This window comes from Pseudomonas rhizozeae, assembly GCF_031583775.1.
Taxonomy (GTDB): Bacteria; Pseudomonadota; Gammaproteobacteria; order Pseudomonadales; family Pseudomonadaceae; genus Aquipseudomonas.
In genome coordinates, this window is sequence record NZ_JAVLSB010000069.1 from 1 (window position 1) to 115001 (window position 115001).

Annotated in this window: 103 protein-coding genes, 1 tRNA gene and 3 pseudogenes (1 of these 107 running past the window's edge); 69 read left to right on the forward strand and 38 right to left on the reverse strand. The window is 59.2% G+C overall.

Annotated elements, in window-relative coordinates:
* The first annotated feature begins 498 nt into the window (after positions 1-498).
* Positions 499-1008, forward strand: coding sequence for a disulfide bond formation protein B (locus RG836_RS23565; RefSeq protein ID WP_310850000.1), 510 nt, complete (start codon positions 499-501; stop codon positions 1006-1008).
* A 489-nt stretch (positions 1009-1497) separates the two neighbouring features.
* On the opposite strand, the pseudogene RG836_RS23570 reads toward RG836_RS23565, so the two are convergent.
* A pseudogene (locus RG836_RS23570) lies at positions 1498-1794 on the reverse strand (hypothetical protein).
* A gap of 27 nt (positions 1795-1821) precedes the next feature.
* On the opposite strand from RG836_RS23570, the gene cyoA reads away from it, so the two are divergent.
* The 5 genes from cyoA to cyoE are packed head-to-tail and all read left to right on the forward strand — an operon-like array spanning position 1822 to position 6648.
* Positions 1822-2757 carry a ubiquinol oxidase subunit II gene (gene cyoA / locus RG836_RS23575; protein WP_310850002.1) on the forward strand — a complete coding sequence of 312 codons (936 nt, stop codon included), beginning with the start codon at positions 1822-1824 and terminating at the stop codon, positions 2755-2757.
* Positions 2758-2760: 3 nt separating this feature from the next.
* Positions 2761-4788 (forward strand): cytochrome o ubiquinol oxidase subunit I, encoded by a 2028-nt coding sequence (gene cyoB, locus RG836_RS23580; protein WP_310850003.1) that lies wholly within the window; start codon positions 2761-2763, stop codon positions 4786-4788.
* 3 nt (positions 4789-4791) lie between these two features.
* Positions 4792-5415 (forward strand): cytochrome o ubiquinol oxidase subunit III, encoded by a 624-nt coding sequence (locus RG836_RS23585; protein ID WP_310850005.1) that lies wholly within the window; start codon positions 4792-4794, stop codon positions 5413-5415.
* Complete coding sequence (gene cyoD, locus RG836_RS23590; protein ID WP_310850007.1) at positions 5415-5750, forward strand: cytochrome o ubiquinol oxidase subunit IV; 336 nt, start codon at positions 5415-5417, stop codon at positions 5748-5750. Before RG836_RS23585 ends, cyoD begins: the two co-directional genes overlap by 1 nt.
* A 10-nt stretch (positions 5751-5760) precedes the next feature.
* A complete protein-coding gene (cyoE, locus tag RG836_RS23595) occupies positions 5761-6648 on the forward strand; it encodes a heme o synthase (RefSeq protein ID WP_310850008.1) in 888 nt (295 codons plus the stop codon).
* 739 nt (positions 6649-7387) lie between these two features.
* Here cyoE and RG836_RS23600 read toward each other — a convergent pair.
* Complete coding sequence (locus RG836_RS23600) at positions 7388-8092, reverse strand: hypothetical protein (protein ID WP_310850010.1); 705 nt, start codon at positions 8090-8092, stop codon at positions 7388-7390.
* Positions 8093-8185: 93 nt separating this feature from the next.
* Positions 8186-9094, reverse strand: coding sequence for a LysR family transcriptional regulator (locus tag RG836_RS23605; protein WP_310850011.1), 909 nt, complete (start codon positions 9092-9094; stop codon positions 8186-8188).
* A 102-nt stretch (positions 9095-9196) separates the two neighbouring features.
* Here RG836_RS23605 and RG836_RS23610 point away from each other — a divergent pair, with 102 nt between their 5' ends.
* Positions 9197-10456, forward strand: coding sequence for an aspartate aminotransferase family protein (locus tag RG836_RS23610; RefSeq protein WP_310850012.1), 1260 nt, complete (start codon positions 9197-9199; stop codon positions 10454-10456).
* Here the strand turns inward: RG836_RS23610 and RG836_RS23615 are convergent.
* The 3 genes from RG836_RS23615 to RG836_RS23625 all read right to left on the reverse strand — a co-directional run bounded on the left by RG836_RS23615 (position 10338) and on the right by RG836_RS23625 (position 13435).
* On the reverse strand, positions 10338-12284 hold the full coding sequence (locus RG836_RS23615) for an alkaline phosphatase D family protein (protein ID WP_310850013.1): 1947 nt from the start codon (positions 12282-12284) through the stop codon (positions 10338-10340). The two genes, RG836_RS23610 and RG836_RS23615, sit on opposite strands and share 119 nt — an antisense overlap.
* A 106-nt stretch (positions 12285-12390) precedes the next feature.
* Positions 12391-12654, reverse strand: a complete 264-nt coding sequence (locus RG836_RS23620; RefSeq protein WP_310850014.1) for a hypothetical protein — start codon at positions 12652-12654, stop codon at positions 12391-12393.
* Positions 12644-13435, reverse strand: a complete 792-nt coding sequence (locus RG836_RS23625; protein ID WP_310850016.1) for an MlaA family lipoprotein — start codon at positions 13433-13435, stop codon at positions 12644-12646. The genes RG836_RS23620 and RG836_RS23625 overlap by 11 nt, the downstream gene beginning before the upstream one ends.
* Positions 13436-13601: 166 nt before the next feature.
* Between RG836_RS23625 and RG836_RS23630 the strand changes: the two genes are divergently transcribed.
* Entirely contained in the window at positions 13602-14312 is a 711-nt protein-coding gene (locus tag RG836_RS23630; protein WP_310850017.1) for a response regulator, read from the forward strand.
* On the forward strand, positions 14309-15661 hold the full coding sequence (locus RG836_RS23635) for a sensor histidine kinase (protein ID WP_310850018.1): 1353 nt from the start codon (positions 14309-14311) through the stop codon (positions 15659-15661). The genes RG836_RS23630 and RG836_RS23635 overlap by 4 nt, the downstream gene beginning before the upstream one ends.
* A 101-nt stretch (positions 15662-15762) precedes the next feature.
* On the opposite strand, the gene RG836_RS23640 is transcribed toward RG836_RS23635, so the two are convergent.
* A complete protein-coding gene (locus RG836_RS23640; protein WP_310850019.1) occupies positions 15763-15990 on the reverse strand; it encodes a hypothetical protein in 228 nt (75 codons plus the stop codon).
* 275 nt (positions 15991-16265) lie between these two features.
* On the opposite strand from RG836_RS23640, the gene cfa reads away from it, so the two are divergent.
* Together cfa and RG836_RS23650 are read left to right on the forward strand one after the other, a co-directional pair.
* A complete protein-coding gene (cfa, locus tag RG836_RS23645; protein ID WP_310850021.1) occupies positions 16266-17420 on the forward strand; it encodes a cyclopropane fatty acyl phospholipid synthase in 1155 nt (384 codons plus the stop codon).
* A 326-nt stretch (positions 17421-17746) separates the two neighbouring features.
* Positions 17747-18034 carry a hypothetical protein gene (locus RG836_RS23650; RefSeq protein WP_310850022.1) on the forward strand — a complete coding sequence of 96 codons (288 nt, stop codon included), beginning with the start codon at positions 17747-17749 and terminating at the stop codon, positions 18032-18034.
* Between the two features lie 96 nt (positions 18035-18130).
* Here the strand turns inward: RG836_RS23650 and RG836_RS23655 are convergent, their stop codons facing one another.
* Positions 18131-18499 carry a PH domain-containing protein gene (locus tag RG836_RS23655; protein ID WP_310850024.1) on the reverse strand — a complete coding sequence of 123 codons (369 nt, stop codon included), beginning with the start codon at positions 18497-18499 and terminating at the stop codon, positions 18131-18133.
* Between the two features lie 420 nt (positions 18500-18919).
* Between RG836_RS23655 and RG836_RS23660 the strand changes: the two genes are divergently transcribed.
* Positions 18920-19243: a hypothetical protein gene (locus tag RG836_RS23660; protein WP_310850026.1), complete on the forward strand. Its 324-nt coding sequence runs from the start codon at positions 18920-18922 to the stop codon at positions 19241-19243.
* An 83-nt stretch (positions 19244-19326) separates the two neighbouring features.
* Here RG836_RS23660 and RG836_RS23665 read toward each other — a convergent pair whose 3' ends face one another.
* Together RG836_RS23665 and RG836_RS23670 are read right to left on the reverse strand one after the other, a co-directional pair.
* Positions 19327-19569: a hypothetical protein gene (locus RG836_RS23665; RefSeq protein ID WP_310850027.1), complete on the reverse strand. Its 243-nt coding sequence runs from the start codon at positions 19567-19569 to the stop codon at positions 19327-19329.
* Between the two features lie 14 nt (positions 19570-19583).
* The gene (locus tag RG836_RS23670) at positions 19584-19877 is read right to left on the reverse strand and encodes a DUF6124 family protein (RefSeq protein ID WP_310850028.1); all 294 of its coding nucleotides are present in this window, start codon (positions 19875-19877) and stop codon (positions 19584-19586) included.
* 627 nt (positions 19878-20504) lie between these two features.
* On the opposite strand from RG836_RS23670, the gene RG836_RS23675 reads away from it, so the two are divergent.
* Complete coding sequence (locus tag RG836_RS23675) at positions 20505-20906, forward strand: hypothetical protein (RefSeq protein ID WP_310850029.1); 402 nt, start codon at positions 20505-20507, stop codon at positions 20904-20906.
* Positions 20907-20989: 83 nt separating this feature from the next.
* On the opposite strand, the gene RG836_RS23680 is transcribed toward RG836_RS23675, so the two are convergent.
* Together RG836_RS23680 and RG836_RS23685 are read right to left on the reverse strand one after the other, a co-directional pair.
* Entirely contained in the window at positions 20990-21232 is a 243-nt protein-coding gene (locus RG836_RS23680) for a hypothetical protein (RefSeq protein WP_310850031.1), read from the reverse strand.
* 14 nt (positions 21233-21246) lie between these two features.
* On the reverse strand, positions 21247-21540 hold the full coding sequence (locus RG836_RS23685; RefSeq protein ID WP_310850033.1) for a DUF6124 family protein: 294 nt from the start codon (positions 21538-21540) through the stop codon (positions 21247-21249).
* Between the two features lie 622 nt (positions 21541-22162).
* Between RG836_RS23685 and RG836_RS23690 the strand changes: the two genes are divergently transcribed.
* On the forward strand, positions 22163-22525 hold the full coding sequence (locus tag RG836_RS23690) for a hypothetical protein (protein WP_310850034.1): 363 nt from the start codon (positions 22163-22165) through the stop codon (positions 22523-22525).
* An 83-nt stretch (positions 22526-22608) separates the two neighbouring features.
* On the opposite strand, the gene RG836_RS23695 is transcribed toward RG836_RS23690, so the two are convergent.
* Both RG836_RS23695 and RG836_RS23700 read right to left on the reverse strand, forming a co-directional pair.
* The gene (locus RG836_RS23695; protein ID WP_310850027.1) at positions 22609-22851 is read right to left on the reverse strand and encodes a hypothetical protein; all 243 of its coding nucleotides are present in this window, start codon (positions 22849-22851) and stop codon (positions 22609-22611) included.
* Positions 22852-22865: 14 nt separating this feature from the next.
* The gene (locus RG836_RS23700; RefSeq protein WP_310850035.1) at positions 22866-23159 is read right to left on the reverse strand and encodes a DUF6124 family protein; all 294 of its coding nucleotides are present in this window, start codon (positions 23157-23159) and stop codon (positions 22866-22868) included.
* A 628-nt stretch (positions 23160-23787) separates the two neighbouring features.
* Between RG836_RS23700 and RG836_RS23705 the strand changes: the two genes are divergently transcribed.
* The gene (locus RG836_RS23705) at positions 23788-24228 is read left to right on the forward strand and encodes a hypothetical protein (RefSeq protein ID WP_310850036.1); all 441 of its coding nucleotides are present in this window, start codon (positions 23788-23790) and stop codon (positions 24226-24228) included.
* A 95-nt stretch (positions 24229-24323) separates the two neighbouring features.
* Here RG836_RS23705 and RG836_RS23710 read toward each other — a convergent pair whose 3' ends face one another.
* The gene (locus RG836_RS23710; RefSeq protein ID WP_310850037.1) at positions 24324-24695 is read right to left on the reverse strand and encodes a hypothetical protein; all 372 of its coding nucleotides are present in this window, start codon (positions 24693-24695) and stop codon (positions 24324-24326) included.
* A gap of 13 nt (positions 24696-24708) precedes the next feature.
* Positions 24709-25038, reverse strand: a complete 330-nt coding sequence (locus RG836_RS23715; RefSeq protein ID WP_310850038.1) for a hypothetical protein — start codon at positions 25036-25038, stop codon at positions 24709-24711.
* 1482 nt (positions 25039-26520) lie between these two features.
* Between RG836_RS23715 and RG836_RS23720 the strand changes: the two genes are divergently transcribed.
* The gene (locus RG836_RS23720) at positions 26521-27606 is read left to right on the forward strand and encodes a hypothetical protein (protein ID WP_310850039.1); all 1086 of its coding nucleotides are present in this window, start codon (positions 26521-26523) and stop codon (positions 27604-27606) included.
* Positions 27607-28667: 1061 nt separating this feature from the next.
* On the opposite strand, the gene RG836_RS23725 is transcribed toward RG836_RS23720, so the two are convergent.
* A complete protein-coding gene (locus RG836_RS23725; RefSeq protein ID WP_310850040.1) occupies positions 28668-29624 on the reverse strand; it encodes a hypothetical protein in 957 nt (318 codons plus the stop codon).
* Positions 29625-29969: 345 nt separating this feature from the next.
* Here RG836_RS23725 and RG836_RS23730 point away from each other — a divergent pair, with 345 nt between their 5' ends.
* Positions 29970-32600 carry an AAA family ATPase gene (locus RG836_RS23730; RefSeq protein ID WP_310850043.1) on the forward strand — a complete coding sequence of 877 codons (2631 nt, stop codon included), beginning with the start codon at positions 29970-29972 and terminating at the stop codon, positions 32598-32600.
* 84 nt (positions 32601-32684) lie between these two features.
* Positions 32685-35294 carry an HD domain-containing protein gene (locus tag RG836_RS23735; protein WP_310850044.1) on the forward strand — a complete coding sequence of 870 codons (2610 nt, stop codon included), beginning with the start codon at positions 32685-32687 and terminating at the stop codon, positions 35292-35294.
* Positions 35295-35415: 121 nt separating this feature from the next.
* Here RG836_RS23735 and RG836_RS23740 read toward each other — a convergent pair.
* The 3 genes and pseudogenes from RG836_RS23740 to RG836_RS23750 form a co-directional block, all read right to left on the reverse strand.
* A pseudogene (locus tag RG836_RS23740) lies at positions 35416-36042 on the reverse strand (chromosome segregation protein SMC); the annotation flags it as partial.
* A 26-nt stretch (positions 36043-36068) separates the two neighbouring features.
* Positions 36069-36542 (reverse strand): annotated as a pseudogene (locus tag RG836_RS23745) (DUF927 domain-containing protein); the annotation flags it as partial.
* Positions 36543-36765: 223 nt separating this feature from the next.
* Positions 36766-36850 (reverse strand) — tRNA-Leu (locus tag RG836_RS23750).
* A 108-nt stretch (positions 36851-36958) separates the two neighbouring features.
* On the opposite strand from RG836_RS23750, the gene queA reads away from it, so the two are divergent.
* From queA to RG836_RS23780, 6 genes are all read left to right on the forward strand, one after another.
* Positions 36959-38008, forward strand: a complete 1050-nt coding sequence (queA, locus tag RG836_RS23755) for a tRNA preQ1(34) S-adenosylmethionine ribosyltransferase-isomerase QueA (RefSeq protein WP_310850046.1) — start codon at positions 36959-36961, stop codon at positions 38006-38008.
* A gap of 14 nt (positions 38009-38022) precedes the next feature.
* Positions 38023-39138 carry a tRNA guanosine(34) transglycosylase Tgt gene (gene tgt, locus RG836_RS23760; protein WP_310850327.1) on the forward strand — a complete coding sequence of 372 codons (1116 nt, stop codon included), beginning with the start codon at positions 38023-38025 and terminating at the stop codon, positions 39136-39138.
* A gap of 43 nt (positions 39139-39181) precedes the next feature.
* Entirely contained in the window at positions 39182-39520 is a 339-nt protein-coding gene (yajC, locus tag RG836_RS23765) for a preprotein translocase subunit YajC (RefSeq protein ID WP_310850047.1), read from the forward strand.
* 62 nt (positions 39521-39582) lie between these two features.
* Positions 39583-41451, forward strand: a complete 1869-nt coding sequence (secD, locus tag RG836_RS23770) for a protein translocase subunit SecD (RefSeq protein WP_310850049.1) — start codon at positions 39583-39585, stop codon at positions 41449-41451.
* A 9-nt stretch (positions 41452-41460) separates the two neighbouring features.
* Positions 41461-42375 carry a protein translocase subunit SecF gene (secF, locus tag RG836_RS23775; RefSeq protein ID WP_310850050.1) on the forward strand — a complete coding sequence of 305 codons (915 nt, stop codon included), beginning with the start codon at positions 41461-41463 and terminating at the stop codon, positions 42373-42375.
* A gap of 120 nt (positions 42376-42495) precedes the next feature.
* Positions 42496-43044 (forward strand): glycine zipper 2TM domain-containing protein, encoded by a 549-nt coding sequence (locus RG836_RS23780; RefSeq protein ID WP_310850052.1) that lies wholly within the window; start codon positions 42496-42498, stop codon positions 43042-43044.
* Positions 43045-43283: 239 nt separating this feature from the next.
* Here RG836_RS23780 and suhB read toward each other — a convergent pair whose 3' ends face one another.
* Positions 43284-44102 carry a type III secretion system regulator SuhB gene (gene suhB, locus RG836_RS23785; RefSeq protein WP_310850054.1) on the reverse strand — a complete coding sequence of 273 codons (819 nt, stop codon included), beginning with the start codon at positions 44100-44102 and terminating at the stop codon, positions 43284-43286.
* A gap of 145 nt (positions 44103-44247) precedes the next feature.
* Between suhB and trmJ the strand changes: the two genes are divergently transcribed.
* The 22 genes from trmJ (at position 44248) to RG836_RS23895 (ending at position 63819) form a co-directional block, all read left to right on the forward strand.
* On the forward strand, positions 44248-45018 hold the full coding sequence (trmJ, locus tag RG836_RS23790) for a tRNA (cytosine(32)/uridine(32)-2'-O)-methyltransferase TrmJ (protein WP_310850055.1): 771 nt from the start codon (positions 44248-44250) through the stop codon (positions 45016-45018).
* Between the two features lie 3 nt (positions 45019-45021).
* Positions 45022-45798, forward strand: coding sequence for a serine O-acetyltransferase (gene cysE, locus RG836_RS23795; RefSeq protein WP_310850057.1), 777 nt, complete (start codon positions 45022-45024; stop codon positions 45796-45798).
* A gap of 229 nt (positions 45799-46027) precedes the next feature.
* Positions 46028-46519, forward strand: coding sequence for a Fe-S cluster assembly transcriptional regulator IscR (iscR, locus tag RG836_RS23800; protein WP_310850059.1), 492 nt, complete (start codon positions 46028-46030; stop codon positions 46517-46519).
* 50 nt (positions 46520-46569) lie between these two features.
* Positions 46570-47784 carry an IscS subfamily cysteine desulfurase gene (locus tag RG836_RS23805; protein WP_310850061.1) on the forward strand — a complete coding sequence of 405 codons (1215 nt, stop codon included), beginning with the start codon at positions 46570-46572 and terminating at the stop codon, positions 47782-47784.
* 94 nt (positions 47785-47878) lie between these two features.
* Positions 47879-48265, forward strand: a complete 387-nt coding sequence (gene iscU / locus RG836_RS23810) for a Fe-S cluster assembly scaffold IscU (RefSeq protein ID WP_003443374.1) — start codon at positions 47879-47881, stop codon at positions 48263-48265.
* 29 nt (positions 48266-48294) lie between these two features.
* Complete coding sequence (iscA, locus tag RG836_RS23815; RefSeq protein ID WP_028620147.1) at positions 48295-48618, forward strand: iron-sulfur cluster assembly protein IscA; 324 nt, start codon at positions 48295-48297, stop codon at positions 48616-48618.
* 8 nt (positions 48619-48626) lie between these two features.
* Positions 48627-49148: a co-chaperone HscB gene (gene hscB / locus RG836_RS23820; protein ID WP_310850067.1), complete on the forward strand. Its 522-nt coding sequence runs from the start codon at positions 48627-48629 to the stop codon at positions 49146-49148.
* Positions 49149-49199: 51 nt separating this feature from the next.
* Positions 49200-51065 (forward strand): Fe-S protein assembly chaperone HscA, encoded by a 1866-nt coding sequence (hscA, locus tag RG836_RS23825; protein ID WP_310850069.1) that lies wholly within the window; start codon positions 49200-49202, stop codon positions 51063-51065.
* A 3-nt stretch (positions 51066-51068) separates the two neighbouring features.
* Positions 51069-51410 (forward strand): ISC system 2Fe-2S type ferredoxin, encoded by a 342-nt coding sequence (fdx, locus tag RG836_RS23830; protein ID WP_310850071.1) that lies wholly within the window; start codon positions 51069-51071, stop codon positions 51408-51410.
* An 18-nt stretch (positions 51411-51428) separates the two neighbouring features.
* Positions 51429-51629, forward strand: a complete 201-nt coding sequence (gene iscX, locus RG836_RS23835; RefSeq protein ID WP_310850073.1) for a Fe-S cluster assembly protein IscX — start codon at positions 51429-51431, stop codon at positions 51627-51629.
* Between the two features lie 90 nt (positions 51630-51719).
* The gene (ndk, locus tag RG836_RS23840; protein ID WP_002552482.1) at positions 51720-52145 is read left to right on the forward strand and encodes a nucleoside-diphosphate kinase; all 426 of its coding nucleotides are present in this window, start codon (positions 51720-51722) and stop codon (positions 52143-52145) included.
* 29 nt (positions 52146-52174) lie between these two features.
* Positions 52175-53317 carry a dual-specificity RNA methyltransferase RlmN gene (gene rlmN / locus RG836_RS23845; protein WP_310850075.1) on the forward strand — a complete coding sequence of 381 codons (1143 nt, stop codon included), beginning with the start codon at positions 52175-52177 and terminating at the stop codon, positions 53315-53317.
* 16 nt (positions 53318-53333) lie between these two features.
* Entirely contained in the window at positions 53334-54092 is a 759-nt protein-coding gene (pilW, locus tag RG836_RS23850) for a type IV pilus biogenesis/stability protein PilW (RefSeq protein ID WP_310850076.1), read from the forward strand.
* A complete protein-coding gene (locus tag RG836_RS23855) occupies positions 54092-55117 on the forward strand; it encodes a helix-turn-helix domain-containing protein (protein ID WP_310850077.1) in 1026 nt (341 codons plus the stop codon). Before pilW ends, RG836_RS23855 begins: the two co-directional genes overlap by 1 nt.
* A 3-nt stretch (positions 55118-55120) precedes the next feature.
* Positions 55121-56230 carry a flavodoxin-dependent (E)-4-hydroxy-3-methylbut-2-enyl-diphosphate synthase gene (gene ispG, locus RG836_RS23860; RefSeq protein WP_007903603.1) on the forward strand — a complete coding sequence of 370 codons (1110 nt, stop codon included), beginning with the start codon at positions 55121-55123 and terminating at the stop codon, positions 56228-56230.
* A 36-nt stretch (positions 56231-56266) separates the two neighbouring features.
* Entirely contained in the window at positions 56267-57556 is a 1290-nt protein-coding gene (gene hisS / locus RG836_RS23865; RefSeq protein ID WP_310850078.1) for a histidine--tRNA ligase, read from the forward strand.
* Positions 57557-57596: 40 nt separating this feature from the next.
* Complete coding sequence (locus RG836_RS23870) at positions 57597-58238, forward strand: tetratricopeptide repeat protein (protein ID WP_310850079.1); 642 nt, start codon at positions 57597-57599, stop codon at positions 58236-58238.
* A complete protein-coding gene (gene bamB / locus RG836_RS23875) occupies positions 58231-59382 on the forward strand; it encodes an outer membrane protein assembly factor BamB (protein ID WP_310850081.1) in 1152 nt (383 codons plus the stop codon). Before RG836_RS23870 ends, bamB begins: the two co-directional genes overlap by 8 nt.
* 236 nt (positions 59383-59618) lie before the next feature.
* On the forward strand, positions 59619-61088 hold the full coding sequence (der, locus tag RG836_RS23880) for a ribosome biogenesis GTPase Der (RefSeq protein ID WP_310850083.1): 1470 nt from the start codon (positions 59619-59621) through the stop codon (positions 61086-61088).
* A gap of 316 nt (positions 61089-61404) precedes the next feature.
* Entirely contained in the window at positions 61405-62553 is a 1149-nt protein-coding gene (locus RG836_RS23885; protein WP_310850085.1) for a pyridoxal phosphate-dependent aminotransferase, read from the forward strand.
* Positions 62541-63332, forward strand: coding sequence for an amidohydrolase (locus tag RG836_RS23890; protein ID WP_310850087.1), 792 nt, complete (start codon positions 62541-62543; stop codon positions 63330-63332). The genes RG836_RS23885 and RG836_RS23890 overlap by 13 nt, the downstream gene beginning before the upstream one ends.
* Before the next feature lie 82 nt (positions 63333-63414).
* On the forward strand, positions 63415-63819 hold the full coding sequence (locus RG836_RS23895) for a hypothetical protein (RefSeq protein WP_310850089.1): 405 nt from the start codon (positions 63415-63417) through the stop codon (positions 63817-63819).
* Between the two features lie 174 nt (positions 63820-63993).
* On the opposite strand, the gene leuA is transcribed toward RG836_RS23895, so the two are convergent.
* From leuA to xseA, 3 genes are all read right to left on the reverse strand, one after another.
* Entirely contained in the window at positions 63994-65673 is a 1680-nt protein-coding gene (leuA, locus tag RG836_RS23900) for a 2-isopropylmalate synthase (RefSeq protein ID WP_310850090.1), read from the reverse strand.
* 560 nt (positions 65674-66233) lie between these two features.
* Positions 66234-67055 carry a peptidoglycan DD-metalloendopeptidase family protein gene (locus RG836_RS23905; protein ID WP_310850092.1) on the reverse strand — a complete coding sequence of 274 codons (822 nt, stop codon included), beginning with the start codon at positions 67053-67055 and terminating at the stop codon, positions 66234-66236.
* 3 nt (positions 67056-67058) lie between these two features.
* Complete coding sequence (xseA, locus tag RG836_RS23910; RefSeq protein ID WP_310850095.1) at positions 67059-68438, reverse strand: exodeoxyribonuclease VII large subunit; 1380 nt, start codon at positions 68436-68438, stop codon at positions 67059-67061.
* Positions 68439-68625: 187 nt separating this feature from the next.
* Between xseA and RG836_RS23915 the strand changes: the two genes are divergently transcribed.
* The 6 genes from RG836_RS23915 to tadA all read left to right on the forward strand — a co-directional run bounded on the left by RG836_RS23915 (position 68626) and on the right by tadA (position 75353).
* Positions 68626-69387, forward strand: a complete 762-nt coding sequence (locus RG836_RS23915; protein WP_310850097.1) for a sulfite exporter TauE/SafE family protein — start codon at positions 68626-68628, stop codon at positions 69385-69387.
* 69 nt (positions 69388-69456) lie between these two features.
* Positions 69457-70005: a sugar ABC transporter ATPase gene (locus RG836_RS23920; protein WP_310850099.1), complete on the forward strand. Its 549-nt coding sequence runs from the start codon at positions 69457-69459 to the stop codon at positions 70003-70005.
* Positions 70006-70122: 117 nt separating this feature from the next.
* On the forward strand, positions 70123-71592 hold the full coding sequence (gene guaB / locus RG836_RS23925; protein WP_310850101.1) for an IMP dehydrogenase: 1470 nt from the start codon (positions 70123-70125) through the stop codon (positions 71590-71592).
* A 99-nt stretch (positions 71593-71691) separates the two neighbouring features.
* Positions 71692-73269, forward strand: coding sequence for a glutamine-hydrolyzing GMP synthase (gene guaA, locus RG836_RS23930; RefSeq protein WP_310850103.1), 1578 nt, complete (start codon positions 71692-71694; stop codon positions 73267-73269).
* 213 nt (positions 73270-73482) lie between these two features.
* Positions 73483-74859 carry a multicopper oxidase family protein gene (locus RG836_RS23935; protein WP_310850105.1) on the forward strand — a complete coding sequence of 459 codons (1377 nt, stop codon included), beginning with the start codon at positions 73483-73485 and terminating at the stop codon, positions 74857-74859.
* On the forward strand, positions 74859-75353 hold the full coding sequence (tadA, locus tag RG836_RS23940) for a tRNA adenosine(34) deaminase TadA (RefSeq protein WP_310850107.1): 495 nt from the start codon (positions 74859-74861) through the stop codon (positions 75351-75353). Before RG836_RS23935 ends, tadA begins: the two co-directional genes overlap by 1 nt.
* Before the next feature lie 126 nt (positions 75354-75479).
* On the opposite strand, the gene cmoB is transcribed toward tadA, so the two are convergent.
* The 5 genes from cmoB to lon all read right to left on the reverse strand — a co-directional run bounded on the left by cmoB (position 75480) and on the right by lon (position 81074).
* On the reverse strand, positions 75480-76436 hold the full coding sequence (gene cmoB, locus RG836_RS23945; protein ID WP_310850109.1) for a tRNA 5-methoxyuridine(34)/uridine 5-oxyacetic acid(34) synthase CmoB: 957 nt from the start codon (positions 76434-76436) through the stop codon (positions 75480-75482).
* Positions 76433-77176 carry a carboxy-S-adenosyl-L-methionine synthase CmoA gene (cmoA, locus tag RG836_RS23950; RefSeq protein ID WP_310850111.1) on the reverse strand — a complete coding sequence of 248 codons (744 nt, stop codon included), beginning with the start codon at positions 77174-77176 and terminating at the stop codon, positions 76433-76435. Before cmoA ends, cmoB begins: the two co-directional genes overlap by 4 nt.
* Before the next feature lie 217 nt (positions 77177-77393).
* On the reverse strand, positions 77394-78029 hold the full coding sequence (locus RG836_RS23955) for a lysoplasmalogenase (RefSeq protein WP_310850113.1): 636 nt from the start codon (positions 78027-78029) through the stop codon (positions 77394-77396).
* Positions 78030-78031: 2 nt separating this feature from the next.
* Positions 78032-78424 carry a protease inhibitor I42 family protein gene (locus RG836_RS23960; protein WP_310850115.1) on the reverse strand — a complete coding sequence of 131 codons (393 nt, stop codon included), beginning with the start codon at positions 78422-78424 and terminating at the stop codon, positions 78032-78034.
* Between the two features lie 232 nt (positions 78425-78656).
* On the reverse strand, positions 78657-81074 hold the full coding sequence (gene lon, locus RG836_RS23965) for an endopeptidase La (RefSeq protein ID WP_310850117.1): 2418 nt from the start codon (positions 81072-81074) through the stop codon (positions 78657-78659).
* Positions 81075-81375: 301 nt separating this feature from the next.
* Here lon and RG836_RS23970 point away from each other — a divergent pair, with 301 nt between their 5' ends.
* A complete protein-coding gene (locus RG836_RS23970) occupies positions 81376-82614 on the forward strand; it encodes an NHL repeat-containing protein (protein WP_310850120.1) in 1239 nt (412 codons plus the stop codon).
* Between the two features lie 107 nt (positions 82615-82721).
* Here RG836_RS23970 and RG836_RS23975 read toward each other — a convergent pair whose 3' ends face one another.
* Complete coding sequence (locus RG836_RS23975) at positions 82722-85133, reverse strand: glucose/quinate/shikimate family membrane-bound PQQ-dependent dehydrogenase (protein WP_310850122.1); 2412 nt, start codon at positions 85131-85133, stop codon at positions 82722-82724.
* A 423-nt stretch (positions 85134-85556) separates the two neighbouring features.
* Between RG836_RS23975 and RG836_RS23980 the strand changes: the two genes are divergently transcribed.
* The 7 genes from RG836_RS23980 (at position 85557) to RG836_RS24010 (ending at position 92586) form a co-directional block, all read left to right on the forward strand.
* Positions 85557-85787, forward strand: coding sequence for a VF530 family protein (locus RG836_RS23980; protein ID WP_310850123.1), 231 nt, complete (start codon positions 85557-85559; stop codon positions 85785-85787).
* Between the two features lie 9 nt (positions 85788-85796).
* Positions 85797-86453, forward strand: coding sequence for a Pr6Pr family membrane protein (locus RG836_RS23985; protein ID WP_310850125.1), 657 nt, complete (start codon positions 85797-85799; stop codon positions 86451-86453).
* Positions 86454-86939: 486 nt separating this feature from the next.
* Entirely contained in the window at positions 86940-87434 is a 495-nt protein-coding gene (locus tag RG836_RS23990; protein ID WP_310850127.1) for a CS1 type fimbrial major subunit, read from the forward strand.
* Between the two features lie 83 nt (positions 87435-87517).
* On the forward strand, positions 87518-90040 hold the full coding sequence (locus tag RG836_RS23995) for a CS1-pili formation C-terminal domain-containing protein (protein WP_310850129.1): 2523 nt from the start codon (positions 87518-87520) through the stop codon (positions 90038-90040).
* Positions 90041-90044: 4 nt separating this feature from the next.
* Positions 90045-91262, forward strand: coding sequence for a hypothetical protein (locus RG836_RS24000; protein ID WP_310850131.1), 1218 nt, complete (start codon positions 90045-90047; stop codon positions 91260-91262).
* A gap of 44 nt (positions 91263-91306) precedes the next feature.
* Positions 91307-92050 carry a molecular chaperone gene (locus RG836_RS24005; RefSeq protein WP_310850133.1) on the forward strand — a complete coding sequence of 248 codons (744 nt, stop codon included), beginning with the start codon at positions 91307-91309 and terminating at the stop codon, positions 92048-92050.
* A 35-nt stretch (positions 92051-92085) separates the two neighbouring features.
* The gene (locus RG836_RS24010) at positions 92086-92586 is read left to right on the forward strand and encodes a CS1 type fimbrial major subunit (protein WP_310850135.1); all 501 of its coding nucleotides are present in this window, start codon (positions 92086-92088) and stop codon (positions 92584-92586) included.
* Positions 92587-92606: 20 nt separating this feature from the next.
* Here RG836_RS24010 and RG836_RS24015 read toward each other — a convergent pair whose 3' ends face one another.
* Positions 92607-97646 (reverse strand): NEL-type E3 ubiquitin ligase domain-containing protein, encoded by a 5040-nt coding sequence (locus RG836_RS24015; protein ID WP_310850137.1) that lies wholly within the window; start codon positions 97644-97646, stop codon positions 92607-92609.
* A 195-nt stretch (positions 97647-97841) separates the two neighbouring features.
* Positions 97842-100946 carry a transglycosylase domain-containing protein gene (locus tag RG836_RS24020; protein ID WP_310850139.1) on the reverse strand — a complete coding sequence of 1035 codons (3105 nt, stop codon included), beginning with the start codon at positions 100944-100946 and terminating at the stop codon, positions 97842-97844.
* A gap of 419 nt (positions 100947-101365) precedes the next feature.
* Here RG836_RS24020 and RG836_RS24025 point away from each other — a divergent pair, with 419 nt between their 5' ends.
* Complete coding sequence (locus tag RG836_RS24025; protein WP_310850141.1) at positions 101366-101695, forward strand: GtrA family protein; 330 nt, start codon at positions 101366-101368, stop codon at positions 101693-101695.
* A gap of 47 nt (positions 101696-101742) precedes the next feature.
* Here RG836_RS24025 and RG836_RS24030 read toward each other — a convergent pair whose 3' ends face one another.
* Together RG836_RS24030 and RG836_RS24035 are read right to left on the reverse strand one after the other, a co-directional pair.
* Positions 101743-103362, reverse strand: coding sequence for an FMN-binding glutamate synthase family protein (locus tag RG836_RS24030; RefSeq protein ID WP_310850143.1), 1620 nt, complete (start codon positions 103360-103362; stop codon positions 101743-101745).
* Between the two features lie 155 nt (positions 103363-103517).
* Positions 103518-104318, reverse strand: coding sequence for a helix-turn-helix transcriptional regulator (locus RG836_RS24035; RefSeq protein ID WP_310850145.1), 801 nt, complete (start codon positions 104316-104318; stop codon positions 103518-103520).
* Positions 104319-104444: 126 nt separating this feature from the next.
* Between RG836_RS24035 and RG836_RS24040 the strand changes: the two genes are divergently transcribed.
* From RG836_RS24040 to RG836_RS24055, 4 genes are all read left to right on the forward strand, one after another.
* Positions 104445-105266 (forward strand): carbon-nitrogen hydrolase family protein, encoded by an 822-nt coding sequence (locus RG836_RS24040; protein WP_310850147.1) that lies wholly within the window; start codon positions 104445-104447, stop codon positions 105264-105266.
* Positions 105267-105424: 158 nt separating this feature from the next.
* Positions 105425-106750: an APC family permease gene (locus RG836_RS24045; RefSeq protein ID WP_310850149.1), complete on the forward strand. Its 1326-nt coding sequence runs from the start codon at positions 105425-105427 to the stop codon at positions 106748-106750.
* An 84-nt stretch (positions 106751-106834) separates the two neighbouring features.
* Positions 106835-107260, forward strand: a complete 426-nt coding sequence (locus tag RG836_RS24050; protein WP_310850151.1) for an NUDIX hydrolase — start codon at positions 106835-106837, stop codon at positions 107258-107260.
* A 22-nt stretch (positions 107261-107282) separates the two neighbouring features.
* Positions 107283-107786 carry a GNAT family N-acetyltransferase gene (locus RG836_RS24055; protein ID WP_310850152.1) on the forward strand — a complete coding sequence of 168 codons (504 nt, stop codon included), beginning with the start codon at positions 107283-107285 and terminating at the stop codon, positions 107784-107786.
* Positions 107787-107998: 212 nt separating this feature from the next.
* Here the strand turns inward: RG836_RS24055 and metR are convergent, their stop codons facing one another.
* Positions 107999-108916, reverse strand: coding sequence for a transcriptional regulator MetR (gene metR, locus RG836_RS24060; protein ID WP_310850154.1), 918 nt, complete (start codon positions 108914-108916; stop codon positions 107999-108001).
* Positions 108917-109130: 214 nt separating this feature from the next.
* On the opposite strand from metR, the gene RG836_RS24065 reads away from it, so the two are divergent.
* From RG836_RS24065 to RG836_RS24080, 4 genes are all read left to right on the forward strand, one after another.
* On the forward strand, positions 109131-110150 hold the full coding sequence (locus RG836_RS24065) for an alpha/beta fold hydrolase (protein ID WP_310850156.1): 1020 nt from the start codon (positions 109131-109133) through the stop codon (positions 110148-110150).
* A gap of 98 nt (positions 110151-110248) precedes the next feature.
* Positions 110249-110914: a DsbA family oxidoreductase gene (locus tag RG836_RS24070; RefSeq protein WP_310850158.1), complete on the forward strand. Its 666-nt coding sequence runs from the start codon at positions 110249-110251 to the stop codon at positions 110912-110914.
* Between the two features lie 103 nt (positions 110915-111017).
* Complete coding sequence (locus tag RG836_RS24075) at positions 111018-111713, forward strand: hypothetical protein (RefSeq protein WP_310850159.1); 696 nt, start codon at positions 111018-111020, stop codon at positions 111711-111713.
* Positions 111710-112618 carry a hypothetical protein gene (locus RG836_RS24080; RefSeq protein WP_310850161.1) on the forward strand — a complete coding sequence of 303 codons (909 nt, stop codon included), beginning with the start codon at positions 111710-111712 and terminating at the stop codon, positions 112616-112618. The genes RG836_RS24075 and RG836_RS24080 overlap by 4 nt, the downstream gene beginning before the upstream one ends.
* A 30-nt stretch (positions 112619-112648) precedes the next feature.
* On the opposite strand, the gene RG836_RS24085 is transcribed toward RG836_RS24080, so the two are convergent.
* The 3 genes in view from RG836_RS24085 to aauS are tightly spaced (each overlapping or abutting the next) and all read right to left on the reverse strand, a layout consistent with a single transcriptional unit that may run on beyond the window.
* Entirely contained in the window at positions 112649-112987 is a 339-nt protein-coding gene (locus RG836_RS24085; protein ID WP_310850163.1) for a GlpM family protein, read from the reverse strand.
* Positions 112987-114315, reverse strand: coding sequence for a two-component response regulator AauR (gene aauR / locus RG836_RS24090; protein ID WP_310850165.1), 1329 nt, complete (start codon positions 114313-114315; stop codon positions 112987-112989). Before aauR ends, RG836_RS24085 begins: the two co-directional genes overlap by 1 nt.
* On the reverse strand, positions 114312-115001 hold the 3' end of the coding sequence (gene aauS, locus RG836_RS24095; RefSeq protein ID WP_310850167.1) for a two-component sensor histidine kinase AauS. It continues 1212 nt past the right edge of the window; 690 of the gene's 1902 nt are visible here — the last part of the coding sequence; its start codon lies beyond the right edge, outside the window — the gene reads right to left on this strand; its stop codon occupies positions 114312-114314. The genes aauR and aauS overlap by 4 nt, the downstream gene beginning before the upstream one ends.

A 115001-nucleotide genomic window follows, 5' to 3' on the forward strand; every position in this document is an offset into this window, starting at 1 on the left:
TGCAGGTGTACATATCCATTTCTCTGGTGATGGCTGGAATTGGTTCCGCTCTTACAGCGGGTCACTTTGAAAAGCCCAAAGTAACCAAAGGCTCTAATCCCCTCCATTCGGTGCCTCGCCTAGGCTCGGCATGCCTTCACTCCGGCCTTGCTCCGTGGGCCCGCTGCCATCGGCCATCCATGGCCGGGGGCGGCTAACCCGGCGTCCTGCCGGGTTGTCTGGTTAACGGGGCAGTGCAGATCAAAAGCCAGATCAAAAGCACAGCGCCCGAGGCGGCCTTATAGCCGACCTGGCTTCGGGTGGTACGCATTCCCCCTGTGGGAGCGAGCCTGCTCGCGAATGGCTGCGCCGCCAATTTTGTGGCGTGAATCTCCTCTTATTAATCACCGCTTAACCGCCCTGTCGTTTATTCCCGCTATTCAGTGTCGCGCCCCTGGCTCTCAAGCCTATGGTGTGCGTGTAGACTGCCCGGCAAGCGAGATTGAGAAGGGAAAGGCAATGAGTGAGGAAATGATCCGGTTGGGCCGCGAGCGGCGCTTTCTGGTGTTGCTGGGCATCATCTGCCTGGCGCTGATCGGCGGCGCGTTGTACATGCAGGTGGTGCTGGGTGAGGCGCCATGCCCGCTGTGCATCCTGCAGCGCTACGCGTTGTTGTTGATCGCGATTTTCGCGTTCATCGGCGCCGCCATGCGCACTCGGGGCAGCATCACCTTGTTTGAAACCCTGGTGGTCATCAGCGGCCTGTTCGGCGTCGCGGTGGCGGGGCATCACGTTTACACCCAGTTCTACCCGGCCGTCAGTTGCGGCGTCGATGTACTGCAACCGATTGTCGATGGCTTGCCGCTGGCCAAGGTCTTCCCGTTGGGTTTCCAGGTCGATGGCTTCTGCTCGACGCCGTACCCGCCGATCCTCGGGTTGTCGTTGGCGCAGTGGGCGCTGGTGGCGTTCGTGCTGGTGGTGGTATTGGTGCCGGTGCTGACTCGTCGTAACCGTAAACGCCTCAACTAGGGCCGCTAGTGCGTCCGGCAACGGCATAAAAAACGCCCCGTCCTTCGTCGAGAGGGACGGGGCGTTTTGCCTTTCTGCGTGGCTGTCAACCGGTCGTGATGTGGGGCAAGCAAACCGTGCGACAGATGTGCGACACGTTGTCACAGCGCACTTGCCGCAGGGCGGTTTGGATAGATAAAAGCCGACGTATTGAAAGCACTCTTTAGCTTTGTTTCAACGTGAGTCTGCGGCCGTTGATGGATGATCCGGCAGGCACTTTTAACAGACATAGAAGAATCTCTGAAGGCCTTGTACGGTGCGGCCTGCACCGTCACCGATGCTTGCACATCGCCACCGAAGCTGTCTGAACTGAGGGCAGTAGGCCTACCTTTTTTGGGGTTCTTGTTGCGAACCTATAGCGATAAGATGCGCGCCGATCGCAACAATCATTCAATATTGTTGCTGTATTAGATAAAAATTATTTCTGGATAAGACATGGTTTATAGGTCGCTACATATCTACAATCGCCCGCACTGAACTACCGGCACTGCTCACCCCTGAGCACAACAGGTGATCGACGAGCAATGAATGCTCCATGCGATCCCGGGTGTCGGGCGCCTCCAATATCCGCACCAAATGGAATTGGTCTGTAACAAGGCCTTTGACCACGAATTCGAATAAGAACTCACCGCCAGCTCAGGATTTGTCGAACAGCGTCTGACGCGCGACGGGCCGGCACTTATTCAATCCAAGAAAAATGCCAACCCTTGGCAGGGTGAAGTGTTGGCGATCAAAACCCAACTGCATTGCGCAAGCTGCTTTAGAGGTCGTGAGATGAGTAAAAACAGGTACCCCCGATTACTAGGCTTATTGCCGCTGCTCGGCACGTTGTTGCTGTCAGGCTGCAACATGACCTTGCTCAATCCCAAGGGCCAGGTTGGCCTGGACGAGCGAAACCTGATCATCACCGCCACGCTGCTGATGCTGTTGGTGGTGATCCCGGTCATCGTCATGACGTTCCTGTTCGCCTGGAAATACCGCGCGTCCAACACCGCCGCCACCTACACGCCGAAGTGGTCGCACTCCACCAAGATCGAAATCGCGGTCTGGGCTGTGCCGGTGCTGATCATCATTGCCCTGGGTTACGTCACCTACAAGTCGACCCACGCCCTTGACCCGTACAAGCCGCTGGAATCCGACGTCAAGCCGATCACCATTGAAGTGGTCGCGATGGACTGGAAATGGCTGTTCATCTACCCGGAACAAGGCATCGCCACGGTCAACAAGATCGTGTTCCCGGCGAACACCCCGCTGAACTTCCGGATCACCTCCGACGCCGTGATGAACTCGTTCTTCATCCCTGCGCTGGGCGGCCAGATCTACGCGATGGCGGGCATGCAGACCAAGCTGCACCTGATCGCCAACGAACACGCCGAGATGGACGGTATCTCCGCCAACTACAGCGGCGCAGGCTTCACCGGCATGAAATTCAAAGCGATCGCGACTTCCCAGGAAGATTACGACGCTTGGGTAACTGAAGTGAAACAGTCGCCTAAAAAGCTTGAACAAGCTGAATACGCGGCCCTTTCCAAGCCAAGTCAGAACAACCCGGTCGAGCTCTACTCCTCCGTGACCCCGAACCTGTTCCAGACCATCGTCGACAAGTACGAAGGCATGAAGCCGGGCCCTAAGGTCAAGCACGAGAAGAAAGAGAAAGAAGTGGCCGCTACGGACATGAACTCGCATCCAGCTGCCGGGGCAGAGGAGTAAACGATGTTTGGTAAATTAAGTTGGGAAGCGGTCCCGTTCCACGAGCCGATCGTGATGGTGACCATCGCCATGATCGCGCTCGGCGGTCTGGCACTGTGTGCAGGTATCACCTACTTCAAGAAGTGGACCTACCTGTGGACCGAGTGGCTGACCTCGGTCGACCACAAGAAAATCGGTGTGATGTACATCATCGTGGCCATGGTCATGCTGCTGCGCGGCTTTGCCGACGCCATCATGATGCGTACCCAGTTGGCCATGGCCACCGAGGGTTCGCCTGGCTACCTGCCACCTGAACACTATGACCAGATCTTCACCGCTCACGGTGTGATCATGATCATTTTCATGGCGATGCCTTTCTTCACCGGCCTGATGAACCTTGCAGTGCCGCTGCAGATCGGCGCCCGTGACGTGGCGTTCCCGTTCCTCAACTCCCTGAGCTTCTGGTTGCTGGTGTCCGGCGTCGTGCTGATCAACCTGTCCCTGGGCGTCGGCGAGTTCGCCAAGACCGGCTGGGTTGCCTATCCACCGCTGTCGGGCCTGCAGTACAGCCCTGGCGTGGGGATGGATTACTACATCTGGGCGCTACAGTTATCCGGGTTAGGTACGACGTTAACGGGGGTTAACTTCCTCGCGACCGTACTGAAAATGCGTACCCCTGGCATGAAACTGATGGACATGCCGATCTTCACCTGGACCTGCACCTGGGCCAACGTTCTGATCGTGGCGTCGTTCCCGATCCTGACCGCTACCCTGGCACTGCTGACCCTTGACCGTTACATGGATTTCCACATTTTCACCAATGAACTTGGTGGCAATCCAATGATGTACGTCAACCTGTTCTGGGCCTGGGGCCACCCTGAGGTTTACATCCTGATCCTGCCGGCGTTCGGCATCTTCTCGGAAGTGATCTCGGCCTTCACCGGCAAGAAACTGTTCGGCCACCACTCGATGATCTACGCCTCGGGCGCGATCTCGGTACTGGGCTTCATGGTCTGGCTGCACCACTTCTTCACCATGGGTTCGGGTGCCAGCGTCAACGCCTTCTTCGGTCTGGCGACCATGCTGATCTCCATCCCGACGGGTGTGAAGCTGTTCAACTGGCTGTTCACCATTTACCAGGGCCGTCTGCGCTTCACCAGCCAGGTGATGTGGACCCTGGGCTTCATGGTGACCTTCGCCATCGGCGGCATGACCGGCGTACTGCTGGCCATCCCGGGTGCTGACTTCGTATTGCACAACAGCCTATTCGTTATCGCGCACTTCCATAACGTGATCATCGGCGGTGCGGTATTCGGTTACATCGCTGGCTTCGCGTTCTACTTCCCGAAAGCGTTCGGCTTCAAGCTGCACGAAGGCTGGGGTAAAGCAGCGTTCTGGTTCTGGATCTCCGGCTTCTTCGTCGCGTTCATGCCGCTCTATGCACTGGGCTTCATGGGCATGACCCGTCGTCTGAACGCCACCACCAACCCTGAGTGGGTGCCGTACCTGTACGTCGCCATGTTCGGTGCGGTGATGATCGCTGTCGGCATCGCCTGCCAGTTGATTCAGCTGTACGTCAGTGTGCGTGACCGCAACAAGCCAGAGAACATGTGCGAACACGGTGACCCGTGGAATGCCCATACCCTGGAATGGTCGACCTCGTCGCCACCACCGTTCTACAACTTCGCTGTGCTGCCTAAGGCTGACTGCATCGACCCGTTCACCGAAGCCAAGGAAGACGGTACCGCGTACCAGGTTCCGGCCAAGTACGAGCCGATCCACATGCCGAACAACACCGCCACTGGCGTGGTGATGGGCGCGCTGTTGACGGTCTTCGGTTTCGCGATGATCTGGCACATCTGGTGGCTGGCAATCGCGAGCCTGGTAGGCACCGTCGTTTACTTCGTGATCCACGCTGCACGTGACGACCAGGGCTATATGGTTCCGGTTGAAACCATCGAGCGTATCGAAGCCGAGCAGCACAAGCGTCTGGTGGCAGCAGGGAAAATCCCGGCCAATGCCACCCGTGTTGAAACCCTGGAACAGGTTTAAACCATGTCGAACTTAGTGACCAATGTTGGACACGCCCATGGTGACCATGGGCACGATGACCATCACCACGACTCGGGCGAGATGACCGTATACGGTTTCTGGCTCTACCTGATGACCGACTGCATTCTGTTTGCGTCGATCTTCGCGGTGTACGCAGTCCTGGTAAACAACGTTGCCGGTGGCCCAGCGGGCCACGACATCTTCGAACTGCCTTACGTGCTGGGCGAAACCGCTCTGCTGTTGTTCAGTTCGATCACCTACGGCTTCGCCATGCTGGCGTTGTACAAAGGCAAGAAGCAGCAGGTCCTGGGCTGGTTGGCCCTGACCTTCCTGCTCGGTGCTGGCTTTATCGCCATGGAGATCAACGAGTTCCACCTGCTGATCTCCGAGGGCTACGGTCCTAGCCGTTCGGGCTTCCTGTCGGCGTTCTTCACCCTGGTCGGTACCCACGGTCTGCACGTTTCGGCGGGTCTGATCTGGATGGGCATCATGATGTACCAGGTGCAGAAAAACGGCCTGACGGCGACCAACAAGACCCGTCTGAGCTGCCTGAGCCTGTTCTGGCACTTCCTGGACGTGGTGTGGATCTGCGTATTCACCGTTGTTTACCTGATGGGGACCCTGTAATGGCTAACGCACACTCCCATGACAGCCACGACGCCGGCCACGGCAGCGTCAAGTCCTACGCGATTGGCTTCATCCTGTCGGTGATCCTGACCGCTATCCCGTTTGCGCTGGTGATGTACCCGACGCTGCCAAAGTCGGTCACGCTGATGATCGTCCTGGCCTTCGCCGTGATCCAGGTGGTTGTCCACCTGGTGTACTTCCTGCACCTGGATCGTTCGGCCGCGCAACGTAACAACGTGATTGCCTTCGTGTTCGCCGCGATCGTGATCGTGCTGCTGGTTGGCCTGTCGCTGTGGATCATGTTCAGCATCCACACGTACATGATGGCGAAGTGAGGTAGACCCGATGTCGCTCAAGCACTTTATCCAAATCACCAAACCGGGGATCATTTTCGGTAACGTGCTTTCTGTGGCAGGCGGGTTCTTCCTGGCCTCGAAAGGGCATGTCGATCTGGCAGTGTTTCTGGCCGCCATGATCGGTACATCCCTGGTCGTCGCCTCCGGTTGCGTGTTCAACAACTGCATCGACCGCGACATCGACCTGAAGATGGAACGCACCAAGAACCGGGTGCTGGTCCAGGGCTTGATCTCCCTGAAACTGGCCCTGGTCTACGCGACCATCCTCGGTGTGCTCGGCGTTGCGCTGTTGTACAAAGTTGCCAACCCGTTGGCCGCGTTGTTCGCTGTGATCGGTTTCGTCATCTACGTCGGCTTCTACAGCCTGTACCTCAAGCGCAAGTCGGTTCACGGCACGCTGGTGGGCAGTCTGTCGGGCGCCATGCCGCCGGTGATCGGTTATGTGGCTGTGACCAACAGCTTCGACATGGCCGCACTGACGCTGCTGGTGATGTTCAGCCTGTGGCAGATGCCGCATTCCTACGCCATCGCGATCTTCCGCTTCAACGATTACCTGGCCGCATCGATTCCGGTGCTGCCGGTCAAGCGCGGGATCGAAGTGGCGAAGAAGCACATCCTGCTCTACATCCTGGCCTTCCTTGTGGCGACCTTGATGCTGACCTTCAGCGGCTACGCTGGCATGAGCTACCTCGCCGTCGCCGCCGCCATGGGCATGTACTGGCTGTACATGGCCTGGACCGGTTACAAAGCGGTGGACGACACCGTTTGGGCCCGCAAGCTGTTCGTGTTCTCGATCTTCACCATCACCGCGCTCAGCGTGATGATGTCCCTGGACTTCAAGGCACCGGCCGAGTTGCTGCTGACTTACGCGCCTTAAGCACCAGACGCTGCACAGAAAACCCCGCGTTCCGAGAGGAGGGCGGGGTTTTTTAATGCCCGGGATATGGCGGTGGCTGGGCCGGCCTTTTCGCGAGCAGGCTCGCTCCCACTGCAGGCAACGCACAACCTAGTGGGAGCGAGCCTGCTCGCGAAGGCCGCGGCGCGGTGTGACATGGGATTGCAGCCGCCGCTAGCGCCACGGGCTCCGACCTCGGTTGTGATGTAAAAACAAGTTGAGTAAGGTTTCGCGAAATGGCTAACCGTCGCACTTACGTTGGATACGAGATTTGGAATGAAAGAGCGGAATCTATTTGTTGAATTAATGCAGGGTGTTAGTGAGATGGCGGCTGAGCGAGAAGGAAGGACCAAGAGTGAGGATCCCAATCGTTACCGAGAAACCCTGACGGCCGTCGCGCTAGAGTCTCATTGCTCGGACTCTACGGCTGATCAATTGGCGGAAAAGCTTTCCGGACATGATTGATCGACTCAGGACTGTGTGAGCGAACAGCCGTGAATTCAACAACCCGCCTTCGGCAGAAGAGCGGGTTTTTTTACAAATACGATAACTATGTACCGCACCCGCTACCGGTCGATGGAGGATAGTTCGGGCACGTCCTTAGGAACAGGGCGTTTTTGAATGAGCCTGAACCTGAGCAGTGATCAAGTGATCACCTCGTACAGTTTCGGCTAAGCAAAAAAAAAGCCCCTGAAAAGGGGCTTTCCTGCATCCGCCAAGGTTATTGCTGAGCGATGGAATAGCCGTCGAAGGCTTTCTGCTGCTGCAACGCAGTGACGATGCTTTTGCGCGACACCGGTTGTTCGGCGCCGTCGTTGTCGAGGAAGGTTTCGCTCTCGAGTTCCGCCTCGTCGCCTTCACCGACGAAGGTGAAACCGAGGAATTCCAGCGCTTCGCGGTCGACGTTGAGTTTGGAGCGCGGCGTGCGCAACGGCAGGGTGACGCTGATGCCGTCCTTGCTGATGACGAACACCTCGGCCTCTTTCTTGGCGCGGGCGGTTTTGCTCTTGCCGCTGCTCGGGTTGCTGATGGCTTGATGCGTCTGGTTCAGCACCTTCAGCGCCAGGCCGTAGACGATTTCCTGAAACTCAGGATCGTCCTTGTAGGTGGAGAGGATGCGGCTGATCGGGAACTTGCTGCTCAGGTCTTCCAGCGCCGCGATGTCGGCAGCCTCGGCGTCCTTGAGTTGCTTGAGCTGGCCCATCAGTTCGTAAGCCTGGTCATCGTCGAAGCGGTCATGGGCCTGGCGAATCGCCGTGCGCAGTTGGCGAATCTGGTCGCTTTCCCGGGACGATTGAAAAGCGTCGAGCACCATTTCGCTGATGTTCTTGGCCTGCGGCACATGCTGTGAAAGATTGATGGAGTTTTCGTATTCCGCTTTGGACGACAAGGTGACGGCGGATTCAGCGGTATTGGAATCGGACATTGAAATTTCACTACTTCTTTTAGCTTGAATTAAGACAGGAAAGGCACAGGGCGTTTTTCTGGTCGCCTAATCTATTGGACCGGGCGCGCGTTGTCACGGTTTACCCCATGCCTGTAACGCGAAGGCCACGAAACAGCGCAGCTTGGGCAGGCGATAACGGTCTTGGGCGTAGATCAGGTTGAGCGGGCGTCGCGGCAAGCGATAGTCGGGCAACAACTTCACCAGTTGCCCGTCGAGCAGGTCTTTCTCCACCAGGGCGTCGGGCAGCATGGTGATCCCCATGCCGGCCCGTGCGGCCTGGTAGATCCCGGCGGAACTGTTGATCAGCATCGAGCCACTGACCGGCACGTCGATGTCCTCGCCGGCGGGACCGGCGAAGCGCCACTGTTTCTGCGCCGAGCGCCACTCGTCACCGGCCAGGTACGCAAACGTCAGGCAATTGTGCTGGGTCAGGTCTTGTGGCGACTGCGGCACGCCGCAGCGATCCAGATACGCCGGGGCGGCGCACAGGGTCAGGGTGTAATCGATCAGCGGGCGGGCGATCAGGTTGGATGACTCAGGGCTACCGAGGCGGATGGCTGCGTCAAAACCGTTCTCCAGCAAGTCGAGTCGCTGGTTGGTCAGCACCAGGTCCAGCTTGAGTTGCGGGTACTGCCGCGTGAACTCGCTCAGCGCCGGGGCCAACCGTTCGCTGCCGAAGGTCAACGGCGCGGTGATCCGCAGCGTGCCGCTGGGTTCGTTCTGGGTTTGCTCCGCCAGGCGCTCGGAGTCGGCCACAAGGCCCAAGACTTCCAGGCAACGCTGGTAATACGCCGCGCCAAATTCCGTCAGCGCCTGCCGTCGGGTGGTGCGTTTGAGCAGGCTGACGCCGAGCCTTTGCTCCAGGGCGCGCAGGTGATTGCCGACCATGGTGGTGGACATTTCGCAGGTCTGCGCCGCTGCGGTCAGGCTGCCGGTTTCCACCACTTTGACGTACACGTTCATTGCCTGGAACAAATCCATTATCAAGCCCAGCTTTTAAATGATTGAAGTATTGCAGCGTTTATCCAATTCAGGTGGCTAACCATACTGCAAAAACACCGACTACTGATGGAGCCTGATGTCATGACCGCCGCCTGCTTGATGAGCACTTACCAACCCTTGGCCCTGAGTTTTGCTAAAGGCCTGGGCACGCGCTTGTGGGACCAGGCCGGGCGCGAATACCTGGATGCGGTGGCGGGTGTGGCGGTGACCAATGTCGGGCACTCGCATCCACGGCTGGTCAGCGCCATCAGCGAACAGGCCGGGTTGCTGCTGCACACCTCCAACCTCTACAGCATCGACTGGCAGCAACGGCTGGCGCAAAAACTGACGCAGCTTTCAGGGCTGGAGCGGGTGTTCTTCAACAACTCCGGCGCCGAGGCCAACGAGACCGCACTGAAACTGGCGCGGATCTACGGCTGGCAGAAAGACATTGAGCAGCCACTGGTGATGGTCATGGAAAACGCCTTCCATGGCCGCACCCTTGGCACTTTGTCCGCAAGCGACGGGCCGGCGGTGCGCCTGGGTTTCAACAAGCTGCCGGGGGATTTTCTGAAAGTGCCGTTTGGTGATATCGCCGCGTTGGAGCGCGCGCATCAAGTGTACGGTGAGCGGATTGTCGCCGTGTTGATGGAGCCGATTCAGGGCGAAAGCGGCGTACAACTGGCGCCGCCCGGCTACCTGAAAGCCGTGCGCGACGGCTGCAATCGCCACGGGTGGTTGATGATGCTCGACGAAATCCAGACCGGCATTGGCCGTACCGGTCACTGGTTCGCCTTCCAGCACGAAGGCATCGTTCCGGACGTAATGACCCTGGCCAAAGGCCTGGGCAACGGCGTGCCGATCGGCGCTTGTCTGGCGCGGGGCCGGGCCGCCCAGCTATTCACGCCTGGCAGCCACGGCAGCACGTTCGGCGGCAACCCATTGGCCTGCCGGGTCGGCTACACCGTGCTGGACATCATCGAAGAACAAGGCCTGCTGTTCAATGCGCAGCGCCAGGGCGAACGCCTGCTCAGCCGCCTGCAAGCGGAACTGGCCGACGCCGACAACGTGCGCGAAGTGCGCGGCCAAGGCCTGATGATCGGCATCGAACTCACCCAGCCCATCCGCGACCTCAGCCTGATCGCCGCCCGCGACCATGGCTTGCTGATCAACGTCACCCGCGGCCAAACCATCCGCCTGCTGCCACCGCTGACAATTGATGAGCGGGAAGTGGAGATGATTGTCAGGGGTGTCGTGCGGACGATTGAGGGAAATCCCCCAAATCCGGCTCAATCATCCGCGTCTTCGGTTTGCCATTCGCGTTGTGCTGATAAATCGCCGCGGGCTGTCCCTGTGGGTTGAAGAACACCTGACCAATGCCGGCGGAGTTCCACAGGCGTTCGCCGGCTTCGGCGTGTTCGGGGATGTAGGGGACGATGCGCATCAGGCGGCGTTTGGTCAGCCAGTTGAGCGGCGAGCGCGGTGAGTAGAGCCAGCGGTTGAGGCGGTCGAACCATTCCAGCAGGGCCGGGGGGAATTCGTTCTTGATGCCGCTGCTGGTGATCTGCCAGATGCGCGGCCCAGCCTTGCGGTGTCGGATCAGCACTTCGTAGACGAAAGAATAATGCACATCGCCGGACAGCACCACGTAGTTACCGGGCGTGCGCGAGTGGCGGAAAATATTCAGGATCACCTGCGCCGCGCCGCGATGGGCCATCCAGTTTTCCGCGTCCACCAGCAGCGGATAACCGCACCAGCTAAACACCCGCTGCACGGTTTCGATCAATTTGACCCCGAAGATCGGCGCCGGCGAAACGATGATCGCCGAGGGGTGATCGAGCAGTTCCTGTTGCAGTTCGCTGAGGGCTTCCCAGTCCAGCAGGCCAGAAGGTTGCTTGAGGGTCATTTCGCTGCGCCAGCGCCGCGTGCGGGTGTCGAGCACCACCAGCGCCGGGGTCGTCGGCAACACATAATGCCAGTTCTGGAATTTCAACAGTTCATCGATCAGCGCATCCTGCGGGCCGCTGTCAAAGTAGCCATCCTGCGCCGTGTCGCTCAACTGGCGGGTGTGTTCCAGCACTTCGGTGAACGCATCCGCGTTATTGCCCCAACCCTGGCACAGCATGTACGCAATCAATGCATTGCCGATGATGCGTTTGGAGAACGGATGGCCGTAGGCGGTTTCCTCCCATTGCGCGGACAGGTTCCAGTCATCGGTGATGTCGTGGTCATCGAAGATCATCAGGCTCGGCAAGTGTGCCAAGGCCCGCGCGACCTGGCCGAGGCCTGCCGTGAAGCCGTCGATGCGCGTCTGTTCCAGGGCATAGCGTTCGCGGCGTTCGGCGGTCAGTGATGGCGGTTGCGGGGCGATCAGGGTCCAGGGCGTCGGCGACCACACCAGCACATACATGGCCATGACTTCAGCCAGGGTCACCAGGTGATTGTCGGCGCTGCTGCTGGTGAAAATCGGTTTGCGCGCGCCGCCGAAGAAACGCTCGCGCAGGGTTTTGTTGCTCTCCAGCGCTGGCAGCAGGTCCGCGCGATGGTAGTAGCTGGCCGGGTGTGTGTAGAGTTTGGCACTGTCGCTGACCACCGCGCCGTCGAGGCGCTCGTCGAACAGCCCAAGGCGTTCGATTAACGCATGAATCGCCCGTAGCATCGGCCCGGCCACGTCGTCGGCGTACACCTGATCGCCGCTCATCATTAACAGCGCCGGGCGCTCGCTGGGTTCGTGGGCGGTGGCCAGCAATTGATCAACGCACAACAAGCCGTCAACGGCGGGGTGATGCGGCTTGCGGCAGGAGCCATGCAGCACTTGGTCGATCTGCGAGCGCAGCACGAAATTCGGGCAGCGCGCCGCACCGTACAGCAGGTGCGGCGCCCATTCGGCGATGCCGTCCTGCCCGTCAATCAGCAAGTCGTAGTCGATCTGCACATCCAGCGGCAGTGCGCGGTCCAGGGACACATCGATCAAGTGCACGAAGGCCCGGGTGCCGATCGCCAAGACCTTGCACTGCGTGGCGTCCAGTGCCAGGTCGGCGCGGTCCTGCAGACGCAGGGTCAGGCTCAGCGGCCGCGAACCGACCAGCCACAGCAACAACCGCTGCGGCTCCAACCGGCGCAACAACGGGCCGGCCAGCACCGGCGGCAATGAACGGGAATCCTCAGGCAGGGCAGGTGAAGCGAGCATTCGGGGTCAGGCTCTTGGCGAACAGGCCGCAGATGATAACGCAGCGGGCCATCCGAATAGTCTTGCCAACATCTTGCAACATTTGCCGAGCGTCGGTGCCTTCATCCTAGGAAAATGGCCAGCGGTCCGAACCTTGTACGCGGACCTCGCCCTTGGCCACCATCCAGCGAAACAACTCGCTGACCGACACCGAGTGGCTGCGCTCGATCCAGCGCACCAGCGCCGGGCCGTAGTGCTCGGTGTAGCGGCTGAGCACCAGTTGCCGGCAGTCCGGCGACAGGCGCAGGGTGATTTCCCGGCACTGTAGATTCGCCGGGTCGTGGCGCACCATCCGTTGTTGCAAAATCAGGCTGTCGTGTTCAGAAACCATCGGTCTCGGCTCCGTTGCATTGTTGGGTGGAGGCGCCCAGCGCCCCGCGTTTGCCCTCGACCACATACGCGGCGCGGCGCTCGGCGACCACGTTGCGCAGGGCGCTGTAGTAGTCCGGCAACTGTTGCAGGCTGTCGGTGAGCGGCAAGGCTTCGGCGCGACCATCGACCACGCCACCGACCGTGTTGATGGTCGACAGGGTGTCGACGGTGTCGCTGTTGCTGCCGAACGGGTCGACCACGAAACTCAGCACCCGGCCGGCGGCGTCGCGGATGTTGGAGGTGCCGAACAGCGGCAGCTCGATGATCGGCCCGTTGCCGACGCCCCACACGCCGAAGGTCTGGCCGAAGTCCGCCTTGTGCCGGGGGATGCCGGCCATGCCCGAGACGTCGATCAGCCCGACCACGCCCACCGTGGTGTTGAGCACGAACCGCCCCAGGGTGGTCACCGAGCGACGCGGGTTGCCCTGCAGCAAATCGTTGATAAACACCTTGGGCTCGCCGAAGTTGGCGACGAAGTTATGCACGCCGGTCTGGAAGAGCGTCGGCAAATAACGATAACCACGCGCCACCGGGGCCAGGGCGTAGTCGTCGACCACGCGGTTGAAGGCAAACAGGCCACGGTTGAGCGGTTCTGCCGGGTCGCTGACCGAGTAGCCGATTTCGGCACAGCTCACGGTCTCGCTCGGCGTTGGCTGGCTGCTGCAACCGGCCAGCGTGAGGGTCAGCACGACCACCGAGGTATTGCGGGTCAACCAGGGCGCACACTTGAACGGCAACATGAGGGCAAGTCTCGTGGGGGATTCGCCGTGATGCTGAGCCCCAAGCCTTGCGCAAAGATGTCTGCTTTATTGCGCCGCCGACGCTTTATTGCACGATTGAAATATATGACGCGCTGCCACGAATGGTTTTAGATGGCGGTTCATTCGAGCCGTGAAGTGACCTGTGGTGAGCAGCCTGCTGATAGTCGACGACGACCTTGAAGTCCTCGCGCTACTGAAAAAATTCTTCGTGCAACACGGCTACGGCGTCGAGGTCGCCACCGATGGCGCGTCGCTGTGGGCGGCGCTCGAACGCCAGGCGCCGGACCTGGTGATCCTCGACGTCATGCTGCCGGGCGACAACGGCCTGGTGCTGTGCCAACGCCTGCAAGCGCAACACGGCATGCCGGTGATCATGCTGACCGCCATGAGTGAGCTGAGCGACCGGGTGGTCGGCCTCGAACTGGGCGCCGATGACTACCTGACCAAACCTTTCGACGCCCGCGAATTGCTGGCGCGGGTGCGGGCGGTGCTGCGGCGGGTCGGCGAGCGAACGCCGGTGGCGCAGGAGCGTCCACGGCCGCTGATCGACTTCGCCGATTGGCACCTCGACGTCACGCGCCGGGAATTGCGCTCGCCGGATGACGTGATGATTCCATTGTCCGCCGGGGAGTTCGACCTGCTGCTGGTGTTCGTCGAGCATCCGCAACGCATTCTCACCCGCGAGCAATTGCTCGACCTGGCCCGCGGGCACAGCCACGAGGCGTTTGATCGCAGCATCGACGTTCAAGTCAGCCGCTTGCGGCGAAAACTCGAATCGGACACCAAGCGCCCGGCGATGATTCGCACCGTGCGCAACGGCGGCTATTTGTTCACCCCCAGCGTGACCCGTCGATGAGCGGCCGCCCGCGCCAGAGTTACCGCACCCACGACACGGTGGCGCGCTGGATCGCCCTGACCACCATTTTGGCGATGCTGATTTCCCTGGGACTCAACGCCTTGTTCATCCAGCTCGCCGGGGTTTGGGCGCGCCCGCCGCTGACCGAGATCGGTCTGCTGGAGAAAGCCGCCGCCATCACCCGGATCATTGAAACCGCGCCGGCCGCGCAGCGCAGTCAATTGGCAGCCGCCGTGAGTGACGAGGCTTTTGTCGTCAGTTGGCACCTGGATCGGCGCGAGTTGCGTTTGCCTTATGTCGAAGACCCGATGTTTAACAGCGGCGCAAAAATTCTGCTGCCGCTGCTGAAATCCACCGATCGCCGCATCGAGGTGTACGAACCCAGCGACTGGACGCAAAACCAGGCCGAGGCGCACTACGCGCTGTTGATCCAGTTGCAGGACCAATCCTGGTTAGTGTTCGCGGCACCGTCGCGCAGTTGGGGCCTGGACGAGTTGCCCCGGCAGTTGATCGTGCTGTTGTTGATGCTGGTGTCCACGGTGCTCGTTGCGCTGATCGCCACTCGGCGCCTGGCCACGCCGCTGCAACGTTTTGCCGAAGGCGCTCGGCGTTTTGGCGTGGACTTCCGCGCGCCGCCGATCGAGCCGCTGGGCCCGCAGGAAATCCGCCAGGCGATCCTCGCGTTCAACGCCATGCAGGCGCAGTTGCAGCACTTCATCCGTGATCGCACGCAAATGCTCGCGGCCATTTCCCACGACCTGCGCGCACCGCTGACGCGCATGCGCCTGCGCGGTGAATTCATTGAAGACCCCGAGCAACAGCAGCGGCTGTTTCGCGATGTGGACGAGATGCAGGCGATGATCAATTCGGCGCTGGAGTTCTTCCGAGACGACGCGCGACTGGAGCCGGCGACGCATTTTGATCTGGCCGAACTGCTGCAAACCTTGCTCGACGATTACCGCGATCAACACTTGGATATCGACTTCAAGGGTCCGGCGCGGCTGGTGTATTTCGGTCGGCCGCTGGGCCTGAAACGGGTGCTGACCAACCTGCTGGACAACGCCATCAAGTACGGCAGCCAGCCGTCCATCGAGCTGCGAGCGACGGCCGATCAGGTGCGCATTCGGGTGCTGGATCGTGGCCCGGGGATTCCTGACGCCAGCCAGGAACAAGTGTTTGCGCCATTTTTTCGCCTTGAAGCCTCGCGCAATAAAAGCACCGGCGGCGTCGGCCTGGGGCTGTCGGCGGCGCGGGCGATTGTGCTGGAGCACGGCGGCGAACTGACGCTGCGCAATCGCTACAAGGGTGGGCTCGAAGCGTTGGTGGTGTTGCCAGTCCAGGCGGGCTAAGGCTCTTTTCGTGGGAGCGAGCCTGCTCGCGAAAGCGATATCTCATCGAGCCGCGATGTGCCCGACCTGGCCCATTCGCAAGCAGGCTCGCTTCCACCTGGTCAGCCTGCCGGGTTTTTCGGCGCGGCTTGGGTGACAGGGGCGGTAGTGGTGTCGGGCTTCTCCACCGGAAAGAAACCGTTGTGAATAATCAGCACCACGGTCGACACAATAAACCCGGCCGCCGCGCCGGCGAGGTTGGCGAAAATCAGGTTCCAGGTGCCGCGGCACTTCACCACCCAGCGCCACACACCCGCCCAAACGCCAAATACGAATAACGCCAAGATCATCGTCGTCCAATCCCTTTGTGGTTTGTCATCATCGGTAAAAACGCACCCGACCTTGGTCTAAGCGCTCATCGTGGGCGGCAAGATATCAAAATAATGGCGATGTCCGACATCCCCTGATGGCTCAAGGGTTGCGCCTTACCCCTGCACGCAGCATCAAAAATTTTGCCTATTGGGCTCATTAATATTCAGTAATGGTTTCTAAAACCCTGGCATATGATTTTTGCAGACCCCGCCGACGCAAATTTCAAAATTCACCTGATGGGTAAGGCTTGACCATGCAGACTGATTTTACGAGTGCCTCTGAATCCTCTTTCGCTAAAACCAAGGCCCACCAATTCGTCGAAAATCTATTGGAGCAGGCCGGTATACACCTCAACGGCAGTGCACCGTTCGACATGCAGTTGTTGGGCAAAGGCGTGCCCGAACAAGCGTTGTCACGCGGCAACCTGGGCCTGGGCGAAGCGTATATGCAAGGGCAGTGGGACTCGCCCAAACTCGACGAGTTTTTCGACCGGCTGATGCGCTCCGGCGTCACTGACAGCGTCAGCCCAATGGCATTGGTCTTCCACGCGCTCACCGTCAAACTCACCAACCGCCAGACCACTAGCAAAGCCTGGGAAGTTGGCGAACGGCATTACGACTTGGGTAACGACTTCTACGCCAACATGCTCGACAGCCGCATGACCTACACCTGCGGTTACTGGAAGGACGCCGAGAATCTGGCCCAGGCGCAAAACGCCAAACTGGATTTGATCTGCCGCAAACTCAATCTCAAACCCGGCATGCGCGTGCTGGACATTGGCTGTGGCTGGGGCAGTTTCATGTCCTACGCCGCCGAGCATTACGGCGTCGAATGCGTGGGCGTGACCATCTCCAAAGAGCAGTGCGAATGGGCGAAGAAACAGTACGCGCACCTGCCCATCGAGTTCCGCTTGCAGGACTACCGCGAGATCAACGAACAGTTCGACCACATCGTCAGCGTCGGCATGTTCGAACACGTCGGCCGCAAGAACCACCGCATCTATATGGAAACCGTTGCCCGTTGCCTGAAAGACGACGGCTTGTTCCTGCTGCACACCATCGGCAAAAACGTCACCAAGTCCACGCCCGATCCGTGGATAGACAAGTACATCTTCCCCAACGGCGACCTGCCTTCCATCGCGCAAATCGCCACGTCCATTGAAGGCGTGTTCGTGGCCGAAGACCTGCACAACTTCGGCGCCGACTACGACAAAACCCTGATGGCCTGGTTCGACAACTTCGACGCCCACTGGGGCGAGTACGCCGAGGAATTGGGCGAGCAGTTTTATCGGATGTGGAAGTACTACTTGCTGTCCTGCGCTGGCGCGTTCCGCGCGCGGGATATCCAGCTGTGGCAGTGGGTCCTGTCGAAGAAAGGCGTGGTCGGCGGCTATCAGCGAGTGAGTTAAAGGCTGTTAAACCGATCGCTCCCACGCCGCGCGTGGGAGCGATCTGGCGTGAGTTTTGTACCGAACTGTGTAGCACCCGCCCGCCGATACGAAAGTGGCGATATTCCCCCGTTTCACGCACACATCCCCGATACACCCCCGCGATTTAATAACCCCATCAGAACGGCACAGCGCTGAACAAGGCTTCAGCAGCCGCTCTGCCACAGTCCTCTCAGCCGTTATTAGCGGAGTCGATTGTCACCATTGACACAATGAAGTTCTGTAAAAAATTTCGCCGCGTAACATCGGCCCCATAACCACTTGCAACCACTTCGGAGTACACCACCATGAAACGCCAACTGATCCTCAGCATTGTTTTCTCGGTATTCGCAGCCAACGCATTCGCTGCTTCCCACTCCCGCGACGCCCTGGCCGCTGACGGCTACGACCGCACCCCTGGCGTCCAGGTCGCCGCCGACGGTTCCGACCGTTTGAAAGGCAACCAGGTTGCTGAAGGTGGTTCGGAACGTCTGCAACAGAACCGCGTTGCACTCAGCCCAGCCAACGCCATCACCAACGGTGTCCTGGTCGCCGAAAACCGCGCCGAATTCGGTTCGAAGTATCAGCGCTACTGATCGGCCCCAGCGGCCCGCTAAACCCCAAAAGCCCGGAGAACCCGGGCTTTTTGCTGGGTGCGATTTTTCGTTTTAAGAATCAATCCAACTGCCAGCTCAAAGCACGTGTTTTGAAATGAGCTTCGATATCTCGACGATTGAAGTCTTCCCGGTAAATTCAAACTTCACTTTGCCGACGGCTGAGAAGTAGATTTCCAGTTCGGAATCCAGATCGAAAGTACCTGACGTCTCTACTGAGTAAGCGACGATGTTTTTGTAGGGTAGGGAGGTGAAGTCTTTTTTGCTGCCGGTGATGCCTTGCACGTTTACCGCGATGATTCGTTTGGTGGTGAAGACCACCCCGTCACGCATGGCCTTGTAGGAGTCAATAACTTCCTCGCCTTCCAGCAGCAGTGACTTAACGCGCTCGGCGTACTCATCATTTCGCTTGAGCTTAAAAAAACCTTTGTTATTGAAGTCGATCATTTTTTTCAGTCCTTGAGTAGAGGGAAGTCCAGGGTTGGCGACTGCCCTGACTGTCTTTCAAGTCGCACGGCAGCGCAAGGTCTGTCGCATCTGTTTCGTCGCTATAAAAATCACGCGTGATCCCCCTGTGGCGAGGGAGCTTGCTCCCGCTGGACTGCGCAGCAGGCCCAAAACCATTCAGCTCGGTGTGTCAGAAAAAACTACTTTCACCCGGATCAGGGCCGCTGCGCGCCCCAGCGGGAGCGAGCTCCCTCGCCACAAAAAAGCACAGCAGTTCGGTGTTGTCCGCTCTAGCTCAGGCCTCTCAGCCCCCATTGGTTTGATCGATGTTCATCATCACGTCAATGAAGTTCTCATAAGTACGGCGCGGCGCAACACTAGCGCCATACCAACTCACAACGACTTTCGGAGCACACCATCATGAAACGCCAACTCATTCTCAGCATCGTTTTCTCGGTTTTCGCTGCTAACGCTTTCGCCGCTTCGCACTCCCACGACGCACTGGCCGCTGATGGCTACGATCGTACCCAAAGCGTTCAAGTCGCTGCCGATGGTTCCGATCGCACCCCTGGCGTTCAAGTTGCCGCTGATGGTTCGGATCGCACTCCTGGCGTACAAGTCGCCGCCGATGGTTCGGATCGTCTGCAAGGCAACCAAGTAGCCGCCGATGGTTCGGATCGTTTGAAAGGTAACGAAGTCGCCGCTGATGGTTCCGATCGCCTGCAAGGCAACCAGACTGCATGATCCAACCCACCGCAGCCCTCGACAAAAAGCCCGGCCAAATCAGCCGGGCTTTTTCATGTCTGCGTTTCGTTAAACGCTAAGGGCTAGGCGCGCAACTTCTGCCCCAGCACATCCAGCAAATCGCAGCCCTCGCGCAGCGACGTCACCAACACCCGCGCCAGCTCACTGTGGATGCCTTCGCCATGGGCGATGTTCTCCAGTAATTGCGTGGCGGTACGAATACGGTACGCGGCGTTTTCATGCAGCACGTCAATCGGCGCTTCGGTGTCGATCAGCAGGGTAGGAATGCGGCAGTCAATGCCGGTAATGGGCAGGTATCGATCCATGATCAGCCCTCCTTTCAATGCGGCGAAGTAGGTTGAGCATCGCACGGCGAATCCGGCGGATCGATGCGGTCCAGCGCGCGGTTGACCAGCAACTCGCTGAGCACCGTCATCTGTTGCAACGCCAGCACCAGATTGCGCCGCGAGCCTTCAAGTTGAAAGGCCAGGTCGGTGGCCATGACGTTAAGCGACGCAAGGGTTTCGCTGGCGTGGGCGAGCAGGGTGGCGGTGTCGATATTGGGCAGGATGGTGAAGATGTGGCTGATGAAGTGGTCGGTGATGTCGGGTGGATTGGGGGTGATTTTCTTCATGGTGGAGCTCCTTGCATTTTTAAAGGAGCCGCCAGACCCCCTGCTGTCAAACAGGATTGGGTGGCAGCGGTACGCGGGTTGACAGACCGGGTAAATGCAAGCAAACCGGTGCATCCGAAGACGCCCCACGCACAGCCGCCATATAAATTGGCGCGCGAAAGCATGCCGTTTTATCCGGTGGAGTGAAAGCTTGCGATTTTTTCAGCCTGTCAAAGCCGATCGCTGATAGTCAGCGACCCCAGAAGGCTATCCCCGAAAAACCACGCCCGCCAGTTCACCAAAGGCGACGCGACTTGCAGGAAATTTCCTAGGACGGGACTACACCACCATCCCCTGTGGCGAGGGAGCTTGCTCCCGCTGGACTGCGCAGCAGGCCCAAAACCATTCAGCTCGGTGTTTCAGAAAAACCACTTTTACCCGGATCAGGGCCGCTGCGCGCCCCAGCGGGAGCAAGCTCCCTCGCCACAAAAAAGCACAGCGATACCGCGCTAGCCGCTCTAGATCAGGCCTCCCAGCCCCCATTGGTTTGATCGATGTTCATCATCACGTCAATGAAGTTCTCATAAGTACGGCGCGGCGCAACACTAGCGCCATACCAACTCACAACGACTTTCGGAGCACACCATCATGAAACGCCAACTCATCCTCAGCATCGTTTTCTCGGTCTTCGCTGCCAACGCTTTCGCCGCTTCGCATTCCCACGACGCACTGGCCGCTGATGGCTACGACCGTACCCAAAGCGTTCAAGTCGCTGCCGATGGTTCGGATCGCACTCCTGGCGTACAAGTCGCCGCCGATGGTTCGGATCGCACTCCTGGTGTTCAAGTCGCCGCTGATGGTTCGGATCGCACTCCTGGCATCCAAGTAGCTGCCGATGGTTCGGATCGTTTGAAAGGTAACGAAGTCGCCGCTGACGGTTCGGATCGTTTGAAAGGCAACCAAGTCGCCGCTGACGGTTCGGATCGCCTGCAAGGCAACCAAGTCGCCGCCGATGGCTCCGACCGCCTGCAAGGCAACCAGACTGCATGATCCAACCCACCGCACCCCTCGACAAAAAGCCCGGCCAAATCAGCCGGGCTTTTTCTTGTCTGCGATTCCTCAAGCACTCAGGGCTAGGCGCGCAACTTTTGCCCCAGCACATCCAGCAAATCACAGCCCTCGCGCAACGAAGTCACCAACACCCGAGCCAGTTCACTGTGGATGCCTTCGCCATGGGCGATGCTCTCCAACAGTTGGGTGGCGGTGCGAATGCGGTATGCGGCGTTTTCATGCAACACGTCAATCGGCGCTTCAGTGTCGATCAGCAAGGTAGGAGTGCGGCAGTCAATGCCGGTAATGGGCAGGTATCGATCCATGATCAGCCCTCCCTTCAGTGCGGCGAAGTGGGTTGAGCATCGCCCGGGGAATCCGGCGGATCAATGCGGTCCAGTGCGCGGTTGACCAGCAACTCGCTGAGCACTGTCATCTGTTGCAACGCCAGCATCAGGTTGCGCCGCGAGCCTTCAAGTTGAAAGGCCAGGTCGGCAGCCATGACGTTAAGCGACGCAAGGGTTTCGCTGGCGTGGGCGAGCAGGGTGGCGGTGTCGATATTGGGCAGGATGGTGAAGATGTGGCTGATGAAGTGGTCGGTGATGTCGGGCGGATTGGGGGTGATCTTTTTCATGGTGGAGCTCCTTACACTGTTTTGGGAGCTGCCAGTCCCCTGCTGTCAAACAGGATTGGGTGGCAGCTGTACGCGGGTTGACAGACCGGCAGTGTAAGACCCGGCGCATCCGGGGATGCCCCACGCACAGCCGCCATTGAAACTGCACGCGGAAGCGCATGCCGCTCAAATTGCGGGAGCGGAAGATTACACTGTTCAGCCTGTCAAAGCCGATCGCTGATCGTCAGCGACCCCAGAAGGCTATCCCCGAAAAACCACGCCCGCCAGTTCACCAAAGGCGACGCGACTTGCAGGAAATTTCCTAGGACGGGACTCCACCACCATCCCCTGTGGCGAGGGAGCTTGCTCCCGCTGGACTGCGTAGCAGGCCCAAAACCATTCAGCTCGGTGTGTCAGTAAAACCCGCGTGCTCAGGATTTAGGGCCGCTGCGCGCCCCAGCGGGAGCAAGCTCCCTCGCCACAAAAAAGCACAGCGATACCGCACTGGCCGCTCTAGCTCAGGCCTCCCAGCCCCCATTGGTTTTATCGATGTTCACCATCACATCAATGAAGTTCTCATAAGTCCGGCGCGGCGCAACACTAGCGCCATACCAACTCACAACGACTTTCGGAGCACACCATCATGAAACGCCAACTCATCCTCAGCATTGTTTTCTCGGTCTTCGCTGCCAACGCTTTCGCCGCTTCGCACTCCCACGACGCACTGGCCGCTGATGGCTACGATCGTACCCAAAGCGTTCAAGTCGCCGCTGATGGTTCGGATCGCACTCCTGGTGTTCAAGTAGCCGCTGATGGTTCGGATCGTTTGAAAGGCAACGAAGTAGCTGCCGATGGTTCGGATCGTTTGAAAGGTAACGAAGTAGCCGCCGATGGTTCGGATCGTTTGAAAGGTAACGAAGTCGCCGCTGACGGTTCGGATCGCCTGCAAGGCAATCAAGTAGCCGCTGATGGTTCTGACCGCCTGCAAGGCAACCAGACTGCATGATCCAACCCACCGCAGCCCTCGACAAAAAGCCCGGCCAAATCAGCCGGGCTTTTTCATGTCTGCGATTCCTCAAGCACTGATGGCTAGGCGCGCAACTTCTGCCCCAGCACATCCAACAAATCGCAGCCCTCGCGCAACGAGGTCACCAACACTCTCGCCAGCTCACTGTGGATGCCTTCGCCATGGGCGATGTTCTCCAGTAATTGCGTGGCGGTACGAATGCGGTACGCGGCATTTTCATGCAGCACGTCAATCGGCGCTTCGGTGTCGATCAGCAGGGTAGGAATGCGGCAGTCAATGCCAGTGATGGGCAGGTATCGATCCATGATCAGCCCTCCCTTCAGTGCGGCGAGGTGGTTTGAGCATCGCCCGGGGAATCCGGCGGATCGATGCGGTCCAGCGCGCGGTTGACCAGCAACTCGCTCAGCACCGTCATCTGTTGCAACGCCAGCACCAGGTTGCGTCGCGAGCCTTCAAGTTGAAAGGCCAAGTCGGTAGCCATGACGTTAAGCGACGCAAGGGTTTCGCTGGCGTGGACGAGCAGGGTGGCGGTGTCGATATTGGGCAGGATGGTGAAGATGTGGCTGATGAAGTGGTCGGTGATGTCGGGTGGATTCGGGGTGATTTTCTTCATGGTGGAGCTCCTTGCATTTTTAAAGGAGCCGCCAGACCCCCTGCTGTCAAACAGGATTGGGTGGCAGCGGTACGCGGGTTGACAGACCGAGTAAATGCAAGCAAACCGGTGCATCCGAAGATGCCCCACGCACAGCCGCCATATAAATTGGCGCGCGAAAGCATGCCGTTTTATCCGGTGGAGTGAAAGCTTGCGATTTTTTCAGCCTGTCAAAGCCGATCACTGATAGTCAGCGACCCCAGAAGGCTATCCCCGAAAAACCACGCCCGCCAGTTCACCAAAGGCGACGCAACTTGCAGGAAATTTCCTAGGACGGGACTCCACCACCATCCCCTGTGGCGAGGGAGCTTGCTCCCGCTGGGTGGCGAAGCCGCCCCAAAACCAGTCGCCTCGGTGTGTCAGGTTCAATCGAGTTCACAGCATATGGGCCTGCTTCGCAGTCCAGCGGGAGCAAGCTCCCTCGCCACAGAAAAGCACAGCAGTTAGGTGTTGGCCGCTCTAGGCCGGGCATTCCAGCGCCCATTGGTTTGATCGATGTTCATCATCACGTCAATGAAGTTCTCATAAGTCCGGCGCGGCGCAACACTAGCGCCATACCAACTCACAACGACTTTCGGAGCACACCATCATGAAACGCCAACTCATCCTCAGCATCGTTTTCTCGGTTTTCGCTGCTAACGCTTTCGCCGCTTCGCACTCCCACGACGCACTGGCCGCTGATGGCTACGATCGTACCCAAAGCGTTCAAGTCGCTGCCGATGGTTCGGATCGCACTCCTGGTGTTCAAGTAGCCGCTGATGGTTCGGATCGCACTCCTGGCGTACAAGTCGCCGCCGATGGTTCGGATCGTCTGAAAGGCAACGAAGTAGCTGCTGATGGCTCGGATCGTTTGAAAGGCAACGAAGTAGCCGCTGATGGCTCGGATCGTTTGAAAGGCAACGAAGTAGCTGCCGATGGTTCGGATCGTCTGCAAGGCAACCAAGTAGCTGCCGATGGTTCGGATCGCCTGCACGGCAACCAAGTAGCCGCTGATGGTTCCGACCGCCTGCAAGGCAACCAGACTGCATGATCCAACCCACCGCAGCCCTCGACAAAAAGCCCGGCCAAATCAGCCGGGCTTTTTCATGTCTGCAATTGCGTCGCTGATCGCGACTACGCGCGGCGCTACGGCTTGCCGGCAACGTAACCAGCAACATAGATCGTGACCAGCAACGCGGCGAACACACCGGCCAGACCACCAATAATGTGCCGCACCAGTTGATTGCCCGGCGTGTGGTTGCCCAAGGCAATGACCTTCCACGTGCCGTACCCCGTGGCGACGATGACGAGAAACCCGAACAGCGAGGGGATGGCTTTCGCGTCGGCCAACTCGGGCTCAAACAGCCGGCTGTGGAGCATGAGCAACAACGACCCGACCATCAGCCCACTGAACACCCCGGCGATGTTGGCGAAGACAAGGTTCCACTCGCCGCGCTCCTTCACCGTCCACACCCACAGGCCGGCAAATGACCCGAAGAACATCAACAAACCCATCATTCAATGCGTCCTTTTACAGAATGGCTTTCAGATAATCCTTGAGCGCCCGCAACGGGGCATCCAGCTGCTGCAGCGTCTGCGCGTCGTTGAAATCGGCGGCTAACTTCTGCAGTTCACGCCCCAAAGGCTTGGCCGTGCCACCGACTGCTGTCAGCGCGAGGTGCACACACTCCGCCACTTTCGCCTGAATCCCCGCAACATCGCCGCGACGCACCAGCAATTCAAACACATCGCGGTTGTAATCCCCCATCACCAGATCATCACGCAGGATCGGGCTCTGATCTTCCGTCTCATAGGCCAGCTTGAGGGAAAACAGGGCGACGGTTTCCAGTGGTGTTTCCATGGGGGGCTCGTGATGGGGGGCGGAGGGGTGGGTATGTTCACTTTTCTTCGGGCGAAAAAAAAGGCTCCTACTGCGAGTTCTTTATGTTGGTGCCGAGGGAAGCTTGTGCGTAGCCTAAAAGGTGTGTTGCAGACGGATCATGGTCAGGGATACAAGCTGATGTACGTTGGCTCGACTTCTATCCCTTTGCGAGTTTACGAAAGTGATCGAATAACCGGAATCCCACATAATTTTGCCGGTTCTTATACAGGTGACGGTAATAGCAATCCCAGTAACTGATCATCCGATCTTGGAGAGCTTTAAAATATTGGGGATTATCCCTAATGAAGGCTCCGTACAGCTCAGGGCTGAGTGCTGGCAGATGAGCCTCGCAGGTATCGAGTATTTCGATCACGTATTCGCCAGTAAGCTGCAGAACGAACGGGACGACCCAAGGCTCGGGCACAGGAAGAATCTGCATTAGCTGACGTTGTCGGACATGACCGTCGTGATGCCGTGTGAAGATGCACGAGTACATCACTCTTCGAAGGCCATCGAGCTGTAGGCATCCTTGCTCATTGCCCTGGTGATGAATTCGATAGGGGATGACCAAATCCTCGTCACCTACTCTGACCACAATGCCTGAGTGTGTTGCTTGGCTTGTGTTGCCTAATATCTGATACAAGCTTTTAGCCCTGAACGTGAGATCAGAGGGGAAGGCGGTTGTGATTGAGCCCATAGGCATTCTAAAGTTGGATGCTGGGTTGGATGGCATTCGTATTCTCGGCAGTCAGGACTATGCGCTGTGCATCCATCCATCCTACAGAAATCAACGTGTTCATTTTTTTTGAATTAGTAGCGCAGTGGGCTTCACCGCCGACGGCCAACTCGAAATGGTATGCGCATCTCCGTACGTCCGCGCAACTGACATGGTCTTTGAGAACCTAAGGTGTTCTCAGGAATGGCGTCGGAACTTACGACATCGTAGGCCTAGAGCCAAGCACAACCAAATCCCAGAAACTAAAAAACCGGCTCAATCGGCCGGTTTTTCCGTGTCTGAAAATGGGTAGAAGCTTTGAGTTGTTGCTGATTGGTGCCCGAGGGAGACTTTACTAATCCAGTAAACTCAAGGCCTCCAAAGAGGTTTGCTATCTAGGGATACAAGGAGGGATACATGATCGCGCTCGCTGGACAAGTGTGAAGAGTCTGTAGGGCACTATGCAAACCCTTCGAAGGCCGATTCGGGTGGGCACCTGGTTAGGCCAGGGCTTTTAAGGGGCGTCGAGAATGTGTGTCGGGGCCGATTTTGAGATTTTGACAACAGCCGTAGCTTTGCTAGGACGTTTTTAGGTGGGATATTGACGTCTTTCAAAAGGCGTGAAGCACCCAAGCAATGCGGCCTTGGGATCTGATTTCATTGAGCTGCTTGATAGTATCTGGCTTAGTGACTGGGATATTTTGCAGTAGTTCGGTGAACGTCTAACCTAAACAAGGAGAAATGGCATGGATTGGCTACCGGTTTTGAGAGAGCTGCACTTATATGGTGGTGGACGTGTTCTTAATGGGATGGATCAAAAGGCGGATCTCAGTCCCAATGCGATGAATGGAAAATCCGCAAGCTTCAATGTTAAAAGCTTTAAAAGTTTTTATAGTGACGTAAAAGGGTTAGGGCTGCAGATCGTCGGGTGTGATTTTTTCCATACGGAAGATCAAGCGAAGAGTTTCGCCCCTCCAGAGTGGAGGTCTATAAACCCTGCAGCCTCCCCACTGTGGCTTTGTACGGAGCAAGGGCACAATTGGTCTTTCATAGCAAACTCCGCATTTTTACAAAAAGATGGGCTGTTTTACGATATAGCTTCCCGTATTTCCCACCAGATAAGAACTTGTGAGTGGAGGCTTCGACAACTATCTGAAGCATACTCTGATCAGTTGAATGGTCGTTTACTCTCGAAAAAATTTACACCCAATGACCGTTTTCTTGATGGTTATACCTCATTGTGTTATTTGGCTCTGCAGTCATTTCTGGTAGATGCCTGCACCCTAAGAGATTATCTTTCGGAATTTTATTATGAGGCAATGATAAGAAAGGAGGATCCCTCTGCTGCAAAAATTACCGCTTTAGCTGGCTTGTTAAAGGTTTGGAAATCTCAGCCTCCCCAGGATAAAGCAGGTAAAGAGCTGAGAGCTTCATCTCTGCCAGACAATTGGCTCTACGAGCTTGGAGCGTATCGCGATTTAGTGGTACATGTCGCGCCTTTAGCAAACGCATCAAAAACTTTATTGGTATTTACAAAGATAATAGAGATTCAGGGCGGGCTATTGCCAGCAATACAGGTGCCTATTCCCCTGAAACCAGCACAGGTTAAGAATAGCCGTACTACCGGGCAGTATTTTGAGGATCCCGATTTGAATTTTGCGCGGGGTCTAAACTTTATTAAAGATATGGAGTCTGCTCGGGATGCACTTGAGTATGCGCATATCTCTATGCAGCAGCTCGGTGCGCTTTGTAATTCAATTGCTGGCATATCCCCCTTTGCTCCCGAAGTGCCGATCATCACGCCGATAGACATGAAGGTTACAAAGAGGTGAGAAGATAATCATTGAGTCTCAGATGGGACAACTTTCGTGATTGGGTTCAGAACTGGGCGTCAAGAGACGGCTTAAGGTCGTGATGCGGACAGTTGGTGGTTTTCTGATATAGCTGTTTCTCGACAGCTCTGCCCACAAGGTTGCTCTTCCTCCCTCAGTTTTGCGAAGAAGTAGCGAGAGTGGGAGATTCTGCCGGGGCCTCTGAGGAGTTCTGACCGATACGGGGTCGGAAACCCGCGACATCGTGTCAGCGACAGGCTATGCAGCTTACTGAAATTTCAAACGTTGAAATTGAAAGGATCTTGAAGAAAAAGGGGCATCGTTACCGTGTCGGTAATGATGCTCCTTTGTGTTGCTGATAACGCACGTTTGGCGTTGGTCAACCGAGTCAACTCCGTCAACCTGTCAACTAACTTAAAAAATCCAACCGCTAAAACGAACGCGCGGGTTCTCTGTCCCGTACCAATCGCAATTATCCAGGGTCCCCGACGACCTCCACAGCCATAGGGCAAATGCACAGGTGAACCGCAGTTCACCAAGTTCACCTGTTCACTAAGCTGGGCACCTTTCCGCTAACAAGATCGGGCGGCTCGCCCCGTGTCGAGGTGAGTTCTTCAGGGGCCCCGGCACATTTCAGTTGCCTGTTAACCGATTTTTTGGTGGGGAACGCCCTAATCGAACGCTCAGCCGGGCAGCGCAGAAAAAGTGCCAGCAATCCTGGTTCGCGCGCTGATGGCAAATTCTGTAGTGGGGTGTGGGGTGTCTATACAAGGTTTTCTCAGAATCAGTGTAACAGGTGCAACAGGTGTAACGAGATACTCTAACTCGTTGAATATGTTGGTTTATTATCGGTCACACCTTTTTTTTACACTGTGCTACACCACATTTGCAAAGAGTGTCTCGTGTGACAATTTGAGTGCTTTGGACCCCAGTCAAAAAATTAAGCAGTCGACACCTACGTCCTAGAATGTAGTCATTCCTGTGCTTAGGTTGCACGCCCGTCCGTTCTAAAAATGGACGGTGGATTCAACCAACACCAACCGCCCGAATTATAGGAAAATTCAGTGCTCGCTTTCTGGAAAGGCTTTGTCATGCTCTGTTATTACAGCCTCATATCGACCTATGTTGGCTTGGATGAACGTGTCACCTGAATTTATCAATAGCTGGCGCCATTCTAGGGGTAAGTTCTCTAGACCTACCCCCTTGCCTTGCCATTTTGAGAACGCTTGACACAACGTGGCTAGGGTAAGTAAACGGAGCCATAGGACGGGTTTTTGTTGGGGCGAAAATCCCGTGAATAGCCTCGGAAGCGGTGCTAGTAGCTTTTGATTACTCTCATTGGATACGTATTGGTTGTACTCGTCGAAGCGCATTACTCGTTCGCCAGTCTGAGAGTCAGCTACCACTAAGCGTGAGGCGATCGCGCTGAGCGTATCGTAAAAAATGTGCTGATTCTGGTTGTTCCAGTCGTTGGCTGGATGATCCAGTGAAACCCGATCACTAGATAAGCAAGAGAACGCCAGCTTTTTGAAACGAAGAAGTGTTGGAAAAAAAGGATCTACGGCAAAATCCGCGTAAGCAATCTGTCGCTCGATTAGCTCAAGAACTGCAAACATTCTTAACAAGCGATAAGACGTGCTTCGGCCGAAGTAACCATCAAGGGAGGTGTCGAATACATACCTAGTATCACCGAGTCGCGCCACGCGGTTGGAAAACTCGTTTGCTGCTAGGAGTAGCTGAAATCGCAATGGGCCGACTGCCGCATATAGCCTTTTTTTTGCTTCAACGCGATATTGCCTTTCGGCCGCTTTCTCTCCCAAAAGGTCTTCAACCTCTATTCGAAGTTTCGCATCCAATTCCGCCTTGTAGCTAGTGAATCGACGCTGAATGTCAGCGTCGTGATCCTTCAATGCCCTGGAAAGACGATGCTCGACTAGACGCTCTGTCAGCCAGCGAGCAAGTGCGACACTGATCAAGCCCGTCCCGGCTAAGCTGGTTAGAAATGTTGATATATCCACGGATTGCTTCCTTGTATTTGCGATGAGCGTCTAAAGCCGTCTCTGATGAACTCGTTTTTTAGTTGAACAGGTAGGTGATCTTTTGGTAAAGGCATTTCGAATGCTGCTTCGGTCGCCGTCGCTCAGTGAACGGTCCGCCACAGGTATTTCCATTGATCTCTTGGAGGATATCTGACCCTCGTCCTAAGAGGGCTAACAAATGCACCGGCTTCCGTCTTGTTGAGGTGCGGTTAATTTGTAACCGGTATGATTTTTGCCCGGTTCTACGGTTCGCTAGCACCGAATAAGTAGCATCGTACGGCGTGTAGCCAGCTATAGTCGAATGATTGGCCATGAGGATCAGGGATGAGTAGCTATCAGCAATACCGAAGATTTATGGCATGGCTTTCGCAGGAGCATGTGCTTGTGGAGCCCGATGTCTGCAGGTTAGTGAATATTGTAGATGCCAATTTTGAAGATATTGCCCAAACCACCTCTGCTGCACGGAGTCGTTCTGTACTCGTAGCTCGTTTGTTGACGCAGAGATTTACTAATGCTTCGGCTAACCTTCCCAATATTCAAGTTCAAGAAGAAAAAAATGCCATTACTTGGACACGGATAGTCCATTTGACGGTAGGACCATTTCGAGGATTTCGCTACTCGGAACCGTTTGATCTAGATCATAAGGTAGTTCTCTTCTACGGGCCTAATGGTTCTGGGAAGACCAGTTTGTGTGAAGCAATCGAGCAAGCGCTATTGGGTTCTGTTGATGAATCAAAAGTAAACCGCTTGGGTGAGGATTATCTCAAAAACCTACATGAGCAAGCATTCGTAAAACCCGTATTACTTGTTAAGGGCAAGGATAAAAAAACTTATCAAGTTACTCCTGATGCGGACCTTTACCGTTTCTGTTTCATTGAAAAAAATCGAATAGACGCATTTTCTAGGATTGCTGCGCGTACACCCGGTCAGAGGAAGGATCTTATTGCGGCTTTATTTGGTATAGAGGACTTCACTGACTTTGTAGGGAATTTCAACGACACAGATGTTTTGGAGCGACTACTCCAGCCACCTACAACGAAAAGAGATTTACTTACCCGAGCACAAGAAACAAATGAAACGGACCAAAAAACTTTGATGGGTGAGGCTGCAGATTTGACGCTGCGCGATATTGAAGAGGCTCAGGTAGCGTCGGATTACCAACAGGGCATGACTTATAATGACGCTTTAGTTCTTCTAGGTACCTCCGAACTTCCAGGCAGGCTCCAAGAGCTAACTGATGAGTTGTTAGCCGTTCCGGCGATAGTCGTCGGAGTGACCGTTAAAGGCATGCAGGATGGAATGCAAACTTTAAAGCAGGCTTACGCAGTATCAAAATCTTTGGATAGAGTCCGGCAGGAAAGATCCACCGATATTTCATACAAAAGTCTTTATGAAGCTGTACGTAATCTTAAATCTTTAGGGTTGGATCATTGTCCGGCCTGCGACACACCTTTAGAAGTAGTGACTGCAAATCCTTTTAAGAAAGCTGGCGCGGTGTTTGACTCGCTAATTGAGTTGGTAGAGTTGGAGGAAAAAATAATTGAAAGTAAAGCGGACTGGAAATTAATATCAGAAGCTTTATTTTCAATGCTGTCTACGATTGCAATGCAATCTTATGATCATAGGTCTGAGTTGGAGAAAGTGATCGCGGACATTGATATTACTACGATATCTGCATGGTGGAAGCCCTTGCTTGCCGAGATCAGATTGGGATCGCAACCGTCTTGGGACGTTTTTTTGGCCGAAGCCAAGCGCATAGAAGCTATGGATGCTCAAATCTGTAACCGTGCTGAGCAGCGTGACGCCGATAGGCGAGAGTTAGTTCGTCTAACCCAGCTGAAGCAGCTTGCAACTGAGTTGAGCTTTATGCGACGCCAGGTGCAAGAAAATGCGGCAGGTGCCCGAGAGCGAATAGCGGCGTTCGAATGCACGAATGCGGCAATAATTGCTGAAGCTGCCGATGAGGCAGTAGAGGCTGAAAACGTCCAAAGGCATTTAAAGGCGTATGAGACGTTCCGCTCTGTTTTAAGAAAATACTGTAGTGCTTTACCCGGGGAGCTAGTTGCTAACCTAAATATAATAGTTTCGGAGTTGTACAATAATTTTAATCAGGATGATTTAAAAGAAGATCTCTTGGAGGAAATTCGGCTTCCTACGACTGAAGGTGACCGAATTGAGATATCGTTTAAAACCGAACCTGAACAGTTTGTTGATGCCTTGCATGTTCTTAGTGAAGGTCATATTAGGTGTTTGGGTCTAGCTATTTTGCTTGGTAAGAATATTCAGCAGGGTGTGCCTATGGTTCTTTTTGATGATGCAGTTAACGCCATCGATCACGACCATCGACGGGGAATTCGTGAGACTCTATTCCGGCATCCTTCTCTTGAAAATAAGCAAATCGTGTTGACTTGTCATAGTGATGATTTCATTACTGCGATACAAAATCTCTTGCCTAAAAATGAGCAAGCACAACTCTACGTTTTCAGACCACACGAAGGGGCTCGTCATCCGAATATTTTAAGAAAAACTGGCTCTAGACACTACTTGGAGCAAGCTAACATCGCTTTCGCTGAAGGGCGAATTGCTTCGTGCCTTCAGTATTGTCGACAAGCTTTAGAATTGCTAAATCTTAAAATCTGGTCGTGGCTTTTCTCTCATAACCAAGGTGTATTAACTCTTCAGCTGTATTCTGCAAACTCCACTCCCGGTAGTAGAAATGTAACGGATGCACTTCGCATAAAGCTTGAAGTTGTTACGTTTGCTCCTTCTGAAAAAGAAGTGCTATTGGCTGGGTTGAGAAAGCTTTTGAATATCTCCGAATTCAATCTTGTTTGGAAATATCTTAACAAGGGTACTCATGTTGAAGGTGACAGAGATGATTTTGAGCTGCCGACTGTTGCTCTTGCATTGGAAGTGATAGGTGAGTTAAGCGAGTTGAAATTAAAGAAGGGGTGATGCGAACTTTGTTAGAAGCTTTTTTTTGTGTTGTGTTTGGCGCGATTTTTAATATTTTTCAATTTATATTAGAGGAATAACTAAATGGTAGCTCCATCTGACTTTCGACTTACGTGGTTGTGGCGCCATGCTTTCGTTAATCCGCTACCAGATGTGACTGTTGTTGAGCAGGAGTATTTTCGGGATCGCTTCCTATCAATGCGGGATAAAGCCGCTGTTCTCGTCTCGCAAATCTCATCGGCTATACCAGGGTTAACCGTTCATGACATAACCCACTTGGATGCGCTATGGGAGACAGCTTCGCTAGTCTCGGAAGGTGCAATCACGGTCAGTCCAGCCGAAGCCTTCGTATTTGGAGCCAGTATTCTGCTTCACGATTCTGCGATGAGTTTGGCGGCCTATCCGGGAGGCTTGGACCAACTGAAGCAGACAGTTGCCTGGAAGGATACCGTCACGACGCTGCTCGGGGATTCGGAACACGGACCAGACACAGTAGAGCAACCGCCTAAAGAAATTATTGAGCGAGCAGTACCCGAAGTATTAAGACAATTACACGCTCAGCAAGCAGAAGCTCTAGCCAAGCAAGGCTGGCCATCAGCCAATGGTGACATCGTCTATCTCATTGATGATTCTGAATTGCGTTTTTTCTACGGCGAAACTATAGGGCAAATAGCACATAGCCATTGGTGGTCGGTTTCACGAGTAGGGCAAGATCTTGCTGAAAACCTCGGAGCATTTCCTAGCAGAACAAAGAGTCAAATCGATCGAGTAAAACTGGCATGTTTGCTCCGTATTGCGGATGCACTTCATCTTGATCAACGACGGGCACCGAGGTTCATGCGAGCACTGACGAATCCACGTGGTTTTTCCGCACTGCACTGGACGTTTCAAGAGCGTCTTGCCGTGCCGCATATAGAACATGAAGCGGTGGTTTTTACAGCTGGGGCTCCGTTCACGATAGCTGATGCCGATGCTTGGTGGCTCGCTTATGACACAATTTCGGCTGTAAACCGTGAACTGCAAGACGTAGATTTGTTGATGCAAAACAGAGGGAAGGGACTTTTTTTTCGAGCTCGGCGAGTCAAAGGCGCGGGGAGCCCGGAAAGCCTTTCGCGGACGATCCAAACGCGAGGGTGGCGTCCTATTGATACCCAGCTTCGGGTATCTGATATCCCAAAAGTGGTCGAGACATTGGGCGGGGCAAAACTTTATGGTGATGACCCAACAGTTGTTTTGCGTGAGCTCATACAGAATAGCGCTGATGCTATTCAAGCGCGGCGCTGCTATCAGCAAGGGCGCCGTGAGGATTGGGGTAGCATTAAGGTTTCGTTAACCGAAGATTCAGTTGGTCACTGGTTATCTGTAGAAGATAACGGAGTAGGTATGTCTGAGGTTATATTAACGGGCCCGTTAATTGATTTTGGCACATCATTTTGGAGTTCGTCTCTTGTTACTCAGGAGTTTCCGGGGCTAGTGTCAAAAGGGATGAATGCTATAGGCAGGTATGGAATAGGTTTCTTTTCAGTATTTATGATAGGTAAAGTAGTTCGAGTTGTTTCTCGGCGGCTTGATCAGTCAGAGGATTCTGCGCGTGTATTAGAATTTCGCGATGGAACTGCTTCTCGACCAATACTATCTCCAGCTGAGCGAGGTCAAGCACCAATTGACGGTGGAACGCGTATCGAAATTTTGTTGAAAAATAATCCCAGGAACGAAGGAGGATTATTGTATGTAAATAAAAATGGAACAAAAAATCTATCTCTAAAGCAACTTGTGGCATCTCTCGCTCCTAGTCTTTCTGTCTCTATTGATGTAGAAGAAGCGGGGGTGGCCGTGGAAGCAGTTAGGTCGGGTGACTGGTTAAATCTTACGGATGATGAGCTGCTTGCTAGACTAAGTCCTTTAGGGCGGCCTGAAAATGGTAAGGATCGTAGACTTCGCGCTCAATCAACGATACGTCCTATGTTTGATAACGAGAATAAGCCAGTGGGGCGTGCTTATATTCGCCCTGACAGCTTCTTTACAGTAGATGGTGGATGGGTAACTATTGGAGGGCTGAGAGCTTCGCGCCTTTCCAATATTCAAGGTGTTTTACTCGGCGAAACTATCACTGCTGATCGTAACTCGGCACTGCCAAAGGTTTCTGAAGAGAATCTTGCGTTGTGGGCGACCGAGCAAGCGTTGATCGTGTGCCAATCAAAGTCTGATGAACTCATAAAGGCAAAGTGTGCAGAAGTAGTCTTAGAGTGTGGTGGAGATGTGGGGGAATTACCCATTGCATGCTGGGGGCAAGACGACTGGCTTACTTCGAGTGAGTTGCGAAAGCAAATTTCTGATATTGAAGAGTTAGTAATTAACTTTGATGGCGAATTTTCATATGATGAGGACCTGGATGATGTGCATCCGAAACAGTTTCGGAGTGGATTCGAGATAGAATATGATGTCATGACAGTTCCAAAGCATAACGGATCAATTCTCAGTATTGGACAAAAGCATTGGCCTAAATCAGGTGAAGGCCGTTCCTATTGGAAGAGTTCAAATTTAGCGAATAAGGTACGATCCATTGTGAATGAAGTTTGGGGTGAAGATACTGACGAATATTCAGAAAGTAGGAAGGTTGGGACAGTGGAAGGCGAATCGATTACTCGAGAGGTAACTATTTTTGCGCGTGTGTGGCCTGACCCGGAAGAATAACTTTGGTGTTTTAAGGGTTAATACTGATGAGATAACGCCTAATTTCGAATTTCCGTATCCTCAAAGTATAAAAAGCCGACTCATGTCGGCTTTTTCGGGTGGAGATTTACAATGCCGAACGCTACATGGCTAGCACGTCTTGCACACGGTATTGACCGGCGCGGTCCGCCAAGTCTCCCCACCTCCAGCTGCCAAAGTTTTCACCCTGCTCAAGGATATCGAGCTTAAACAGCGATACCGGATCCCGCTGGATCATGCGAGTCGCGGCATAGAGCCTGCCGCCTACATCGAGTAGAGCCCGGGCGGCCTCATTCCACTTTTCTTCTAACGCGTCGTGCGCGAGATGCAGGGCTTGGTTTTCTATTTTCTTGTGTTCTTCCTGAGCCTCAGTGATGTGCTGGTCAACGATGGTGAGCTCCTGCTCCAGGGCAGTGATAATCAGCTGCTGACGACGATGTTGTTCAGTAGCAGATGAGAGGTTTTTGGCCGCCTTCTGGGCATCGGTGTTCGCAGCTTTTTCGCCTTCTACATCGCCCCAGGCCACGGCTTGTGCGTAAGCTGTGGCCGCCTCGGTCTCGGCCCGCCGTGCACTAGCAATATCCTCCTGAGCTTGCTTGCGGATCTCCTCTAGGCGAGTGTTGAGGCTGTCGCGTTTCGCGTTCAGTTCCAGCTCATCCGCTGTCCAGTTCGCCATGTCGGCAATGTAATCCGCCATCAGGCTTTCTCGGTCGGCCAAAGCCTCCCGACGAGCCTATTTCATATCCACCGTATGGGCATGCGTACTTCCATACCGGCTTTCAGCTCCTTGTTGGCTTCGGCCATGTGCTGCGCTAACGTCTTTTCACCGGTCGAGAGAAACAGCAAGCGCCACTCCTGCACCTGTCGGCCGGCTTGTCCGCGATCATTGGCGCGAGCCTTGCCGGTGCCGTTGCCGAGCATGTAGACCGTTTCGCCAATGATGCGCGGGTCGCACATGCCGATTTCATCTAAATCCAGAAGGTCGTCGGATTGCGCGGCGGCGATAGATTCCAGCGCGTTATCGGTCGAGCGACACGAACGCACTAGACGCGGCCCGCCGTAGACCGAGGTCGCAACTTGCAGGTGAGTGGTCTTGCCGCCCGAGCTATCTCCTTAGAGGTGAAAGCCGCCCGACTCATGTCCAATTAGGTGCAGCACCAGACCGGCAAACGCCACGCTGGCCACAAACGCCAAGCGATAGTTGCCGATGCACAGAGCACCTATCTGATCTTAAGGAAAATTTTAAGAGGGGAAGGGAGAGCCGACTGAACACTCATGCAGGTCCTTCATGCGAACCGAGCTAAATCGTGGGGCTCAACATCAGCCCTCAATCAGCAGCTTGTCCACAACAACAAAACCCCGCACAACCAAATCCCAGCCACAAAAAAACCGGCTCAATCGGCCGGTTTTTCCGCGTCTGAAAACCTGGTAGAAGCTTTCAGTTGTTGCTGTTTGGTGCCCCGAGGGAGACTCGAACTCCCACTCCTTTCGAAAACGGATTTTGAATCCGCCGCGTCTACCAATTCCGCCATCAGGGCTCAATGGCGGCGAAGTATAGAGAGGTGATTACCGTCGGTCAATCACGTTTCATGGAGAATTTTGACTATTTCCGCTAGACTTCCGGCCCCTGCTAGACGAACCCCATCATGCGCGTTGCTGACTTTACTTTCGAACTCCCTGATTCGCTGATTGCTCGCCACCCTTTGGCTGAGCGTCGCGGTAGCCGCCTGTTGACCCTGGATGGGGTCAGCGGCGCTCTGGCACACCGTCAATTCACTGATTTGCTTGAGCATTTGCGCCCGGGCGATTTGATGGTGTTTAACAATACCCGGGTGATTCCGGCCCGTTTGTTCGGCCAGAAAGCCAGCGGCGGCAAGCTGGAAATTCTGGTGGAGCGGGTGCTCGACAGTCACCGCGTGCTGGCCCATGTGCGCTCCAGCAAGTCGCCGAAACCGGGATCGAAGATCCTCATTGACGGCGGTGGCGAAGCCGAGATGCTGGCGCGGCATGATGCGTTGTTCGAGCTGGGTTTTGCCGAGGAAGTCTTGCCGCTGCTCGACCGTGTCGGGCACATGCCGTTGCCTCCTTATATAGACCGCCCGGATGAAGGCGCGGACCGCGAGCGTTATCAGACCGTGTACGCCGAGCGCCTGGGCGCGGTGGCGGCGCCGACGGCGGGGCTGCATTTCGATCAGCCGTTGCTGGAGGCGATTGCCGCCAAAGGCGTCGAGACGGCGTTCGTGACCTTGCACGTGGGCGCGGGCACTTTTCAGCCGGTGCGGGTCGAGAAAATTGAAGATCACCACATGCACAGCGAGTGGCTGGAAGTCGGCCAGGATGTGGTCGATGCCGTCGCCGCGTGCCGGGCGCGCGGTGGTCGGGTGGTGGCGGTGGGGACCACCAGTGTGCGTTCCCTGGAAAGCGCCGCGCGCGATGGCATGCTCAAGCCGTTCAGTGGCGATACTGACATCTTTATTTTCCCCGGCCGGCCGTTCCATGTGGTCGATGCGCTGGTCACCAACTTCCATTTGCCGGAATCCACGCTCTTGATGCTGGTGTCGGCGTTTGCCGGTTATCCCGAAACCATGGCTGCCTATAAGGCTGCGGTGGAGCATGAATACCGCTTTTTCAGCTACGGTGATGCGATGTTCATCACCCGTAACCCCGCGCCACGCGGACCCGAGGATCAAGTATGAGTCGCACCAGTCGTATGTCGTTCGAGTTGTTGGCTACTGACGGCAAGGCGCGTCGCGGTCGGCTGACTTTCCCCCGTGGCACGGTCGAGACCCCGGCGTTCATGCCGGTGGGCACCTATGGCACGGTCAAGGGCATGCTGCCGCGCGACATTGTGGCCACGGGCGCGGAAATCATCCTTGGCAACACCTTCCACCTGTGGCTGCGCCCGGGCACCGAAGTGATCAAGAAGCACGGCGACCTGCACGATTTCATGCAGTGGAAAGGCCCGATTCTGACTGACTCCGGCGGCTTCCAGGTGTTCAGCCTCGGCGCCATGCGCAAGATCAAGGAGGAGGGCGTGACCTTCGCCTCGCCGGTCGATGGCGCCAAGGTGTTCATGGGGCCGGAAGAGTCGATGCAGGTCCAGCGTGACCTGGGCTCGGACATCGTGATGATCTTCGACGAATGCACCCCGTACCCGGCCGACGAAGATGTGGCGCGGGTGTCGATGGAGTTGTCGTTGCGCTGGGCCAAGCGTTCCAAGCAAGCCCATGGCGACAACACCGCCGCGCTGTTCGGCATCGTCCAGGGCGGCATGCACCAGGATTTGCGCATGCGTTCGCTCGAAGGCCTTGACCAGATTGGCTTCGATGGCCTGGCCATTGGTGGTCTGTCGGTGGGCGAGCCGAAGCACGAGATGATCAAGGTGCTGGATTACCTGCCGGGCCAGATGCCGGCTGACAAACCTCGTTACCTTATGGGCGTTGGCAAACCGGAAGATCTGGTTGAGGGTGTGCGCCGCGGGGTGGACATGTTCGATTGCGTGATGCCAACCCGTAATGCCCGCAATGGGCATCTGTTCATCGATACCGGCGTGCTGAAGATCCGTAACGCGTTCCATCGCCATGATGATTCGCCGCTCGATCCGACCTGTGATTGCTACACCTGCCAGAACTTCTCCCGTGCTTATCTGCACCATTTGGACAAGTGCGGCGAAATGCTGGGTAGCATGTTGAATACCATCCACAATTTGCGCCATTACCAGGTGCTTATGGCTGGTTTGCGCGAGGCTATTCAACAGGGTACATTGGCCGCCTTTGTCGATGCCTTCTACGCCAAACGCGGGTTGCCTGTTCCGCCTTTGGACTGAGTTTTCTGACCCCAAGATTCAACATTTGCAACTGGAGTGCTAAATGAGCTTTTTTATCTCTAATGCCATGGCCGACGCTGCCGCACCGGCTGCCGCAGGCCCAATGGGTGGCGGTTTCGAGTGGATTTTCCTGGTCGGTTTCCTGGTCATCTTCTACCTGATGATCTGGCGTCCACAGGCCAAACGCGCCAAAGAGCAGAAGAACCTGCTGGGTAGCTTGCAGAAAGGCGACGAAGTTGTGACCACTGGCGGTATCGCCGGCAAGATCACCAAAGTTGCGGACGATTTCGTTGTTCTCGAAGTTTCTGACTCGGTTGAGCTGAAGTTCCAGAAAGGCGCTATCGCTGCCACGCTGCCAAAAGGCACGCTGAAAGCGATCTAAGTTTCATCTTTTACCAATCGACGGGGCGCGCAAGGCGCCCCGCGTCATAAGCGGGCGGCGTGATGCTGAACAAATACCCTCTGTGGAAATACGTACTGATCCTGGCGGTGCTGGCGATCGGTTTTATTTATTCCGCTCCCAATTTATACCCTGATGACCCGGCCATTCAGGTCAGCGGCGCAAGCACTGCGTTGCAGGTCACCCAGGCTGATCTGGACCGTGTGAGCAAGGTGCTCAACGACGCCGGGATCAAGGTCAAGGCCGCCACGCTGTCGGCCAACAGCAAGGGCGGTTTGTTGCGCCTGGTCAAGGCAGAAGATCAACTGCCGGCCAAGGACGTGGTACGCAAGGCATTGGGTGACGACTACGTCGTTGCACTGAACCTGGCCCAGACCACCCCGCAATGGCTGCGCAGCCTCGGCGCGCATCCGATGAAGCTGGGTCTGGACTTGTCCGGTGGTGTGCACTTCCTGCTGGAAGTGGACATGGACAAAGCCCTCGATGCTCGCCTGAAAGTCTACGAAGGCGACGTCAAGAGCCTGCTGCGTAAAGAGAAGCTGCGCTATCGCAGCCTGCCGCAGCTCAATGGTGCCATTCAGTTGGGCTTCAGCGATGAAGCGACCCGCGAACAGGCCCGCGCGCTGGTTCGCAAGAGTTTCACCGATTTCGACATTGTTCCCGCCGACCTCAATGGTCAGCCGGTGCTGCGTCTGGCGATGACCCCGGCCAAGCTGGCGGAAATCCGCGAATACTCCATCAAGCAGAACTTGACCACGGTCCGTAACCGCGTCAACGAGCTGGGTGTGGCCGAGCCGATCGTTCAGCGTCAGGGCGCCAACCGCATCGTGGTTGAATTGCCAGGCGTACAAGACACCGCAGAAGCCAAGCGTATCCTCGGCAAGACCGCCAACCTGGAGTTCCGCCTCGCCGCGGAGCCGGGCGCGTCGAAAGCCACGTCCGAAAGCTTCGAGTTCCGCGAGGGCAATCGCCCTGCCGCGCAAATCGAGCGCGGTCTGATCATCACCGGTGACCAGGTAACCGACGCCAAGGCTGGCTTCGGCGAGCACGGTTCGCCGGAAGTGAACATCCGCCTGGACGGCCACGGTGGCGAACTGATGAGCCGCGCTACGCGCAGCAACGTCGGTCGCAGCATGGCGGTGATCTTCATCGAGCAACGTCCGGTCACCACGTACACCAAGCAAGTGGTCGACGGCGTCGAAAAAGACGTTGCGGTGCAGACGTTCAAGGAAGAGAAGAAAATCATCAGCCTGGCGACCATTCAGTCGCCGCTGGGTGCGCAGTTCCGTATCACCGGCCTGAACGGCCAGGGCGAATCGTCCGAGCTGGCCCTGCTGTTGCGTGCCGGTGGTCTGGCGGCGCCGATGTACTTCGCTGAAGAGCGCACCATTGGCCCGAGCCTGGGTGCCGACAACATCACCAAAGGTATCGACGCCTCGCTGTGGGGCATGCTGTTTGTCTCGCTGTTCATCATCGCCATCTATCGCTTCTTCGGCATCATCGCCACCGTCGCGCTGGCGGTGAACATGGTGCTGCTGCTGGCCTTGATGTCGCTGCTGGGGGCTACGCTGACCCTGCCGGGTATCGCCGGTATCGTGTTGACCATGGGCATGGCGGTCGACGCCAACGTGCTGATCTTCTCGCGGATACGTGAAGAGATCGCCGCGGGCATGACCGTGCAGCGAGCGATCAACGAAGGCTTCGGCCGCGCATTCACTGCGATTCTCGACGCCAACTTGACCACCTTGCTGGTCGGCGGGATTCTCTTTGCAATGGGCACCGGCCCGGTCAAGGGCTTCGCAGTGACCATGTCCCTCGGGGTCTTGACCTCGATGTTCACGGCCATCATGGTCACCCGCGCGATGGTCAATCTGATCTTCGGCGGTCGTGACTTCAAGAAGTTGTGGATCTAAGGGGCTGCCATGTTACGTACAATCAATTTCATGGGCGTCCGCAACGTTGCGTTCGGCGTCACGGTACTGCTCACGCTTCTGGCGTTGTTCAGCTGGTTCCACAAGGGCCTCAACTACGGCCTGGACTTCACCGGCGGTACGCTCATCGAGCTGACCTACGAGCGTCCGGCCGATGTGACCAAGGTGCGTAGCCAACTGGTGACCGCCGGTTACCACGAAGCCATCGTGCAGAGTTTTGGCGCAACCACCGATTTGCTGGTGCGCATGCCCGGCGAAGACCCGCAACTGGGTCACCAAGTGGCTGAAGCGCTGCAGAAGGTCGGTGGCGACAACCCGGCAGTGATCAAGCGCGTCGAGTTCGTGGGCCCGCAGGTAGGTGAAGAACTGCGCGACCAGGGCGGCCTCGGCATGCTGATGGCGCTGGGCGGCATCCTGATCTACCTGGCGTTCCGCTTTCAGTGGAAGTTTGCGGTCGGCGCCATTGTGTCGCTGATCCACGACGTGATCGTGACCGTGGGGATCCTGTCGTTCTTCCAGATCACCTTCGACCTGACGGTGCTGGCGGCGGTGCTGGCGATCATCGGTTACTCGCTCAACGACACCATCGTGGTGTTCGACCGGGTGCGTGAGAACTTCCGCGTGCTGCGCAAGGCGACGCTGATCGAGAACATCAACATCTCGACCACGCAAACCCTGCTGCGCACCGTGGCGACGTCGGTGTCCACCTTGCTGGCGATCGCGGCGCTGCTGTTCTTCGGCGGCGACAACCTGTTCGGTTTCTCGCTGGCGCTGCTGGTGGGTGTGTTGGCGGGTACGTACTCGTCGATCTACATCGCCAACGTGGTGCTGATCTGGCTGAACCTGAGCACCGAGGATCTGATTCCTCCGGCGGCGACCGAGAAGGAAGTCGACGACCGTCCATAACGGCCATCGCTTTTCCAGCTGTCTGCCGAAAAAGGCGCGAGTTGAACTCGCGCCTTTTTTTATGCTCCAAGGCTGGGAGAAGCGCGGGCGTGTCCCGCATGTGATGGTCAGGAGGTTCATGTGAACAAGTCGTTGCTGGTTGGTGCGGTATTGGGTGCTGTCGGTGTAACTGCCGGGGGTGCTGTTGCCACCTACAGCCTGGTTAAAAGCGGCCCTGAGTATGCGCAAGTATTGGCTGTCGAGCCGGTCAAGACACAGATCAAGACTCCACGTGAAGTATGCAAGGACGTTGCTGTCACCCGTCAGGCACCGGTGAAGGATCAGCACCAGTTGCTCGGCACGGCCATCGGCGCGGTCGCCGGCGGTTTGCTGGGTAACCAGGTCGGCGGCGGCAACGGCAAGAAAATCGCCACGGTCGCCGGTGCGGTCGGCGGCGGGTACGCCGGGAACAAGGTGCAGGAAGGTATGCAAAATCGCGATACCTACACCACCACCCAAACCCGCTGCAACACGGTGAATGACATCAGCGACAAGGTTGTTGGTTACGATGTCCGTTATTCGCTGGATGGCAAGGAAGGCAAAGTGCGCATGGATCGTGATCCAGGCAACCAGATCCCGGTGGACAAGGAAGGCAAGCTGGTCTTGTCGCAGAATGAGCCGGGGCAGTGATTCAGTCGTAAGTATGAAAAGCACTCGAAAGGGTGCTTTTTTTATGCCCGGATTTTTTGAGTTCGCATCAATCGACTGTGGGAGCGAGCCTGCTCGCGAAGGCTTTTTGTCAGTCAGGGTGATGCCGACTGACAGATGGCTTTCGCGAGCAGGCTCGCTCCCACAATGTTTGTGGTGTTTTTGAGATTAACTCAGGCAAAAAAAAGCACCCCGAAGGGTGCTTTTTTGTGGCCGGGCGCTTAGCGCTTCAGCGAAGCCGGCAGGTGCGGCTGGATGGCCGTCAGCACAGCCTTGAAGCACTTGGTGTTGCCGGCAACGACGTGGCCTTTTTCAAGGAAATCGTGACCGCCGGTGAAGTCGCTGATCAAGCCGCCGGCTTCCTGGATCAACAGGGCGCCTGCCGCCATGTCCCATTCCGACAGACCCGACTCCCAGAAGGCGTCGAAACGGCCAGCGGCCACGTAGGCCAGGTCGAGGCTGGCGGAACCGGCGCGGCGGATGCCGGCGGTCTGGCCGACCAGGGCGCGGAACATGCCCAGGTAGTTGTCGAGGTTGTCCATCTGGTCGTCACGGAACGGGAAGCCAGTGCCGAGCAGGGCGCCTTCAAGGCTGGTGCGACCGCTGACGCGCAGGCGACGACCGTTCAGTTGAGCGCCGCGACCACGGCTGGCGGTGAATTCTTCTTGGCGAACCGGGTCGAGGACCACGGCGTGCTCCAGGCGACCACGGTATTTGCAGGCAATGCTGACCGCAAAATGCGGGATGCCGCGCAGGAAGTTGGTGGTGCCGTCCAGTGGGTCGATGATCCACAGGTACTCTTCGCCTTCGATGCCGTTTCCGGCGTGCAGGCCGGTTTCTTCACCGAGGATGGAATGGTTGGGGTAAGCCTTGCGCAGGGCGTCGATGATTTTCTGTTCAGCGGCGCGATCCACCTCGGATACGTAATCCTTGGCGTCTTTTTCGTCGACCTTGATGGTATCCAGGCGCTCGATGGAGCGGAAGATCAATTCACTGGCGCTGCGGGCGGCGCGCAGCGCGATATTCAGCATGGGCTGCATGGATGTGTCACCTAAGGTTGTTAAAGAAAGCCGGGCATTCTAGCAGAAAGTTTCTGGAGGTGAAGGTCGGTGTTCGCTTTCATAGCTTAACGGTAGGCGCTTCTGTAAGATTTGCTCCCCTTTCCCGTGTCCGAGAGCGCCTCCCTTGCTGCAGAACATTCGTGTCGTCCTGGTTAATACCAGCCACCCAGGCAACATCGGCGGGGCTGCGCGTGCCATGAAGAACATGGGCCTGTCGCGGCTGGTACTGGTCGAACCGCGGCTCTTCCCGCATCACGAAGCCGACGCCCGCGCCTCGGGTGCCGGTGACGTGCTTGAAAACGCGCAGGTCGTCGCCACCTTGGAAGATGCCTTGGTCGGCTGCAACCTAGTGCTGGGTACCAGCGCCCGCGACCGACGCATTCCCTGGCCGCTGCTGGATCCACGCGAATGCGGCGTGAAGGTGGTCGAGGAAGCGGCCGAAGGCGCCGAGATCGCGTTGGTGTTCGGTCGTGAAGATTCCGGCCTGACCAATGAAGAGCTGCAGCGATGTCACTATCACGTGCATATCCCTTCGGACCCTGAGTTCAGTTCGCTGAACCTCGGGGCCGCGGTGCAGGTGTTGGGCTATGAAGTGCGGATGTCGTGGCTGGCCGCGCAGGGTCAGCCAAGCAAGGTCGAGAAGGATGAAGTGGCGTCCACTAAGAGCGGTGAACTGGCGACCATGGATGAGCTGGAGCGATTTTATGAGCACCTGGAGCAAACCCTGGTGGCCATTGAATTTCTCGACCCGGACAAGCCTCGGCACTTGATGGCACGCCTGCGTCGGCTGTATGGACGAAGCTCGGTGAGCCGGGCGGAAATGAATATATTGCGTGGCATCCTCACGGAAACCCAAAAAGCGGCCCGTGGCGAGCTTCTTAAGCGGAAGGATTGAATGATGTTCGAGCGTTTGCGTGAAGATATCCAAAGTGTTTTCCATCGAGATCCGGCGGCGCGTAACGCTTTTGAAGTCCTGACCTGCTACCCGGGCATGCACGCCATCTGGATCCATCGCTTGTCATCGGCGCTGTGGACCATGAACTGGAAGTGGCTGGCGCGGGTGGTGTCGAACCTCGGTCGCTGGATGACGGGAATTGAGATCCATCCGGGCGCCAAGGTGGGTCGGCGGTTTTTTATTGATCACGGCATGGGCATTGTCATTGGCGAAACCGCCGAGATTGGCGATGACGTTACCCTCTATCAAGGCGTGACCCTTGGCGGCACCAGTTGGAACAAGGGCAAGCGTCACCCGACCCTGGAAAACGGCGTGGTAGTCGGGGCGGGCGCCAAGGTGCTCGGGCCGTTCACTGTGGGCGCCGGAGCGAAGGTCGGCTCGAACGCCGTGGTCACCAAGGCTGTGCCCGCCGGGGCAACTGTGGTGGGCATTCCGGGGCGGATCATCGTCAAGTCCGATGACGAGCAGGAAGCCAAGCGCAAGGCCATGGCCGAGAAGCTCGGGTTCGACGCCTATGGCGTCAGCGAAGACATGCCGGACCCGGTGGCGCGCGCCATTGGCCAGTTGCTCGATCACCTGCAAGCGGTGGACGGGCGCCTGGAGGGCATGTGCGGCGCCCTGACCGAGCTGGGCAGTAATTACTGCGCCAAGGACCTGCCTCAACTGCGCGAAGAGGATTTCGCGATTGTGAAGGATAAGGATCAGAGCCAGGCCAGTTGAGCCCATTCGCGAGCAGGCTTGCTCCCACATTAGAACTCGATCGAATGTGGAAGCGAGCCTGCTCGCGAAGAACCATAACGCGGTACCGCTGGCTGTTACCGACCAGCGTTTGCTATGATGCGCGCGCTCTTTTGCGGGTAAACCCGACTAAAGCACTAGGTCTTATAGTTGACTTAAACACTCGGGAATTGCATACTCGCCCCCATTCCGAACTCCGTGGTAATTGTCCATGAGACTGACTACAAAAGGCCGATACGCCGTGACCGCCATGCTCGATCTGGCGTTGCACGCGCAGCACGGGCCGGTGTCCCTGGCCGATATCTCCGAGCGCCAAGGCATCTCCCTGTCCTACCTCGAACAGCTGTTTGCCAAATTGCGCCGCAGCAATTTGGTCTCCAGTGTCCGTGGACCTGGTGGTGGCTATCAGCTGTCCCGCGACATGCAGGGCATCCAGGTTGCCCAGGTGATCGACGCGGTCAACGAGTCGGTCGATGCAACCAAATGCCAGGGCCAGGGTGACTGCCATCAAGGCGACATCTGTCTGACCCACCACTTGTGGTGCGATCTAAGCCTGCAGATTCACGAATTTCTGAGTGGTATCAGCTTGGCTGACCTTGTGACTCGCCGTGAGGTGCAAGAAGTAGCCCAGCGTCAGGATCAGCGCCGTTGCAATGGCAAGGCGCCGCGCCTGGACAAGATTGAAGCGTCCGCCGTCGAATGACAGCCAAAGAGCTAGCGGCACGCCAGCCAGCCTGATTTAGGAGAGAGTCCATGAAATTGCCGATTTACCTTGATTACTCTGCGACCACCCCGGTTGATCCGCGTGTCGCGCAAAAGATGAGTGAATGCCTGCTGGTCGACGGAAACTTCGGTAACCCGGCGTCCCGCTCCCACGTGTTTGGCTGGAAAGCCGAAGAGTCGGTGGAAAACGCCCGTCGCCAAGTGGCTGATCTGGTCAACGCCGACCCGCGTGAAATCGTCTGGACCTCCGGTGCCACCGAGTCCGACAACCTGGCAATCAAGGGTGCGGCGCATTTCTACGCCACCAAGGGGAAGCACCTGATCACCACCAAGATTGAGCACAAGGCTGTCCTCGACACCATGCGCCAATTGGAGCGTGAAGGTTTCGAAGTGACCTACATCGAGCCCCAGACTGATGGCCTGGTCACCCCGGCGATGATCGAAGCCGCTCTGCGCGACGACACCATCCTGGTGTCGGTGATGCACGTGAACAACGAAATCGGCACCGTCAATGACATCGCTGCCATCGGCGAACTGACGCGTTCCCGCGGCATCCTGTTCCACGTCGACGCCGCTCAGTCCACCGGCAAGGTCGAAATCGACCTGTCGAAGCTGAAAGTCGACATGATGTCTTTCTCCGCTCACAAGACGTATGGCCCTAAAGGCATCGGCGCGCTGTACGTCAGCCGCAAGCCGCGTGTGCGCATCGAAGCGACCATGCACGGCGGCGGTCACGAGCGCGGCATGCGTTCCGGCACCCTGGCGACTCACCAGATCGTCGGCATGGGTGAAGCCTTCCGCGTGGCCAAGGAAGACATGGCCGCGGAAAACGTGCGCATAAAAGCCTTGAGCGATCGTTTCTACAAGCAAGTCGAGAACCTCGAAGAGCTGTACATCAACGGCAGCATGACCGCCCGCGTACCGCACAACCTGAACCTGAGCTTCAACTACGTTGAAGGCGAGTCGCTGATCATGGCACTCAAGGATCTGGCTGTGTCGTCCGGTTCGGCCTGTACTTCCGCTTCGCTGGAGCCTTCGTACGTATTGCGCGCTCTGGGCCGCAACGACGAACTGGCACACAGCTCGATTCGCTTCACCTTCGGCCGCTTCACTACCGAAGAAGAAATCGACTACGCCGCACAGAAAGTCTGTGAGGCCGTTACCAAGCTGCGCGCTCTGTCGCCGCTGTGGGACATGTACAAAGACGGCGTCGACATTTCGAAAATCGAGTGGGCGGCACACTAATTTAAGTCGCCGCAAACGGGCTCTGTAAAACCACCGTCTATGGCGGTTGGCGGGGCCCAAAGAGCGACTCTCTGATGAGTGAGGATTAAGAATCATGGCTTACAGCGAAAAGGTCATCGACCACTACGAGAACCCGCGCAACGTCGGCAAGATGGACGCGGAAGACCCTGATGTCGGCACCGGCATGGTCGGCGCTCCAGCATGCGGCGACGTAATGCGCCTGCAGATCAAGGTCAACGAGCAAGGCATCATCGAAGACGCCAAGTTCAAGACCTACGGCTGCGGTTCGGCCATCGCCTCCAGCTCCCTGGCGACCGAGTGGATGAAAGGCAAGACTCTGGATGAAGCAGAGACCATCAAGAACACTCAACTGGCCGAAGAACTGGCCCTGCCGCCAGTGAAAATTCACTGCTCCGTACTCGCTGAAGACGCTATCAAAGCGGCTGTTCGCGACTACAAGCAGAAGAAAGGCTTGATCTAAGCAATTGCGCGACGAGTAAGGAGTCAACGATGGCTATCAGCATGACAGAAGCGGCTGCTCGACACGTGCGGCGCTCCCTTGACGGGCGCGGCAAAGGTGAAGGGATTCGTCTGGGTGTTCGCACCACGGGCTGTTCCGGCCTTGCCTACGTGCTGGAGTTTGTCGACGAGGTGGTGGCGGAAGATCAGGTGTTCGAGAGTCACGGCGAGAAAGTGATCATCGACCCGAAAAGCCTGAGCTACCTGGACGGCACCGAGCTCGATTTCGTCAAGGAAGGGTTGAACGAAGGCTTCAAGTTCAACAACCCCAACGTTCGCGGTGAATGTGGCTGCGGCGAAAGCTTCAATATCTGAGGCAGATCGTGGGTACTCCTTGTCATTTCGCTTTGTTTGAGCTGCAACCGAGCTTCCGCCTGGATCTCGAGCAGTTGGCCACGCGCTACCGCGAGTTGGCCCGGTCCGTCCATCCAGACCGCTTCGCCGACGCTTCCGAGCGTGAGCAGCGGTCGGCGCTCGAGCAATCGGCAAGCCTCAACGAGGCCTACCAGACGCTCAAGAGCCCGCCCAAGCGCGCGCGATACCTGCTCGCCATGGGTGGTCGCGAGTTGCCGCTGGAAGTCACGGTGCATGATCCGGATTTCCTCCTGCAACAGATGGAATTGCGCGAAGAGCTCGAAGACCTGCAAGACAGCGCCGACCTGGCCGGTGTTGCAGCGTTCAAGCGTCGGCTCAAAACCGCTCAGGACCAACTGAACGACAGCTTCGCGGCCTGTTGGGATGATGCAGCGCAACGCGAACAGGCCGAACGCCTGATGCGGCGCATGCAGTTCCTCGACAAGCTCACCTACGAAGTGCGCCAATTAGAAGAGCGCCTCGACGATTAACCCAGTGCCGCTCCGGTCGCACGCCTGATATACAGATAAGTCCTGATCACGATGGCCCTACTGCAGATCGCCGAACCCGGCCAAAGTCCTCAACCACACCAGCGTCGTCTGGCCGTGGGGATCGACTTGGGTACTACCAATTCGCTGGTCGCTGCGTTGCGCAGTGGTCTTTCCGAGCCGCTGGCCGACGAACAGGGTCGTGTCATCCTGCCGTCTGCGGTGCGCTATCACGCCGATCATCGCATTGAGGTTGGCGAATCCGCCAAACTCGCCGCTGCCACTGATCCGTTGAACACCGTGCTGTCGGTCAAGCGCTTGATGGGTCGTGGTCTGTCCGACGTCAAGCAATTGGGCGATCAACTGCCGTACCGCTTTGTCGGTGGCGAATCGCACATGCCGTTCATCGACACCGTACAAGGGCCGAAAAGCCCGGTCGAAGTCTCCGCCGATATCCTCAAGGTCCTGCGCCAGCGCGCGGAAGCAGCCTTGGGTGGCGAACTGGTCGGTGCGGTGATCACCGTTCCTGCTTATTTCGACGATGCCCAACGCCAAGCCACCAAGGACGCGGCCAAGCTGGCCGGCCTCAACGTCTTGCGTTTGCTCAATGAGCCAACCGCTGCGGCCGTGGCCTATGGCCTCGATCAGCACGCTGAAGGCTTGGTCGCCATTTATGACCTGGGCGGCGGCACCTTCGATATTTCCATTCTGCGCCTGACCGGCGGCGTCTTCGAAGTACTGGCCACCGGCGGCGACAGCGCCCTGGGCGGTGATGACTTCGACCACGCGATCGCCGGCTGGATCATCGAGAGCGCCGGCCTGTCCGCTGACCTCGATCCCGGCGCGCAGCGCAATCTGCTGCAAACCGCCTGCGCGGCCAAAGAAGCCCTGACCGATGCCGCTACCGTTGAGGTCGCCTACGGTGACTGGGCGGCACAACTGACCCGCGAAGCGTTCGATGCACTGATCGAGCCGATGGTTGCTCGCAGCCTCAAGGCTTGCCGCCGTGCGGTTCGCGATTCCGGCGTTGAGCTGGAAGACGTGAAGGCCGTGGTCATGGTCGGCGGTTCGACCCGTGTGCCGCGTGTGCGTGACGCTGTTGCCGAAGCGTTCGGTCGTCAGCCACTGACTGAAATCGACCCGGATCAAGTGGTGGCCATCGGTGCCGCGATCCAGGCCGATACCCTGGCCGGTAACAAGCGCGATGGCGGCGAACTGCTGTTGCTCGACGTGATTCCGTTGTCCCTGGGCCTGGAAACCATGGGCGGTCTGATGGAGAAGGTGATTCCGCGCAACACCACCATCCCCGTCGCCCGCGCCCAGGACTTCACCACTTACAAGGATGGCCAGTCGGCCATGATGATTCACGTGCTGCAAGGCGAGCGTGAATTGATCAGCGATTGCCGCTCCCTGGCGCGTTTCGAATTGCGCGGCATCCCGGCCATGGTCGCCGGCGCGGCGAAGATTCGCGTCACGTTCCAGGTCGATGCCGACGGTTTGCTCAGCGTGGCCGCTCGTGAACTGGGTTCCGGCGTTGAAGCGAGCATTCAGGTCAAGCCGTCCTACGGCCTGACCGACGGCGAAATCGCGCGGATGCTCAAGGATTCGTTCCAGTACGCCAGCGACGACAAGGTCGCCCGCGTGCTGCGTGAACAGCAAGTCGATGCCCAGCGCCTGATCGAAGCGGTGCAGGGCGCCCTCGAGGTCGACGGCGAACGTCTGCTCGATGCCGAGGAGCGCATGGTCATCGACCTGCAATTGCAGGAACTGACCGAACTGATGAAAGGCACCGATGGTTACGCCATCGAGCAACAGACCAAGCGTCTGTCGCAAGTGACCGATGCCTTTGCTGCCCGCCGCATGGATCTGACGGTGAAAGCCGCTCTGGCCGGGCGCAACCTGAATGAAATCGAGGAATAACTGATGCCGCAGATCATTTTTCTGCCCCACGCCGAGCATTGCCCGGACGGTATGGTCGTCGAGGCTGAAACCGGTAAGTCGATTCTTGAAGTGGCGCACGACCACCACATCGAGATCGAGAGCGCCTGCGGCGGCGTCTGCGCCTGCACCACCTGCCATTGCGTGATTCGCGAGGGTTTCAATTCGTTGAATGAGGCCGATGAGCTGGAAGAAGACTATCTTGATCGTGCCTGGGGCCTGGAAGCGACATCGCGCCTGACCTGCCAGGCGATCGTCGGAACGGAAGACATCACCGTCGAAATTCCGAAATACTCGCTCAACCATGCCGCCGAAGCGCCGCACTGATTCTTAGGAAAGGTTGTCATGAGTCTGAAATGGGTTGATGTACAAGAAATCGCGATTCAACTGGCCGAAGCCCATCCGGGCGTCGATCCGCTGACGGTGAACTTCGTCAAGCTGCGCAATCTGGTGATTGCGCTCCCAGAGTTTGACGATGTGCCGGATCGTGGTGGCGAAAAGGTTCTTGAGGCGATTCAGGGCCTGTGGATCGAAGAAGCAGACTGAGTCAACTTTACGCAGTTAGGCAATACCCAAGAACCCGCGTATAATTCGCGGGTTTAATTTTTCACAAATTACCGTTTCTGGAGTTACACCATGGCTGTTCAACGTACTTTCTCCATCATCAAGCCTGACGCTGTTGCAAAAAACGTCATTGGCGAGATCACCACTCGTTTCGAAAAAGCCGGCCTGCGCGTTGTAGCTTCGAAACTGAAGCAACTGTCCAAAGCCGAAGCCGAAGGCTTCTACGCTGAGCACAGCGCCCGTGGTTTCTTCGGCGATCTGGTTGCTTTCATGATCTCCGGCCCGGTTGTGGTTCAGGTTCTGGAAGGCGAAAACGCTATCGCTCTGAACCGTGAGCTGATGGGCGCTACCAACCCTAAAGAAGCGGCTGCCGGCACCATCCGCGCTGATTTCGCTGATTCCATCGACGCCAACGCTGTACACGGTTCGGACTCCGAAGCCGCTGCTGCTCGCGAAATCTCGTACTTCTTCGCCGCTACCGAAGTAACCGCTCGCTAAGCATTGGCTTAAAGAGCGAAGGTGAATCCATGACGACATCGACTGTAAAAACCAACCTGCTGGGCCTCACCCAACAGGAAATGGAGAAATTCTTCGACTCAATCGGGGAGAAGCGTTTCCGTGCCGGTCAGGTAATGAAATGGATTCACCACCTTGGCGTCGATGATTTCGACGCCATGACGAACGTCAGCAAGGCCCTGCGCGACAAGCTCAAGGCCATTGCCGAGGTTCGCGGCCCCGAAGTGGTCAGCGAGGACATCTCCAGCGACGGCACCCGTAAGTGGGTCGTGCGCGTGGCGTCCGGCAGCTGCGTCGAGACCGTCTACATTCCGCAGGGCAAACGCGGCACCTTGTGCGTTTCGTCCCAGGCTGGCTGTGCCCTGGACTGCAGTTTCTGCTCCACCGGCAAGCAAGGTTTCAATAGCAACCTCACCGCCGCCGAAGTGATCGGCCAAGTGTGGATTGCCAATAAATCGTTCGGCAGCATCCCGGCGACCGCCGACCGTGCCATCACCAACGTGGTGATGATGGGTATGGGCGAGCCGCTGCTGAACTTCGACAACGTTGTCGCGGCCATGCACCTGATGATGGACGACCTGGGCTACGGCATCTCCAAGCGCCGCGTGACCCTGTCGACCTCCGGCGTGGTGCCGATGATCGATGAGCTGGCCAAGCACATCGACGTCTCCCTGGCGTTGTCGCTGCACGCACCGAATGACGCATTGCGTAACCAATTGGTGCCGATCAACAAGAAATACCCGCTTAAGATGCTGCTCGAGTCGTGCCAGCGCTACATGTCGTCCCTGGGCGAAAAACGCGTGCTGACCATCGAGTACACCTTGCTCAAGGACATCAACGACAAGGTCGAATACGCGGTCGAGATGATCGAGTTGCTGAAGAACATCCCGTGCAAGATCAACCTGATCCCATTCAACCCGTTCCCACATTCCGGGTACGAGCGTCCGAGCAACAACGCAATTCGGCGGTTCCAGGATCAGCTTCACCATGCCGGCTTCAATGTCACCGTGCGCACCACTCGCGGTGAAGACATCGATGCCGCGTGTGGCCAATTGGTTGGGCAGGTGCTGGATCGCACCCGTCGCAGCGAACGTTATATCGCCGTGCGTGAATTGAGCGCCGACAACGATATGGCCCAGAACGCCGCGAAATAATTAAGAGAGGATCTCTATGTCACTGCGCTTTGCGCTGCTTGTGCTGATGGCCAGCCTGTGTGCTGGGTGTGTCTTGTCGGGCGATTTCAACCCGATGAAAACCAGCAAGGGCCGCGATGAAGCGCGGGCAGCGTACGTGCAGTTGGGCATTGGCTATTTGCAACAAGGCATGACCGAGCGCGCCAAAGTGCCGCTGAAGAAAGCGCTGGAACTCGACGGCAACGATCCGGACGCCAACGCAGCGCTTGGCCTGGTGTTCCAGGCCGAGATTGAGCCGGAACTGGCCGACGAGCATTTTCGCAAGGCCCTGTCGGCCCGTCCCGGCGATGCGCGGATCCTCAACAACTACGGCAGTTTTCTGTTCGAGCAGAAGCGTTACAAGGAAGCCTACGAACGTTTCGAGCAAGCTGCCGCCGACACCCTTTATCCTGAGCGTTCGCGGGTGTTCGAGAACCTCGGCATGACCGCTTCGATGCTCGGCCAGCGGGATCTGGCCCAGCAGCAATTGGAAAAAGCCCTGCGCTTGAACCGTCAACAGCCACGCGCCTTGCTCGAAATGGCTGAGTTGTCCTTCGAAGACAGGCATTATGTGCCCGCGCGCGACTATTACGATCGTTTTAGCCTGCTGACCGAGCAAAATGCACGTAGTCTATTGCTCGGCGTTCGGCTGGCTAAAGTGTTTGAAGATCGCGACAAGGCCGCCAGTTACGGCCTGCAATTAAAACGACTCTATCCCGGTACACCGGAATATCAGCAATACCTGTCGGAGCAATGATGAAAGCGGCGCATCCCGAAGTTGTAGCAGCGACTCGCGTTAACCCCGGTGAAACCCTTCGCCAGGCCCGCGAAAGCAATGGCTGGTCGCTGGCCGAAGTGGCCCTGAAGCTCAACCTCACCGTGACTTCCCTGAGCAACCTGGAAGCCGGCGCTTTCGACAAGCTGCCGGGGCACACCTTCGCTCGCGGTTACATTCGCGCCTATGCCAAATTGCTCGGCATGGACCAGACCGTGCTGGTCCAGCAGTTTGACCAGTCCACCGGCACCGATTCCCAGGGCAGCAACGTGCACAGCCTGGGCCGCATCGAAGAGCCTTCCCGGGTTTCCCACACCATTTTGCGCATCGTCAGCCTGCTGTTGCTGATTGCGGTCATCGGCGGTGGTTTCGTCTGGTGGCAGGATCAGACTTCGCTGCGCACTCGCGACCTGATCGGCCTCAATCCCGAGCACGTCGAAGTTGAAGGCGCCGACGGCAAGACCCAGATTCATCCGCTGGACGAGCCGGAAGACCAGGCTGTCGCCGAAGGCCAGGTGGCGGAAACCCTGCCATTGCCGGGCCAGGAAGCCACTGACGAACCTGAGACTGCTGAAGCCAGCGTGCCGGCAGCTCCGGCGGTTACCGCACCAAGCACCACACCGACAACCCCGGCCCACAGCGCCGCGCCGGTCGTCGCCAGCCCGGCCACGCCAGCGCCATCGGTGCCTGCCGTACCTGCGCCAACCGTGACCGCGCCGGGTGCGCCGACGATGCCGCCGGCCATCCCCGTGGCCCCCCAGGCTGGCGAAGGTCAGGTCCAATTGCAGTTCACCGCCGATTGCTGGACCCAGGTCACCGATGGCAACGGCAAGGTGCTGTTGAGTGGTCTCAAGCGTAAGGGCGAAAGTGCCTCCGTCACCGGCAAGCCGCCGTTCGCCGTCCGCCTGGGCTTCGCCCGGGGCGCGCAAGTCAGCTACAACGGGCAAGCGGTCGATGTGGCTCCGTTCACCAGTGGCGAGACTGCTCGCCTGAAGTTGGGTCAATAAGTCATGCACGGCGAATCTCCAATCAAACGTCGCGAATCCCGCAAGATCTGGGTCGGTAACGTCCCGGTGGGCGGTGATGCGCCTATCGCTGTTCAGAGCATGACCAACAGCGATACCAATGATGTGGCCGCCACCGTGGCCCAGATCAACCGCCTCGAAGCCGCTGGCGTCGATATCGTGCGGGTTTCCGTACCGGACATGGACGCCGCCGAGGCCTTCGGCAAGATCAAGCAACTGGTCAAGGTGCCGTTGGTCGCCGACATTCACTTCGATTACAAGATCGCGCTGCGTGTCGCCGAGCTGGGCGTCGATTGCCTGCGCATCAACCCGGGCAACATCGGTCGCGAAGACCGGGTGCGCGCCGTGGTCGATGCCGCCCGTGATCGCGGGATCCCGATTCGCATTGGCGTCAACGCCGGTTCCCTGGAAAAAGACCTGCAAAAGAAATACGGCGAGCCCACCCCGGCCGCGCTGGTCGAGTCCGCACTGCGCCACGTCGAACACCTCGAACGCCTGAATTTCCAGGACTTCAAGGTCAGCGTTAAAGCCTCCGACGTGTTCATGGCCGTCGCTGCGTACCGCTTGCTCGCCAAGGAAATCGTCCAGCCGTTGCACCTGGGCATCACCGAAGCCGGTGGCCTGCGTTCAGGCACGGTGAAATCCGCCGTGGGCCTCGGTATGCTGCTGGCCGAAGGGATTGGCGATACTATCCGCATCTCGTTGGCGGCCGACCCGGTCGAGGAAGTGAAAGTCGGCTATGACATTCTCAAATCCTTGCACCTGCGGTCCCGTGGCATCAACTTCATCGCCTGCCCGAGTTGCTCGCGGCAGAACTTCGATGTGGTCAAGACCATGAACGAACTGGAAGGGCGCCTCGAAGACTTGCTGGTGCCGCTGGATGTCGCGGTGATCGGCTGTGTGGTCAACGGCCCGGGTGAAGCCAAGGAAGCCCATATCGGCTTGACCGGCGGCACGCCCAACCTGATTTACATCGACGGCAAGCCGTCGCAGAAACTGACGAATGACAATCTGGTGGATGAGCTTGAACGCTTGATCCGCCAGAAAGCGGCCGAGAAGGTCGAAGCTGACGCAGCGGTTATCGCACGCGGCTGAGCCGATCGACACGCCGAACGAATTTAAGGATTTAAAGTGAGCAAGTCTTTGCAAGCCATTCGTGGCATGAACGACATCCTGCCCGAACAGACGCCGCTGTGGCGCTATTTCGAGGGCACCGTCTCGCGTCTGCTGGATAACTACGGTTACAAGCAGATTCGCATGCCGATCGTCGAGTTCACCGAGCTGTTCAAACGCTCGATCGGCGAAGTGACCGACATCGTCGAAAAAGAGATGTACACCTTCGACGACCGCAACGGCGATTCCCTGACCCTGCGCCCTGAAGGCACGGCGGCGTGCGTGCGTGCGGTGCTTGAACACGGCATCACCGGCGGTGGCCAGGTACAAAAACTTTGGTACATCGGCCCGATGTTCCGCCACGAGCGTCCGCAGAAAGGCCGCTATCGCCAGTTCCACCAGATTGGCGTGGAAGTCTTCAACCTTGACGGCCCGGACATCGACGCCGAGCTGATCGTGCTGACCTGGCGCCTGTGGGGCGAGTTGGGCATCCGCGACGCGGTCAAGCTTGAGCTCAATAGCCTGGGCACCGCCGAGTCCCGTGGACGCTACCGTGAAGCGCTGGTGGAGTTTCTCTCCGCGCACCTGGACAAGCTCGACGAAGACAGCCAGCGCCGCTTGAAGACTAACCCGCTGCGAGTGCTCGACACCAAGAACGCCGACACCCAAGCCGTGCTGGTCGACGCGCCGAAAATGGCCAACTACCTCGACGACGAGTCCCGTGCGCACTTCGAGGGCCTCAAGGCTCGCCTGGACGCCGCCGGCATTCCCTACGTGATCAACCCGAAGCTGGTGCGCGGGCTGGATTACTACAGCAAGACCGTTTTCGAATGGGTCACCGACAAGCTCGGCGCCCAAGGCACCGTGTGCGCAGGCGGCCGTTACGACGGCCTGGTGGAACAAATGGGCGGCAAGCCTACTGCCGGTGTCGGCTTCGCCATGGGTATCGAGCGCCTGGTGTTGTTGCTTGAAACCCTGGAACAGATTCCGCAGGAAATCTCCCGTCAGGTCGACGTCTACCTCTGCGCCTTCGGTGAAGCCGCGGAACTGGCGGCCCTGACGTTGAGCGAACGCGTGCGTGACCAGTTACCGAACCTGCGCCTGCAGATCAATGCCGGCGCTGGCAGCTTCAAAAGTCAGTTCAAGAAGGCCGACAAGAGCGGTGCGCTGTATGCGCTGATCCTCGGCGACGACGAAATGGCCCAGCAAGTGGTCGGTTTCAAACCCCTGCGTGGCCAGGGCGAACAACAAAGCATTGCCTGGGATGCGCTCGCTGCACACCTGGCCACCTGCGTCGTGCAGGGTTGAAGCTGTCAAACAGCCGATTTAGCGATTAAGGAGTATTGGGGTGTCGAGTAACGATGATGAACAACTGGCGGATTTGAAGGACTGGTGGACCCGCAACGGCAAGCCCCTGGTCACTGGCGGCCTGTTGGCGCTGGTCATCGTCTTCGGCTGGCAGGCTTACCACAAATACCAGAACAACCAGTCGCAGGGCGCTTCGGTGCTTTACCAGCAATTGCTGGAAACCACACTGACGCCGGACGGCAAACCTGACGCTGCGCGAGTGGCTGACCTGGCTGGCAAGCTCAAGAGCGAATACAGCGGCAGCGCCTACGCGCAGTACGGCAGCCTGTTCGTCGCCAAGGTGGCGGTGGACAGTGGCAAGCTGGACGACGCGGCCACCGAGTTGAAAGCGATCAACGACAAACCGGCCAACCCGGCGCTGGGCGAAATTGCCCGTCAGCGTCTGGCGCAGGTGTTGGCGGCACAGAACAAAGCCGACGAAGCGCTGAAACTGCTCGAAGGTGATGCTGACCAGGCGTTCCTGGCCACTCGCGAAGAACTCAAGGGCGACCTGCTGGTGCAATTGGGTCGTGCTGATGAAGCTCACGCGGCGTATCAAAAAGCCAAGGCGGCACTGTCGGATGAAGCGGCGGTCGGTGGCCTACAAATCAAGCTCGACGACCTGGCCAAAGGGGATGCGTGACGTGATCCGTTGGAAACATGCAGCATTGCTGGCTCTGGCCGTTCTGGCCGCGGGTTGCAGCAGCAACAGCAAAAAAGAATTGCCACCGGCTGAGCTGGTCGACTTCAAAGAAGAAGTCGTCCTGCAAAAGCAATGGAGCCGCTCGATCGGTGACGGTCAGGGCGAAACCTACAACATGCTGGTTCCGGCCATCGACGGCGATACCATTTATGCCGCCGACGTCACTGGCGTGGTGATGGCGATGGATCGCAACACGGGCAGCGTCAAATGGGACCAGGATCTTGAATTGCCTGTTTCCGGCGCCGTGGGCGTGGGCTATGGCCTGGTCACCATTGGCACCCTCAAGGGCGAGATCGTCGCCCTGGATGCCAGCACGGGCGAAGAGAAATGGCGCGCTCGCGTGTCCAGCGAAGTGCTCGCGCCACCGGCCAACAACGGTGACGTGGTCGTGGTTCAGACCCAGGATGACCGTCTGATCGGTCTGGATGCCGCCACCGGCAACCAGCGCTGGTTGTATGACAGCACCCCGGCGGTCCTGACCCTGCGCGGCACCAGCGCACCGATCGTGACCAACCGCCTCGCGGTGGCTGGCCTGTCGACCGGTAAAGTGGTCGCCCTGGACATCTCCAACGGCGTGCCGGTGTGGGAACAACGGGTCGCGATTCCACAAGGTCGTTCGGAACTGGAGCGCGTGGTCGATATCGACGGCGGTCTGCTGTTGTCCGGCGGCACCTTGTATGTCGCCAGCTACCAGGGTCGCGTCGCGGCGCTGGACCTGGAGAGCGGTCGTCAACTCTGGCAGCGCGATGCGTCGAGCTACGCCGGTGTGGCCCAGGGTTTCGGCAACGTCTACGTGAGCCTGTCTTCGGGCACGGTTGAAGGCGTCGACGAGCGCTCCACCACCGCGCTGTGGAGCAACGACTCGCTGGCCCGTCGCCAACTGTCGGCCCCGGAAGTGTTTTCCAGCTATGTGGCCGTGGGTGACCTGGAAGGTTATCTGCACCTGTTGAGCCAGGTGGACGGTCGTTTCGTTGGCCGTGAACGCATCGACAGCGATGGCCTGCGCGCCCGTCCGCTGGTGGTGGGTGACACGATTTATGTGTATGGCAACAGCGGCAAACTGGAAGCCCTGTCCATCAAGTAAAGACTATGCTTGGGGTTTAACCCCCAAGCGGCTTCACCTGTAGGTAATAACGTGGGCGCGAGCCTGCTCGCAAAGGACGTCAACGCTAGCGTTTACGGTCTGAATAAACGCGGTGTCATTGCGTTTTTCGCGAGCAGGCTCGCTCCCACAAGAAGCCCCACAGTGACTGCCCCGAGCACCAGCCGCTGCATCGCAGCGGCTTTTGTATTTTCTGAAATAACGAAGTGGAGAGCCGCATGGTTCCCGTAATCGCCCTGGTGGGCCGACCGAACGTCGGCAAATCCACCTTGTTCAACCGCCTGACCAGGACTCGTGACGCCATCGTCGGCGACTTGTCCGGTCTGACCCGTGACCGCCAGTACGGTGAGGCCAAGTGGCAAGGGCGTTCCTACATTTTGGTCGACACTGGCGGTATCTCCGGTGACGAGCACGGTATGGACGAAAAAATGGCCGAGCAGTCGCTGCTGGCCATTGAAGAAGCGGATGTCGTTCTGTTCCTGGTAGATGCCAAGGCCGGTTTCACCGCGGCCGACCAGATGATCGCCGAGCACTTGCGCAAGCGAAACAAGCGCTCCTACGTGGTCGCCAACAAGGTCGACAACATCGACCCTGAAATGGCCCGTGCCGAGTTCGCCCCGTTGGGCATGGGCGACGCGATACCGATCGCCGGCGCCCATGGCCGTGGCATCACCCAGATGCTGGAAATCGCCCTCAGCGACTTCCCGAAAGATGAAGACGAAACCGAAGAAGGCGAAGACGAGATCGTTGCCGAAGGCGAGGAAGCCAAGCGCATTCCTGGCCCGAGCGAAAAAGACGGGATCAAGATCGCCATCATCGGCCGGCCGAACGTCGGCAAGTCGACCCTGGTCAACCGCATGCTCGGTGAAGACCGGGTCATCGTGTACGACCAGCCGGGCACCACCCGCGACAGCATCTACATTCCGTTCGAGCGTAACGACGAGAAGTACACGCTGATCGACACCGCCGGTGTGCGCAAGCGCGGCAAGATCCACGAAGAAGTCGAAAAATTCTCCGTGGTCAAAACCCTGCAAGCGATCAAAGACGCCAACGTGGTGATCTTCGTGATGGACGCCCGCGAAGGCGTGGTCGACCACGACCTCAACCTGCTGGGCTTCGCTCTTGAGGCCGGGCGCGCGTTAGTGATCGCTATCAACAAGTGGGACGGCATGACGCCGAGCGAGCGCGATTTCGTCAAGATCGAGCTGCAACGCCGGTTGTTCTTCGTTGAGTTCGCCGACATCCACTTTATCTCGGCACTGCACGGCACGGGCGTGGGCAACCTCTACCAGTCGGTGCAGAACTCGTTCAAGTCCGCGGTCACCCGCTGGCCGACCAACCGCCTGACCCAGATTCTGGAAGATGCGGTCGGCGAACACGCGCCGCCGATGGTCAACAACCGCCGGATCAAGCTGCGTTACGCTCACTTGGGCGGCGCTAACCCGCCGATCATCGTGATCCACGGTAACCAGATCGAGAAAGTGCCGAAGTCGTACGTGCGCTATCTGGAGAACACTTACCGTCGCGTGCTCAAACTGGTCGGCACGCCGATCCGTATCGAGTTCAAAGGCGGCGAGAACCCGTACGAAGGCAACAAGAACACGCTGACCGACCGCCAGGTCAACAAGAAGCGTCGCTTGATGTCGCACCACAAGAAGGCTGACAAGAAGCGTCGCGACAAAAAGTAGCTGTTGCGCCAGGCTTTTGTGGCAAGCATCTGCGGAAGGCTTTTGTGACAAGCTTTTTGTGGCGAGGGAGCTTGCTCCCGCTCGACTGCGCAGCAGTCGCAAAACCAGCCGACGCGGTCTGCCGGAAGGATATGGGCCGCGAGGACTGGGACCGCTCCGCGGTCCAGCGGGAGCAAGCTCCCTCGCCACAGGTGATGCGGTGACTGTTTAAAAGAGGGGTGCCGGTTGGCGCCCTTTTTTTATGGGCGCCGGATGGGCTATCCTCGGGCTCTCCCGCGCCGCCGTTAGAGCCGGGTGTCCGAGCAGGGAAACCCCGATGATCACCAGCAAGTTGCCGAACGTCGGCATCACCATCTTCACCCAGATGTCGCAACTCGCGGCACAAACCGGGGCGATCAACCTGTCCCAGGGCTTTCCCGATTTCGATGGCCCGCAGGCGTTGCGCGATGCGGTTGGCCGGCACATCGCCAGCGGCCATAACCAGTATTCGCCGATGACCGGCCTGCCGGCGCTGAGAGAGCAAGTGGCGGCGAAAATCGCCCGCAGCTATGGCGCCAGCGTTGATGCCGACCAGGAAATCACCATCACTCCCGGCGCGACCCAGGCGATTTTCTGTGCGATCCAGGCAGTTATCCACAGCGGTGATGAGGTCATCGTTTTCGACCCTTGCTACGACAGCTACGAGCCCGCCACCGAGCTGGCCGGCGGGCGTTGTGTGCATGTGCAGCTCGACAGCGACAACTTCTCCATCGACTTCGACAAACTCGCGGCGGCCATCAGCCCGCGCACGCGGATGATCGTCCTCAACAGCCCGCACAACCCCAGTGGCGCGTTGATCAGCCGTGCCGAGCTGGATCAACTGGCGGCCTTGATCCGTGACCGCGACATCTATGTGCTCAGCGACGAGGTATACGAGCATCTGGTGTTCGACGGCGTGCCGCACGTCAGCCTGCTGGCCCATGAAGAGTTGTACCAGCGTGCGTTCGTGGTCAGTTCATTCGGCAAGACTTACCACGTCACTGGCTGGAAAACTGGCTACGTGGTGGCGCCGCCGGCCCTCAGCGCCGAGTTGCGCAAAGTGCACCAGTACGTGAGTTTCTGCTGCGTCACGCCGCTGCAGTACGCCCTGGCCGACTATATGGCCGAACAGCCGCAACACGTCGAGGAGCTGCCGGTCTTCTACCAGGCCAAGCGTGACCTGTTCTGCGACCTGTTGGCGCCGTCGCGCTTTAAATTCGAGCGCGTGGCCGGCACCTACTTTCAGTTGGTCGACTACTCGCACATCCGCCCGGACCTCAATGACGTCGACATGGCGCTGTGGATGACCCGTGAACACGGCGTGGCGAGCATCCCGATTTCGGTGTTCTATCAGTCGCCGCCGGAAGGCCAGCGCTTGATTCGTCTGTGTTTTGCCAAGCGTGAGGAGACGCTGCGCGAAGCAGCGGCCAAACTATGCGCGATCTGAGCCGCTTGCCGAACCTCAACCTGGCGCTGATCCAGACCACCCTGGTGTGGCACGACCGCCAGGCCAATCTGGAGCATTTCGAACACCTGCTGGAGCAAGCGCGCGGGGCTGACCTGATCGTCCTCCCGGAAATGTTCACCACCGGTTTCTCCATGGAGTCCGCGACCCTCGCCGAGGCGGAAAACGGGCCCACCAGCAAATGGCTGCGGGCCCAAGCCGCCAGGCTCGATGCGGTGATCACCGGCAGCGTGATTGTGCGAGCCGCCGATGGCAGCCATCGCAATCGCCTGCTGTGGGCGCGGCCGGATGGCGAGGTGCTGCACTACGACAAGCGCCACCTGTTCCGCATGGCCGGTGAGCACGACCACTACACCCCCGGCGAGCGCCAGGTGCAGTTCGAGCTCAAGGGCTGGCGCATTCGGCCGTTGATTTGCTACGACCTGCGCTTCCCGGTGTGGAGCCGCGACGCGCAGGACACCGACCTGCTGCTGTACACCGCCAACTGGCCCGGCGCGCGGCGTCTGCACTGGAACCGCTTGCTGCCTGCTCGGGCTATCGAAAACCTGTGCTATGTGGCCGCGGTCAATCGCGTCGGCACCGATGGCAAAGGTTTCGCCTATACCGGTGACAGCCAGGTTCTGGATTTCCAGGGCGAAACCCTGCTCAGCGCCGGCGAGGCCGACGGGGTGTTTCAGGTCTGCCTGGAAGCCGAGCCACTGGCGGCGTACCGCACGCGGTTCCCGGCCAACCTCGATGCAGACACTTTCGAATTCACCTGAGGGTCATGAATCTTTCATGCGCTGAGTGTTGAAGTATTCTCCGCGCTGGCCGATAGCAAGGTCAGCCAAGGAGGAGTACCTCATGAATAGTATTACGTCAATTTCGGTCAATTCGTACGCTGTGTCTTCACCCAATGTCATCACCGGTGAAGACGATAAAAAATCTTCCACGCTGATTCTTCCTGTGGAAGAGGCGGGCGAGGCCGGCAAAGAACTGCGGGTCGACAGTGCCAGTGCCAACATCAATGCGGTGGACGATGCCAGCGACCCGATCAAGGCGTTGAAAAAGCAGATCGAAGCCGCACAGAAATTGCTCGCCGAGCAGCAGGCCCAACTGGCCAGCGCTCAGCGCGGCAAAGGCACGGAAGAGCAGAAAGCCCAGGAAGTGATGCAGATCCAAAACCAGATCGCTATTACCGCCAGCAACCTGCAAGTGCTGCAGGCCGCGTTGTTGCAGGCGATGTTCAGCGTGGATGTACATGCTTGAGATCGAAGTGATCTGACGGGCCTCTTCGCGAGCAGGCTCACTCCCACAAGGTTGGCATTGCAGGGTGGGAGCGAGCCTGCTCGCGAAGACGACAGTAGCCGCAACCCATCACCACCCGGCAAACAAAAAGGCCCCAAGGTTCGCACCTTGGGGCCTTTTGTTTTGCCGGGGCCGTCAGGCCGCTTTGGCTTCTTCCTGGCTCAGCGAGCGGTTCAGGGCGCTGAACAGGGCCTTGAAGCTGGCCGTGGTGATGTTTTCGTCGATGCCGACGCCGTGCACCGCACGCTCACCGTTAACCCGCAGTTCGATGTAGGCCGCCGCTTTGGCATTGGTGCCGGCACCGATCGCGTGTTCGTTGTAGTCCATGATTTCCACTGGAACCGGCAGGCCGGCCACCAGCGCTTCGAGGGCGCCATTGCCACGGCCGCGCCAATGCAGGTTGGTTTCGCCCTGGCCCTTGCCGGAGACTTCCACTTCCACCGCACTGTTGCCGTTTTCTTCCTGCAGGCGATGGCTGACCAGTGCGTACGGAGTGTTGGCTTGCAGGTATTCGCTGTGCAGCAAGGCGTGGATCTGCTGCGCGGTCATCTCCAGGCCCAGGCGATCGGTTTCGCGCTGCACCACTTGGCTGAACTCAATCTGCATGCGGCGCGGCAGACTGATGCCGTATTCCTGCTCCAGCAAATAGGCGATGCCGCCCTTGCCCGACTGGCTGTTGACGCGGATCACCGCCTCGTAGCTGCGGCCGATGTCGGCCGGGTCGATCGGCAGGTACGGCACTTCCCACAGGGTGTCCGGTTTCTGCTGGGCGAAGCCTTTGCGGATGGCGTCCTGGTGGGAGCCGGAGAACGCGGTGTGAACCAGGTCGCCCACGTAGGGGTGACGCGGGTGCACTTGGATCTGGTTGCACTCCTCGACGACTTTGCGCACGCCGTCAATGTCGGAGAAGTCCAGCTCAGGGTGGATGCCTTGCGTGTAGAGGTTCAGGGCCACGGTGACCAGGTCGACGTTACCGGTGCGCTCGCCGTTGCCGAACAGGCAGCCTTCGACGCGATCGGCGCCGGCCATCAGGCCCAGCTCGGTGGCAGCAACGCCGGTGCCACGGTCGTTGTGGGTGTGCAGGCTGATGATCACGCTGTCACGACGGTTGATATGGCGGCAGAACCATTCGATCTGGTCGGCGTAGATGTTTGGCGTGGCGACTTCCACTGTGGCCGGCAGGTTGAGGATCACCTTGTTCTGCGGCGTGGCGTTCCATACTTCGATCACCGCGTCGCAGACTTCCTTGGCGAAATCCAGTTCGGTGGCGCTGAAGGTTTCCGGCGAGTATTCGAACTGCCATTGGGTCTCGGGCTGTTGCGCGGCGTATTTGACGAACAGCTTGGCGGCGTTGACCGCGATGGCTTTTATGCCGTCCTTGTCCTGGTTGAAGACAATGCGGCGGAAAGAAGGGGAGGTGGCGTTGTACAGGTGCACGATGGCTTTCTTCGCCCCGCGCAGGGATTCGAACGTGCGCGCGATCAGGTCTTCACGTCCCTGGGTCAGCACCTGAATGGTGGTGTCGTCCGGGATGTGGCCGTCTTCGATCAGCGTACGCACGAAGTCGAAATCGGTTTGCGATGCCGCCGGGAACGAGGCTTCGATTTCCTTCACGCCCACTTGCACCAGAGTTTTCCAGAAGCGCAGCTTCTTCGCCGCGTCCATCGGCTCAATCAGCGACTGGTTGCCGTCACGCAGGTCCGAGCTGCACCAGATCGGCGCGGCGGTGATGGTCTTCGATGGCCAGGTGCGATCCGGGATATCGATGGTCGGGAACGCGCGGTACTTCGAAGACGGGTCTTTGAGCATGCTCATCGGGGACATCCTTATTGTGTGGGCCGAAAAGAGGCGGCCTGCCGGTGGATCAACGTTGGGGGTAAAACGGTGGGATGAGGCGCAGCGATTCAGCCTGGCAGTCGTGCGCTGACGAGGCACAGGCTGCGGTGCTGACGAAGCTGAATGAGGGTGTGAGAGGTTTTCATGCCCTCAACCCTAACCGCGAGGGTGAAGGATGGCAAGCAGTGGGGAAAAATTGGGAGAAGTTCTGCTTTTGTGGGGTTTGGCGAGATTTTATGGCGCCGTTCTACGGTGAGTGCGGTTTTGATTGCGTCGATGGTTGAAGGACGGCAATCAGAAAAATGGGCGGTGATGCTTGTGCCGCCATCGCTGGCAAGCCAGCTCCCACATGGATTGGCGCCGTACTTTGAGTTTGTGATCAACACAAAACCTGTGGGAGCTGGCTTGCCAGCGATGAGGCCACTGGCATTTATCCAAGTCTCTTACAGGGATTTGTGTCGGTCACAAATGTAGAGCAAGACACCTATTCTTGTGGGAGCTGGCTTGCCAGCGATGAGGCCAGCGGGATCAACAAAAAACTAAGGCTGGAACGCCCCAATGAAAATCGCCGGATCCACCCGCGCATCATTCAAGCTGACGTTCCAGTGCATGTGCGGCCCGGTCGCGCGGCCGGTGGCGCCGACCTTGCCCACTACGGCCCCCCGGGCCAGTTGCTGGCCGACCTGCACATCAATCTTCGACATGTGGCAGAACATGCTGATAAAGCCCTGCCCGTGGTCAACGAACACTGTGTTGCCGTTGAAGAAGTAGTTGCCGGTGAGGATCACCTTGCCCGCCGCCGGGGTCTTGATCGGCGTGCCGCCCGGCACGGCGAAATCCAGGCCTGAGTGCGGGTTGCGTTCTTCACCATTGAAGAAGCGGCGTACACCGAACTTACTCGACAACGGGCCGTTGACCGGTTTGTCCAGCAGCAGGTTGCTCGGGGTATTGGGGCTGAAGCTGCGGTAGGCCTTGAGCTGCTCGGCCAGTTCACCCTCGATGCGCTTGAGGTTGTCCGGATTTGGATTGACCTGCTGGGTGTTCTTCAGGGTGATGCGCTGTTCCGGGTAATTCTTGCTGCCGACGTTGAAGTTCAGGCTGCGCCCGGCGCTGCTGATCTGCTGCGGGCCGGGTTTGACCGTGAGCGGGATGCCGACGATTGCCAGCCAGTTGTCTTGCTCCTTGACCACCAGCACCGGTTTGCCCTGGTACGTCGCCTTCAGCGCTTGCGCCGACGGGCCAAGGTTAACCACCGCGACGCCGCCCGGCACTGGCTTATTCAACAGCCGGGTGATGTAACTGTCGGCGTGGGCGGTGAAGGTCAGGCATAGCAACAGCAGCGAAGCAAAAAAACGTGGCATCGATCAATCCAGTAAAGAAAGGGTGACGGGCGTCAGGTGGTTGTCTTCGACACGCACATCGAGTTCGCCATCGCCTAATTTTGCTTTAAGGCGTTGGCCCGGCCGGGTCTGTTCGGCGCTGCGGATCGCGTGGCCACGATCATCGAGCAGAATGCTGTAGCCCCGCGCGAGGGTCGCCAACGGACTGACCACGTGCAGCGTTTGCATCTGACTCTGCAATTGCAGTCGCCGGGCCTTGAGGCCTTCGCGCATCGAGCGTGGCAAGCGTTCGGCGAGGCTGTCGAGGCGTTGGCGCAGCAGCGCCAGTTGCCGGCCCGGATGTTGCCCGGCGAGGCGAGTCTCCAGACGGATCAGCCGTTCGCGGCGGGTATTTAGATTGCGTTCAAAGGCCCGGCGCATGCGCATGTCCAGGTCGTCGAGGCGTTGCGCTTGCTGGCGCAGGCGCTCGCCGGGATGACGCAAGCGACGTGTCATGCCTTCCAGGCGCATGCGCTCGCGGGCCAGGCGATCGCGGATGCGCATCACCAGGCGCCGGTGCAGGCTTTCGACCCGGCGCACCAGGTCGCTGGCATCAGGCGCGAGCAGCTCGGCGGCAGCGGACGGGGTCGGCGCGCGAACGTCTGCCACAAAGTCACTGATCGATACATCGGTTTCATGGCCGACGGCGCTGACGATCGGCGTCACGCAGGCGTCCACCGCCCGGGCCACGGCTTCTTCGTTGAAACACCAGAGGTCTTCCAGCGAACCGCCGCCCCGCGCCAGGATCAGCGCATCGAAGCCGCGGGCATCGGCGATTTTCAACGCGCGGACGATTTGCCCCACGGCTTCGCGGCCCTGCACGGCAGTCGGGATCAAGGTCAGTTGCACCTGCGGCGCACGGCGGCGGAACACGCTGATGATGTCGCGAATCACCGCGCCGGTCGGCGAACTGATGATGCCGATACGTTGCGGATGGGCCGGCAGCGGCACCTTGCGCTCGGCGCTGAACAGGCCTTCGGCGCTGAGTTTCTCTTTCAGCGCGTCGAAGGCCAGGCGCAGGGCACCGTCGCCGGCCGGTTCCACGGTGTCGAGGATCAACTGATAATCGCCGCGGCCCTCGAACAGCGAGACCTTGCCACGCACCTTGACCGCCAGGCCATCCTTCAGCGCCTGGCGTACCCGCGCGGCATTCTGCCGGAACAACGCGCAACGCACCTGGGCGCCGCTGTCCTTCAAGGTGAAGTACACGTGGCCGGACGCCGGGCGGGCGAGGTTGGAGATCTCGCCTTCGACCCAGATATTGCTGAACACATCTTCCAGCAACACCCGCGCGCGGCCGTTAAGCTGGCTGACAGTCAGGACTTCCCGGTCGAGGCCGAGTCTTGCGAAGGGATCTTTAATCATGGGGCGCAGTTTAAAGGCATTCGCAGGGATATCTCTATGGCGGATATTGATCGACTGTCGCCAACCCTGTGGGAGCGAGCCTGCTCGCGAAAGCGGTATGACAGTCAAAACTGATGTTGAATGTAAACCGTATTCGCGAGCAGGCTCGCTCCCACCAGGGAATCATTTTCAACGAAAGGATTGCGCGTTGCTGGAATTACTCAACCAATGGCCCTTCGGCCTGACCGATTGGCTGGTCATCGGCCTTGGCATCAGCCTGGCGTATATCGTGTTCGGCATCGCCGGGTTCGGCACGGCGCTGGTGGCGGGGCCGATTCTGATTCTGTTCATGCCGTTGTCGAAAATCGTGCCGTTGCTGGTGCTGCTGGATTTCGTCGCCGCGTTCGGCAACCTGCTGCCGTCGCGGCGGGACGTGTCGAAAGCCGAATTGCTGCGGCTGCTGCCGTGCATGGCGCTGGGCTGCAGCCTGGGCGTGGTGTTCCTGCTGAATCTCAAGTCCGACCTGTTGCTGCTGTTGATGGGACTGTTCATCACGGCTTACGCGGTTTACAGCCTGTGGGTTAAAGCGCGGCCCCGTGAGTTGTCGGCGGGCTGGGCGCTGCCGATGGGCACGGTGGGCGGCCTGTTCGGGGCGTTGTTTGGCAGTGGCGGCTTTTTATATGCGATTTACCTGAACAGCCGTTTGCCCAAAGACCCGGCCCGGGCGACCCAGAGTGCGTTGATCAGTTGCAGCACCGTGGTGCGGTTGAGTCTGTTTGCCATCGCCGGTGTCTATGCCGAGCTACCCTTATTGCTGCTGGCCGTGTGTTTATTGCCGGCCATGGCAATGGGGTTGTGGATCGGTCGTCGCTTGACGATGAAATTGTCCCGCGACGCGTTTGTCCGTCTGGTGACCTGGCTGGTGCTGGCCAGCGGGATCGCCTTGATCGGACGTTACTTGAGCACTTGACCGAATCCTGTCAGGGCTTAAGCTGCGCGCCGCACAGTGGTTACCCCGAATGGGCAGCAGGCAGTCCCTATGAATTCGCAAAGCATCCTCGTTCCGAAAATCTCCACCTTGCCGGTGCACGAACCCCGCGCGCGGGCGATCCTGCGCTGGCTGGTGCGCAAGAACATCGTCAAGGAAGAACTGACCACTTGCGGGCGCACCGGCAATCGCATGGCTTACGCACTGGCCGATGGTGCTCGCGCCGTGGTGCTGCACCCCGATGCGCTGCCGTTCAATGAGCCGGTCAATGGCCTGGAAGTCATCTACAAGCGCTGCATCTATACGCCGGCCAAGGGTTTTCTCGGCGAGGCCGGGTGCCCGGAATGCCTCAAGGAGATCGGCGAAGCGCTGTTCGAAAGCCTGGAAGACTGGATGCCGGCGCGTACCGATAACTTCACCTGCCCGGAATGCGGGCATGAAGACGACATCAACGGCTTTATCTTTTTGCAGGAATGCGGCTTTTCGAACCTCGGGTTTATCTTCAATAACTGGGCCGAGGCCGGTTTCAAGCAGAGCTTTCTCGATGAATTCGCCGATTGGCTGGATCTGCCCGTCAGTTGGGTGAAAGTCGAGTTGTAAGGCCTGCAATTCCCCGTATATCAGCAATGCTAATAATAGACAGAGTTTTACATTGAACCCGAGGGGGTGTCTGACTATAATGGCGCGCTTCCATTTTCCCGCTCGGGAGCCCCCGCGATGCTGCGTATCAGCCAAGAAGCTCTGACATTCGACGACATTCTCCTAGTGCCCGGTTACTCCGAGGTGCTTCCTAACGAAGTCAGTCTCAAGACCCGCCTAACCCGTGGCATCGAGCTGAATATTCCCCTGGTTTCTGCCGCCATGGACACCGTCACTGAAGCCCGTCTGGCAATCGCCATGGCTCAGGAAGGTGGCATCGGCATCATCCACAAGAACATGACCATCGAGCAGCAAGCTGCCGAAGTGCGCAAGGTCAAGAAGTTCGAGGCCGGCGTGGTCAAGGACCCGATCACCATCGAGGCTGACGCCACGGTTCGCGATCTGTTCGAACTGACCCGCATGCACAACATCTCCGGCGTTCCGGTGCTGCACGATGGCGACCTGGTCGGCATTGTCACTTCCCGCGACGTGCGCTTCGAAACCCGTCTGGACGCCACCGTTCGTGAAGTGATGACGCCTAAAGAGCGTCTGGTCACGGTTCGCGAAGGTGCCAACAAGAACGAAGTCCGCGAGCTGCTGCACAAGCATCGCCTGGAAAAAGTCCTGATCGTCGACGACAAGTTCGCCCTCAAAGGCATGATGACCGTCAAAGACATCGAAAAAGCCAAGGCTTACCCGCTGGCCAGCAAGGACGACCAAGGTCGCCTGCGTGTCGGGGCTGCGGTCGGTACCGGCAAGGACACTGGCGAGCGCGTCTCGGCCCTGGTCAATGCCGGCGTTGACGTGGTGGTGGTCGACACTGCCCACGGTCACTCCAAGGGCGTGATCGACCGCGTTCGCTGGGTCAAAGAGAATTTCCCTGACGTGCAAGTGATCGGCGGCAACATTGCCACCGGCGCTGCCGCCAAGGCTCTGGTTGAAGCTGGCGCCGATGCGGTCAAGGTCGGTATCGGCCCTGGCTCGATCTGCACCACCCGTATCGTCGCCGGTGTGGGCGTGCCGCAAATCAGCGCCATCGCCAACGTCGCCGCAGCCCTTGAAGGCACCGGCATTCCATTGATCGCCGACGGCGGCATCCGCTTCTCCGGTGACTTGTCCAAAGCCATCGTCGCCGGTGCGTCCTGCGTGATGATGGGCTCGATGTTCGCCGGTACTGAGGAAGCCCCGGGCGAGATCGAACTGTTCCAGGGCCGTTCGTACAAGGCTTATCGCGGCATGGGTTCGCTGGGCGCCATGTCCCAGGCCCAGGGCTCTTCCGATCGCTACTTCCAGGACTCTTCGGCCGGTGCCGAGAAACTGGTACCGGAAGGCATCGAAGGCCGTGTGCCGTACAAAGGCAGCCTGAGCGCGATCATTCACCAGTTGATGGGTGGCCTGCGTTCCTCGATGGGTTACACCGGCAGCGCCGACATCGAAGAAATGCGCACCAAGCCTGAGTTCGTGCGGATCACCGGCGCTGGCATGGCCGAGTCCCACGTCCACGACGTGCAGATCACCAAGGAAGCGCCGAACTACCGCGTCGGTTAAGGCTTCCAGCAAGACGTTACATAACCGGGGCTGTTCGATTCAGCCCCGAGTTGTTTCTGAATCACGACTGTTTCTGAATGACTTAGACGAGACTGAATCATGGCCCTCGATATTCACGCTCACCGCATCCTGATCCTCGACTTCGGTTCCCAGTACACCCAACTGATCGCACGTCGCGTGCGTGAAATCGGCGTGTACTGCGAACTGCATCCGTTCGACATGGACGACGAAGCGATTCGCGAATTCGCACCGCGCGGGATCATCCTCGCCGGCGGCCCCGAGTCTGTACACGTCGCTGACAGCCCACGCGCGCCGCAAGCGGTGTGGGACTTGGGCGTACCGGTTTTCGGTATCTGCTACGGCATGCAGACCATGGCCGAACAGCTTGGCGGCAAGGTCGAAGGCTCCGAGCTGCGTGAGTTCGGTTACGCCCGCGTCGACGTGGTCGGCAAGAGCCGCATCCTCGACGGCATCGAAGACCATGTCGACGCTGACGGCGTGTTTGGCCTCGACGTGTGGATGAGCCACGGTGACAAGGTCACCAAGATGCCGCAGGAATTTCACGTGTTGGCCAGCACCCCGAGCTGCCCGATTGCCGGCATGTTCGACGACGCGCGCGGCTACTACGGTGTGCAGTTCCACCCGGAAGTGACCCACACCAAGCAGGGCGGCCGCATCCTGTCGCGCTTCATCCTCGACATCTGCGAGTGCGAAGCCCTGTGGACCCCGTCGAAAATCGCTGAAGACGCCATCGCCCAGGTCCGCGCCCAGGTCGGCACCGACAACGTGCTGCTGGGCCTGTCCGGCGGCGTCGATTCGTCCGTTGTGGCCGCGCTGCTGCACAAGGCCATCGGCGACCAGCTGACCTGCGTCTTCGTCGACAACGGCCTGCTGCGTCTGCACGAAGGCGAGCAAGTGATGGCCATGTTCGCCGAGAACATGGGCGTCAAAGTGATCCGCGCCAACGCCGAAGAGCAGTTCCTGAACAACCTGGCCGGCGAGTCCGACCCGGAGAAGAAGCGCAAGATTATCGGGCGAACCTTCATCGACGTATTCGATGCCCAGTCCAACAAACTGGACAACATCAAGTACCTCGCCCAGGGCACCATCTACCCGGACGTGATCGAGTCGGCTGGCGCCAAAAGCGGCAAGGCCCACGTGATCAAGTCGCACCACAACGTGGGTGGCTTGCCGGAAGAAATGAACCTGAAACTGGTCGAGCCGCTGCGCGAACTGTTCAAGGACGAAGTCCGTCGCCTGGGCCTGGAACTCGGCCTGCCATACGACATGGTCTACCGTCACCCCTTCCCGGGCCCAGGCCTGGGCGTGCGGATCCTCGGTGAAGTGAAAAAGGAATACGCCGACCTGCTGCGTCGCGCCGACCATATCTTCATCGAAGAACTGCGCAAGGCCGACTGGTACCACAAAGTCAGCCAGGCATTCGTCGTGTTCCAACCGGTGAAATCGGTCGGCGTGGTCGGCGATGGCCGTCGTTACGCCTGGGTTGTGGCCCTGCGTGCCGTGGAAACCATCGACTTCATGACCGCCCGCTGGGCACACCTGCCCTACGAACTGCTGGAAACCGTCAGCGGCCGTATCATCAACGAAATCGAAGGCATCTCCCGCGTCACCTACGACGTGTCGAGCAAGCCGCCGGCGACGATTGAGTGGGAATGATCCGGCACAGGCCTTGATGGCCTGACCGGATAACAAAAAAGCCGTGTGAACCCGCGTTCACACGGCTTTTTTGCTTTATGCCGGAAGTCTTCCGGCCACGCCTGCGGCGGCGCGTCACGCCCGCGTCGCTGTTTCTTTCACAACTGCGGGTGTATCGTATTCGCCTTTTGCGGGCCCCCAAGCCTGTCGCTGATCCGTGAGGTAGTTGCGTTCATGTCCTTTTCCCGTCGCCAAATCCTCGGTGGCCTGGCCGGTCTTGTTGTCGTTGGTCTGGGAGCAGGAGGTGCGTCGCGCTATTGGCTGGGTAAAAGGGCCGACGCGAACGCCGGGCATGACTATGAATTGATTGCTGCGCCTTTGGATGTGGAACTGGTCGCCGGGCACAAGACCGAGGCTTGGGCGTTTGGCCCGTCGGCGCCGGGCACCGAGTTGCGGGTGCGTCAGGGTGAGTGGTTGCGGGTGCGCTTCATCAATCATCTGCCAGTGGCGACCACCATTCACTGGCACGGCATTCGCCTGCCGCTGGAGATGGACGGCGTGCCGTACGTCTCGCAATTGCCGGTGTTGCCAGGTGAGTATTTCGATTACCAGTTCCGCGTGCCGGACGCTGGCAGCTATTGGTATCACCCGCACGTCAACAGCAGCGAAGAGCTGGGCCGCGGGTTGGTCGGGCCGCTGATTGTCGAGGAGCGTGAGCCCACCGGGTTCAAGTATGAGCAAACCCTGAGCCTGAAGAGTTGGCACGTCGATGACGAGGGCCAGTTCGTGGCGTTCAGCATTCCCCGGGAAGCGGCACGCGGTGGCACGGCGGGGCGGCTGTCGACCATCAATGGCGTGTCCCAGGCGGTGATCGATTTGCCGGCCGGGCAGATCACTCGGGTGCGCATCCTCAACCTCGACAACACCTTGACCTATCGCCTGAATATTCCTGGGGTCGAGGCGCAGATCTATGCGCTGGACGGCAATCCCGTCGCGCCGCGTCCGCTGGGCAAGGAATACTGGTTGGGGCCGGGCATGCGTATTTGCCTGGCGATCAAGGCGCCAGCAGCCGGCGAAGAACTGTCCCTGCGCAACGGCCCGGTGCGGCTCGGGACTCTGCGTTCGGTGGCCAACAATGAGGCGCCAGCCACTTGGCCCCCTGCGCTGCCGGCCAACCCGGTGGCCGAGCCGGACCTGGTCAACGCGGAGAAACTCAACTTCAATTTCGAATGGGTCGGTTCGGTGTCGGTCAATGTCGACAATGGCAAGCCGCCGAGCCTGTGGCAGATCAACGGCAAGGCCTGGGACATCACTGATAAAACCTGCGCCGACCGGCCCATCGCCAAGCTCGAAAAGGGCAAAAGCTACATATTCGAGCTGAAGAACCTGACCCAATACCAGCACCCGATTCACCTGCACGGGATGAGTTTCAAAGTGATTGCCTCGAACCGGCACAAGGTCATTCCGTATTTCACCGACACCTACCTGCTGGGCAAGAACGAGCGGGCGCAGGTCGCGCTGGTCGCCGATAACCCGGGGGTGTGGATGTTCCATTGCCACGTGATCGACCACATGGAAACCGGCCTGATGGCCGCGATCGAGGTGGCGTGATGCGGCAGTTTCGCCCGGCGATCATCGACCGCAGCCGCGACCAGGATTTCATGCGCGAAGCCCTGACCCTCGCCGCCCAAGGCGCGGCGCTTGGCGAAGTGCCGGTGGGCGCGGTGCTGGTGCAGGACGGCGAGATCATCGGTCGCGGCTTCAATTGCCCGATCAGCCGCCATGACCCCAGCGCCCACGCGGAAATGGTCGCGATCCGCGCCGCCGCCCAGGCTGTCAGCAACTATCGCCTGCCCGGCAGCACGCTCTACGTAACCCTGGAGCCGTGCAGCATGTGCGCCGGCCTGATCGTCCATTCGCGGATCGCCCGGGTGGTGTACGGCGCGCTGGAGCCGAAGGCGGGGATTGTGCAAAGCCAAGGGCAGTTCTTTACCCAGGGCTTTTTGAATCACCGGGTGTTGTATGAAGGCGGGGTGTTAGCGGAGGAGTGTGGGGCGGTGCTGAGTGAGTTTTTCAAGGCCCGAAGGGCGAAGCCAGCAATCTGAAAAACAACACCAGACCCTGTGGGAGCTGGCTTGCCAGCGATGACGTCGGGACATCAAACATGGATGTCGACTGATCCACCGCTATCGCTGGCAAGCCAGCTCCCACAAGCCTATTTGCTGTCTGGATTACTTCTTCGCCACGATCACCGCCCGCATCGGCGCCGGCAGCCCTTCAACGGTTTTGCTGTGATCCTCGGGATCGAGAAAATCGCTCAGCGACTGATATTTCATCCACTCCGTGCCGCGTTGTTCCTCGACCGTAGTCACGCTCACGTCCACGCAACGAATATCGCTGAACCCGGCCCGCCGCAGCCACAGTTCCAGCGCCGGCACCGACGGCAGGAACCACACGTTGCGCATCTGCGCGTAACGGTCTTCCGGCACCAGCACTTGGTGTTTATCGCCTTCGACCACCAACGTCTCCAGCACCAATTCCCCGCCCTTGACCAGACAATCCTTCAGCGCCAGCAAGTGCTCGATCGGCGAGCGGCGGTGGTAGAACACCCCCATGGAAAACACCGTGTCGAACCCTTCCAGGTTCGGTGGCAGGTCTTCGAACGGGAAAGGCAGATGCCAGGCGTTGGGCTCCGACAGATAACGCTGCACGGCCTGGAACTGGCAGAAAAACAGCCAGTTTGGGTCGACGCCGATCACGCTGTCGGCGCCGGCGCCGAGCATGCGCCACATGTAGTAACCGTTGCCGCAACCGACATCGAGGATGCGTTTGCCCTTGAGGTCCAGATGCGGCGCGACTCGCGACCATTTCCAGTCCGAGCGCCATTCGGTGTCGACGTGCACGCCGAACAGGTCGAACGGCCCCTTGCGCCACGGCGACAGGCCCATCAACGCGGTACGCATTTGCGCGCGGGTGGCGTCGTCGCAGTCGGTGTCGAGTGTCAGGCCGTTGAGCAGGTCGATCGTGCTCGGCTGGATCTTCGGCAAGGCGTCCAGTGCGCTTTGCCAGCGCTCCAGGTCGCCGTGGCCTTTCTCCATTTTCTTGTCGAGTTGTGCTTGCACGGTGTTGGCCCAATCGGCCAGCGGAGTACCGGCGAGACGGCGGGCGAGGGGCGACAGATCAATCATGGCAGGGCAATCAACGAGGCAAAGTTAAGACACTGGAACCACGGCACGACTTTCGAAAACCCGGCGGCCAGCAGGCGTTCGCGGTGTTCTTCGAGGCTGTCGGGCTTCATGACGTTTTCAATGGCGCTGCGCTTCTGGGCGATTTCCAGTTCGCTGTAGCCGTTGGCGCGCTTGAACGCGATGTGCAAATCGGTGAGCAGCGCGTGTTCCTCGGCATCGTTGAAGCGCAGCTTCTCCGAGAGGATCAACGCGCCGCCCGGTACCAACGCCTCGCGGATGCGCGCGAGCAACGCGGTGCGCAGCTCCGGGGCGATGAACTGCAGGGTGAAGTTCAGCGCCACCACCGACGCGGGCTGGAAGTCGAGGGCGAGAATGTCGCCCTCGATCACTTCCACCGGCAGCAATTCCTGGAACATCGAGTCCTGGCCGTTGAGGTACTCGCGGCAGCGCTCGACCATGGCCGAAGAGTTATCCACCGCGATCACCCGGCAACCGTCGGTGCGCACGTGCCGGCGCAAGGCCTGGGTCACCGCGCCAAGGGACGAGCCGAGGTCGTACAGCACGGTGTTCGGCTGGGCGAATTGCGCGGCGAGCACGCCGAGGTTCTCGACGATAGTCGGGTAACCCGGCACCGAGCGCTTGATCATATCCGGGAACACCCGCACCACGTCCTCGTTGAAGGCGAAGTCAGGCACTTGAGCCAACGGCTGGGCGAAAAGGCGATCGGGTTCTTTGCTCACGGCGATTCCGGCGGCAGGGTGGAAAAGGCCGGCATTTTAGCCAAGTTGACGGTGAGATGCGCGGGTTGTCTGATAAACCGCTGCGGCTGAAGGCGCAAGGGCTGGTGGGGTGAGGGGCTTACCCCCGATGGCCTGCGAAGCAGGCCCTAACCCTTCCTTGAGAAAAAGCGAGGGCGGCTGCGCCACCCAGCGGGAGCAAGCTCCCTCGCCACAGGGGCTAGCGTGATCTTTGAGAGAACGCCGACGCCGTGATCGCCCACTGCCCCAGCCAGTAGCTGAGGATGATCACGTAAGGCGCGGCATGGAACGGCGCGACAAAGCGATCGATGCCAATCACGCTGTCGGAGAACACGAACGCCAGGGCGCCACCCGCCGCCAGCAACGCCGAACGCTTCGGTACGTCGCTGCCCAGGCGCGCGAGAGCCCGCCACAGCATCGCCGAAATCGCCATGCCGTAAATCACCACCGGCACCAGCAACGGCCCCAAACCTTGGCGAATCAGCACGCCAAGCAAGACTGCGCCCACCGCCGCTGCGACGATCAGCGGCAACAGCGCCAGGCGTCGGCAATCGCTCAAGTAGGCTTTCAGGTACGCCAGGTGCGCCAGCAAAAACGCCCCAAGGCCAAACACAAACAGGTCGCCGGGCCAGGCCAGCAACACATCGCCGAGCAGCGAGAAAATCAAACCCAGGCTGATCCAGCGTCGGTAATCGCTGGGCGGCGCGTCGTGCAACCAGCCGAGCAAGGCCAACACCGGCAATGGCTTGACCAGCAGACACAGCAGCGCCGCGTGCACGCTCAAGCCGTAGACAAAGGTGGCCGCGCCCATCAACGCGAGGATCAGCCAACCCATCGTCAGTTAACCGCAATCGCGCAGTCGAAGCTCTGCACCGCCGTGACTTCCGGCGCCCAGGGTTGCGAATAAGTCAGGCGCAAACGGCCTGTGCCAGGGGCGAACGCCTGGAAACGCCAAGTGGAAATCCCGGCGCTGCCGACGATACCGGCGTCTTCCGGGTTGCTGTACACCTCGGGGCTCAACGCCTTCAACACGCCGCCGGCCGAATCCTGAATCGCCCAGCGGTAGCCCGTGGTCGGGTTGCTTGGCAAGGTCAGGATCAGGTTTTGCCCATTACTCATTCGCAATGGGCATTCGCTTTGTTTTTCCACAGTCAGGTTTTGTTTCGGTGAGCTGGCGCAAGCGGCCAGCAGGGCGAGACTGAGGGGCAGTAACAGGCGAGTGGGGGACATAAGGTCAGGGGCTCCGGCGTTCACGACGAACGGCGAGCATAACTGAAGATGAGACAAAGTGTGACAGCCGCCCAGTCAGGTGTTGTCTGGACTGACGCCATCGCTGGCAAGTCGAATCGTCGCACCGCAGCTCCCACAGTGATCGGCGGTGTTCACAGAAGTTGTGTTCATCGCAAGATCCTGTGGGAGCTGGCTTGCCAGCGATAGCGGCGTTACAGCCGCTACATGACCGTCAGAACAAAATCTTCGCCACGTCCGCAAAGCGCTTGGCGAAGTGCACGGTGATGCCTTCCTTCAGGTACTCCGGCAGTTCCTCGAAGTTGCCACGGTTGGGCTCCGGCAGGATCAGTTCGAAGATTTTCTGCCGACGTGCGGCGATGACTTTTTCGCGCACGCCGCCGATCGGCAGGACGTGCCCGGTCAGTGTCAGTTCGCCGGTCATGGCCACGCCTTTTTTCGGCGGCTGGTTGCGTGCGAGGGAGAGCAGGGCGCTGGCCATGGTCACGCCGGCGCTTGGGCCGTCCTTGGGTGTGGCGCCTTCCGGGACGTGCAAGTGGACAAAGGCTTCGTCGAAGAACTTGGCATCGCCGCCGAATTGCTTGAGGTGCGAGCTGACGTAGCTGTAGGCGATTTCCGCCGACTCCTTCATCACATCACCCAGTTGCCCGGTGAGCTTGAAGCCGCGATTGAGCGTGTGTATACGCGTGGCCTCGATCGGCAAGGTTGCGCCGCCCATGCTGGTCCAGGCCAGGCCGGTGATGACCCCAGTGCCGGACAGCACTTGTTCGTTGCGAAACACCGCGCGGCCGAGTGAGGCTTCGAGGTCTTTGGGGCCAAGCTTGATCACCGCTTTCGGTTCTTCGATCAGCTTCATCACCGCTTTGCGCACAAGTTTGCCCAGTTGTTTTTCCAACTGGCGCACCCCGGCTTCGCGGGCATAGCCGTCGATCAAGACTTTCAGCGCGCTGTCGCTGATGCTCAGGCTGCCTTTCGACACGCCGGCCTTCTCCAGTTGCTTGGGCCACAGGTGACGCTTGGCGATCGCGACTTTTTCTTCGGTGATGTAGCCCGACAGGCGAATCACTTCCATGCGGTCGAGCAACGGACCAGGGATCGAGTCCAGGGTGTTGGCGGTACAGACGAACAGCACCTTCGACAGGTCCAGACGCAGGTCCAGGTAATGATCGAGGAATTCGACGTTCTGTTCCGGGTCGAGAGTTTCCAGCAGCGCCGAGGCCGGGTCGCCCTGGTAGCTCTGGCCCATCTTGTCGATCTCGTCGAGCATGATCACCGGGTTCATCACTTCAACGTCTTTCAACGCCTGCACCAGTTTGCCCGGCATCGCGCCGATGTAGGTGCGGCGGTGGCCCTTGATCTCGGCTTCGTCGCGCATGCCGCCGAGGCTGAAGCGGTAGAACGGCCGGCCCAGGGATTCGGCGATGGATTTACCGACGCTGGTCTTGCCGACGCCCGGCGGGCCTACCAGCAGTACGATGGAGCCGCTGATCTCGCCTTTATAGGCACCGACCGCGAGGAATTCGAGGATGCGGTCCTTGATGTCGTCGAGTCCGGCGTGGTGCTGGTCGAGTACCTTGCGTGCGTGCTTGAGGTCGAGTTTGTCCTCGCCATACACGCCCCACGGCACCGCCGTCGCCCACTCCAGATAATTGCGGGTCACGGCGTATTCCGGCGAGCCGGTTTCGAGGATCGACAGTTTGTTCAGTTCTTCTTCGATGCGTTTCTGTGCCTGCGGCGGCAGCGCTTTACCTTCCAAGCGTTGCTGGAACTGCTCGATATCGGCGCTGCGATCGTCCTTGGTCAGCCCCAGTTCCTGCTGGATAACCTTGAGTTGTTCCTTGAGGAAAAACTCCCGCTGGTGCTCACCGATCTTGCGGTTCACCTCGGCGGAAATCTCTTTCTGCAGGCGCGCGACTTCGACTTCCTTGCGCAGCATCGGCAGGACTTTTTCCATGCGCTTGAGCATCGGCACGCAGTCGAGCACTTCTTGCAGCTCGGAACCGGTGGCGGAGGTCAGGGCGGCGGCGAAGTCGGTCAGCGGCGACGGGTCGTTGGGGCTGAAGCGGTTGAGGTAATTCTTCAGCTCTTCGCTGTACAGCGGGTTGAGCGGCAGTAATTCCTTGATCGCGTTGATCAGCGCCATGCCGTAAGCCTTGACCTCGTCGGTCGGCTCGGTGGGCTGGTGCGGATATTCCACTTCCACCAGGTACGGCGGGCGATGGTGCTTGAGCCAGGTCTTGATGCGCACGCGCGTCAGGCCCTGGGCGACGAATTGCAGCTTGCCGTTCTCGCGGCTGGCGTGATGTACCTTGACCAGCGTGCCGTATTGCGGCAACGCCGAGGTGTCGAAGTGGCGCGGGTCTTCTTGCGGCGAGTCCATGAAGAACAGCGCCAGCGAGTGGTGCTCGGACTTGCTCACCAACTCCAGCGTCTCGGCCCAGGGTTCTTCATTGACGATCACCGGCAACACCTGCGCCGGGAAGAACGGGCGATTGTGGATCGGGATGATGTAGACCTTGTCCGGCAGGTTCTGCCCCGGCAGGGCCAGGCCTTTGCCGGTGGAATGATGTTCGATGTGATCTGTTTCGGTGTCGTCGTTCAGCTCTTCAGAAAATTCTTGCTGTTCGCTCATGGGGCACCTGCGCAATGGGGTATGGGGTGTTAGATGGGGCAGGCAAGCGGTGGTTTCAATGCTGCTTAGGTGTTACGGGATAAATCGAAGGTGTAGTTGATTTATGGAAACCGTTTCTCAGGTGGCCCCAAAAGCCATGTTTTTGGGCTGTCGGGACATAAGAACTGTCAGTTCTATCAGGTTTTTACGCGGCGGCAATGTGGCTGAATAGGGACTGCAACGGACCCACTAGCCACATCGGACGCAACGAGAGGCGCAGGTTCAGCGTGCTGCCTGCAACGCGCTGTGTCAGGGAGGAACCATGAGCAATAAATCTCTTGAGCCATTGGAGTTTGAGAAGCTGAAGCTGGACCTTTCATTTGGGGATCAAGGCGTCGTTAGTTTCCCTGGACTGAAGGGGCAATGCCGCACGATTGCCTTGGACGGTTCAAGTCGATTGGTGGTCGCGATCTGGACGTATCCCGATACAGAGGTGTTCCGGCTGAATGCCGACGGGTCTGTAGACCGCGACTTTGGCATGAATGGCAGCGTCCTGGTCCAGTTCGAGGCAGGGTTTAATTCTGTAGTGAGTCAGATTTTTATTCAGCCTGATGGAAAGATACTGCTCAGTGGCCTGCGTCGCCAGCCGGACAAAAGCATTGGCCTGCCTGCGCTTGCGCGACTGATGGAGGATGGCAAACCCGATCCGGAATTCGGGGTGGACGGCAAGGTTGTCCTGCGGGTCGATACCAAGGACTTAAACCTCACTACACGCGATGGTGGCCTGGTGCAGGGGCAGCCTGGGCAATTCTGGATGACGTTCCCCTACTCGGTCATCGATCCCTCGGGCATCGGCGTGACTACCACCTTGCTGTTGCGAATAGACGGTGCGACGGGGCAACTGTTAAGTCAGCGACCTCTTCAGCACAGAGGCATTAGCACCAACCTGAACCATATTTCCATCACGGCGGACAATAAGATCCTGTTGTCTGGTGACACGGATGAACTGGTCTCAGGGCTCAGCATCCGTCGCATCCTGCTCACTCGCTATGATCTCGACGGTTGGTCAGACCCGAGCTTCGGGGATCGGGGATCGGTATGGTTCGGGCCGGAATCGGGGAATTACTCGACGGGCCACACATTGTCACTCGACGCTGGTAACGGTGAGTACACGATCATGGTCTTCGGCAGCGACAACCATAAGGCGCTGGCGATGCGGTTTATGGCCAGTGGTCAACCCGATATCGGATTCAACAATGGACAGCCTCGCTTTACTGAAATTGAAGGTGGGCTTTACTGGGGATTCGCCAGCCGCCTCAGTTCCGGCAAGCTGTTGTTGTTTGGTGGCATATCAGGTGACGGGATCGAAACCGAATTTTGCGTGGCGCGTATGCTCGAAGACGGCATCCTGGATACAACCTTCAGTAAAGAAGGCTGGAAACTGGGGCCTGACCGGACGTCCATCTGGGGGATGGTGCTGCAACACGATGGCCGACTGGTGGTTGCCGCTGACGATAACACCAACGGCTCCGTGCCCAAGGTGTTTGGCTTCCAGTTGTAGCCATGGGAATGCGCGTTGGGTAAACAACGATGTTTTGCCCTGGCTACAACCGATAAAAAAGGCGACCTCCTCACGGACGTCGCCTTTGTATTCGCTGCCGTTAAAGCTTATTCGGACAGTTTATACGCCATCACATAGTCACCCTGTTTGGTGCCCAGCGAGCCGTGACCGCCGGCCACGACCAGCACGTATTGCTTGCCGTCCTTGCCGGTGTAGGTCATCGGCGTGGTTTGCGCGCCGGCGGGCAGGCGGCCCTCCCAGAGTTGCTTGCCGTTTTTGATGTCATAGGCACGCAGGTACTGGTCGAGGGTGCCGCTGAGGAAACCGACGCCAGCGCCGGTGGTGACGGTGCCGCCCAGGCTTGGCACGCCCATGCTCAGCGGGATCGGCACTGGCGAGCTGTCGCGCACCGTGCCGTTCTTGTGCATCCACAGGGTTTTGTGGGTGGTCAGGTCGACCGCTGCCACGTAGCCCCAGGCCGGTGCCTGGCACGGCAGGCCCATTGGCGACAGCAGTGCTTCGAGCACTACGCCGTACGGCGCGCCTTTGTTCGGCTGCACGCCTTCGGTTTCGCTTTTACGCGGGCCTTGGGCGGCGATTTCCTCTGCAGGAATCAGCTTCGAGCGGAACGCCATGTAGCTTGGGTTGACGAACGCCACCTGGCGCACCGGATCGACCGAGAAACCGCCCCAGTCGAACACGCCGAAGTTACCCGGATACACCAGCGAGCCTTGCAACGACGGCGGGGTAAACGGACCTTCGTAGCGCAGGGACTTGAAGTCGATGCGGCAGAGCATCTGGTCAAACGGCGTCACGCCCCACATGTCGCGTTCTTTCAACGGCGGCGGCATGAAGTTGAGGTCGGATTTCGGCTGCGTCGGCGAAGTGTGATCGCCAGCGACAGCGCCTTGCGGCACCGGCACTTCGTTGATCGGCACAATGGCTTTGCCGGTGCTGCGATCCAGCACGTAGATGCTGCCTTGCTTGGTCGAGGCCAGCACGGCTTGCTTCACGCCGTCGGCAGTTTTCAGGTCCATCAGGGTTGGCTGGCCACCGACGTCCATGTCCCACAGGTCATGGTGGGTGAACTGGAAGTGCCACTTCACCTGCCCCGTGGCAATGTCCAGGGCGGTCAGGCCAGCGGCGTGCAGTTCCGATTCAGGGGTGCGCGCACCGCCGAACTGGTCCGGGGTCTGGTTGCCCATCGGCAGGTAGAGCATGCCGAGCTTTTCGTCGACCGCGAACATCGACCACATGTTGGGCGAGTTGCGGGTGTAAGTTTTACCCTCGGCGATTGGCGTGGTGTCGGTCGGGTTGCCGCTGTCCCAATTCCACACCAGTTTGCCGGTGTGCACGTCGAACGCGCGGATCACGCCGCTGGGCTCGTCGGTGGAGACGTTGTCGGTGACGTGGCCGCCAATTACCACCAGATCCTTGGTGACCGCCGGTGGCGAGGTGGAGTAGTAACCGCCGGCGGCGAAGCCACCGATGTTGGCGCTCAGGTCGATCTGGCCTTTGTCGCCGAAGTCTTCGCACATCTTGCCGGTGTCGGCGTTGAGGGCGATCAGACGGGTGTCGGCGGTCGGCAAGAAGATCCGACGCGGGCAGGCATTGCTGGCGACGGCCGGGCTGGCGCTGCCGGTCGGGCTCTGCTCGGAGGCGTACACCGCGTCATCGTGATACGACACGCCACGGCAGGTCATGTGCGCCCAACCCTTGAAGTTGGCCGCATTCTGCGTGCTCAGCTTCGGATCGAACCGCCAGAGTTCCTTGCCGGTGTCCGGGTCAAGGGCGATCACCTGGCTGTGCGGCGTGCACACATAGAGCATGCCGTTGACTTTCAGCGGGGTGTTTTCCGCGGTGGTTTCGCCAGGATCGTTCGGCCCGGGAATGTCGCCGGTGCGGAACGTCCAGGCCGGCACCAGTTTGTGCGCGTTGGCTGGGGTGATCTGCGCCAGCGGCGAATAGCGATCACCATGGGCGCTGCGACCGTAGGAGTTCCAGTCGCCATCCGGCATCGCCGGGGCGGTGCTGGCCATACCCGGCACGCTGTCGCGGTCCAGTTGGCCCTTGATTTCACCGGGGTTGGTGAACTGGCTGGCCAGCGCCGCAACGCCGGCGAGCACCACGGCGATGCTCAATGCGCCGGTGCCTTTCGACGACGGGCTGCCGATCAGCAACGGACGACGGAACCATGGCAGCAACAGGACGATGCCAAGGGCAAACAACAGCGCCAGGCGCGGCACCAGTTGCCACCAGTCGAGGCCGACTTCCCACAGCGCCCAAACCGTACTGGCGAACAGCACCAGGGCGTACACGCCCAGCGCCGCGCGACGGGCCATCAGCAACAAGATGCCGGTGACGGCCAGGCCGAGGCCGGCCAGCAGGTAATACAGCGAGCCGCCGAGCAGGCTCAATTTGATCCCGCCCGCCAACAAGGCCAGACCCATCAGCAGCAGCAGGATGCCCAGCAGGTTCGGCAATAAACGGTTTCGACTCGAAGCACCGTCAGTGCTCATAGTGTGATTCTCCATGATGTTTTAGATATTCCCGCCAGGTTCACTGTAGATGACGATCCGCTGCGGGCATGGTTCAGTGCGAGGGCGCGGTTTGATCGGCTCGGTGGCAGACAGCGCTGTCTTGTTGCGGAAGAAAAACGGCGACTGGCGGGCCGATTCAGAGGTCGTATCGAAAAGAATGAATGGCGTGAAGCGATTCAGCATTAGGCTGGAGAGGATAAAGCGCTGTTACAAAGAGTAAAAGACCTTTTCTTGACAAGCATCCTTTCTGATTTTGTAACAGTGATATCGCACGGGCCGTTGCGCGCGATCTCCTACAGTTAAACCAACAAAACGTTGCCTGAGCGTTGTGGTCCTTTCCCCGCGCCGTGCCCTCGGCTAAGGTGCGCGGCTTCTCAGCCCTTTCTTCACTGCAGGCCCGGCATGACCGAACACGACACTAACCCTCTGCACGGCGTGACCCTCGAACAGATCCTCAACGCCCTGGTGCAGCACTACGAGTGGAACGGCCTCGCCGAGCGCATCGATATTCGCTGTTTCAAAAGTGACCCGAGCATCAAGTCGAGCCTGACCTTCCTGCGCAAAACCCCGTGGGCCCGGGAGAAGGTGGAAAAGCTCTACGTGAAGCTGATGCGCACCAAACGGCCGCTCTGAGCCGTGACCATGGACGCCCCCGCGGCGCGCTACTCGCCGATGCTTCGCCGTTTCATTCGCTTGGCCGCGCTGCTCGGCTGGGGCGGCTTGAGCATCCAACTGTACTTGGTGCTCTACGTGCGCTGGACGGTGGAGGCCAGTTTGCTTGGCGGGCTGGTCAATCTGTTCAGCTACTTCACGGTGCTGACCAACACCTTGGTCGCCGTGGTCCTGACTTGCGAACTGAGCCGCCGTGAATCGGCCGCCCGACGCTGGTTTTTGCAGTCCGAGATCAGCAGCGGCATTGCCGTGAGCATCGCTGTGGTCGGTGTCGCGTACAACCTGTTGCTGCGCCACCTCTGGCATCCCGAAGGCTGGCAGTGGCTGGCGGATGAATTACTGCATGTGGTGATGCCGCTGCTGTTCCTGCTGTATTGGTGGCTGTGTGTGCCGAAAGGCCAGTTACGCCTGTGGCACATCGCGGCGTGGGTCAGTTACCCGGTGTTGTACTTTGGCTACGCCTTGTGGCGCGGGCATCTGATGGGGACTTACCCGTACCCCTTCATCGACGTGGCGCACCTGGGTTATCCACAGGTGTTTTTCAATGGCGGGGGGATACTGCTCGGGTTTGTGCTGATGGCGTTGGTGCTGGTCGGCGTTGATCGGTTGGCTGCGATTCGCCAGTAATCGCCATAGGGTTTTTGTACTGATCGTCAAACCTCCCCGAGCGCTATTTTCCCGCGGCGCTTGACCCATCCCGCCCAACGCCCCGTCTCACTCCCGTTGCCACTCGCAGCCAGGGTCAACCGGTTTTTCGATTGATTGAATAACTAAAAAGTTAAAGCTATCACTCTATTAAAGGCCGTGCAGCGGAACTAACGACAGGTTGCGTCCCGCTTTTATTAGTGCAAATCCTCTGTATGGTTTTTTATCGATAACTGTATGTAGGTCATCCCTGACAGCCGAGACTCAATAGTTACCGTTTTTGCACTTTTTTCCCTCCCGTGGTGGCGAACCTGACTACGTGTTCCTCGGAAGTAACTGGCTTATTTTCCAGATCATTTGGCCGATCATTTACCGGCGTTGAACGTTCAACCGACATCATTATGTGATGTAGCTGGCTGGCGTCGGTTGAACGTTCAGTGAACTATCCATTGATAAGACAGGTACTGAATGATGTTCAAGAAAATCACTATGGCCGCTCCACTGATTGGTCTGGCGCTGAGTTCTTCCGTGTTCGCCGCGGGTGAGTCGCGTCACGCTATCAATATCGTTGCCCACGTGCCCACCAACGGTTTCTACGTGGTGCCTGTCGACCCTGATCTGGTCAACAAAGACCAGCGCATGGACCACAACCCGAACACCGGCAAGATGGACGAAGTCACCGGTTTCTTCGATATGCGCAACAACAACGGCTCGGTTCACGCCAGTGTGGTGACTCCACCGAAGTTGTTCTCGGGCTCCAACGCCATTGATTTGAAAGTTGAAATCAACGGCAAGGAACTGACCACTACTCCGCAAATGGTGGTGGGCGAGGCGGAATCCGATGTGAACTTCCGTGCGCCACTGCGTATCAGCGCTAAAGGCACAACTTTTGTTGCGGGCGACTACACCGGTCAAGTCGCAATGATGTTTGATGCAGTGACTCCGGTCGGCGGCGGAATCTAACTTCCAGCGCTCGCATCAACCGGCGGGCGTTCCAATTCCCCCGCCCGCCGGCTCTTTATTTTTTGTAATCAGAGTATGTGTTCATGTTCCCGATGACACCCATCGCGGTCGCGCTTGCGCTGTTGTTTTGTGCCGGCGCGGTGGCGGCTCCGATTTCTGCCGGTTCGACACCGCGAAGCCTGCTGGCGCAGGCCAAGGGTTTGCCGGCGGAATTCGAGGAGCATTTTTTTGATGTGCCATTGGCGGTCCGGGTCGAACTCGACCAGCAACCCCTGGGCGAAGCCATGGTGGTGCTGTCGCGCGATGACCGCCTCACGTTGCTCGACTTCACCGACACCAGCGACAGCCGTTTCACTGCTGCCGAACGCGACACCTGGGCCAGTTTCCTCAAGCCCGGCGTGACGCTCGGCGCGTGCAGCGGGTCTTGCCCGGAACAGATGCTCGCCGTGCACTACAGCCTGGAAAACTCGCTGGTGTCGATCCTCACCGCCAACGCCGAACGCGACGCCGAAGCGAAGCGTTTCCACGATCAACCGGACGGTGGCAGCAGTGGCTTGATGCTGCGCAATCAACTCAACCTCAACGGCGGCCAGGGCCAGGACCTGGGCGGTCGCTTTGGCCTGGAGGCCAGCAGCAGCCTGGGCAGTTGGAGCCAGACCTTCAACATGCAACTGGCCCGTCTCGGCGGCCCGGACGACCAGCTCTACCACGCCGTGCATGAGCTCTACACCCAGCGTGAATTGCAGGGCAGTTTCTTTCGCCTGGGCTATTTCACGCCCACTTCCGAGGGCCTGACCCGCCAGCCGCGCACCTTCGGCACCAGCCCCGACACGGCGGTCGGCGTGATGTACGGCAGCTCCGACAGCTTGGCGATCAACAGCCCGATGCCGAGCGTTTATCCAATCTACGTCACCGCCAATCGCCAGGCCTCGGTGGAAATCTACCGCGACGGTTTGCTGATCAACACGCAGTCCGTGCCGTCCGGCTTGCAAACCCTCGACACACGGCCCTTGCCCGGCGGCATCTACGAGGTGGAAGTGCGCCTGATCGAGGACGGCCAGACCACCTCGTCCAGCCAGGAACTGGTGTACAAGCCCAGCAACTGGCGCAATCTCGACGAACGCTGGCGCTATAACCTGTTTGCCGGCGAAGAAACCAAACTGTTGAGCAACTGGGATCAGCAAGCCAGTGGCAGCGCCACCGCCGGCGCGGCAGTCAACTATTTGCTGCACCCACGAGTGATTCTCGGCCTGTCGGCGCGGCAAGTCCGTGAAAAGCTGCAATACGGCACGTCCATCGATTGGACCCTGGCCAACCAGTTGAGCCTGTACGCCAACGTCTACCAGACCCAGGATCACGGCACCGGCATCGATTTGCAAAGCCTGTACAACTACGGTTCCGGCAGCGTGGTGATCAGCCATAACCGCAGTTGGCTCGACACCACCGACCTCTACGACTACCTGCCGGATGGCACCCGCGTGCGGCAACGCAATGTGTTTATCGGCCAGACCAGCAACTCCTCGCTGGCGCTCAACCACCGCGTCAGCAGCAAGAGTTCGATCAACGCGCGGTTGTCCCACAGCGAAGGCAATATCGAAGGTTTTGGTGTCGACCTGGGCTGGAACCAGCGCTCAGTGCTGTTCGGCAGCGATGCCAATTGGCGCTTGTCGCTGTTCGACCGCCCCGGCAGTTTCAGCAGCGGCGATGCGCGCAATCGCGGGGTCGACCTGAGCCTCAACCTGGCGCTGGGCGGCCCCGGCCAGCAATGGACCGGCAGCATCGGCTCGCGCACCGACCGTGATGGCGGCCGCGATAACAATGCCTCGCTGGGTTGGCGCAAAGACTTCAAGGATCACGTACTGCAAAGCGTCTCGGTTACCGGTCTGACCGACACCTACGGCGTGGGGTTGTCGAGCCTGGCCAGTTTCCGCACTGACGCGTTCAGCGGCGATGGCTTCCTGCAGCGCTCGTCCTATAACAACAACTTTACCGGTGGCCTGAACCTCGACAGCACCCTGGCCGTGGGGGGGCAGCAAATGGTCTTGACCAGCCAGCCCGAAGTGCGTGGCGCCGGGCTGATCGTCGACGTGGAATCGGACATCGACGGCATTGCCTTGCGCGCCGATGACTTCAGCGGCGGCAGCGCGGCGTTGAAACCGGGGCGCAATTTCATCCCGATCACTGCCTATCAGAACAGCTCCGTGAGCTTCGACTTTGAAGGCAACAACGTACCCGCCGCCAACATCGAGCCGGCGCGTACTCGCTATCACTTGAACAAGGGTGGGGTGGAGTACCGCAAGGTGCGGGTGATGAAAACCCTGACCGTGCTCGGTCGCCTGATCGATGCGCAAGGCAAGCCGCTCAAGGGGCTCCATGTGATCAACCACGCCAGCCGAGGAGTGACGGAAGTCGACGGGTTCTTCTCGATGGAAATGAACGCCGGCGCGCCAACCCTGGAAGTGCGCCAGAACAACCAGTTGCTGTGCCAGTTCCGCCTCAATGAAAACCAGCACCGCCGCGAAAACAACGTGTTGATGATCGGTGACCTGCGCTGCACCCCAGACACCCTGGCCGACGTCACGACCACCGAGCAGAAGGCAGGATAAATCAATGAAACTCTCTATGTTTGGCGTGGGCCTGATCCTGGCGCTGGCCGCGCCTTCGGTGCAAGCGTTCAACCAGGAAATCCGCGCGTTGTTCACACCGGACCCGGCCCAGCCGCACAAAAATGTGTTTGTGAACAAAACGCCGAATAGCGGTTACTGCGCTTCCTATCCCGATGAGTGCCGGCAAAACAACACCTTCAGTATCCGCCTGCCCATCAAGTTTGGGCCGGCTGGCCCGATTGTGCCAAACCCTCCCATGGGCATGTGGATCAAGGCGCCCGCCAACTGGCGCCAATTGACCGTGACGAACCGGGACACGATGGAAACCGAAGTGGTTGAAGTGCGCATCACCGGCATGGGCTCCGATTTTATTCTCAGCGACACAGCCGCCAATCTGACCGGCGTGACTAACGACCTCGAAGGCCATCGCAAGCTTTGGGGCGGGCAGACCTGGGTGTATGCGGCGCCGCCTTGTCAGTACAGCGGCGTGGGTGCCTTTACGCCCAAGAGCTATATGTTTTTCTGGAAAACCCCGGTGGAAGCCAACTGCACCAAATACGCCGCCTACCTGATTCCCTCCATCACTTTTGATTCGATGGATTTTGCCTACGAACTGCGCACGCCCAATCCACTGGGCATGTCGAGCGGGATCTACAGCGGGTCGATCAACTATCGGGTCGGCCCCGGTGGGGACTTCAACATCGGCAACATTCCGGCCGATGACGGCAACCTGACCCTGGATTTCGTCCTCGACGTGCAACACACCCTGAAGGTCGACCTTCCACCGGGGGGCAACAAGATCGTGCTCGAGCCGCAAGGTGGATGGCAGAGCTGGCTGCAGCAGGGGCGAGCACCTACCCGCCTGATGCGTGACCAGACCTTTCTGATCTCGGCGTCATCACGCTTCACTATGAAATTGGAGTGTGAGCTCGACTTGAGTAACGGTTGCGGAATTATTGATCGCCAATCGGGTTACGCCAGTGTGGTTCACGTCAGTGTCAGCCTGCCCTCCGGGCTGACCAACAGCAGCGGGCAACCGGTCAAGCGACTGCCGCTGAGTCGAGTCGTGAGCGCGCCTTTTCAGCCGGGAATCTACGTCGACCGCAAGCCCGGAATTCTGCATTTTGAAACGTCGGAGTACGACACCGCGTTTCTGATACGCAATGCCAAGGGGCGTCCCTACAAGGGCAACATCACTGTGATTTGGGATTCGGAAGTCTGACTTTTCTGATGAACCGGCTATTTATTTCAAAAGGGCTTAGGGCAATGAGATCTCTGTTATTGATGGGGTTATTGGGGGCTTTCTCCTTTACGGCGCACGCAGGGCCCCAGATCAACGTAGGCACGGTCTACGACTACCTGGACGGCGATAAAAGCACTTACCTCAAGCGTGTCTTCAACAGCGGCGACAGCACTGCCTTCGTCAAGGTCAACGTGCTGGAAATCCTCTACGACGCCGATGGCACATCGCGGGAAGTGCCGGTGGAAACCTCCGCCGACAGCGTCTCGCGCAACGGCGTGATGGCCAGCCCCGCACGTCTGATCGTCTCCGCCAAGGGCATGCAGGGCACGCGATTGCTGTACATGGGCGAGCGCGACAAAGAGCGTTATTTCCGGGTGCGTTTCGTGCCCGTGGTGCCGGAAAAGGAAGACGAATTCGTGATTTCCAACGAAGAGCGCGATGACTATCGCAAGAGTCTTTCGGCCGGCGTCAACGTGATGACCGGCTTCGGCACAATCTTTTTCGTGCGGCCAAAAAATGCCCGCTTCGACACGGTGATCAGCGACGGGGCCAGCCGTTATGAGTTGCGTAATAACGGCAATACGGTGCTGGTGGTCGATGAGTTCAAAAGCTGTTCGCTGAAGGATGAAAACGACTGTGGCCCGACCACCAAGCACCACGTTTTGGCCGGCAAGACCTTCAGCTTCGACAAAGAGAAGGGCCGAGAGCATCGCTTTATCGTGGTTGAGGGCGAGAGCAGGAAAGTATTGAAAGTGGCCGGCCGGTAGTGGCGGGTTTTCCAAGGATGCGGTGGGTATCGAACATGATGAAGCAATGCACGTGCGCCGCACTGTTGGCGGTAGCGGGGCTGATGAGTTTTTCGGCGCTGGCGGCGCGCGAGGAGCATCAGTTTGAAGTCTCAGTGACCGTGCCGACCCGGGCGTTTTACATCGTCCCCAGTGAGGCGGGCTGGATCCACCGCGAGCAGATCCTGCCGTGGAATATTGCGACCTCCAAGCTGGGCAGCCTGCGCAAGTATTTCGATGTGCGCCACGACACCAGCGCCATCGAGGCGCGTCTGGAACTGCCAGCGGTGCTATCCAACGGCCGGCCAGCGGAGGACATCAATTTGCGGGTGCGCTTCAATGGCGTTGAATTGAGCGCCGACCTCGCGCCCCGCCTGGTGGTCACCGCCGAAGACGCAGCGGTGGGTTCGCGGGTTTTGCTGGAGATCGAACCGCAGCAGCCCCGTGGCGGTTACCGGCCCGGTGACTACTACGGCAACGTGCTGTTGTTATTCAACGCCATCGCGCCGGGTGCATGAACGGGGTGGCGCTGGGTGTGTCAGGTTGCAGCCAGCGCGAGCGCCTCGCGGGTTTTCTGACGGGCGAGTGCCTGCTTGCGGTAGGCCAGATCGGTGTACCAGTCGTTGTAGGCCTGATCGCTCATGTTCTGCCCTGTGAACACCTGGTCTTCCGGGATCGACAACTGCGCCGCCAACTGGCGAAGCCGTTCTCGGGGTTGGCTCCGCTGCTCTTCGGGCAGCGTCTGCGACTGCGCCCACAGCGCCTGAGCCTCCCGTAGATCTTCCAGCAACGCACCCTGGCGGGCATGAGTCTGGTCGTTGACCTGGAATTCATAAGGCCAGGTGTCCCGCAGGTATTTCTCCCAGAAAGGTTGCTCCAGCATCCTGTTGACCAGGCCATCGCCCTGTTCTTGCTCGATGACCGTATCGAATGCCCGGTCGATCGCTGCATCGCTGACACCGGCGACCGGGCGATAGAGCATGCTTTCCGATTGCCAGGGCAAACCCAGGCGCTGCGCCAGCGCGGTTTCGTACGCCAGGTACACCTCGACCACGTCAGGGTCTCCCCCGCGAGCGGCAACGTCGGCGGCCGCGATCTCATCGACCCGCTCCAGGCGAGCCGCGCCTTTGGCCAGGGTCACCAGGGCTTTTTCCAGCGGCGCGCGGTAGGTCGAATAGGAATAGGCCCTTGAGGCCAGCACTTTGATGCCCATGTTGTTAAACAACTGCGCCCCGGCATCGGCGCAATTGGTGGGCGACGTTGCCATGATGAACAGTTCCTCGCGAAGGTCGGTGTCCAGGTCCATGGCGTCGATCATGTTCCAGACGCGGTTAGCCAATTGCTCGCGCCACACGCCGCCGGCGCGGTAGTCGGAGGATTGGGTGAGATGGTCGATGACACTGAAAAAACCTTCGGCATTCGGCTCCATGATCAAGTTGTCCCAGGCTTCGGCGCGGAACGTGCCCAGGCCCGGCGCCCGGCCCCACAGGCTCGAGTCGACGTCTATCGGCCACGACCTGCGGGCGTGGGCCGCGGCGGGCGAATACAGGTTGCGCCGCGGCAGGCCCACCGATGCCCGATACTCCATCACGGTCTGCTGGACCGCTGCTGATGCATGAGTGACCGATAAGCGCGTGCGGGCAATGACCCTCGCGTTGTCAGAGCCCGGCGGTACTCTGGGAACCTCCATCAATGGGTTGCCCTGCAGGTCAAGAAAGAAACCTCGAGGCCGTCGTTTGTTGAACAGCCCCTCCGGCCAGGTGCCCAGTCCGGTGTTGCTCAGCGTCAGCACTTTCAACCTTGGCATGCGCTCCACATTCGGGCCGCGGCGCAAAGGGTTGTCATCCAGGCGCACGACTTCCAGGTGCGTGAGGTTACGCAATTGCTCCACCGCTTCGGCGGTCAGTTCGATCTGGTTATCCGTGAGGCGCAAGGTTTCCAGCAGGTGCATCTTCCCCACCTCGACCGGCAGGCGACGCAGTTGGCAATGCCGGGCGCTGAACTGGCGCAAGTGACGGAACTCCGCCAGCAGGCTGTCAGCGCCGCTTGAAAGCCGTGTGTTATCCACGCAGAGCGTGGTGATCTGCTCCAGGTATTCGGTCAGGTCCGGCAGTTGTTTCCAGGCTTGAGCGAGGTCGCGGTGCAGAAGCTCGGACGAAAGGTCCAGCGCGTACCCGCCTTCCAGCGTGCCGGTGGCGCCGAATACTCGGGATTTGCGCTCGAAACATTGCAGCAGCCGTTCGGCGATGTGCTGCCAGCTACCGCGCGGTATCGTCGGCTCATCGGGCAAGGTTGGCGTGTGGCTGTCGACCCACCATTGCAAGATGTTCCGCAGGCGCTGCAGTTGCTGTTCCAGTGAGGTCATCGTCTCCAAGGGTTGTGGCCGGGCGTTGAGTGAGCGGACAAAGGCCTCCACTTCCCGCTCGCTCATGGCCGGGTACAAATCGCGGACGCGTTCCTGCAACGTCGCGCCCTCGGCGGACTGGGCGGCCCCGCGCAACAACAGCAGCGTTTGCAACTGCGCCACGGGCCGGATCGGTGGCTCCAGCAGCGCCGTGCGGCGCTCCGCCGGTGCCTCGGTTTTCGCCCGCAGCCATGCCTTGAACCACGCACCCTGGCCAGGCTGGTAACCGAGCTCGCGGCGTGCGTCGTCGGGCAGGGCGCGCAGGATCGCTTCATACAAGTTGTAGGATCGGCCGAACTTGCGATTCTCGGCATCGCGAATTTCATAGCGGCCGCGCTCATCACGGGCCAGTACCCGCACCACGCTGGCGTCGTCGGCGCCGACCGCGCAGCGCAGCGTCCCGTCAAAGGTGCCGAGGCGCACTTCGATGCGCAATCGGTTGAACGTTTCGGTGTTCAGGCGCAGGACATTGAGGGCCAGGCGTTCGGTGTCCGCCGTGATCCGGGCGGCCTGGTAAAACCCTTCGCTGGCCCGCGCGGCACGGATTTCAAACGCGCATTCGCGGGCCTGGCCTCTGAGGCGCAAGGGCAGGTGCTGGCGGTCCGTCAGGGCTACCCGCTCGGAGGCCGTGGCACCGCCGAGCAGGGTTTCCGCGACATGGGTTGGCAGTTCAGGGTAGCGCTGTTGCAGCCGTTGCACTTGGACGTCAAAGGAGTTGTCACGGAAGCGGTAGAGGTAGTCCGAGAGCTCGGCCTTGCGTCCATCGACCCGCTCGGCCAAGCGGTCGCGCAACGCTTGTACGGAGTCACCCTCGGTCGCCTGCGGGCCAAGCAAGGTCGCCAGTTGATCGTCATCCAGGGCTGACACCACCCGCTCAGGGAGCTTGCCGGCCATCACGTCGCCGAGGCTGATGCTCAGTGTTTGCTGGCGACTGGCCTGGGGGTTGCCATAGGTGCGCGACTGGCCGCTGAGGTCGGCTCGCTCGTAGACTCGCAGCGCGTAGTCCGCGGGCCAGCCGGGCAGTTCGGTGACCAATTGTTCGAACCAGTAGGACGATGGATCGACCGGCGCGCCGGCCCGGATGTTGTCCCGGGCAAGGTTGATATCGCGCAATGCGGCGTAGCGCTTGAAGGTATCGTCCAGTAGCAGGGGCGGGGGCGCATGCTCGGTGTGCATGCGGCGCAGTACGCCTTCATCAGTGCCGCTGATCAGGCGAATGTTTTCCAGTTGCTCGGGGCTGAAGCCATGAGTGTCGTGGCCCAGGCGCTTCATCAGGGTTTCACTGTCCCAAAGGCGCGGTTGCTCGCCTTCGAGCAGCCAGGCGCCGCGCCCGTTGGGCGTGATTTTCGGTGCGTAGGCGCCTGCCCGGTCGGGGTGCAGAATGCGCTGTTCGCCGGTTTTCGGGTGCTTATCGATCACATAGTGACGGCCGTTCAACGGCAGGATGCTGCGGCCCTGATGCGGGTGCAGGCCTGATGCATCGGGCCTGGAGTCGGCGGCGAGACGAATGTTCTTCTGCGCATAAGGCGCGAGGTCAGGGTTCCATAACGCGCTGCGGCCATCGGGCCGCTGCACCGGGGTCATGCCTTCGACCAGCGGCGATAGCTTGAGGCGGAATTCGTTGCCAATCGCCCCCCCGACGGCGAACGCCGCCAGTTGAATCACGTCCGTCACCACCCCGATCACATGCTCGGCGGCTTCGGCCCATTGGCCCTCGGCGAGATCGACCACGCCTTCGATCACGTCGGTGGTCAGTTGATAGGCGGTATAGGCGAGCATCAACTCGCCGAGGCCTGGTATGAACGGTGTGACGACCATCAGCGCCGCGTTGAAGATGTCCGAGAGGATTTTCTTGAAATTGTCCCACCACGCCCAGCGTGCGCGGCTGTCGGTGTCGGCGGTTGACACGGCGATGTCACGGCCGTCGTTGAGGATTTTGTTCAGGGTTTTATGGTACAGGTGCTCCCACAGCGGGGCAGGGACCGGCATCACCGAGAAGTGCAGGTTGGGTTTGGCCACCGGCGTTTCCCGCCAGCTCGGACCGGGATCGAAGGGTTGCTTTTGCTGCCATTTGACCTGGCTCAAGCGCTGCTCGAGCCCGGCAAAAAAATGTCCGCGTTGTTGCTGGTCGACGAATTGGCTGAAGAACTGCTGATAGGTGATGCTACGGGACGGCAACCGGGCATTGTCGCGCAATTGCCGGGTGATCTCGGCCATGCAGGCGCTGGCGGACGGGTATTCCATCAGCGGGTGCTCGGGGTCGTGGGGCACGTAAACCAGCACGCGCGAGGTGCCGATGTTCTGCTGCTCAACCGGAATGAAGACCATGATGCCGGTGAGGGTGGTGTCCATCAGGCGCAGGTCACAGGCCTGCATCACCTTGCCATCCAGCGTCAGGCCGGTTTGCCCGTGCAGCAGGCCGAGCACCAACTCATGGGCATTGCGACTGATGTGGTTCTGCGCCAGCGCCAGGTGCGCAGCAGTGCGCAGTGCCGCTTGCTGGCTGAGCCCCACCCAGTGCTTCAGCGCCCGGGCGGCTACCGGATCAGGCGGCAACAGCACGCTTTCAAGATGCTGCCGGTAGAGTGCGCCAACATCCAGCTCGCGGCACAGCGCCTGGAACTGCTGGATGCTCATGCCGGGTTCCACTGGCGCAATGTCGAAATGGCCACGCGAGTCCGGGCGCGTGATGAACGCCGACCCGGCTTCGAATGTTTCGGCACGGGCAAAGTTATGCAGCGCAGCATCGAGCAGGGACACCGTGCGGGTGATCACCCCCTCGGAGGCATCGAGCACATACCAGGGCCGGGCTTTGGGCAAATACAGGCGCAGGTGAATGGCCCTGACATCCAGGTCCAGCCCGTAGCGCGTGCGCAATGCTGCCTTGAGCAGCGGCTCGGCGAACGAGCGCGCATCCTGCAGCGAGTCGAGCAATCGATCCACGGTGTTCTGGTGTTGCCACGACTCGATGTTGGCGTTTGCCAGGGCCGGGGTGGCCGCGTTGCTCCAGTCTTTACGGTTGAGGCGCACCTTCGACAAGGCCTGCGCGCGTTGCGCATTGGCCTGGGTGAAACGAGGGTTGATGCGCGCTTTGATGAAGGCGTAATGGCGACCTTTAAGGTCGGTGGTTGTATGGGTTTGCGTTAATTCGGTTACTGCTTGTGACTGCAACATGGCAAGAAGTCTTACGCGAATGGGGAGCCTTAAAACTATCCATTGGCGGGCACATTAAAAGTCTAAATGTCTGTTGCTGAAGTGCGTTGCAGGCGGGGAAATTGATTGGAAATTGCAATGCCGAAAATAACTATGTACCGCCCTTGTGGTTAATGGCGGTTGGGCCGTAGGAAAGGTCGAAAACCTTCGCGGTATTCATCGCCACGCGACCGACGGCGCCTGGCATTGCGTGTGGGTTCCTGGCTGCAAATACGGGGTCAAGATCGGCGCCATGCCTTTGAGCACTTGCACCGGCAACGCCGAGGTGAACTTGTAATTTTGCGCGGTGGCGCCCGGCACGAACGCCGTCAAGGTGCCGAAATGGCTGTCGCCGATATAGAACACGAACGTGGCGGTGCGGTTGATCGATTTCGAGCTGAGGATGCGCCCACCGGAACCAATGGCTTCAATACGGTTATCGCCGGTGCCGGTTTTGCCGCCCATGGCCAGTGGGGTGCCGTCGGCCAGTTTGAAACTGCCGGACACGCGTTTGGCGGTGCCGGCGTCCACCACTTGCGACAGGGCTTCGCGCAGCGCGGTGGCCACCTCCGAGGGCATTACCCGCTTGCCGTTGTCCGGGTCGTTGACCAGTTGCGTTTCATACGGCGTGTCGGCGGCGAAGTGCAGGCTGTCGATGCGCACGGCGGGCTGGCGCACGCCGTCGTTGAGAATGGTCCCGATCAACTCGGCCAGTGCGGCGGGGCGGTCGCCGGAGCTGCCGATGGCGGTGGCCAGCGACGGCACCAAATGGTCGAACGGGTAGCCGACGCCTTTCCAGCGCTGGTGAATATCGAGGAAGGCTTCGATCTCCAGCATGGTGCGAATGCGGCTGTCGCGGGCGCCCTTGTGGCGGCTTTTGAACAGCCAGCTATAGACTTCCTGACGCTCGAACTGGCTGGCTTTGACCACGTCGGTGAACTTGGCGTCGGGATGGTTGAGCAGGTAGCCGATCAGCCACAGGTCCAGCGGATGGACCTTGGCGATGAAGCCCTGGTCCGGCAAGTCGTAAGCGCCGGGGCCGTAGTTCTGGTAGAGCCGGTCGAGGCGCTCGTCGGTGAGTTTTTCGGTGGTTTTTGCGCCCTTGAGGTGCGCACGCACAAAGCTATTGAAGCTTTCCTGGCTGGCGCCCGGCAACAGGTAACGGTGCACGGCGGCGAGGCGGATCGGGGTTGGGCGCATGCCGTCGAGGAAGGTTTCGAGCCGTGCCTGAGTGTCCTTGTTGCGGTACTTTTTCCAGAACTTGAGCAGGAACGAGGTGCCTTCGCGGTCGGCGAAGGAGGCGAGGTATTCCTGGCGGCGCGGGTCGCGGTCGTCCTTCAGCAGCTCGGCGCCGGGACCGGAGTAAGTGCTGTAGCGCACCAGGTCGCGCATCAGGCGAATGAACGGCAGGTTGATCGACTCGCGCAGGGAATCGCGCAAGGTCGGCAGGCGACCGTTGTCTTCGTTGCGAAAGTTATGAAAGAAGTGCAGGCCGCCGCCGGTGAAAAACGCTTCGCCGGGGCTGGCGGAATATTTGCGATCCAGTGCTTCGGAGAGCATTTTCGGCAGGCTGCGATCCTTGTTCTGGATCAGGTAATCCAGCGCCCAGCGGCTCAGGCGATCCTGATCGGGCACCTCGACTTTTTTCAATTCGGCCGGGGTTTGCGCGGCGTACTTGTCGTGCAGCTCGGCGATGATCTGCAAGTAGGTGGTCAGCACCCGCAGCTTGGCGGTGGAGCCCAGTTCGAGCTTGCTGCCTTCGTTGATGTCGAAGGGCTGGTCGGTGCTGTCGGTTTGCACTCGCACCCGCGAGCCGTCCGGCGTCAGTTCGAACAGGGTGAAGCTGTAGCGCACCTGGGTGGTGCTGGTGGGCGTGAGCAAACGCTCGCCGAGCAGGCCGATCTCGGCGGCGAATGCCGGGTCGGCCAAGTGCTTGAGGTACTCGGTGGCCTGGCGCTGCAAGTCGCCGTTGAGGGTGCTGGTGGCCGACAGGTCGAGGCGGTCGAGGTCGTACAGCGGCCGGTTGAGCATCGTCGCCAAACGACTGCGGGCGGCGCTGATGCCTTTGTTGGTTTCAATCGGCTGGATAGTCGGCTGTTGCACCCAGTCGCGGTAACTGACCTTGCTCGCCAGCGCGGCTTTGGACAGTGCCGGGTCGATCACGCCGCTCTGGGCCAGCAGGCGAATGTGGCTGTCGGTGAGGCTCGCCAGTTCTTCGCGACCCTTGGACAGGTAATGCGACGGCCGTCGCTGGGCGATCATCAGCGAGAGCATTTCCCGCAGGGCCAGGCCTTTGTCCGCCAGGCTCTTCGGGTCCGTGGCGGTGCTCGCCAGGCGTTCGTTGGCCTGGTTGAAATCGGCGCCGTACCACACCCGCAGACCTTCGGCCATGCCGTGCACCTCGCCATGCCCCGGCACCGCCGACAGCGGCACGCTGTTGAGGTAATCGCGCACCACGTTCTGCCGCGCCTCCAGGGTTTGCGGCCCGGCCTGATAGGCGCGCACGCTGGCGGAAATCATTTGCCGGATTTTTTCCCCGCCCGACCCGGTCAAGCCGTCCGGCGAGTGCCGGTACTTCTCAAGCTGCGTCGCCAGGGTACTGCCGCCCGCCGACTGGCCTGGCAGGTGCAACAACTTGGCGACCTGCGACCACGCCGCCATGCCGAACCTCGGCCAATCCACCGCCGGATTGGCCAGCGGTTGCTGCGGATCGAGCAGAAAACGGTTTTCGATAAACAGCAGGCTCTGCACCACCACCGGCGGAATCGCCGCGAAACTGGCGTACAGCTGTTGCGGGTATTTGTATTGATAGAGCGGGTCGGCGCGGCAATCGGTGATCAGCAACCCGGCCTGGATTTTTTCCGGATAGGGCACGAACAGGCCTTTGTCGGTGTAGTCGATCAAGGCTTGGGAGAAGCGGGTTTGCGACTGGATCACATAGTCACGCTTGAGCAAGCGCGGCAGGAATTCCTGCAGACCGCTGTAACCGAGACGCCGATCGAACGGCCCGTCCCCCGGATAGACAATCGCCTGGCTCGGGCCAGGTTCACGGGTGTAACTCAGAGACGCCGCGAGCTTGCTGAACTCACGGGCCTGAAACCTCGAGGTGCGCATCTCCTTTGCCGCCGCCAGCCCAACGACAATCGCGGCGATCAGCAGCAACAACCAGAACAGCCCCCATACCTTCCAACGACGACTAGGTTTTTTCGGTGACGGCGCTTCATCCACAGCTTCAGTCTGGACCACGGTAGTACTCGAATCGGTTTGCCACAAAGCGCCCATAGTCGACTGATCCATTCACGCAGATTGATCGGACTTGTCTGAAGCTTAGACGGTGCTTGGCGATGGGGAAAAAATTGTGTGGAGGTGAAACGGTTCTGCCGGGCAGTGGAGGGTGGCTGAGCTTCAACTCTGGCTCTTGAGCTTGATTTTGATCTTGCTTCTGCTTCTGCTCCTGATTGTGATCTTGATCTTGTGGTGAGGGGGCTTGCCCCCGTTCGGCTGCGCAGCAGTCGTAAAACCAGCCCGGGAAAAATCCCAGTCTTCCCACCGCCGCCCGTCGGAATCGTCCTCCAACCTTTAAGTTCTGCCAGTAGACAAGCGTCCGTCCCCATCCCAAGTTGGAGCCTCACCCAGCCCTGCGGTGCACGCTCATGCAAATCCTCTGGAATGGCTCCTATACTTCGACACTGGTGGTCGGCGTGGCCAATGCCTTGATCCACTGGCAACTGTTCTTTTTACTGACGGTGGCGGGAGAATTTTCCCAGGCTTTCAGCAACCTCGCGGCGTTTGCCGTGGCGGGGTGTTTTTCGCTTTACGCGCACGTGCTGTACACCTTCGAAACCCGCGCGACGGTCGGCTGGTATTTGCTGTTCACGGGATTTTTGGGGGTGATGAGTTTTGTGATTGGCAATTGGGGGGATCGCGAGGGATTCAGCGGCGTGTTGACTGTGGGACTCTTTACGTTCTTTAGCCTGATTTGCGGCCTGCTGCTGACGTGGTTCGTGTCGATTCGCGAACGCCAGCGATGAACCCGATCTGACGCCAGCCTCCTGCCGAGGCTGGCGCCTGAACGGCCTCAGGCCGCCGCCACTTCCGCCGCTTCAAAACTGTCGGCCCGCGCCATCTGCCACATCCGCGAGTAGAACTCGCCGTTGACTTCGCCGGTGAGCAATTCGCCCGGCTTCAGGAACACGTGCAACTGCGAGAACAGTTTGATTTCCGTCGCCGACATGCGCCGCACCAGGTGTTTGGCCGACAGTTGCGACGGATGATCGAGGCCGGCGGCGGCGAGCATTTCAGCCAGAGCCTTGAGGGTGTTGCGATGGAAGTTGAACACCCGCTGGGCTTTGTCCGGCACTACCAGTGCGCGTTGACGCAAAGTGTCCTGAGTGGCGACGCCGGTCGGACATTTGTTGGTGTGGCAGCTTTGCGACTGGATGCAGCCGATGGCGAACATAAAGCCGCGCGCGGAGTTGGCCCAGTCGGCGCCAATCGCCAGGACGCTGGCGATATCAAACGCACTGACGATTTTGCCGCTGGCGCCGAGTTTGATCTTGTCGCGCAGGTTCAGCCCCACCAAGGTGTTATGCACGAACAGCAAGCCTTCGCGCATCGGCACGCCGATATGGTCGGTGAACTCCACCGGTGCCGCGCCGGTGCCGCCTTCCTTGCCGTCGACCACGATAAAGTCCGGGAGGATGCCGGTTTCCAGCATGGCTTTGGCGATGCCCATGAACTCCCACGGGTGGCCGAGGCAGAACTTGAAGCCCACCGGTTTGCCGCCGGACAACTCACGCAACTGCTGAATGAAGTGCATCAATTCCAGCGGCGTGGAAAACGCGCTGTGCCGCGACGGCGAGATGCAGTCTTCGCCCATCAGGATGCCGCGGGTGTCAGCGATTTCCTGGGTGACCTTGTGCTTGGGCAGGATGCCGCCGTGGCCGGGTTTGGCGCCCTGGCTCATCTTGATTTCGATCATCCGCACTTGCGGTGTCTGCGCCTGGGCGGCGAAGCGTTCCGGGTCGAAGCGGCCATCGGAGGTGCGGCAGCCGAAATAGCCGCTGCCCAGTTCCCAGGTCAGGTCGCCGCCGTGTTCGCGGTGATACGGGCTGATACTGCCTTCGCCGGTGTCATGGGCGAAGTTGCCGAGCTTGGCGCCCTGGTTCAGAGCGCGGATGGCGTTGGCGCTGAGCGAGCCGAAGCTCATCGCGGAAATATTGAACACCGAGGCCGAATAGGGTTGCGTGCACTGCGGTCCGCCGACCATCACCCGGAACGCGCTTGGATCGCTCAGTGGCGCCGGGCGCATGGAGTGGCCGATAAACTCGAAGCCCGACTGGTAAACGTCGATCAGCGTGCCGAAGGGTTTGTCGGCGGTTTCGTTTTTCGCCCGCGAGTACACCAGGGAACGCTGGGCGCGGGAGAAGGGCAGGGCGTCGCTGTCGGATTCGAGCAGGTACTGGCGAATTTCCGGGCGGATGCCTTCGACCAGGTAGCGAATGTTGCCGAGGATCGGGTAATTGCGCCGCACCGCGTGCGGGCTTTGCAGCAGGTCGAACAGCCCCAGCAGGCTGAGCAGACCGGTGACAGCGGTGAACGGCCACAGCCAGTCGTGTTCCAGGAAGGGCAGGCTGGCCAGGGTGAAAATCACGCACAGGGCAAAGAAGGCGTAGCGGCTCAGGAGGGACAGGCTCATACGGTTTCCTTGGGTTCGGACTCGATGGTTATTCAGCGGCCGACGCTGTAACTCTTGTGGCAGAGAGCTCGCGTCCGCGGTTTTTTGCGACTGCTGCGCAGCCGTGCGGGAGCAAGCTCCCTCGCCACAGTAAATCTCCAGCGCTTAGCGAGTTTTCAGGCGTTTTGCGCCTGCAGAAAGATTGAAAACAGCTCGGACTGGGATTTGATCCCCAGTTTGCTGTACATGTGTTTCTTATGGACTTTCACGGTTTCGACGGAGATTTCCAGCTTACGGGCGATTTCTTTACTGGAGCAACCGCTGAGCATCAGGCGCCCGACGTCCAGTTCGCGGGCGGTCAGTTGCGCGCCTTTAAGCTGTTGCACCGAGGTTTCCAGTTGCGTGCGCCAATCCCCTTGCGGCGGTGACGGGGCGAGGGCCACCACTTCATTGATTTCATAGGGCAGGCGTTGGCGCAACAGGCCCAGCACCCAGGGCTGGATCAGCGAGAGCAAAGCGATCTGTTCGTTGCTGAAACGGGTCTTGCTGCCCAGGGACAGGCAGAGCGTGCGCTCGCCTTCGAGCTGGCAATTGAACTGTATTTCGTCGGCCACCACATTCAGACGAAAGTATCGTTGGTAATACTCGGTCAGCTCAAAGTGCTCCGGCGCCACTTCCGAGAGCCGGTACAGGCCGGTCCGCGACTGCTCGCGGCAAGCGATGTAAAAGGGGTCGAGCAGGTACAGGCCGCGCAGGTAATCCTGGAACAACTGGTCGGGGCTGCCATCTTCGGCGGGGCACTCGGCAAACACCTGCGGGCGCTGTTCGGCGCTGAATAGCAAGGCGACCCAACTGTCGAACGCGACGTACTGGTCCAGCAGCCGCACCAGTTGCGTCCAGAAGTTGGGCTTGTCCAGCGCGTCGATCAGTTGCCCGACTGAACGATGCCAGGCGATGTCTTGGAACGAGAGTGTCATGCCTCTACCCCTATCGGGTTACCCCGGCTGCGTGATTCCCTGGCCGGTTGCTTGCTGCGCATACTGGCGCACAGACACCGACCGGGCAATCTTTCTGCCGCCCGGCGCGAAGAACAAGGACCACCCATGAAAGTCGAACTCGCCCAACTGGCGGGCCGTGACAACGACACGGCTTACAACCTGCAACGCGCACTGGCGGCGATCGCGGCCTGCGCGGCGGACACGCAGTTGATCCTGTTTCCGGAAGGCCATCTGATGGGCTTCCCCTCGGCCGAATCGGTGGCCGAGGTCGCTGAGCCGCTGGACGGCCCCACCGTCAGCGCGATCATCGCCGCCGCCCGCGAGCACGACCTCGCCGTGGCGATCGGCATGGCCGAGAACGACAACGGCCGGTTCTACAACACCACGCTGTTCATTACCCCGCAAGGCATCGCGCTGCGCTACCGCAAGACGCACCTGTGGGCATCGGACCGTGGCGTGTACGAGGCGGGCGACCGTTACGCGACCTGCCTGTGGAACGGCGTGCGCATCGGACTGTTGATTTGCTACGACATCGAGTTCCCGGAGAGCGCCCGTGCCCTGGCGCAGCTGGGTGCCGAGTTTTTGGTGGTGACAAACGGCAACATGGACCCCTACGGCCCGACCCACCGCACGGCAATCATGGCCCGCGCCCAGGAAAACCAGGCGTTTGCGCTGATGGTCAATCGTGTGGAGGAGGGCGATGGCGGGCTGTTGTTCGCCGGCGGCAGCGCCCTGGTCGACCCGTTGGGCAATTTGCTGTTCGAGGCCGGGCGCGAGGAAGGGCAGTTCACAGTCGAACTGGACCTGAACCAACTGCAAGCCGCGCGCCAGGATTACCGCTATCTGGATGACCAGCGGCTGAAATTGCCGGGGCAGATTGTCGAGCACGCGTCCGGGGTCAGGGAGTTGCTGATTCCATCACGTTGATTCAAATGCTCAATGGCGTGTTCTGGCCAAATCGCTGGCTTGCCAGCGATGAGGCCCACCCAGACAACACAAAAGTTCGATCAAAAAAAACACAAACACCCGAAACATTTGCCGAACTCGGCTCTGCCATAAAACCAATAAATTCGGAGTAGTCGCTCATGGCTCGTTTGCAACGCACCCTGTCATTGGGGTCGGTGGTGCTGTTTGGCATCGCCTATATGACGCCGATCATTGTCCTCGGCACTTTTGGCATCCTCGCTCAATCCACGTCCGGCATGGTCCCGGCCGCGTACCTGGCGGCGCTGGTGGCAATGTTTTTCACCGCGATGAGCTATGGCCGCATGGCCTCGGCCTTCCCGGTGGCGGGCTCGGCTTACAGTTACGTGCGCAAGGCGATCAGCCCGAAACTCGGGTTTATTGCCGGTTGGGCAGTGCTGCTCGACTACCTGTTCCTGCCGATGGCAATCTGGTTGATCGGTTCGGCGTACCTCAACTCGGCGTTCCCGGCGGTACCGCAGTGGATTTGGGTCCTGGCGTTCATTGGCATCACCAGCGCAATCAATATTGTCGGGTTGAAACTGGCCAACGGCATCAACGCCTTGCTGATGCTGGTGCAATTTCTGGTGCTGATCGCCTTCGTCGCGCTGTGCGTGCATTACGTCGGCGGCGATGCCAGCACACCGTTGTGGACCCTCAAACCGTTCTTCAACGGCGACATGCAAATGCCGCTGATCATGAGCGGTGCAGCGATTGCCTGTTATTCGTTCCTCGGTTTTGACGCGGTCAGCACCCTGACCGAAGAGACTCGCGACCCACGGCGCACCATCCCCCGAGCGATCATGCTGATCACCTTGATCGGCGGGCTGATCTTCGTCGGCGTTTCTTACTTCGTGCAGATCGCCCATCCGTCGTTCCAGTTTGAAAGCGTCGACTCGGCGGCTTACGAAATTGCCCGCAACATCGGCGGCGACGTGTTCGTCTCGATCTTCCTGATCGGCCTGATCGTCGGCCAGTTCGCCTCGGGCCTGTCGGCCCAGGCCAGTGGCTCGCGGCTGCTGTTCGCCATGGGTCGCGACGGTGTACTGCCCAAGTCGTTCTTCGGCACCCTGCACGCGCGCTTCGGCACGCCGGTCAACAGCATCCTGCTGTGCGCAGTCGTCGCCTTGCTGGCGCTGAAACTCGACGTCACCACGTCAACCTCGTTCATCAACTTCGGCGCCTTCCTGGCCTTCAGCCTGGTCAACCTCTCGGTGATCTTCCATTACTGGATCGGCGGCGAGAAAAAAGGCCCGCGCGAAATGGTGCTGTTCCTGCTATTCCCCTTCATCGGCCTGGTGGCGGACCTGTGGTTGATGGTCAGCCTCGATCACCTGGCGATCTACCTCGGCCTCAGCTGGCTGGTGATCGGCGTGGTGTACCTCGCTGTGTTGACCGGCGGCTTCCGTCGTCAGCCACCGGAGATGGATTTCCAGGAAGCGACCTGACGGTTCAGGGGTTTCTCAAAGGTCTTTGCTCAAAAGCGCGCCCGTGTAATCCTGCGCGCTTTTGAGTCAAAGGCCTTTTTTGTCATGCTCGATTCCACCGCTTCTCCCGCCCTCATCCGCATCGCCGCCGCCCTGTTGATCGGTCCGGACGGTCGAACCTTGCTGGTGCGCAAACGTGGCACGCAGGCGTTCATGCAGCCGGGTGGCAAGATCGATGCGCACGAACAACCGGCCGAGGCCTTGGCGCGTGAGTTGAACGAGGAGTTGGGGCTGACGATCGATCCCATACAGGCGCAATTTCTCGGCGAGTTCAGCGCGCCGGCCGCCAATGAACCGGGACATGTCGTACAGGCGCAGTTGTTTTTGCTGACCATCGACGTCGACGTTTCGCCCGCCGCCGAGATCGAAGAAGTCATCTGGATCGACCCCGCCACGGACGGCAATGTGATCCTGGCGCCATTGACACGGGACGTGATCCTGCCGTTTTATCGAGCCTCGCTCACTGCCTGATCGCTCAAGGACCGAGACCGCCATGTGGATCGAACAACTGGATGCCAGCCATGCCCTGGACTATCGCGCGCTGATGCTGGAAGCCTACGACTTGCATCCGCAGGCCTTTACTTCGAGTGTGCGGGAACGGGCGAAGATGCCGTTGAGTTGGTGGGAGGCGCGGCTGACCAGTCAACTGGACGTGGTGCTGGGGGCGTTCGAAGACGGGCGGCTGGCGGGGATTGTCGGTCTGGCGTTCGAGCCACGGGAAAAGGCCCGGCACAAATGCACCTTGTTCGGCATGTACGTCTCGGCGCAGGTGCGCCAGCGAGGGGTAGGCTTTGAACTGGTGCAGGTGGCGCTGAGCCGCGCACACAAACAACCGGGCTTGCGCCTGATCCAGTTGACCGTCACCGCCGGCAACGCCGCCGCGTTCAAGCTCTATCAGCGTTGCGGCTTCGTGCAGTTCGGCTTGGAACCGATGGCGGTACGGGTCGGCGAGGACTACTTCGACAAAATCCATATGTGGCGCGAGATCACCCCCTGATGTCTGGCCGCCGAGCTTTTCTGCAGAGGGAATTCGCTCCCACCTGATGGCGGCCAGGCTTTTGTGGCGAGGGAGCTTGCTCCCGCTGGGTGGCGAAGCCGCCCCAAACCGGCAGCCGCGATGGATGAACCCGCACATGTCCTGATCGGGACTGCTGCGCAGTCCAGCGGGAGCAAGCTCCCTCGCCACAGTGACATGTGTCGCTCAAGCGGTTAGCGAACCGCACTCACTCCATCCAGCGTCGAGAACGACGTGTCCTTGGCCGTCAGCAGGAAGTCGCGCATGTACGGCGCATCGAGCATGTCGGCGCGAATGGCGGCGTACAGCGTGGCAAACAGGCCTTTCTCGCCGAGCCGCTTGGCCTTCACGTAACCCCGTGAGCTGTATTCATGCAGCGCCCAGTGCGGCATGCCGCAGACGCCACGTCCGCTGGCCACCAGTTGCATCATCATCACCGTCAGCTCCGAGGTGCGTACTTGCGCCGGTTCGATGTCAGCGGGTTCCAGGAAGCGGGTGAAGATGTCCAGGCGATCGCGCTCCACCGGGTAGGTGATCAATGTTTCGCTGACCAGATCCTCGGGGACGATGTACGCCTTGCCCGCCAGTTTGTGCTGGTTGGCCACCGCGAGCATGGCTTCGTAGGTGAACAACGGCACATAAGTGATGCCGGCGATTTCCTGTGGATCGGAGGTCACCACCAGGTCCAGGTCGCCCCGGGCCAGGGCCGGCAGCGGAGCGAAGGAGAAGCCCGACGCCAGGTCGAGTTCGACTTCCGGCCAGGCATCGCGGAACTGGTCGATGGTCGGCATCAGCCACTGAAAACAACTGTGGCACTCGATCGCCATGTGCAGGCGCCCGGCAGTGCCCCCGGCCAGGCGCGCGATATCACGCTCGGCGCCGCGCAGCAGCGGCAAGGTCGCGTCAGCCAGTTGCAACAGGCGCAACCCGGCGCTGGTGAAGCGCACTGGTTTGGTTTTGCGCACGAATAACGGCATGCCCATGCGCTCCTCCAGTTCTTTGAACTGGTGGGACAGCGCCGACTGGGTCAGGTGCAGGCGGTCGGCGGCGTCCACCAGGCTGTCGGCTTCGCGCAAGGCGTGCAGGGTTTTTAGGTGACGGATTTCAAGCACCGGATGGCTCCGTGAGTAAAACTTGTGATAAAAAATAATACGGTGAGTTTGGCTCATGTTGGTCGGGATGTCGACCTGGGCGTGCGGGGCAATCTTTTCGGTGCAATCGACCACTCGGCAAACTTCATCAAACTGTCACGTAACTGTGGCAGCGCGCTTGAACAAACTTCATCAGACTCGCGCTCTACTGGGGTTCTGCGTTTCGGTGTTTTTCATGCGCGTATTGTTTTTCCTGGCCGCGATGCTGTTCGGCCTGCCGTCTTTTGCGGCGTCTCGTTGCGATATCAATGTCCCGACTGAGCGAGTCGATCTGGAACAGGTCAGCCTGGCCTACCAGAGCATCGGCCGTGCTTCCGATCCGGCGCTGTTGCTGGTGATGGGCCTGGGCGGGCAACTGATCCACTGGCCGGACGAGGTGGTGGTCGCGCTGTGTCAGCAGGGTTTCCGGGTGATTCGCTACGATAACCGCGACGTCGGATTGTCCACCTGGCGCCAGGCGCCGGCTAGCGCCAACCTGACCTTCGAAGTGCTGCGCTACAAACTCGGTTTGCCCGTGGCCGCACCGTACAGCCTGACCGACATGGCCGACGACGCGTTGGGGCTGATGGATGCACTGCACGTCGAGCAATTCCATGTGTTGGGCGCAAGCATGGGTGGCATGATCGCCCAGCACTTGGCAGCAATGGCGCCGCAACGGGTGGAAAGCCTGACGCTGATCATGACCAGCTCCGGCGCCGAAGGGTTGCCGGCGCCGAGCGCGGCACTGGTGCAATTGCTGTCGCGACGGGGCGCGCCGAATCGTCAAATCGCCTTGGAGCAACAGGCCGACCTGTTGGCGGCACTCGGCAGCCCGAGCGTTACCGATGATCGCCAGGCCTTGCTGCACCAAGCGGCGCTGTCCTACGACCGCGCCTTCAACCCGGAAGGCGTAAAGCGGCAGATCATGGCGATCCTCGCCGAACGGAGCCGGGTGGCGCTGCTCAACCAGCTCCGGGTGCCGACTCTGGTGGTGCACGGCACCGCCGATCCGCTGTTGCCGGTGATGCACGGCGTGCACTTGGCGGCGCACATCCAGGGCAGCCAATTGCGTCTGATCCCCGGATTGGCGCACCGCTTCCAGGAAGCCTTCAAAGACCCGTTACTGGCTGCCGTGTTGCCATACCTGCAAGCGCATCGCGAAGACACGTCGCATTGGGCCCGGGTTGAACCGATGGCCGGCGGGAAACTGCTGTAAAGCGTCAGGCAAAACCCTACATTCTCGGTGGTCACCCGTGGGAATTTCAGGTGTATCGTTCAGCCTTTGCGGCATGCAGTTAGCCTGTGAGGTGTTTGATGAGTGCTCCCCTGAAAATCGATTTTGTCAGCGACGTCTCCTGCCCCTGGTGCGTCGTCGGTTTATATGGCCTGACCCAGGCCCTGGAAATCCTCGGCAATGAAGTGCAGGCCGAGATCCGTTTCCAGCCGTTCGAACTGAACCCGAAAATGGGCCCGGACGGGCAGAACATCACCGAACACATCACCGAGAAATACGGCTCGACGCCGGAGCAATCGCAGCAAAACCGCGAGATGATCCGCGCCCGTGGCGCCGAGGTCGGCTTCGCGTTCCGTACCGATGGCAACAGCCGCATTTACAACACCTTCGACGCCCATCGTTTGCTGTACTGGGCCGGGCTGGAAGGGGTGCAGTTCAAGCTCAAGGAAGCGCTGTTCAAGGCGTATTTCAGCGAGGGCGGCAATCCGTCCGATCACCAGCAATTGGCCGACATCACCGCCAGCGTCGGGCTCGATCGGCAACGCGCCGAAGCAATTCTGGCATCGGATGAGTTTGCCAATGAGGTGCGCGAAGAAGAACAACAATGGTTGGCGCGGGGCGTCAGTTCGGTGCCGACGGTGGTGTTCAACGGCCAATACGCGGTGACCGGCGGGCAGCCAGTCGATACTTTCGTTGGCGCCATTCGGCAGATCATGAGCGAAGCGAAGGGCGGCACGGTTAGCTGAGTCCCGCTGTAGTTGAAATGAAATATATCAATGTGCCACTATTGTTTTGGAAATTGCTGCCGATACAGGCAGCAACGTTTTTCAATCATAGGGACTTGATTCCATGGCTTTTTATGTTTTTCGCACCTGGGCGGCGCTGACGCTGCTCGCCTGTCTGACCCTCACCGGCTGCGCCCACGTTCAACCTCCCGTGCCGCTGGACAAGCAATTCTGGGATGCCAAAGAACCGACCATCGGTGTGGCCATTACCGTGGTGCCAGCACCGGTGCTGGCGCTGACCGGCAATCAGGGCATTCTCGATTACGCCATCAACAAGGGCGTTAACAGCAAACTCAGTGACAACGTCGAAAAATGGCAAGTGCGCGACCTCGACACCTTGCCGGACGTCATCGTCGCCAAGCTCCAGGCCAAGGGCTACAAGGCCAAGCGCATCAACGAGCCGGTGGACCTGAAGGTCTACAAGGAAAACAGTTTCCGCGAAGGCTACACCGTCCGCGACCTGACACCGATCAAGGCCACTTACGGCGTCGACCGACTGTTGCTGGTCAACGTGTTTGCCACCGGCGCCACCCGCAGCTACTACAGCGTCGTGCCCACCAGCGTGCCGATGGCGCAGGTGAGCGGGCAGGGCATGGTGGTGGATCTGGCCGACAACAAACTGCTGTGGTTCAAACCCTTTGCCGCCGTGCAAGCCGCCCAGGGCGAGTGGGATGAGCCGACCTACACCAACCTGTCCAACGCCTTTTACCAGGCCATGGATAACAGCCGTCAGCAAATGATCACGCCGTTCGAACAATGAAACGTCCGCTGATGATGGCCGGCGCGTTGGCGCTGTCGATGCTGCCCGGTTGTGCGCAAAAAACGGCGCCCGAAGCCGGTTTCAAGTCCCAGAGTGCTGCCTCGTACGTCGAGGCCCACGGGCTGAAGGTCGACATGCAGTTGCCGCAGGCGTTCGTCGGTGCCAGCACGGTGATTAACGCTGAGGCGGCGCAGAAGGCCGCTTCATCGAGCCATAACCTGGTGGCCAGTTCCGGCAACACGGCGGGTCTGGCGGGTTTGCTGGTCGCCAGCCTGATCAACACGCAAATGGGTAGCGGCACGCTGCAGCGGGAGGCGGAAAAAACCGCGCTCAACGATGCGCGGCCAATGGCCGACCTGCTCGCCGGCGTGCCGTTGCAGGAACGCTTGCAGCAACGTTATCAACAGGCGTCCCAGGCCGCCGGACTCAAGCAAGGGCAAGGGCAGGTCACCGCACGCCTGGTGATCGAACCCAAGTTGATGCTGACCCCGGACCGCGGCAGTTTCGTGTTGATCAATCAGGTGCAGGTTCAGGACATCGCTGGGTCGGCGTTGTATCGCATGCGCATCGAAGTGGTCAGCCAGCCGATCCGGCGTTGCGGCAACCAGTGCATTGACGACGGCAGTCTGGAACTGGCCAAGGTCACCGCTGTGCTCGACGACTGCATCGACGAATCCATGCGAGTACTGGCCACTGACCTGATGCAACCGGCGCCGCCCGAAGCCGCCCAGGAAACTTTGCGTTATGTGCTGGATGGTCAGCGCGTGGTCGAGCGCGGTTATCAGCTGGCCAACAACGGCAATTATTGGCGTTACCGCAACCTCTATGGCGCGGTGAAATCAGTGCCGGTGCCGTTCGAAAACGCGCTGACCCAAGCGCAGTTGCAGAAAGTCTATGCGCCGTAAGGCGCTCCCCCCCCAGCATCGGCAATGTGGTCAAGCGTGCAAGCGCACCCACACGCTGACCAACATCGTCGCGGCGATCAACCAGGCAACCGCGGCAACGGCCAGCGACGCTTCCAGCCGCATCCGGTCGACCATCACGTACAGCGTCGCCAGGTAAACGAAGTACGGAATGATCGACCACATGCCGAACACGATGGTGGTCTTCAGATCATCCAGCGAGCGGCCCTTGCCGACGATGTAATGGGCAATCAGCGCAAAGGTCGGAAACAGCGGCACCAGGCCGGCGATGTAATAGTTTTTGGTCTTGGCCAGGGCGGCGAGGATCACCACCACGGCGGCGCCAAGTGCGGCTTTGATTAGCAAATCCATCAGTGGCTGAGCCCGTATTTTTTGACTTTGTCGAACAGCGTGGTCTTGGCCATGCCCAATTCCTGGCTGGCCTGGGTCAGGTTGCCGCCGCTGCGTTGCAAGGCTTCGCTGAGCAAGTTGCGCTCAAAGGCTTCCACCGCTTCGGCGAACGCCAGGCCCTGGGGGCTGCCGGCGGCGCCGGGTTTCTTGAAGGCCGGCAAGCCGAGGGCAAAGCGTTCGGCGACGTTGCGCAGTTCCCGGACATTGCCCGGCCAGTCGTGGCTCATCAGGTTCGACAGGGTCTGGTTGTCCAGCTCTGGCGCGGTGCGGTCGAAGCGCAGCGATGACTGCTGCAGGAAGTGTTCGAACAATTGCAGGATGTCTTCGCGGCGTTCGCGCAGCGGCGGAAGTTCCAGGGTTACCACATTGAGCCGGTAATACAGGTCGCTGCGGAATTCCCCGGCCTTGCTCGATTCGTCGAGGTCGGATTTGGTCGCGGCGATCACCCGGCAATCCACCGCCACGCTCTGGTTCGAACCGAGGCGTTCGAGGGTGCGCTCCTGCAGGACTCGCAGCAATTTGATCTGTAAAGGCAGTGGCATGCTTTCCACTTCATCGAGGAACAACGTGCCGCCATCGGCGTGTTCGATCTTGCCGATCCGCCGCTTGCCAGCGCCGGTGAAGGCGTTGGCTTCGTGGCCGAAGATTTCGCTCTCGAAGAGGTTCTCCGGCAAACCGCCGCAGTTCAGCGCGACGAACTGCTTGCTGTGGCGGCGGCTGAAGTCATGCAGGCAGCGCGCGACCAATTCCTTGCCGGTACCGGTTTCACCTTCGATCAGCACGTTGGCCGAGGTGTCGGCGACGTTGGCGATCAATTCCCGCAGGTTTTGCATGGCCGGCGAGCGGCCGATGATCCGCCCTTCGAGGGAATCGCGCTCGGCCAGTTGCCGGCGCAGCGATGACACTTCCCGCGCCAGGCTGCGCTGTTCGAGGGCGCGGCGGGCGACGTCCACCAGCCGCTCCGGCGAGAAGGGTTTCTCCATGAAGTCGTAGGCACCTTTCTGCATCGCGCCCACGGCCATGGAAATGTCGCCATGGCCGGTGATCAGCACCACCGGCAGGCTGCGGTCGCGGGCCTTGAGTCGCGTCAGCAGTTCCAGGCCATCGATACCCGGCAGGCGAATATCGCTGATGACGATGCCGGCAAAGTCGTCGCCGACCTGTGCCAGCGCTTCCTCGGCACTGCCGACGCCGATGCAGGGAATGTCTTCCAGGGTCAGTGCCTGCTGGCAGCCCAGTAGCACATGGGGGTCGTCTTCGACAATCAGCACACTCAGGTCGTGGTTCATACGGGCTCGGCGGGTGGAGCGCTTGCCAACGGCAAACTGAGGACGAAAGTGGTACCACCATTGGCCGGATGCTCGACGCCCAGTTGGCCGCCAGTGGCGGCCGCGAGGCTCGCCGACAGGGTCAGGCCGAGGCCCAGGCCCTGTTCGCCGGGTTTAGTGGTGAAGAAAGGTTCGAACAAATGCTTGCGCGCCTCGGCATCGATGCCATGGCCGTTGTCGCGCACCCGCAGGCGATATTTACCGTCGGCGCTTTCGCCTTCCAGCCATAACTCCGGTAGCGGTTGCGCCTGCATGGCGTCGAGGGCGTTGCCGATCAGATTGACCAGAATCTGCTCCAGGCGCGTCTGGTCAATCTGCAATTGCACGTCGCTGAAGGCGCGGTGCAGTTGCAAATCGGTGCTTTCGACCCGGCTGCCGAGCAATTGCAGCGCCGCGTCCACGGCTTTGCCGAGGCTGGCCTGGCCGTGGTCGTCGCCGCGCCGGGCGAAGGAGCGCAGGCTGGCGGTGATGCGACCCATGCGGTCGATCAGTTCGTTGATGGTTTTCAGATTGGTGCTGGCGATGTCCAGCTGGCCGCGTTCGAGGAAGCGCACGGTGTTGCCGGACAAGGTCCGCAGCGCCGCCAACGGCTGGTTCAGTTCGTGGGCAATGCTGGTGGACATTTGGCCGATGGCCGCGAGTTTGCC

Excerpts from the sequence above, each read along its gene's own strand:
- RG836_RS23920 (WP_310850099.1), top strand. The coding sequence starts at position 69,457 with ATGAATTCGCAAAGCATCCTCGTTCCGAAAATCTCCACCTTGCCGGTG.
- rlmN (WP_310850075.1), top strand. The coding sequence starts at position 52,175 with ATGACGACATCGACTGTAAAAACCAACCTGCTGGGCCTCACCCAACAG.
- RG836_RS23720 (WP_310850039.1), top strand. The coding sequence starts at position 26,521 with ATGGATTGGCTACCGGTTTTGAGAGAGCTGCACTTATATGGTGGTGGA.
- RG836_RS23985 (WP_310850125.1), top strand. The coding sequence starts at position 85,797 with ATGGACGCCCCCGCGGCGCGCTACTCGCCGATGCTTCGCCGTTTCATT.
- RG836_RS23700 (WP_310850035.1), bottom strand. The coding sequence starts at position 23,159 with ATGAAGAAAATCACCCCGAATCCACCCGACATCACCGACCACTTCATC.
- RG836_RS24075 (WP_310850159.1), top strand. The coding sequence starts at position 111,018 with ATGGCTTTTTATGTTTTTCGCACCTGGGCGGCGCTGACGCTGCTCGCC.
- RG836_RS23605 (WP_310850011.1), bottom strand. The coding sequence starts at position 9,094 with ATGGATTTGTTCCAGGCAATGAACGTGTACGTCAAAGTGGTGGAAACC.
- yajC (WP_310850047.1), top strand. The coding sequence starts at position 39,182 with ATGAGCTTTTTTATCTCTAATGCCATGGCCGACGCTGCCGCACCGGCT.
- RG836_RS24055 (WP_310850152.1), top strand. The coding sequence starts at position 107,283 with ATGTGGATCGAACAACTGGATGCCAGCCATGCCCTGGACTATCGCGCG.
- RG836_RS24015 (WP_310850137.1), bottom strand. The coding sequence starts at position 97,646 with ATGTTGCAGTCACAAGCAGTAACCGAATTAACGCAAACCCATACAACC.
- cyoA (WP_310850002.1), top strand. The coding sequence starts at position 1,822 with ATGAGTAAAAACAGGTACCCCCGATTACTAGGCTTATTGCCGCTGCTC.
- cysE (WP_310850057.1), top strand. The coding sequence starts at position 45,022 with ATGTTCGAGCGTTTGCGTGAAGATATCCAAAGTGTTTTCCATCGAGAT.
- iscX (WP_310850073.1), top strand. The coding sequence starts at position 51,429 with ATGAGTCTGAAATGGGTTGATGTACAAGAAATCGCGATTCAACTGGCC.
- guaB (WP_310850101.1), top strand. The coding sequence starts at position 70,123 with ATGCTGCGTATCAGCCAAGAAGCTCTGACATTCGACGACATTCTCCTA.
- cmoB (WP_310850109.1), bottom strand. The coding sequence starts at position 76,436 with ATGATTGATCTGTCGCCCCTCGCCCGCCGTCTCGCCGGTACTCCGCTG.
- cyoE (WP_310850008.1), top strand. The coding sequence starts at position 5,761 with ATGTCGCTCAAGCACTTTATCCAAATCACCAAACCGGGGATCATTTTC.
- RG836_RS23635 (WP_310850018.1), top strand. The coding sequence starts at position 14,309 with ATGAGCGGCCGCCCGCGCCAGAGTTACCGCACCCACGACACGGTGGCG.
- leuA (WP_310850090.1), bottom strand. The coding sequence starts at position 65,673 with ATGAGCATGCTCAAAGACCCGTCTTCGAAGTACCGCGCGTTCCCGACC.
- RG836_RS24010 (WP_310850135.1), top strand. The coding sequence starts at position 92,086 with ATGATGAAGCAATGCACGTGCGCCGCACTGTTGGCGGTAGCGGGGCTG.
- RG836_RS23620 (WP_310850014.1), bottom strand. The coding sequence starts at position 12,654 with ATGGTTTCTGAACACGACAGCCTGATTTTGCAACAACGGATGGTGCGC.
- RG836_RS23935 (WP_310850105.1), top strand. The coding sequence starts at position 73,483 with ATGTCCTTTTCCCGTCGCCAAATCCTCGGTGGCCTGGCCGGTCTTGTT.
- secD (WP_310850049.1), top strand. The coding sequence starts at position 39,583 with ATGCTGAACAAATACCCTCTGTGGAAATACGTACTGATCCTGGCGGTG.
- suhB (WP_310850054.1), bottom strand. The coding sequence starts at position 44,102 with ATGCAGCCCATGCTGAATATCGCGCTGCGCGCCGCCCGCAGCGCCAGT.
- RG836_RS24085 (WP_310850163.1), bottom strand. The coding sequence starts at position 112,987 with ATGGATTTGCTAATCAAAGCCGCACTTGGCGCCGCCGTGGTGGTGATC.
- tgt (WP_310850327.1), top strand. The coding sequence starts at position 38,023 with ATGTCGTTCGAGTTGTTGGCTACTGACGGCAAGGCGCGTCGCGGTCGG.
- RG836_RS24005 (WP_310850133.1), top strand. The coding sequence starts at position 91,307 with ATGAGATCTCTGTTATTGATGGGGTTATTGGGGGCTTTCTCCTTTACG.
- hscA (WP_310850069.1), top strand. The coding sequence starts at position 49,200 with ATGGCCCTACTGCAGATCGCCGAACCCGGCCAAAGTCCTCAACCACAC.
- RG836_RS23695 (WP_310850027.1), bottom strand. The coding sequence starts at position 22,851 with ATGGATCGATACCTGCCCATCACTGGCATTGACTGCCGCATTCCTACC.
- ispG (WP_007903603.1), top strand. The coding sequence starts at position 55,121 with ATGCACGGCGAATCTCCAATCAAACGTCGCGAATCCCGCAAGATCTGG.
- RG836_RS23990 (WP_310850127.1), top strand. The coding sequence starts at position 86,940 with ATGATGTTCAAGAAAATCACTATGGCCGCTCCACTGATTGGTCTGGCG.
- queA (WP_310850046.1), top strand. The coding sequence starts at position 36,959 with ATGCGCGTTGCTGACTTTACTTTCGAACTCCCTGATTCGCTGATTGCT.
- RG836_RS23975 (WP_310850122.1), bottom strand. The coding sequence starts at position 85,133 with ATGAGCACTGACGGTGCTTCGAGTCGAAACCGTTTATTGCCGAACCTG.
- RG836_RS24050 (WP_310850151.1), top strand. The coding sequence starts at position 106,835 with ATGCTCGATTCCACCGCTTCTCCCGCCCTCATCCGCATCGCCGCCGCC.
- RG836_RS23905 (WP_310850092.1), bottom strand. The coding sequence starts at position 67,055 with ATGCCACGTTTTTTTGCTTCGCTGCTGTTGCTATGCCTGACCTTCACC.
- cfa (WP_310850021.1), top strand. The coding sequence starts at position 16,266 with ATGCAGACTGATTTTACGAGTGCCTCTGAATCCTCTTTCGCTAAAACC.
- cyoD (WP_310850007.1), top strand. The coding sequence starts at position 5,415 with ATGGCTAACGCACACTCCCATGACAGCCACGACGCCGGCCACGGCAGC.
- fdx (WP_310850071.1), top strand. The coding sequence starts at position 51,069 with ATGCCGCAGATCATTTTTCTGCCCCACGCCGAGCATTGCCCGGACGGT.
- RG836_RS23680 (WP_310850031.1), bottom strand. The coding sequence starts at position 21,232 with ATGGATCGATACCTGCCCATTACCGGCATTGACTGCCGCACTCCTACC.
- RG836_RS24040 (WP_310850147.1), top strand. The coding sequence starts at position 104,445 with ATGAAAGTCGAACTCGCCCAACTGGCGGGCCGTGACAACGACACGGCT.
- RG836_RS23980 (WP_310850123.1), top strand. The coding sequence starts at position 85,557 with ATGACCGAACACGACACTAACCCTCTGCACGGCGTGACCCTCGAACAG.
- RG836_RS23960 (WP_310850115.1), bottom strand. The coding sequence starts at position 78,424 with ATGTCCCCCACTCGCCTGTTACTGCCCCTCAGTCTCGCCCTGCTGGCC.
- RG836_RS24030 (WP_310850143.1), bottom strand. The coding sequence starts at position 103,362 with ATGAGCCTGTCCCTCCTGAGCCGCTACGCCTTCTTTGCCCTGTGCGTG.
- RG836_RS24045 (WP_310850149.1), top strand. The coding sequence starts at position 105,425 with ATGGCTCGTTTGCAACGCACCCTGTCATTGGGGTCGGTGGTGCTGTTT.
- RG836_RS23655 (WP_310850024.1), bottom strand. The coding sequence starts at position 18,499 with ATGATCGACTTCAATAACAAAGGTTTTTTTAAGCTCAAGCGAAATGAT.
- aauR (WP_310850165.1), bottom strand. The coding sequence starts at position 114,315 with ATGAACCACGACCTGAGTGTGCTGATTGTCGAAGACGACCCCCATGTG.
- iscR (WP_310850059.1), top strand. The coding sequence starts at position 46,028 with ATGAGACTGACTACAAAAGGCCGATACGCCGTGACCGCCATGCTCGAT.
- guaA (WP_310850103.1), top strand. The coding sequence starts at position 71,692 with ATGGCCCTCGATATTCACGCTCACCGCATCCTGATCCTCGACTTCGGT.
- RG836_RS23585 (WP_310850005.1), top strand. The coding sequence starts at position 4,792 with ATGTCGAACTTAGTGACCAATGTTGGACACGCCCATGGTGACCATGGG.
- RG836_RS23640 (WP_310850019.1), bottom strand. The coding sequence starts at position 15,990 with ATGATCTTGGCGTTATTCGTATTTGGCGTTTGGGCGGGTGTGTGGCGC.
- RG836_RS24000 (WP_310850131.1), top strand. The coding sequence starts at position 90,045 with ATGAAACTCTCTATGTTTGGCGTGGGCCTGATCCTGGCGCTGGCCGCG.
- RG836_RS23565 (WP_310850000.1), top strand. The coding sequence starts at position 499 with ATGAGTGAGGAAATGATCCGGTTGGGCCGCGAGCGGCGCTTTCTGGTG.
- RG836_RS23955 (WP_310850113.1), bottom strand. The coding sequence starts at position 78,029 with ATGGGTTGGCTGATCCTCGCGTTGATGGGCGCGGCCACCTTTGTCTAC.
- RG836_RS23715 (WP_310850038.1), bottom strand. The coding sequence starts at position 25,038 with ATGGAAACACCACTGGAAACCGTCGCCCTGTTTTCCCTCAAGCTGGCC.
- RG836_RS23890 (WP_310850087.1), top strand. The coding sequence starts at position 62,541 with ATGCGCGATCTGAGCCGCTTGCCGAACCTCAACCTGGCGCTGATCCAG.
- iscU (WP_003443374.1), top strand. The coding sequence starts at position 47,879 with ATGGCTTACAGCGAAAAGGTCATCGACCACTACGAGAACCCGCGCAAC.
- iscA (WP_028620147.1), top strand. The coding sequence starts at position 48,295 with ATGGCTATCAGCATGACAGAAGCGGCTGCTCGACACGTGCGGCGCTCC.
- RG836_RS23600 (WP_310850010.1), bottom strand. The coding sequence starts at position 8,092 with ATGTCCGATTCCAATACCGCTGAATCCGCCGTCACCTTGTCGTCCAAA.
- pilW (WP_310850076.1), top strand. The coding sequence starts at position 53,334 with ATGTCACTGCGCTTTGCGCTGCTTGTGCTGATGGCCAGCCTGTGTGCT.
- secF (WP_310850050.1), top strand. The coding sequence starts at position 41,461 with ATGTTACGTACAATCAATTTCATGGGCGTCCGCAACGTTGCGTTCGGC.
- RG836_RS23855 (WP_310850077.1), top strand. The coding sequence starts at position 54,092 with ATGAAAGCGGCGCATCCCGAAGTTGTAGCAGCGACTCGCGTTAACCCC.
- RG836_RS23660 (WP_310850026.1), top strand. The coding sequence starts at position 18,920 with ATGAAACGCCAACTCATTCTCAGCATCGTTTTCTCGGTTTTCGCTGCT.
- RG836_RS23670 (WP_310850028.1), bottom strand. The coding sequence starts at position 19,877 with ATGAAGAAAATCACCCCCAATCCACCCGACATCACCGACCACTTCATC.
- RG836_RS24080 (WP_310850161.1), top strand. The coding sequence starts at position 111,710 with ATGAAACGTCCGCTGATGATGGCCGGCGCGTTGGCGCTGTCGATGCTG.
- RG836_RS23995 (WP_310850129.1), top strand. The coding sequence starts at position 87,518 with ATGTTCCCGATGACACCCATCGCGGTCGCGCTTGCGCTGTTGTTTTGT.
- RG836_RS23710 (WP_310850037.1), bottom strand. The coding sequence starts at position 24,695 with ATGATGGGTTTGTTGATGTTCTTCGGGTCATTTGCCGGCCTGTGGGTG.
- RG836_RS24035 (WP_310850145.1), bottom strand. The coding sequence starts at position 104,318 with ATGACACTCTCGTTCCAAGACATCGCCTGGCATCGTTCAGTCGGGCAA.
- lon (WP_310850117.1), bottom strand. The coding sequence starts at position 81,074 with ATGAGCGAACAGCAAGAATTTTCTGAAGAGCTGAACGACGACACCGAA.
- ndk (WP_002552482.1), top strand. The coding sequence starts at position 51,720 with ATGGCTGTTCAACGTACTTTCTCCATCATCAAGCCTGACGCTGTTGCA.
- RG836_RS23690 (WP_310850034.1), top strand. The coding sequence starts at position 22,163 with ATGAAACGCCAACTCATCCTCAGCATTGTTTTCTCGGTCTTCGCTGCC.
- RG836_RS23665 (WP_310850027.1), bottom strand. The coding sequence starts at position 19,569 with ATGGATCGATACCTGCCCATTACCGGCATTGACTGCCGCATTCCTACC.
- RG836_RS24070 (WP_310850158.1), top strand. The coding sequence starts at position 110,249 with ATGAGTGCTCCCCTGAAAATCGATTTTGTCAGCGACGTCTCCTGCCCC.
- RG836_RS23805 (WP_310850061.1), top strand. The coding sequence starts at position 46,570 with ATGAAATTGCCGATTTACCTTGATTACTCTGCGACCACCCCGGTTGAT.
- RG836_RS23705 (WP_310850036.1), top strand. The coding sequence starts at position 23,788 with ATGAAACGCCAACTCATCCTCAGCATCGTTTTCTCGGTTTTCGCTGCT.
- RG836_RS23970 (WP_310850120.1), top strand. The coding sequence starts at position 81,376 with ATGAGCAATAAATCTCTTGAGCCATTGGAGTTTGAGAAGCTGAAGCTG.
- RG836_RS23685 (WP_310850033.1), bottom strand. The coding sequence starts at position 21,540 with ATGAAAAAGATCACCCCCAATCCGCCCGACATCACCGACCACTTCATC.
- RG836_RS23610 (WP_310850012.1), top strand. The coding sequence starts at position 9,197 with ATGACCGCCGCCTGCTTGATGAGCACTTACCAACCCTTGGCCCTGAGT.
- cyoB (WP_310850003.1), top strand. The coding sequence starts at position 2,761 with ATGTTTGGTAAATTAAGTTGGGAAGCGGTCCCGTTCCACGAGCCGATC.
- RG836_RS23675 (WP_310850029.1), top strand. The coding sequence starts at position 20,505 with ATGAAACGCCAACTCATCCTCAGCATCGTTTTCTCGGTCTTCGCTGCC.
- RG836_RS23885 (WP_310850085.1), top strand. The coding sequence starts at position 61,405 with ATGATCACCAGCAAGTTGCCGAACGTCGGCATCACCATCTTCACCCAG.
- RG836_RS24020 (WP_310850139.1), bottom strand. The coding sequence starts at position 100,946 with ATGGGCGCTTTGTGGCAAACCGATTCGAGTACTACCGTGGTCCAGACT.
- RG836_RS23650 (WP_310850022.1), top strand. The coding sequence starts at position 17,747 with ATGAAACGCCAACTGATCCTCAGCATTGTTTTCTCGGTATTCGCAGCC.
- RG836_RS23625 (WP_310850016.1), bottom strand. The coding sequence starts at position 13,435 with ATGTTGCCGTTCAAGTGTGCGCCCTGGTTGACCCGCAATACCTCGGTG.
- der (WP_310850083.1), top strand. The coding sequence starts at position 59,619 with ATGGTTCCCGTAATCGCCCTGGTGGGCCGACCGAACGTCGGCAAATCC.
- RG836_RS23730 (WP_310850043.1), top strand. The coding sequence starts at position 29,970 with ATGAGTAGCTATCAGCAATACCGAAGATTTATGGCATGGCTTTCGCAG.
- xseA (WP_310850095.1), bottom strand. The coding sequence starts at position 68,438 with ATGATTAAAGATCCCTTCGCAAGACTCGGCCTCGACCGGGAAGTCCTG.
- RG836_RS24065 (WP_310850156.1), top strand. The coding sequence starts at position 109,131 with ATGCGCGTATTGTTTTTCCTGGCCGCGATGCTGTTCGGCCTGCCGTCT.
- RG836_RS23735 (WP_310850044.1), top strand. The coding sequence starts at position 32,685 with ATGGTAGCTCCATCTGACTTTCGACTTACGTGGTTGTGGCGCCATGCT.
- RG836_RS23615 (WP_310850013.1), bottom strand. The coding sequence starts at position 12,284 with ATGCTCGCTTCACCTGCCCTGCCTGAGGATTCCCGTTCATTGCCGCCG.
- tadA (WP_310850107.1), top strand. The coding sequence starts at position 74,859 with ATGCGGCAGTTTCGCCCGGCGATCATCGACCGCAGCCGCGACCAGGAT.
- RG836_RS23895 (WP_310850089.1), top strand. The coding sequence starts at position 63,415 with ATGAATAGTATTACGTCAATTTCGGTCAATTCGTACGCTGTGTCTTCA.
- bamB (WP_310850081.1), top strand. The coding sequence starts at position 58,231 with ATGCGTGACGTGATCCGTTGGAAACATGCAGCATTGCTGGCTCTGGCC.